At 72.0% G+C, this 88,315-nt stretch carries 68 protein-coding genes, 1 tRNA gene, 1 rRNA gene and 1 pseudogene; 27 read left to right on the forward strand and 44 right to left on the reverse strand.

Translation table 11 applies throughout. The annotated features are described in order from the left end of the window. Nucleotides 1-166 precede the first annotated feature (166 nt). The 5 genes from ACWGIF_RS14810 to ACWGIF_RS14830 form a co-directional block, all read right to left on the reverse strand. The gene (locus ACWGIF_RS14810) at nt 167-1,897 is read right to left on the reverse strand and encodes a DUF4153 domain-containing protein (RefSeq protein WP_453496380.1); all 1,731 of its coding nucleotides are present in this window, start codon (nt 1,895-1,897) and stop codon (nt 167-169) included. Between the two features lie 527 nt (nt 1,898-2,424). Then, the gene (locus ACWGIF_RS14815; RefSeq protein WP_453496383.1) at nt 2,425-3,342 is read right to left on the reverse strand and encodes an ADP-ribosylglycohydrolase family protein; all 918 of its coding nucleotides are present in this window, start codon (nt 3,340-3,342) and stop codon (nt 2,425-2,427) included. Between the two features lie 11 nt (nt 3,343-3,353). Beyond that, nucleotides 3,354-4,013, reverse strand: coding sequence for a histidine phosphatase family protein (locus ACWGIF_RS14820; RefSeq protein WP_453496385.1), 660 nt, complete (start codon nt 4,011-4,013; stop codon nt 3,354-3,356). 72 nt (nt 4,014-4,085) lie between these two features. Then, nucleotides 4,086-4,691, reverse strand: coding sequence for a YdbC family protein (locus ACWGIF_RS14825; RefSeq protein ID WP_030713338.1), 606 nt, complete (start codon nt 4,689-4,691; stop codon nt 4,086-4,088). Nucleotides 4,692-4,723: 32 nt separating this feature from the next. Next, complete coding sequence (locus tag ACWGIF_RS14830) at nt 4,724-5,581, reverse strand: arylamine N-acetyltransferase family protein (protein WP_453496388.1); 858 nt, start codon at nt 5,579-5,581, stop codon at nt 4,724-4,726. Nucleotides 5,582-5,758: 177 nt separating this feature from the next. Here ACWGIF_RS14830 and ACWGIF_RS14835 point away from each other — a divergent pair, with 177 nt between their 5' ends. Beyond that, nucleotides 5,759-6,718, forward strand: a complete 960-nt coding sequence (locus ACWGIF_RS14835) for a DUF1152 domain-containing protein (RefSeq protein ID WP_453496391.1) — start codon at nt 5,759-5,761, stop codon at nt 6,716-6,718. A gap of 135 nt (nt 6,719-6,853) precedes the next feature. Here the strand turns inward: ACWGIF_RS14835 and ACWGIF_RS14840 are convergent, their stop codons facing one another. Both ACWGIF_RS14840 and nrdR read right to left on the reverse strand, forming a co-directional pair. After that, complete coding sequence (locus ACWGIF_RS14840; RefSeq protein WP_453496394.1) at nt 6,854-9,754, reverse strand: vitamin B12-dependent ribonucleotide reductase; 2,901 nt, start codon at nt 9,752-9,754, stop codon at nt 6,854-6,856. A 142-nt stretch (nt 9,755-9,896) separates the two neighbouring features. After that, nucleotides 9,897-10,409 carry a transcriptional regulator NrdR gene (gene nrdR / locus ACWGIF_RS14845; RefSeq protein WP_453496397.1) on the reverse strand — a complete coding sequence of 171 codons (513 nt, stop codon included), beginning with the start codon at nt 10,407-10,409 and terminating at the stop codon, nt 9,897-9,899. Nucleotides 10,410-10,876: 467 nt separating this feature from the next. On the opposite strand from nrdR, the gene lexA reads away from it, so the two are divergent. Beyond that, nucleotides 10,877-11,671: a transcriptional repressor LexA gene (gene lexA, locus ACWGIF_RS14850; RefSeq protein WP_030713361.1), complete on the forward strand. Its 795-nt coding sequence runs from the start codon at nt 10,877-10,879 to the stop codon at nt 11,669-11,671. Nucleotides 11,672-11,837: 166 nt separating this feature from the next. On the opposite strand, the gene ACWGIF_RS14855 is transcribed toward lexA, so the two are convergent. The 5 genes from ACWGIF_RS14855 to ACWGIF_RS14875 all read right to left on the reverse strand — a co-directional run bounded on the left by ACWGIF_RS14855 (nt 11,838) and on the right by ACWGIF_RS14875 (nt 20,843). Further along, a complete protein-coding gene (locus tag ACWGIF_RS14855; protein WP_453496400.1) occupies nt 11,838-13,808 on the reverse strand; it encodes an ATP-dependent DNA helicase in 1,971 nt (656 codons plus the stop codon). A gap of 52 nt (nt 13,809-13,860) precedes the next feature. Beyond that, the gene (locus tag ACWGIF_RS14860) at nt 13,861-15,798 is read right to left on the reverse strand and encodes an IucA/IucC family protein (RefSeq protein ID WP_453496403.1); all 1,938 of its coding nucleotides are present in this window, start codon (nt 15,796-15,798) and stop codon (nt 13,861-13,863) included. Between the two features lie 99 nt (nt 15,799-15,897). After that, nucleotides 15,898-16,605, reverse strand: a complete 708-nt coding sequence (locus tag ACWGIF_RS14865; protein WP_453496406.1) for a GNAT family N-acetyltransferase — start codon at nt 16,603-16,605, stop codon at nt 15,898-15,900. Nucleotides 16,606-16,637: 32 nt separating this feature from the next. Continuing rightward, a complete protein-coding gene (locus tag ACWGIF_RS14870) occupies nt 16,638-18,380 on the reverse strand; it encodes an IucA/IucC family protein (RefSeq protein ID WP_453496409.1) in 1,743 nt (580 codons plus the stop codon). Between the two features lie 981 nt (nt 18,381-19,361). Next, the gene (locus tag ACWGIF_RS14875; RefSeq protein ID WP_453496412.1) at nt 19,362-20,843 is read right to left on the reverse strand and encodes a diaminobutyrate--2-oxoglutarate transaminase family protein; all 1,482 of its coding nucleotides are present in this window, start codon (nt 20,841-20,843) and stop codon (nt 19,362-19,364) included. A gap of 189 nt (nt 20,844-21,032) precedes the next feature. Between ACWGIF_RS14875 and ACWGIF_RS14880 the strand changes: the two genes are divergently transcribed. Next, a complete protein-coding gene (locus tag ACWGIF_RS14880; protein ID WP_453496415.1) occupies nt 21,033-22,202 on the forward strand; it encodes a trypsin-like serine peptidase in 1,170 nt (389 codons plus the stop codon). Nucleotides 22,203-22,324: 122 nt separating this feature from the next. Here ACWGIF_RS14880 and hflX read toward each other — a convergent pair whose 3' ends face one another. From hflX to miaA, 6 genes are all read right to left on the reverse strand, one after another. Next, nucleotides 22,325-23,830 (reverse strand): GTPase HflX, encoded by a 1,506-nt coding sequence (gene hflX, locus ACWGIF_RS14885; RefSeq protein ID WP_453496417.1) that lies wholly within the window; start codon nt 23,828-23,830, stop codon nt 22,325-22,327. Nucleotides 23,831-23,958: 128 nt separating this feature from the next. Continuing rightward, entirely contained in the window at nt 23,959-25,467 is a 1,509-nt protein-coding gene (locus tag ACWGIF_RS14890) for a M1 family metallopeptidase (protein ID WP_453496421.1), read from the reverse strand. A 256-nt stretch (nt 25,468-25,723) separates the two neighbouring features. Continuing rightward, nucleotides 25,724-27,805: a RelA/SpoT family protein gene (locus ACWGIF_RS14895; protein ID WP_453496424.1), complete on the reverse strand. Its 2,082-nt coding sequence runs from the start codon at nt 27,803-27,805 to the stop codon at nt 25,724-25,726. Between the two features lie 140 nt (nt 27,806-27,945). Further along, nucleotides 27,946-28,821, reverse strand: a complete 876-nt coding sequence (gene dapF / locus ACWGIF_RS14900; protein WP_453496427.1) for a diaminopimelate epimerase — start codon at nt 28,819-28,821, stop codon at nt 27,946-27,948. 68 nt (nt 28,822-28,889) lie between these two features. Then, nucleotides 28,890-29,402, reverse strand: a complete 513-nt coding sequence (locus tag ACWGIF_RS14905) for a hypothetical protein (RefSeq protein WP_453496550.1) — start codon at nt 29,400-29,402, stop codon at nt 28,890-28,892. Nucleotides 29,403-29,534: 132 nt separating this feature from the next. After that, on the reverse strand, nt 29,535-30,473 hold the full coding sequence (miaA, locus tag ACWGIF_RS14910; protein WP_453496429.1) for a tRNA (adenosine(37)-N6)-dimethylallyltransferase MiaA: 939 nt from the start codon (nt 30,471-30,473) through the stop codon (nt 29,535-29,537). Between the two features lie 176 nt (nt 30,474-30,649). On the opposite strand from miaA, the gene ACWGIF_RS14915 reads away from it, so the two are divergent. Further along, nucleotides 30,650-30,865: a gliding motility protein gene (locus ACWGIF_RS14915; RefSeq protein WP_453496432.1), complete on the forward strand. Its 216-nt coding sequence runs from the start codon at nt 30,650-30,652 to the stop codon at nt 30,863-30,865. Between the two features lie 23 nt (nt 30,866-30,888). After that, a complete protein-coding gene (locus ACWGIF_RS14920) occupies nt 30,889-31,134 on the forward strand; it encodes an antitoxin (RefSeq protein WP_453496435.1) in 246 nt (81 codons plus the stop codon). Nucleotides 31,135-31,368: 234 nt separating this feature from the next. On the opposite strand, the gene ACWGIF_RS14925 is transcribed toward ACWGIF_RS14920, so the two are convergent. The 3 genes from ACWGIF_RS14925 to ACWGIF_RS14935 all read right to left on the reverse strand — a co-directional run bounded on the left by ACWGIF_RS14925 (nt 31,369) and on the right by ACWGIF_RS14935 (nt 34,513). Continuing rightward, nucleotides 31,369-32,076 carry a hypothetical protein gene (locus ACWGIF_RS14925; protein WP_453496438.1) on the reverse strand — a complete coding sequence of 236 codons (708 nt, stop codon included), beginning with the start codon at nt 32,074-32,076 and terminating at the stop codon, nt 31,369-31,371. 242 nt (nt 32,077-32,318) lie between these two features. Further along, the gene (gene miaB, locus ACWGIF_RS14930) at nt 32,319-33,839 is read right to left on the reverse strand and encodes a tRNA (N6-isopentenyl adenosine(37)-C2)-methylthiotransferase MiaB (protein ID WP_453496441.1); all 1,521 of its coding nucleotides are present in this window, start codon (nt 33,837-33,839) and stop codon (nt 32,319-32,321) included. After that, on the reverse strand, nt 33,836-34,513 hold the full coding sequence (locus ACWGIF_RS14935) for a maleylpyruvate isomerase family mycothiol-dependent enzyme (protein ID WP_453496444.1): 678 nt from the start codon (nt 34,511-34,513) through the stop codon (nt 33,836-33,838). The genes miaB and ACWGIF_RS14935 overlap by 4 nt, the downstream gene beginning before the upstream one ends. Nucleotides 34,514-34,584: 71 nt before the next feature. Here ACWGIF_RS14935 and ACWGIF_RS14940 point away from each other — a divergent pair. From ACWGIF_RS14940 to ACWGIF_RS14950, 3 genes and pseudogenes are all read left to right on the forward strand, one after another. Next, nucleotides 34,585-34,710: pseudogene (locus ACWGIF_RS14940) on the forward strand (LysR family transcriptional regulator); the annotation flags it as partial. A gap of 319 nt (nt 34,711-35,029) precedes the next feature. Then, the gene (locus tag ACWGIF_RS14945; RefSeq protein ID WP_453496553.1) at nt 35,030-35,515 is read left to right on the forward strand and encodes a LysR family transcriptional regulator substrate-binding protein; all 486 of its coding nucleotides are present in this window, start codon (nt 35,030-35,032) and stop codon (nt 35,513-35,515) included. A gap of 32 nt (nt 35,516-35,547) precedes the next feature. Beyond that, nucleotides 35,548-36,543, forward strand: coding sequence for a TAXI family TRAP transporter solute-binding subunit (locus ACWGIF_RS14950; protein ID WP_453496556.1), 996 nt, complete (start codon nt 35,548-35,550; stop codon nt 36,541-36,543). 3 nt (nt 36,544-36,546) lie between these two features. Here ACWGIF_RS14950 and ACWGIF_RS14955 read toward each other — a convergent pair whose 3' ends face one another. Then, a complete protein-coding gene (locus ACWGIF_RS14955) occupies nt 36,547-37,566 on the reverse strand; it encodes an ROK family protein (protein WP_453496447.1) in 1,020 nt (339 codons plus the stop codon). Between the two features lie 20 nt (nt 37,567-37,586). After that, the gene (locus ACWGIF_RS14960) at nt 37,587-38,696 is read right to left on the reverse strand and encodes a LacI family DNA-binding transcriptional regulator (RefSeq protein WP_453496450.1); all 1,110 of its coding nucleotides are present in this window, start codon (nt 38,694-38,696) and stop codon (nt 37,587-37,589) included. A 581-nt stretch (nt 38,697-39,277) separates the two neighbouring features. On the opposite strand from ACWGIF_RS14960, the gene ACWGIF_RS14965 reads away from it, so the two are divergent. Continuing rightward, nucleotides 39,278-40,576 carry a glycoside hydrolase 5 family protein gene (locus ACWGIF_RS14965; RefSeq protein WP_453496452.1) on the forward strand — a complete coding sequence of 433 codons (1,299 nt, stop codon included), beginning with the start codon at nt 39,278-39,280 and terminating at the stop codon, nt 40,574-40,576. Between the two features lie 115 nt (nt 40,577-40,691). Beyond that, nucleotides 40,692-42,863 (forward strand): endo-beta-N-acetylglucosaminidase, encoded by a 2,172-nt coding sequence (locus tag ACWGIF_RS14970; protein WP_453496455.1) that lies wholly within the window; start codon nt 40,692-40,694, stop codon nt 42,861-42,863. A gap of 33 nt (nt 42,864-42,896) precedes the next feature. Here ACWGIF_RS14970 and ACWGIF_RS14975 read toward each other — a convergent pair whose 3' ends face one another. Both ACWGIF_RS14975 and ACWGIF_RS14980 read right to left on the reverse strand, forming a co-directional pair. Beyond that, nucleotides 42,897-44,309: an ATP-binding protein gene (locus ACWGIF_RS14975; protein WP_453496458.1), complete on the reverse strand. Its 1,413-nt coding sequence runs from the start codon at nt 44,307-44,309 to the stop codon at nt 42,897-42,899. Between the two features lie 12 nt (nt 44,310-44,321). Beyond that, nucleotides 44,322-45,038, reverse strand: a complete 717-nt coding sequence (locus ACWGIF_RS14980; protein WP_453496461.1) for a response regulator transcription factor — start codon at nt 45,036-45,038, stop codon at nt 44,322-44,324. 321 nt (nt 45,039-45,359) lie between these two features. On the opposite strand from ACWGIF_RS14980, the gene ACWGIF_RS14985 reads away from it, so the two are divergent. From ACWGIF_RS14985 to ACWGIF_RS15020, 8 genes are all read left to right on the forward strand, one after another. Next, nucleotides 45,360-46,145: an amino acid ABC transporter ATP-binding protein gene (locus ACWGIF_RS14985; RefSeq protein WP_453496464.1), complete on the forward strand. Its 786-nt coding sequence runs from the start codon at nt 45,360-45,362 to the stop codon at nt 46,143-46,145. A gap of 118 nt (nt 46,146-46,263) precedes the next feature. Next, nucleotides 46,264-47,112 (forward strand): glutamate ABC transporter substrate-binding protein, encoded by an 849-nt coding sequence (locus tag ACWGIF_RS14990; protein ID WP_453496467.1) that lies wholly within the window; start codon nt 46,264-46,266, stop codon nt 47,110-47,112. 83 nt (nt 47,113-47,195) lie between these two features. Continuing rightward, nucleotides 47,196-47,870 carry an amino acid ABC transporter permease gene (locus ACWGIF_RS14995; RefSeq protein WP_453496470.1) on the forward strand — a complete coding sequence of 225 codons (675 nt, stop codon included), beginning with the start codon at nt 47,196-47,198 and terminating at the stop codon, nt 47,868-47,870. After that, nucleotides 47,867-48,763, forward strand: a complete 897-nt coding sequence (locus tag ACWGIF_RS15000) for an amino acid ABC transporter permease (RefSeq protein WP_453496473.1) — start codon at nt 47,867-47,869, stop codon at nt 48,761-48,763. The genes ACWGIF_RS14995 and ACWGIF_RS15000 overlap by 4 nt, the downstream gene beginning before the upstream one ends. A gap of 389 nt (nt 48,764-49,152) precedes the next feature. Continuing rightward, the gene (locus ACWGIF_RS15005) at nt 49,153-50,775 is read left to right on the forward strand and encodes an FAD-dependent monooxygenase (protein WP_453496476.1); all 1,623 of its coding nucleotides are present in this window, start codon (nt 49,153-49,155) and stop codon (nt 50,773-50,775) included. Beyond that, nucleotides 50,772-50,858, forward strand: coding sequence for a putative leader peptide (locus tag ACWGIF_RS15010; RefSeq protein WP_311318651.1), 87 nt, complete (start codon nt 50,772-50,774; stop codon nt 50,856-50,858). Before ACWGIF_RS15005 ends, ACWGIF_RS15010 begins: the two co-directional genes overlap by 4 nt. 74 nt (nt 50,859-50,932) lie before the next feature. Continuing rightward, nucleotides 50,933-51,493, forward strand: coding sequence for a cysteine dioxygenase (locus tag ACWGIF_RS15015; RefSeq protein WP_453496479.1), 561 nt, complete (start codon nt 50,933-50,935; stop codon nt 51,491-51,493). Beyond that, entirely contained in the window at nt 51,490-51,879 is a 390-nt protein-coding gene (locus ACWGIF_RS15020; protein ID WP_453496482.1) for a rhodanese-like domain-containing protein, read from the forward strand. Before ACWGIF_RS15015 ends, ACWGIF_RS15020 begins: the two co-directional genes overlap by 4 nt. A gap of 268 nt (nt 51,880-52,147) precedes the next feature. Here the strand turns inward: ACWGIF_RS15020 and recX are convergent, their stop codons facing one another. The 3 genes from recX to ACWGIF_RS15035 form a co-directional block, all read right to left on the reverse strand. Then, nucleotides 52,148-52,702 (reverse strand): recombination regulator RecX, encoded by a 555-nt coding sequence (gene recX, locus ACWGIF_RS15025; RefSeq protein WP_453496485.1) that lies wholly within the window; start codon nt 52,700-52,702, stop codon nt 52,148-52,150. 3 nt (nt 52,703-52,705) lie between these two features. Then, on the reverse strand, nt 52,706-53,812 hold the full coding sequence (gene recA / locus ACWGIF_RS15030; RefSeq protein ID WP_453496488.1) for a recombinase RecA: 1,107 nt from the start codon (nt 53,810-53,812) through the stop codon (nt 52,706-52,708). 323 nt (nt 53,813-54,135) lie between these two features. Beyond that, the gene (locus ACWGIF_RS15035) at nt 54,136-55,515 is read right to left on the reverse strand and encodes a pyridoxal phosphate-dependent decarboxylase family protein (protein WP_453496491.1); all 1,380 of its coding nucleotides are present in this window, start codon (nt 55,513-55,515) and stop codon (nt 54,136-54,138) included. A gap of 266 nt (nt 55,516-55,781) precedes the next feature. Here ACWGIF_RS15035 and ACWGIF_RS15040 point away from each other — a divergent pair, with 266 nt between their 5' ends. Continuing rightward, complete coding sequence (locus ACWGIF_RS15040) at nt 55,782-56,825, forward strand: S66 family peptidase (RefSeq protein ID WP_453496494.1); 1,044 nt, start codon at nt 55,782-55,784, stop codon at nt 56,823-56,825. 98 nt (nt 56,826-56,923) lie between these two features. Here ACWGIF_RS15040 and ACWGIF_RS15045 read toward each other — a convergent pair whose 3' ends face one another. Further along, nucleotides 56,924-57,607 carry a methyltransferase domain-containing protein gene (locus ACWGIF_RS15045; protein ID WP_453496497.1) on the reverse strand — a complete coding sequence of 228 codons (684 nt, stop codon included), beginning with the start codon at nt 57,605-57,607 and terminating at the stop codon, nt 56,924-56,926. 74 nt (nt 57,608-57,681) lie between these two features. Here ACWGIF_RS15045 and ACWGIF_RS15050 point away from each other — a divergent pair, with 74 nt between their 5' ends. Beyond that, a complete protein-coding gene (locus tag ACWGIF_RS15050) occupies nt 57,682-58,437 on the forward strand; it encodes a Clp protease N-terminal domain-containing protein (protein WP_453496500.1) in 756 nt (251 codons plus the stop codon). On the opposite strand, the gene ACWGIF_RS15055 is transcribed toward ACWGIF_RS15050, so the two are convergent. Both ACWGIF_RS15055 and ACWGIF_RS15060 read right to left on the reverse strand, forming a co-directional pair. Further along, complete coding sequence (locus ACWGIF_RS15055) at nt 58,391-59,479, reverse strand: AI-2E family transporter (RefSeq protein ID WP_453496559.1); 1,089 nt, start codon at nt 59,477-59,479, stop codon at nt 58,391-58,393. The two genes, ACWGIF_RS15050 and ACWGIF_RS15055, sit on opposite strands and share 47 nt — an antisense overlap. Before the next feature lie 344 nt (nt 59,480-59,823). After that, a complete protein-coding gene (locus ACWGIF_RS15060) occupies nt 59,824-60,018 on the reverse strand; it encodes a DUF3046 domain-containing protein (protein ID WP_053682254.1) in 195 nt (64 codons plus the stop codon). A gap of 81 nt (nt 60,019-60,099) precedes the next feature. Between ACWGIF_RS15060 and ACWGIF_RS15065 the strand changes: the two genes are divergently transcribed. After that, nucleotides 60,100-61,080, forward strand: coding sequence for a hypothetical protein (locus ACWGIF_RS15065; RefSeq protein ID WP_453496503.1), 981 nt, complete (start codon nt 60,100-60,102; stop codon nt 61,078-61,080). Here ACWGIF_RS15065 and ACWGIF_RS15070 read toward each other — a convergent pair. From ACWGIF_RS15070 to ACWGIF_RS15080, 3 genes are all read right to left on the reverse strand, one after another. Further along, nucleotides 61,049-61,357 carry an AzlD domain-containing protein gene (locus tag ACWGIF_RS15070; protein ID WP_453496506.1) on the reverse strand — a complete coding sequence of 103 codons (309 nt, stop codon included), beginning with the start codon at nt 61,355-61,357 and terminating at the stop codon, nt 61,049-61,051. The two genes, ACWGIF_RS15065 and ACWGIF_RS15070, sit on opposite strands and share 32 nt — an antisense overlap. Next, nucleotides 61,354-62,061: an AzlC family ABC transporter permease gene (locus ACWGIF_RS15075; RefSeq protein WP_453496509.1), complete on the reverse strand. Its 708-nt coding sequence runs from the start codon at nt 62,059-62,061 to the stop codon at nt 61,354-61,356. The genes ACWGIF_RS15070 and ACWGIF_RS15075 overlap by 4 nt, the downstream gene beginning before the upstream one ends. 212 nt (nt 62,062-62,273) lie before the next feature. Then, the gene (locus ACWGIF_RS15080; protein WP_453496512.1) at nt 62,274-63,107 is read right to left on the reverse strand and encodes an AraC family transcriptional regulator; all 834 of its coding nucleotides are present in this window, start codon (nt 63,105-63,107) and stop codon (nt 62,274-62,276) included. An 80-nt stretch (nt 63,108-63,187) separates the two neighbouring features. Here ACWGIF_RS15080 and ACWGIF_RS15085 point away from each other — a divergent pair, with 80 nt between their 5' ends. The 4 genes from ACWGIF_RS15085 to ACWGIF_RS15100 all read left to right on the forward strand — a co-directional run bounded on the left by ACWGIF_RS15085 (nt 63,188) and on the right by ACWGIF_RS15100 (nt 70,479). Then, nucleotides 63,188-67,777, forward strand: coding sequence for an ATP-dependent helicase (locus ACWGIF_RS15085; protein ID WP_453496515.1), 4,590 nt, complete (start codon nt 63,188-63,190; stop codon nt 67,775-67,777). Between the two features lie 155 nt (nt 67,778-67,932). After that, on the forward strand, nt 67,933-68,628 hold the full coding sequence (locus ACWGIF_RS15090; protein ID WP_453496518.1) for a hypothetical protein: 696 nt from the start codon (nt 67,933-67,935) through the stop codon (nt 68,626-68,628). Between the two features lie 219 nt (nt 68,629-68,847). Further along, complete coding sequence (locus ACWGIF_RS15095) at nt 68,848-69,642, forward strand: Fpg/Nei family DNA glycosylase (protein WP_453496521.1); 795 nt, start codon at nt 68,848-68,850, stop codon at nt 69,640-69,642. Between the two features lie 66 nt (nt 69,643-69,708). Then, a complete protein-coding gene (locus ACWGIF_RS15100; RefSeq protein WP_453496524.1) occupies nt 69,709-70,479 on the forward strand; it encodes an SDR family NAD(P)-dependent oxidoreductase in 771 nt (256 codons plus the stop codon). 458 nt (nt 70,480-70,937) lie between these two features. On the opposite strand, the gene ACWGIF_RS15105 is transcribed toward ACWGIF_RS15100, so the two are convergent. The 8 genes from ACWGIF_RS15105 to ACWGIF_RS15140 form a co-directional block, all read right to left on the reverse strand. Further along, entirely contained in the window at nt 70,938-71,318 is a 381-nt protein-coding gene (locus ACWGIF_RS15105; protein ID WP_030389368.1) for a helix-turn-helix domain-containing protein, read from the reverse strand. A 109-nt stretch (nt 71,319-71,427) separates the two neighbouring features. Beyond that, nucleotides 71,428-71,937 (reverse strand): CinA family protein, encoded by a 510-nt coding sequence (locus ACWGIF_RS15110; RefSeq protein WP_453496562.1) that lies wholly within the window; start codon nt 71,935-71,937, stop codon nt 71,428-71,430. Between the two features lie 53 nt (nt 71,938-71,990). Further along, nucleotides 71,991-72,647 (reverse strand): CDP-diacylglycerol--glycerol-3-phosphate 3-phosphatidyltransferase, encoded by a 657-nt coding sequence (gene pgsA, locus ACWGIF_RS15115; protein ID WP_453496527.1) that lies wholly within the window; start codon nt 72,645-72,647, stop codon nt 71,991-71,993. Further along, complete coding sequence (gene rimO, locus ACWGIF_RS15120; RefSeq protein ID WP_453496530.1) at nt 72,644-74,134, reverse strand: 30S ribosomal protein S12 methylthiotransferase RimO; 1,491 nt, start codon at nt 74,132-74,134, stop codon at nt 72,644-72,646. Before rimO ends, pgsA begins: the two co-directional genes overlap by 4 nt. Nucleotides 74,135-74,261: 127 nt before the next feature. Further along, the gene (locus ACWGIF_RS15125) at nt 74,262-75,155 is read right to left on the reverse strand and encodes a RodZ domain-containing protein (RefSeq protein ID WP_453496533.1); all 894 of its coding nucleotides are present in this window, start codon (nt 75,153-75,155) and stop codon (nt 74,262-74,264) included. A 220-nt stretch (nt 75,156-75,375) separates the two neighbouring features. Then, nucleotides 75,376-78,150, reverse strand: coding sequence for a DNA translocase FtsK (locus ACWGIF_RS15130; protein WP_453496535.1), 2,775 nt, complete (start codon nt 78,148-78,150; stop codon nt 75,376-75,378). 115 nt (nt 78,151-78,265) lie between these two features. Beyond that, nucleotides 78,266-78,949, reverse strand: coding sequence for a response regulator (locus ACWGIF_RS15135; RefSeq protein ID WP_453496538.1), 684 nt, complete (start codon nt 78,947-78,949; stop codon nt 78,266-78,268). Nucleotides 78,950-79,222: 273 nt separating this feature from the next. Further along, the gene (locus ACWGIF_RS15140) at nt 79,223-84,745 is read right to left on the reverse strand and encodes a HAMP domain-containing protein (protein WP_453496541.1); all 5,523 of its coding nucleotides are present in this window, start codon (nt 84,743-84,745) and stop codon (nt 79,223-79,225) included. A gap of 168 nt (nt 84,746-84,913) precedes the next feature. On the opposite strand from ACWGIF_RS15140, the gene ACWGIF_RS15145 reads away from it, so the two are divergent. Together ACWGIF_RS15145 and ACWGIF_RS15150 are read left to right on the forward strand one after the other, a co-directional pair. Beyond that, the gene (locus ACWGIF_RS15145; RefSeq protein ID WP_453496544.1) at nt 84,914-87,499 is read left to right on the forward strand and encodes a SpoIIE family protein phosphatase; all 2,586 of its coding nucleotides are present in this window, start codon (nt 84,914-84,916) and stop codon (nt 87,497-87,499) included. 41 nt (nt 87,500-87,540) lie between these two features. Then, nucleotides 87,541-88,053: a DinB family protein gene (locus tag ACWGIF_RS15150; RefSeq protein WP_453496547.1), complete on the forward strand. Its 513-nt coding sequence runs from the start codon at nt 87,541-87,543 to the stop codon at nt 88,051-88,053. Between the two features lie 88 nt (nt 88,054-88,141). Here the strand turns inward: ACWGIF_RS15150 and ACWGIF_RS15155 are convergent. Further along, nucleotides 88,142-88,217 (reverse strand) — tRNA-Thr (locus ACWGIF_RS15155). Nucleotides 88,218-88,222: 5 nt separating this feature from the next. Next, nucleotides 88,223-88,315, reverse strand: a 5S ribosomal RNA gene (gene rrf / locus ACWGIF_RS15160); the annotation flags it as partial.

Consider the following 88,315-nt stretch of genomic DNA (forward strand, 5'->3'; position numbering starts at 1 on the left):
AAGTGTTCACGGCCACCCATGCCAAGGTGCTGGAGCTGGTCCGGGACGGGGTCGCGGAAGGGCTGCGGATCGACCACGTGGACGGCCTGGCGGACCCGGAGGAGTCCCCGGACCCGGGCCTTCGTACGCGCTCCGGGTCCGCTTCCGGTACGCGGTGCGACGGCTCCTAGTGCTCGGTGCGGGTGGAGAAGGTGCCCAGGCGCGAGCAGGTTTCGTATGAGGCGGTCACCGGGCGCTCGCGGAGGATCTGCCGGGCCCGGTACTCGCCCAGGCTCATCGCGTACCAAGGGACGTCTCCGTCCCTGGACATCTCGTCGTTGATCCCGCGCAGGGCGCAGGACCGCTGGGGCTCCGGCAGCCGGTCCAGGGCGGGTACGGCGTCCGCCGAAAGGGACTGGAAGTAGGCCAGGTCGATCTTCGCGTCCGCCTCGAAACGGGTCACGTTCCGCTCGGCGACCATCCCGTCCGGGGACAGGAGGCCGAAGGCGAGGACGACGGCCGCCGAGCTGCCCGCGACGGCGCGTGGCAGCCAGCGCGCACCGAACACCCCGGCGGCCATGATCAGTACGATGACGAGCCCGAGCCACAGCTCCATCGCGGCCACGGAAACGCGCAGTCGGGTCAGACCGTACGCGTCCACGTAAAGGTCCATCCTGCGCAGCGCGGAGGCGACGACGATCAGCGTCAGCGCGCACAGCACCCCGAGGATGATGCGGACGAACCGCCGGTCGCCCGCACCGTCGCGGGGGGCCCAGCGCAGGGCGAGCGCGATCACGGCGAGGGTGAGCAGGGTGGCCCAGAGGAGCTGCCAGAAGCCCTGACGGGCGTACTCGGCGTAGGTCTGGCCGGTGCTCTGCAGGACCTTGTCGTAGCCGCCGAAGAGGACGGCCAGCTGGACGGCGTTGAATCCCGCGAAGAGCAGGTTGAGCACGACGAGCGGAAGGGCCCACTCGACCCGGGAGCGCGGCTTGCCCGGGGCCACCTTGATCCGGTCCCAGCGCAGCGGAGCCGCGGCGGTGCGGGCTGCTGCGAGCGCGAGGACCGCGCCGAGCAGGAAGAGCAGGAACCGGATGGGCCCGTCCCCGATGGAGACGTCGGGCATCAGGCCGCCGAGGAGATCGGCGAAGGCGGCGTCGGCGGAGGCGAACAGTGCACCGAAGAGCGCCAGCAGGGCCACGGCCACGGCGGTCGCCTTGGCCACCGGAAGCCAGCGGTCCTTGCTGACCCCGCCGCGCGAGCGAAGGCCCGTCCAGGCCCAGCCGACCCCGGACACCGCGGCGTCGAAGAAGCCGAGCGGGCTGAGCAGGATGCCGGGCCAGGTGCGGCTGCCGTGCAGGGCCAGCGCGCCCAGCAGGACGGCGGAGAGGATCGCCAGCGTGGACGGCCACGCGGAGTCCCGCAGGGCCGGGACGATGAGGAGGGCGAGGCAGCCGATCACCCAGACCACGGTCCAGGGGCGGGCCGTACGACGGGCCGTGCGGGCGGCGACGTACGCGGCGACGACGGCGGGCACCACCGCCACCAGCAGGCCGGGACCCATGCCGTCGCCGAGGAGCAGCGCGGAGGCGAGGCCCGCGACGACGGCGGCGACGAGGGTCGCGGTCCGGACGGGCGCGGCCTCGGCGGGGCGCACCAGTGCGGGCCACGCGGGCGACGCGGAGGAGTTCGCGCGGGCGGCCGCCCATGCGGCGTGCTGTTGTTGCTGTTGTTGCTGCCGCTGGTGCTGGTGGGCCTGCCAGGCGGCGGCGTCGGCGGGTGCCCCGGTGGGCGGGCCCGCCGCGCCGGCGGCGCCTCCCCCGACCGGGGTCGGAGGCGCGGGCGAAACCCCGGCCGTGGCATCGGCGTTGGCCGCGGCCTTGGGCTGGGCTTCGTCCGCCCCGCCGGTGTTGTCTGACATCGGTTTTCCCTCCCCTGCAGGCCGCCCCGGTGTTCCGGTAGGGCGGCGAGCAACAGAGTAGGCCGGTGAGGGGCAGTTTTGAACAGGCTCAAAAGCTGCCTGTGGCAGGACCGTGACAATCGGAGCGCGTGATTTCCACCCGGTGCCGGGTGCGGCTGACACCGCGGAGGCCGCCCCGACTTACACGGCTATCCGGCATTGCCGGCTTCTCGGACCGCTCCGGCGACAAGCCGCCATGGGGCCATCGGGCGCACGGAAGCGTTCATCCGGTGTGTGATGTGCGGTGGCGCGAGCCGGGGTCCGACCCACAGCACGTCGGATCGCCCGGAACTGCCTGGAATCGGAGGACCACGTCACGGGCGATCCGTCCGTACCGCGGCCCGCGGTCCCCGCCGCACGGTCACCCCGCACGCGGTCAATAGGACCCGTCTTGTCGCTCAAGTCGTCATCCGCTCGGGTCCGGCTTGCCCGGCGTGGCACCTCGTCGCGTCGTCGAAACGCGCGCGTGCGCCCGGCAAGACGGGCCCTTAGCCCGCCGCCGTCTCCGGCAGCCAGGCCGGCAGGGCCTCGGTGCGCGCCAGCCAGGCAGCCGGCAGTACCGCGTCGCCGCGCGCCCCCAGCACCCCGCCGACGATCGCGCAGGTCGTGTCGACGTCCCCGCCCACCTGCGCGGTGGTCCAGAACGCCCGCTCGTAGTCGTCCAGCGCCCGCGCCGCCGACCAGAGGGCGAACGGCACGGTGTCATGGGCGCTCGTACGCCGCCCGCAGCCCAGCACCGCCGCGACCGTGGTCGCGTCCCCGTAGTCCAGCATGTCCCGCGCCCGCCGCAGTCCGGCACCCACCGCACTGCGCGGCACCAGCGCGATCACCCCGTCCAGCAGGTCGGAGGCCTTGGGCGGGGCTTCCGAACCGGCGGCCAGCGCGGCCGCAGCGGCGACGGCCATGGCCCCGCACACGGCCTCACGGTGCTGATGGGTGGTGTAGGCGGAGATCTCCGCCTGGTGCGTGGCCTGCTCGGGGTCGTCGGCGTACCAGGCGCCCAGCGGCGCGATGCGCATCGCGGCGCCGTTGCCCCACGAACCCTGCCCGTTGAACAGTTCGGCGGCCAGCGTGCGCCAGTCCTGCCCCTCCCGCACCAGGCGCAGCATCCGGTTCACCGCGGGTCCGTAGCCCCGGTCGAAGTCGTGGTGGTGGGCGAAGGAACGCGCGAGCGCGTCCTGGTCGATCCGTCCGTGCTCGGCCAGCACGGCCACCACCGAGCAGGCCATCTCGGTGTCGTCGGTCCACTGCCACGTCTCGACGCCGGTGGGCAGTTCGCGCCGCTTGAGCAGCGGGTAGTTCACGGGGACGAAGTACTGGGAGCCCAGGGCGTCACCCAGCGCCAGCCCGCGGAGGCTGGCCATGGCGCGTGCGTAGCGCCGTTCGGGAGTGGAATGAGGGGTCATCGCGGGTCACTCTAGCCGTCCAGGTCATAAGGCTCGGGTGTGGTCCACCGCTCAAACGGGCGGTCCATCCGGTACCGGCCGTCCGGCCCCAGCATGAGCACCCGGAATTCGCCGTTGCCGGGATTGGACAGGGCCTCGAATTCGGCCACCGACCAGTGGAACCAGCGCATGCAGAACAGCCGCATCGTCAGCCCGTGCGTCACCAGCAGCACGTTCTCGGGATGGTCCGGGGCCTCGAAGCTGCGGTAGAGGCTCTCCAGGAAGGACCCGACCCTGTCGTACACGTCGGCCCCCGACTCGCCCTGCGCGAACCGGTAGAAGAAGTGCCCGTACGCGTCCCGGTACGCCTTCTGCAGACGTACGTCGTCCCTGTCCTGCCAGTTCCCCCAGTCCTGCTCGCGCAGCCTGGGCTCCTCGCGCATGCGCACCCGCGTCGGGTCCAGCCGCAACTCCCGGAAGGTCTGCAGGGTGCGGCGGTACGGGGAGACGTACGCGCTGATGGTCTCGTCGCCGAAGAGCTCGCGCAGCCGTACGCCGGCAGCCGCCGCCTGTTCGCGGCCCTTGCGGGTCAGCCGCAGGGCGTGGTCGGGCTCCCGCTCGTACACCGTGTCGTCGGCGTTTCCCTCCGATTCCCCGTGTCGGACAAGGACGATGCGCCGTGGTCGAACCATTCCCCGACCCTATTCGGCCACCGGCAGGCCGGCCGACCGGGCACGCCGGTCGGCCTGGCGGTCGTCGTACGGTCATACCGTCCAGGAAGGTTCGAGGTCGACGACGTCACCCGTGAGGGCCTCGACATCGGCCTGGATCTGGGCGCGCAGCGAGAGCCGCTCGACTCGCTCCTGCCGGTACTTGCCGTGCTCTGCGGCTGCGTGCCACATCGACAGCACCAGAAACTCACGGCCCGGAGCCTCCCCGAAGAGGCCGCGGATCATCCCCGGCGAGCCCGCCATGGCCGGATTCCACACCTTCTCCTGCATGAGGGCGAAGTGGTCGACCCGGCCCTCCCGGACCCGGGTGTGCGCGACCCGCACCACGTCGGCATCGGTGAAGCGCGGCTCGAAGCCGGTTTTCACGTCGAAGCGGTGGTCGAAGAGGGTGACCCGCAGGTCCGTGTAGGTGCCGTTCTGGGAGGCGGCCAGCCGGTCGTGCGAGCGGGCCATGAAGGAGTCGTAGAAGGACCGGCTCTCCCAGAACGCGAAGACATGCGCCACCCCCTGCCGGCCCCGGCTCCAGCCGCCGCCCTGTCCCCGGAATCCCGGCTCTCCCGGCAGCCCCGCCCATTTTCGCTGCCCGCGCTCGAACCCGCGTCGGTCCGTCACCGTGCAGCGAATCCACTTGACCAGCACTGCGCCATCGTACGGGCCCGTCGCGGCCCGGGTCAGTCCCCGGAGCGGTGGATCCGCACCAGTTCCGCCGCATCCCGCTCGGGCAGCCGAAGCCCGAACTCCCGGTCGAGCACGGCGAGCAGCTCGTCCGGTCCGACGGCCCGCCGCTCGGCCCGCCCGTCCGGATGCAGCAGCGTGAGTTCCCGCCCGACGAGCGCGCGGCGGACCCCGTCGCCGGGGAGGTGGACGACGAGCCGCCCGATGAAGGAGGACCCAGGGTGGGTGGAGCTGTAGTGGTTGAGCAGGACGTAGTCGACGGGGTGGTAGAGCTGCGGGGAGAAGGCGTACAGGTCCCGCCAGACGCCCCCGCGCAGCAGGCACAGCACGAGGATGCCGTTCTCCTCCTCGCGGACGCGGTACGTCCACCGTCCCTGCTCCACCTCGGCACCCAGGCGCCCCAGCGGAACCGGTTCGCGAGGTCCCTGGTAGCCGAACCCGGCGTCGCACAGCCATGGTTCGCCCTCGACCGTGACGACGAGGACGGCGTGTGTCACGGCCGGCAGGGAACCCCCACGGGTGCGGTTGCGGGCGCCGCGCCCGGAGACATCGAAGCCGATCCGCTCCAGGGCAGCGGCCAGCAGCGAGTTCTGCTCGTAGCAGTAGCCGCCTCGACGGCCGTGCACGAGCTTGTCCTCGATCGACTTGACGTCCAGCGCGACGGGGCGGCCGAGCAGGACGTCCAGGCTCTCGAAGGTGATGGCGGCCGTGTGGGCCCGGTGCACTGCGTACAACGTGCGGAGGTCCGGCCGGAGTTCCCCGGCTGCCCCCGATCCTCCCGGCCGGCCGATCCGTGCCAGATATGCGTCAAGGTCCAGCTCGTCACCGCTCCACATGGCTCCCCATCTCCCCATTTCTCCCCATCCCCCCGTTTTCCGCGTCCCCCGCGTCCCCCGCGTCCCCCAAGCCGTCCGCGCCGTCCGCCCCGTCCGCGCCGTCCGCGTCGCCCTCGCCCATTCCGCGCCGACCGCCACTGCACGGCCGTGAAATCCCGGGGCGCAGGCCTGTCCGCGCCCCGCACAATGATCGCCATGACGGCCTTGCACACCAACCCGCTCTTCGCCCGCCTCGCCGACGCCGAACGCATCCTGGTCGCAGGCGCAGGCGGCGGATTCGACATCTACGCCGGTCTCCCCGTCGCCCTCCCCCTTCTGCACCAGGGCAAGGAGGTCCACCTGGCGAACCTCTCCTTCAGCTCACTCGCCGGGCTGCCCGTCGAGGAGTGGGCGGCCCCCGACCTCGCTGCCGTCACCCCGCGCACCGCACCCCACCAGGCGTATTTCCCCGAGCGGACACTGGCCCGGTGGTTGGAGGCACACGGCTACCCGGCCACCGTGTACGCCTTCCCCCAGGTCGGCGTGCAGCCGCTGCGCGCCGCCTACCGCGAGCTGGTCGACCTCCACCGCATCGATGCGATCGTCCTGGTCGACGGCGGCACGGACATCCTGATGCGCGGCGACGAAGCAGGCCTCGGCACCCCCGAGGAGGATCTGGCCAGCGTCGCGGCGCTGGCCGCCCTGGACGACGTACCGCAACGCCTCGTCGTATCGGTCGGCTTCGGCGTGGACGCCTACCACGGGGTCAGTCACGGCCTGGTGCTGGAGAACATCGCGGCGCTGGAGCGCGAGGGCGCGTACCTCGGCGCGTTCTCCATACCGCGCTCCACGCGCGAGGGCGCGCTCTTCCTGGACGCGGTGGCCCATGCCCAGGAGCAGACCCCGGACCGCCCCAGCATCGTGAACGGGTCGATCGCCGCGGCCGTACGCGGTTCCTTCGGCGACGTCCAGTTCACCACCCGCACCCAGGGCAGCGAGCTCTTCGTGAACCCGCTGATGTCGCTGTGCTTCGTCTTCGACCTGCCGGGCCTCGCCGCGCGCTGCCTCTACCTGGACCGCATCGAGGACACCCACCTGATGCGCCAAGTCCATTCCCGGATCGCGGAGTTCCGCGACGAGGTGATCACCCGGCCGCCCCTCCGCATCCCTCACTGACAACCGGCCGTGGCCCTACGCGGTCACACACGACGAAGGGGACCGGCCTTCGGCCGGTCCCCTTCGTGAGAGCTGCTGGTCAGCTAACTGTGCGGGCTACGTCGGATGTCGTGTCCAACGCCGTTCCGCCCGGTTTCAGCTGCAGCCGCTGGTGGAGCCGCAGCCCTCGCAGATGTAGCAGGAGCCGGCGCGCTGCATCTTCGTGCCGCAGGAGAAGCAGAGCGGGGCGTCGGCGGAGACGCCGAGCTGCATCTCCACCAGTTCGGCGCTGCTGTGCGCCGTCTTCGGGGCCGGGACCGACACCGGGACCGGGGCCGCCGCGACCGGCTTCGGGGCCGAGGGCACCGCGGCGAGGGGGGCCGACTGCGCCAGCGACTCGGTGTCCAGCTCCTCCTCGGCGGGCTCGTAGGAGCCGGTCTCCAGGTGGCGCTGGCGCTCCTCGGCGGTGTGGATGCCGAGGGCCGAGCGGGTCTCGAAGGGCAGGAAGTCCAGCGCCAGGCGGCGGAAGATGTAGTCGACGATCGACTGCGCCATCCGCACGTCCGGGTCGTCCGTCATGCCGGCCGGCTCGAAGCGCATGTTCGTGAACTTCGAGACGTAGGTCTCCAGCGGCACCCCGTACTGGAGGCCGACCGAGACGGCGATCGAGAAGGCGTCCATCATGCCCGCGAGGGTCGAACCCTGCTTGGACATCTTCAGGAAGACCTCGCCCAGACCGTCGTCCGGGTAGGAGTTCGCGGTCATGTAGCCCTCGGCGCCACCGACCGTGAAGGAGGTGGTGATGCCCGGACGGCCCTTGGGGAGGCGCTTGCGGACGGGCCGGTACTCGATGACCTTCTCCACGGCGGCGCGGATGGTCTCCTCCGTCTTGGCGGTGACCTCCTTCTTCTCCTCTTCCTTCTTCTTGGCGGAGAGGGGCTGGCCGACCTTGCAGTTGTCGCGGTAGATCGCGAGCGCCTTGACGCCCAGCTTCCACGCCTCGAAGTAGATCTCCTCGATCTCTTCGACGGTCGCCGACTCCGGCATGTTGACCGTCTTGGAGATCGCGCCGGAGATCCAGGGCTGGATGGCGGCCATCATGCGGACGTGACCCATCGCGGAGATGGAACGCTCGCCCATGGCGCAGTCGAAGACCGAGTAGTGCTCGGTCTTCAGACCCGGGGCGTCGACGACCACGCCGTGCTCGGCGATGTGGGCGACGATGGCCTCGATCTGCTCTTCCTGGTACCCCATGCGGCGCAGGGCCTGCGGGACGGTGCCGTTGACGATCTGCATCGAGCCGCCGCCGACGAGCTTCTTGAACTTGACCAGGGCCAGGTCCGGCTCGACACCGGTGGTGTCGCAGGACATCGCCAGACCGATGGTGCCCGTCGGCGCGAGGACGGAGGCCTGGGAGTTGCGGAAGCCGTTCTTCTCGCCGAGGCGCAGGACGTCCTGCCAGGCCTCGGTGGCCGCGGCCCAGATCGTGTTGTCCAGGTCCTCGGTGCGCGGCGCGACGGCGTTGGCGTCGGCGTGCTGCTTCATGACGCGCTTGTGGGCGTCGGCGTTTCGGGCGTAGCCGTCGTACGGACCGACGATGGCGGCCAGCTCGGCGGAGCGCTTGTACGCCGTACCGGTCATCAGCGAGGTGATCGACGCGGCGAGGGTGCGGCCGCCGTCCGAGTCGTACGCGTGGCCGGTGGCCATGAGCAGGGCGCCGAGGTTGGCGTAGCCGATGCCCAGCTGGCGGAAGGCGCGGGTGTTCTCGCCGATCTTCTGCGTCGGGAAGTCCGCGAAGCAGATGGAGATGTCCATCGCGGTGATGACCAGCTCGACGACCTTGGCGAAGCGCTCGGCGTCGAAGGACTGGTTGCCCTTGCCGTCGTCGTTGAGGAACTTCATCAGGTTGAGCGAGGCGAGGTTGCAGGACGTGTTGTCCAGGTGCATGTACTCGCTGCACGGGTTGGACGCGGTGATGCGGCCGGACTCGGGGCAGGTGTGCCAGTTGTTGATGACACCGTCGTACTGGATGCCCGGGTCGGCACAGGCCCACGCGGCCTCGGCGAGCTTGCGGAAGAGCGCCTTGGCGTCGACCTCCTCGATGACCTCACCGGTCATGCGGGCACGCAGGCCGAACTTGGTGCCGTTCTCGACGGCCGTCATGAACTCGTCGTTCACGCGGACGGAGTTGTTGGCGTTCTGGTACTGGACGGACGTGATGTCGTCGCCGCCCAGGTCCATGTCGAAGCCCGCGTCGCGCAGGGCGCGGATCTTCTCCTCCTCCTTCACCTTGGTCTCGATGAAGGCCTCGACGTCCGGGTGGTCCACGTCCAGGACGACCATCTTGGCCGCGCGGCGGGTGGCGCCGCCCGACTTGATCGTTCCGGCGGACGCGTCGGCGCCGCGCATGAAGGAGACCGGGCCGGAGGCGTTGCCGCCGGAGGAGAGGAGCTCCTTGGAGGAGCGGATACGGGAGAGGTTCAGGCCGGCGCCGGAGCCGCCCTTGAAGATCATGCCCTCTTCCTTGTACCAGTCGAGGATCGACTCCATGGAGTCGTCGACGGCCAGGATGAAGCAGGCGGAGACCTGCTGCGGCTGGGGCGTGCCGACGTTGAACCACACCGGCGAGTTGAAGCTGAAGATCTGGTGCAGGAGGGCGTACGTCAGCTCGTGCTCGAAGATCTCCGCGTCGGCGGGCGAGGAGAAGTAGTCGAAGTCCTCGCCGGCCTTCGTGTACGTCTTCACGATGCGGTCGATCAGCTGCTTGAGACCGGTCTCGCGCTGCGGGGTTCCGACCGCGCCACGGAAGTACTTGCTGGTGACGATGTTGACCGCGTTCACCGACCAGAAGTCGGGGAACTCGACACCACGCTGCTCGAAGTTGACCGAGCCGTCGCGCCAGTTGGTCATGACGACGTCACGACGCTCCCAGCTCACCTCGTCGTAGGGGTGCACGCCGGGGGTGGTGTGGATGCGCTCGATACGCAGGCCGCCCTTGGCAGCCTTGGTCCCCTTGGCGCGGGAACCACGTGCCGAGCTGCTCGCCGTCTCTGTCATGCCAGGCCTCCCATATGCGGGCAAAAACGCCCTAAAGTGCCAGCGTTATTCCGCGGCACGGTGCTGTGTCTTGTATCTACGTCTCTTCGCCTGGCAGACCGGCCGGCCACGGTGCGTGAGCACCAGGGCACGGGTCGTCCGGTCAGTCGGCGGCGGAGGCGGGCACGGGGACCGGAGCGGTCCCACGGGGCTCGCACTCTTCAGGGTGAGGTCGCGACACGCGGAGTTCCGCGATGGCGGCCTCGAAGTCTTCAAGTGTGTCGAACGCCTTGTAAACGGACGCGAACCGCAGGTACGCGACCAGGTCCAGTTCCTGCAGGGGGCCGAGTATGGCCAGACCCACGTCGTGGGTGGTCAGCTCGGCACTGCCGGTGGCGCGCACCGCCTCCTCGACCCGCTGGCCGAGCTTGGCGAGGGCGTCCTCGGTGACCGGCCGTCCCTGGCATGCCTTGCGCACGCCGGAGATGACCTTGGTACGGCTGAAGGGTTCGGTCACCCCGCTGCGCTTGATCACCATCAGCGAGGCCGTCTCCACCGTCGTGAAGCGACGGGAGCAGTCGGGGCACTGACGGCGCCGACGGATCGACGTGCCGTCGTCCGTGGTGCGGCTGTCGACGACGCGGCTGTCGGGGTGCCTGCAGAAGGGGCAGTGCATGGTTCCCTCACCCTCCCTCGTGGCACGACTGAATCACCCCACAGAACCCCTGAACGACGGAGGCGGGCTCTGCCGGGGGCTCGTGGAGCAGCCACCAGCATATGCGATCCCAGGACCCTCAACAGACCCAGGGACCACTACTTGTGGGCGGCAGCGCACATCCAACCACTAGATCTTGGGTCGTGGGGGATTTACGCGGCTCTGCGTGTCGCAGCGTCCGATACCCGGATACGGGGCCTCTCGATGCCACACTGGGCACGGCCCGGAGGTGGCGAACCGAGCGGGAAGGGTACCGTAAGCAGCGGATGCCGAGCCGAACCCGCGTTCGGCGAACCGATCGTCCATACACCCCTTGAAATGGTCACGCGAGACGATCTGCGATTTTTCACTCGAACGTGTGTTTGGCGCAACCTTTCGAAAGCTACTACCGTTGTCCAGCTAGGGAGAACATTTCGAGAGGGGCCGACGTGACCACCACCGCAGACAGTGCCGCCATCACTGCCCAGAACCGCTCCCAGAGCCGACTCGAGCCGGTGCATGCCATGAACGACGCAAACCTGAACCCGGATGCGGAGCCCGTAGTACGCCCCGCACGCTCGCTGCCAGGTCGACCTCCAGGCATCCGCGCCGACAGCTCCGGGCTCACAGACCGGCAGCGGAGGGTCATCGAGGTCATTCGCGACTCCGTGCAGCGGCGGGGCTACCCGCCGTCGATGCGGGAGATCGGTCAGGCGGTCGGCCTGTCCAGCACGTCGTCGGTCGCCCACCAGCTGATGGCCCTGGAGCGGAAGGGCTTCCTGCGCCGCGACCCCCACCGCCCCCGGGCCTATGAGGTGCGCGGCTCCGACCAGCCCAGCTCGCAGCCCACGGACACCACCGGCAAGCCCGCCGCCTCCTACGTTCCCCTGGTCGGCCGGATCGCGGCCGGCGGTCCGATCCTCGCCGAGGAGTCGGTCGAGGACGTGTTCCCGCTCCCCCGCCAGCTCGTCGGCGATGGTGAGCTCTTCGTCCTCAAGGTCGTCGGCGACTCGATGATCGAGGCCGCCATCTGCGACGGCGACTGGGTCACGGTCCGTCGCCAGCCGGTCGCGGAGAACGGCGACATCGTCGCCGCGATGCTGGACGGCGAGGCCACCGTCAAGCGCTTCAAGCGCGAGGACGGCCACGTCTGGCTTCTCCCGCACAACGCCGCCTACCAGCCGATTCCCGGCGACGAGGCGACCATCCTCGGCAAGGTCGTCGCGGTACTGCGTCGGGTCTGACCCCGCCGCCTCCATCCAGCCCCCGGGACCCACTGCGCCGGTCCCGGGGGTTGTTTGCGCCCCGGGACCATTCGACCGGGCGCCGCCCGACCGCACCGTTCGACCCCGCACGCATCCGATTCCGCGGGATCGGACTACCGGCGGCCGACCGGAAGCGGCAGTCCCACTACTTGCCGTCGGCCCTGGCCGTCGCATCGATCGCCGCCAGGGAGCGGCGGACCTGGTTACGGTCCGTGGTGTACCAGAAGTCCGGCAGCGTGGCCCGCAGGAAGGTCCCGTACCGGGCCGTGGCCAGCCGGGGGTCCAGAACCGCGACGACGCCCCGGTCGCCCGTGGCCCGTACGAGGCGACCCGCCCCCTGGGCCATCAGCAGGGCGGCGTGCGTAGCCGCGACGGCCATGAAGCCGTTGCCGCCGTGCTCCTCCACCGACTTCTGGCGGGCGCTCATCAGCGGATCGTCGGGGCGGGGGAAGGGGATGCGGTCCATGACCACGAGCTGGCAGCTTGGACCGGGCACGTCCACGCCCTGCCAGAGCGACAGCGTCCCGAACAGGCAGGTCTTCGGGTCGGCGGCGAACGCCTTGATCAGCTCGCCGAGCGTCTCCTCGCCCTGGAGAAGGATCGGGTTGTCGAGCCGGGTGCGCAGTTCCTCGGCGGCCGCCTTGGCACCGCGCATGGAGGAGAAGAGGCCGAGCGTGCGGCCGCCGGCCGCCTCGATCAGCTCGGCGAGCTCGTCCATCATGTCGCCGCGCGTCCCCTCGCGGCCCGGCGTGGCCAGGTGTTTGGCGACGTAGAGGATGCCCTGCTTCGGATAGTCGAAGGGCGAGCCGACGTCCAGGCCGCTCCAGACGGGTACGTCGTCTCCCTCGACCCCCTCGGGCGACAGGCCCAGGGAGGCCGCGACCCCGTTGAAGTCGCCGCCCAGCTTGAGGGTGGCCGAGGTCAGGACCACGGAGCGGTCCTCGAACAGCTTCTCGCGCAGCAGGCCGGACACCGAGAGGGGGGCGACCCGGAGGGTGGCTCCGAAGCGGTCGTGACGCTCGTACCAGACGACGTCGTACTCGGAGCCGTTGGTGATCCGCTCCGCCACCCCGTGGATGCTTTCCACCGCGGCCAGGGCCTGCTTGCGCACGGCGTCCTCGTCGTGGACGGACTTGTCACGGGTCGCGCCGAGGGCAGAGATGACGTTGCGGGCGGCGTCGCGCAGCGACATCAGCGCGTAGCCGAGGTCTTCGGGGAGCACCTCCAGACGGCCCGGGAGCGCCAGCTCCATGACCCGCTCGAAGGACTCGGAGGCGGTTTGGAGGGAGTCGGCGGTCTTCTCGTCGACCAGCTTGGCCGCCCGCTTCACGGCCCGGTTGACCTGCCCGGGCGTGAGCTCGCCGGTGGCCACGCCGGTGACCCGGGAGACCAGCTCGTGGGCCTCGTCCACGATCAGCACCTCGTGCTGGGGCAGCACCGGGGCGCCCTCGATGGCGTCGATGGCGAGGAGCGCGTGGTTGGTGACGACCACGTCCGCGAGCTTGGCCCGCTCGCGGGCGGCCTCCGCGAAGCACTCGGCTCCGTACGCGCACTTCGTCGCGCCGAGGCACTCGCGGGACGAGACCGAGATCTGCGACCAGGCCTTGTCCGAGACGCCCGGCGTCAGGTCGTCGCGGTCGCCGGTCTCCGTCTCGTCGGCCCAGTCCCGCAGGCGCAGCAGGTCCTTGCCGAGCTTGCTGGTGGGCGTGGCCGCTTCGAACTGGTCGAAGAGGCCCTCCTCCTCGTCCTGCGGGGCGCCCTCGTGCAGGCGGTGCAGGCACAGATAGTTGGACCGGCCCTTGAGCATGGCGAACTGCGGGCGGCGGCGCAGCTGCGGATGCAGTGCCTCGACCGTCCGGGGCAGGTCACGCTCGACGAGCTGCCGCTGAAGGGCCAGGGTCGCGGTGGCCACCACCACGCGCTCGCCGTGGGCGAGGGCCGGCACCAGGTAGCCGAGGGACTTGCCGGTGCCGGTACCGGCCTGGATGAGCCGGTGGGAGTTGTCGTCGATCGCTTCGGCGACGGCTTCGGCCATGGCCACCTGGCCGGGGCGCTCCGTGCCGCCGACGGCGGAGACGGCGGCGTGCAGCAGGTCGGGGAGGGAGGGCTTCGTCATAGCACTGCCAACCCTACGGGGCCCCACTGACAGTGAGAGCACCGACGAGGGCTCATGGTCGGTACAAGGGGTTGGGTACGGTGCCGTGCTGCACGGCGTGGGGGCGGTCGGGGCGGTCTCGGTAGCCGTCCTCGTAGAGACGGTTCCGGTTCAGGCAGAGCCGTCCGATGCGTTCGCCGAGCAGGTCGAAGAGCTCGTAGCGGTCCTTGAGCTCCGGGAAGCGGGCCTGGTGGCGCAGGATCTCCGCCCGCACGAGGGACCAGAACTCGCTCTCCGGGACGCCGAGGCGGTCGTCGCACAGGGCCGAGAGGTAGCGGAAGACGCCGACGAACAGTCCGGAGTGGATGAACTGGGGCAGGAAGTCGGCGGGCTCGGTGAGGAGGACCGCGCGGACTTCGTCGGGCAGCGACTCCAGCTCGGGCAGGGGTTCGTCGCTGATGTTGACGTCGTCCACGAAGTCCTTGACCGCCAGCCGGACCGGGACGTCGTGCTCGTCGAAGATCACGATGGCGTTCTCGCCGTGCGGGGAGAAAACCGTGCCGTAGCGGTAGAGGAAGTGGAGCAGCGGGGGCAGGAGGGCGGCGAAGAGCCGCTGCAGCCAGACGGAGGGGGTCAGCCCGGACCGGGCGACGAGCTCGGCGGTGAAGGACCGGCCGCGCGGGTCGGTGTGCAGGAGGGAGGCGAGCGTACGGGCTCGCTCGCCGGGTGCGAGGAGGCCGTCGAGGGGCTCGCGCCAGATCGCACCGAGGAGCTCCTTGTACTGGTACGGGACCTCGGGGAGCTCGTCGTAGACGGGGTGGCGGACGGTGACGGAGGCGACCTCACCGAGCAGGACGACCCGGCACTCGTCGCGGAGGAAGGCGTCGCCGTCGCGGAGGGAGTGGATCCAGGCGGTGACGGCGGGTGCGGCGAGGGCGAGGTCGGAAGGCAGGCCGCGCCAGACCATGGTGTTGAAGACGGACAGCGGGAGCTTGACGCTGTGCCGGTCGGGGCGGCTGAGGTTGAGGAAGGTGCGGATCGACTGCTGGGGGAGGCGCACGTCGGGGTCGGCGGCGAGTGGTACCAGGGCTCCGGCGGCGAGCGCGGGGGCGAACAGGGGCAGGACGACCTCGTCCCATTGCCACGGGTGGACCGGGAAATAGAGGTAGCGGAGCGGGTCGAGGCCACGGTCGCGCAGGGTCTGGTCGAAGGCGGCGCGGGTGACGGGGTCGAGCTCTGCGGAGTAGAGGCGGGCGGGGTCCTCCAGTCCGGCGGTCCCGCGGTAGGCGGCGATCGAAGTGTGGGCGGCGAGCCAGGGCAGCCGCTGGCGGGTGCGGGCCTCGGGGGCCCAGGCGGCGGTGTCGGAAGCGGAGAGTCCGATGCGGCCCTTGTTGAGGACGAGCCAGGGGTGTCCGGTCTGGTGGCCTTCGAGGGCGGCGTAGTCGAGGTCCGCAAGGACGTCGGCGGTGAGCGCCGTGTGGTCGATCCGGGCGTCCGCGGCGAGGGTGGCGCTGAGCTCGCGGACGAGGTGGCCGAGGGTGGGGCCGTCCAGGTCTAGGAGGGTGCGGGCGCGGATCAGGAAGGCGTACGGGTCCCCGAAGGCGGTCGGGGTCGCGGGGGCGGCGGCGTACGCCGAGGCGGCGGGGTTCCCGTAAGCGGTCGGCGAGGTCGAGGGGGCGGTCGGCGAGGTCGGGAAGGACGGCTGCGGAGGTGGGGTCAGGGTGAGGGTGTCCGGGGTGACGTGCCAGCTGCCGTACGAACGACGGCGGGCCCGGAAGCCGAGGATGCTGCCGTCGTCGAGGGTCAGGGTCCAGGCGTCGCCGGCGGTGGCCGGGGCGGGAACGGGAGTGATGACCTCCTCGTAGGCGAACTCGGCGAGCATCTTGGCGAGCAGTCGGCGCGCGGCGAAGTCCCAGGTCTCCTGTGTGAGTTCGGCCGGGATGCAGGGGTGCTGGAGGGACGGCGGCACGGCGGGTTCCACCGAGTCGGGGGCTGGGGGGAAGTTCGGCACGGGACTCCTCGAAGATCGGGAACTTCGCTGCGTGACGCAGCGTTTTCGAAGGGAGAGGTGCGAAGCGGCGACGACAGTCGGGGGACTGCGGGGCGGCACTCAGAGGAGATTGCGCAGCGCCCGCTCCCGGATCATCAGGGCGGCACGCTTCTCGGGAAGGTCGATTTCCGCGTAGCAGCGGAAACCAGAGCTCAGGAAGGCTGATACGGAGGGGGTGTTGCGGATGTCCGGTTCCGCGATGACGCGTGTGCAGCGGGGGCGGTTGCCGAGGACCAGGTCGGCGACGGCGCGCAGCAGGTTCGTTCCCAGACCGCGGCCGCGGTTCGTGCCGTCTCCGATGAGCAGGTGGATACCTGTGTCGTGGGGGCGCGCCGGGTAGTGCCGGGCCAGCGGGTCGAGGTCGGCCCGGTAGATCTCCCAGTAGCTCATCGGTGTGCCGTCGAGGAAGCCGAGGCAGGGGATGCTGCGGCCGTCGCCGTCGAGCTGGAACCGCAGGTGGGCTGCGGTGACCGTGGCGGGGCCGGCGAGTTCCCAGTAGGCGGCCACCTCGGGATCGTTCATCCAGCCCGTGAGGAGCTCAAGGTCCCGGCCCGTCCGTACGGGTTCGAGGTGGAAGGCTCCGACGGGTGTGGTGACGCTGCCCCAGGTGGCCGGGGAATCGAGCAGGTCGGCTTCCGCGAGCAGCGGCAACAAGTCTGCCTTGAGTCGCGGTTCGACGGTGGACTGCATCACGTCGATGGCGTCGGCGGCGTCGAAGGCGGCGGCAGCCGAGCCGGCGAGTGCGGCGTGGGTGTCGGTGGAGCGCATCGGGGGCTCTTCTCCGCGTCGGCGCCGACGCGTCAATCGTGAAGGGGGTTGGTGATGGTGACGTAGACGGACTGGGTGTCGACGGGGCCGACCAGCTCGTCGAGGCCGCCCAAGCGGGTGAGGAGGTTCGCCTTGCACCGCAGGGTGGGCGAGTCGAGCAGCCGGGTGGGGAGCGGGCCGAGGTCCGCGGCCTTGGCGAGGAACCGGCGGAAGGCGGCGAGGAGGATGCGTTCGTCGGCGAGCCGTTGGGACCCGAAGGCGCCGATGAGGCCGAGCACGTTGTTGATGCCGAGGTAGTAGGTGAAGCGTTCGTCGGTGACGGCGTCGGAGACGAAGGTGTCGCTGACGCTGCCGATGCCGGGGAGCCGGTGCTCCAGTTCCGTGCGACGGGATTCGCGGAAGTAGTAGCCCTGGTTGTCGCGGTAGCGGCCGCCGATCGGCCAGCCGGCCGGGTCGAGGAGGACCAGGGTGTTCTGCTGGTGCGCTTCGAGGGCGATACCGGCGAGCGCGTCGAAGGCGAGGACCGGCAGGACCACGTGGTCGAGGTAGCGCAGGAACCACTCGGCGGCGACGGCGGACGTGGAGTGTCCGGTGGCGGCGGCGAGGCCGGAGACGAGCTCGGCGAGGCGGGAGCTCATGGTGGTCCGGCCGGGCCATGGGCGGGGAGCGGTGAGTGCGGCGATGCAGACGGCGTCGTCGCCCGATCGGAAGGGGTTGTGGCGCAGCAGGGCGTCGAGTCCGGGGACGGGGGTGCCGTCCAGACCGTTCACTGCGACCCAGGCGGGGTCGCGGACGATGTCGAAACAGGGGTGGGTCGCCTGCCACTGCTCGGCGAGGCCGGTGCGGAGCAACCGGTGCACCTCGACGCCCCGGTGGAGTTCCTTGCGGAGGTTCTCACGGCGGGAGTTGGTGATGCGCAGGCCCAGGGAGAGCTTGAGCATCGCGGGGGCGCCCGGTCGGTGGACGGTGCGAACGGAGGAGGTGGGGTACCAGGGCTCGCCGTACGGGCCCAGGTCGTGCAGGAGACCCGCGTCGCGGAGGGCGGTGACGGCGGGGCGCTGGAGCAGGTCACGGGCCTGCCAGGGGTGCAGGGGAAGGGGGGTGGCTCCGTCGGGCAGCGCGAGCCCGGGGGTGAGCCGGCCGAGGAGCCGTGGGGCGGAGACGGGGCGGCCGCGCTCGGTCCAGGCCGACTCGGAGGCGAGAACGGAGGGTTCGACCGCAAACCAGTGCAGGGGGAAGGAGCCGTGCAGTTCGGGTGAGTACTGGCGGGCCTCGGCCTCGGAGAGTCCTTCGCGGCTCTTGGGGTCGGGTTGGAGGGGGTGACCCAGAAGGAGCGACTGTTCGGAGGTGAGGAAGCGGTCTCCGCCGATGGGCACCGGGGCGGCGGGGCGTTCTCGCCGGTCGGCGATGAACTCGGTGGTACGGCGGACTGAGTCGGCGACCCGGCCGACGAGGTCGGCGCTGCCACGGCCACTGCTCGTGCCCTCGCGGGCGATGAGCGCGGCGAGGGTGACGGCGTCGAGGGAGGGCGCGGCGGCCGGTGCGCCCTCCAGCCGGGCCGGGCCGAAGCGGTGCCAGCCCGTGGGGGACCAGTGGCGGACGGCGACGGACAGGGCGGTGCCCGATGCGGGGAGGGGGATGCGAAGCGGGGTTCCTGCGGGGCCGTCGGGGCGGCCGAGTCCGGATTCGCGGACCCAGCACCGGAGCAGGTTCTCCACCGCTGCGGCCTCGGCGGCGACGGCCGCGTCGGGGTGGTCGAGGGGGTCGGGCAGCATGGATGGTCCCTGCCAGGCGGGTCCCGCCCACCCGGATCGGAATCGGGGTGTGCCGTCCTTCTGCCGCGGGACGGTGGCCGTCGCCCCGGTGCCGGCCGCGGACGGCTGCTGGGGCGGGGTGCCTGATGGCCCGGGGGGCAGGTGTTCCGCCGTGGCCCCGCCGCCGTGGGTCGGCGTACCGAAGCGGGGCCCGGCGGCCGGGTCGGTGCTGGTGCCGTGCGGTCCGGCCAGGCCGGCCGCAGGCCCGGGACCCGGCCGGTGTTCCGCGCCGCGCGGAGTGCGGGGCGAAGTGCGGGGCGGAGATGCCGGTGCGTCTTCGGCTGGAGTGGGAGGTGGCGTGGCGGAGCCCAGGGTCTTGCCCGCGGAGGGCGCCTGGGGCACCGGGAAAGCAGAAGAGGGTACGGGCGACGCCGTATGGGTGGGGGGTTCGGGGGGTGCCGAGGGTGCCGGCGTTGCGAGGGAAACCGTAGGTGCGAGAGGTGCAGGAGGTGTGGGCGGTTCGAGAACCGCCGAGGGTGCCGGCGCTGCGAGGGAAACCGTAGGTGCAGGAGGTGGGGAGGGTGACGGGGGTGTGTGGGGAGCCGAAGGCAGAGGGTTGGGCCTGGCGGGGTCGGCGGACGCCGGTGGCGTCGGGCATGGTTGTCGGGTCTCGGCGGACACGGCCGACGGTCTCGCGGCGGGGCCGGGGGCCTCCGTTTCGGGCGCGTCGTGCCGGGAGGCCGGTGACAGCCCTGGCGCTGGGCTCGGCTGCGTCGGGGCGGGAGCGTCGGCGGAGTTCCGTACAGGGGTCGCGGGTGCGGCGGTGCCCGACGGTGGTACGGGCTGCCCGGCGGCCGGGTCGGAGAGCAGCTGCGGGTGGGGCGGTACCTGCGCTGCGGCGGGCCGCTCGGGGGCCGGCGCCGACGACGGCTGGTGCGCGTGGGTCGGGGTGGTGGGGGTGGCCTGGTGCGGGTCTGGCATCGCGGGTCCTCGGGGTGCGGGTCAGTGGGTCCGGCGGGCGGCAGCCGGGATGGCGTCGGCCAGGCGGTCCAGGACCGCCGCGGCCTGCTCGTCGGTCAGGGTCAGCGGGGGGAGCAGGCGGACGACGGCGCAGTGGCGGCCGCCGAGTTCGACGATCAGGCCGCGGTCCAGGCACTCCTGGCGGACGGCTGCGGCGAGGGCAGGTGCTGCGGCCCCGGTGGCGGGGTCGACGAGTTCGACGCCGATCATCAGGCCCCGGCCCCGGACGTCCCCGATACAGGGATGCCCGGCGGCCAGGCCGCGCAGGGCCGTCAGCATCCGCTCGCCCAGGACCCCGGCGCGTTCGGCGAGCCGGTTCTCGCGTACGAAGGCGAGCGTGGCGGTGCCGGCGGCCATGGCGAGCTGGTTGCCGCGGAAGGTTCCGGCATGTGCCCCGGGGGTCCAGACGTCCAGGCCGGCCCGGTACACGATCACCGCGAGCGGCAGGCTGCCGCCGATCGCCTTCGAGAGGACCATCACGTCGGGCACCACCCCGGCGTGGTCGACACCCCAGAAGGCGCCGGTCCGGCCGACGCCCGTCTGCACCTCGTCGGCGATCAGAGGAATCCCCCTCGCCTCGGTGATCTCGCGCATGCGGCGCAGCCAGGCGTCCGGGGAGGGGTTGACGCCGCCCTCGCCCTGCACCGGCTCGACGATCATCCCGGCGGGGGAGGGCACCCCGCCCTTGGGGTCGTCCAGCAGGTTCTCCGTCCAGCGCGCGGCGAGTTCGGCGCCCTCGGCGCCGCCGACGCCGAACGGGCAGCGGAAGTCCTGCGGGTACGGGAGCCGGGTCACCCGTACCTCGGGGGCGCCGCCCGAGGCGTTCAAGGCCCCGGCGGTCATCCCGTGGTAGGCCCCGGTGAAGGCGAGCATTCCGGGGCGGCCGGTCGCGGTGCGGACCAGTTTGAGCGCGGCCTCCACGGCGTCCGTACCGGCCGGCCCGCAGAACTGGATGCGCGCGTCGGCGGCCAGTTCCGGCGGCAGGTTGGCGAACAGCTCGGTGGTGAAGGCGTCCTTGACCGGGGTCGCCAGGTCCAGCACGTGCAGCGGCGCCCCCGAGTCGAGGACGCCCCGGATGGCTTCGAGCACCACGGGGTGGTTGTGGCCGAGGGCGAGGGTGCCGGCGCCCGAGAGGCAGTCGAGGTACCGCCGCCCGTCGGCGCCCTCGATGGTCAGCCCGCGGGCGCGCACCGGGACGATGGGAAGGGAGCGCGCGTACGTCCGGGCGGCGGACTCCCGTTGCGTCTGCCGGCGCAGGATGCCGTCGGGTGCGGAGAGGCCTGCGTCTCCGCCGGGGCCGCCGGTTCCCAGGGGGCCGCCGGGGACTGGGACTGGTACCCGGCTCCCCCATGTCGGCACTTGAGGCGGGGTCTGTGTCGTGGCCGCCGCCGCGGCCGGCTCGGTCAAAGCCACGAGTGTCGGTCCTCCCGCACTGACTGCTTCTCCGGATTGCGCCTCGAACATGAACGCTGCGCCCCCATCCCCCGTACGTACCAACGACGGTGACGGCGACGGATCACGGGTGGGGTCAAGATCCTTGCCCCGCAAGGGTCGAGCGGCAGGAACCACCGCCCCGGGCTGTGTCGTCCTCGGCGGCAGCGGCATAGTGGGGGACTGCACTCCACGCCTCGAACCACCAGGGGGACGAACGACATGCGACCGAACCGACCGGTCACCGCGATCCTGTGCGCGGCCACGCTCGCGCTGTCCGCGGCTGCCTGCGGCCCCGGCGACGAGGAGGCCGGCGGCGACGCCAAGCCGACCGTGGCTGCGAGCCTCCCGGCCCCGGACGGGATCAAGATCCCGGACCAGCTCAAGGAAAAGCTCAAGGAACGCGGCATAGACCTGGAGAAGTGGAAGGGGGGTGAGTGGAAGAACTGGAAGCAGGAGGACTGGCTCCGCGAGGCGGGCGACTACATCAACCCGATCATCGAGGGCCTGTGGGACCCGGACCGCATGCGTGACGCCGAGCAGCCGCAGCGCCCGGCCGTCGACCCGGACGCGGGCAAGGACCAGGGCGTCACCGACCCGATCCCGGCCCCGGTGACGGCCAAGCAGGCCGGCCCGCCCTACCACCAGAGCGTTCCGGAGTCCGGCAAGGTCTTCTTCGACGGGCCCGAGGGCTCGATGGTCTGCTCCGCGACCGTGGTCAAGGATCCCGCCCACCCCGGCAAGTCCAACATGGTCTGGACGGCGGGCCACTGCGTGCACGCGGGCAAGTCCGGCGGCTGGTACCGCAACATCGCCTTCGTCCCGTCCTACAACAACGCGGGCAAGCCGTCGGCGCAGCTCAAGGGCGCGCCCCGCGAGCAGGTGGCCCCGTACGGCGTCTGGTGGAGCGACTGGGCGCAGACCTCGGACCAGTGGATCGCGACCGGCGGGCCGACCGGCGGCGCCGGTGCCCCGTACGACTTCGCGGTGCTGCACGTGACGCCTGAGAAGGGCAGCGGCAAGTCGCTGGAGGAGACGGTCGGTTCGGCGCTCCCCGTGGACTTCGCCGCGCCCGCCGTGCCGAAGGTCGCGAGCATCACGGCGACGGGCTACCCGGCCGCGGCTCCGTTCGACGGCCAGAAGGCCTTCCAGTGCACGGACAAGCCGGGCCGGCTGACCCTGAGGGCGAACGAGCCGGTGATGTACCGCATCGGCTGCACCATGACCGGCGGTTCCTCCGGTGGCGGCTGGGTCGCGGCGGGCGCCGACGGCAAGCGGGCGCTGGTGTCGAACACCTCGATCGGCCCGGCCAAGGCGGGCTGGCTGGCCGGACCCCGGCTGGGTCCGGAGGCGAAGGGCGTCTTCGACGCCGTCAGCGGCAAGTTCAAGTAGCACCGGAGCCCGGAGCACCGCAACACCCAAGCACCGCAGCACCGCAGCAAGACCGAACGGCTGAGGCCCCCCTGCACCGCAGGGGGGCCTCAGCCGTCGAGCGATCAAGCCGTGAGGCCTGCTTACCGCTTCGCGAGCGCGTACGGCGCCAGGTCAGCCGCCAGTTCCTGGTGGACCCGGGCCTTGAGCAGGGTGCCGTCCGGGGTGTGCTCCTCGGAGATCACCTCGCCCTCGGCATGCGCCTTGGCGACCAGCGAGCCGCGCGTGTACGGCACCATGGCCTCCACCTCGACCTCGGGCCGCGGCAGCTCGGAGTCGATGAGCGCGAGCAGCTCTTCGATGCCCATGCCGGTCCGCGCCGAGACGGCGATGGAGTGGCGCTCGATCCGCAGCAGCCGCTGCAGTACGAGCGGATCCGCTGCGTCCGCCTTGTTGATCACGACGATCTCGGGCACGTTCACCGCGCCGACCTCGCGGATCACCTCGCGCACCGCCGCCAGCTGCTCCTCCGGCGCCGGGTGCGAGCCGTCCACGATGTGCAGGATGAGGTCGGAGTCGCCGACCTCCTCCATCGTGGAGCGGAACGCCTCGACGAGGTGGTGGGGCAGATGCCGGACGAAGCCGACCGTGTCGGCCAGGGTGTAGACCCGGCCGCTCGGCGTCTCTGCCCGGCGCACGGTCGGGTCGAGGGTGGCGAACAGTGCGTTCTCCACCAGGACGCCCGCGCCCGTGAGGCGGTTGAGCAGCGAGGACTTGCCTGCGTTGGTGTAGCCGGCGATGGCGACCGAGGGCACCTTGTTGCGGCGGCGTTCCTGCCGCTTGATGTCGCGGCCGGTCTTCATCTCCGCGATCTCCCGGCGCATCTTCGCCATCTTCTCGCGGATCCGTCGCCGGTCGGTCTCGATCTTGGTCTCACCGGGGCCACGGGTGGCCATGCCGCCACCGCCGCCGCCACCCATCTGCCGGGACAGCGAGGCGCCCCAGCCGCGCAGTCGCGGCAGCATGTACTGCATCTGCGCGAGGGCGACCTGCGCCTTGCCCTCTCGGGACTTGGCGTGCTGGGCGAAGATGTCGAGGATGAGGGCGGTCCGGTCGACCACCTTCACCTTGACGACGTCTTCGAGGGCGATGAGCTGGCCGGGGCTGAGCTCGCCGTCACAGACGACGGTGTCGGCGCCGCTCTCCATGACGATGTCCCGCAGCTCGCGGGCCTTGCCCGAACCGATGAAGGTGGCCGGGTCCGGCTTGTCGCGGCGCTGGATCACGCCGTCGAGTACGAGGGCTCCCGCCGTCTCGGCGAGGGCGGCGAGCTCCGCCAGGGAGTTCTCCGCGTCGGTCACCGTGCCGGAGGTCCAGACACCGACGAGCACGACGCGCTCCAGGCGCAGCTGCCGGTACTCGACCTCGGTGACGTCTTCGAGCTCGGTGGAGAGGCCGGCCACGCGGCGCAGGGCCGCGCGCTCCGAGCGTTCGAACTGCTCGCCGTCCCGGTCTCCGTCGATCTCGTGGCTCCAGGCGACGTCCTCTTCCATCAGGGCATCGGCCCGAAGGCTCTCGGTGAAGCTCTGCGGGTCACGCACGTCCTGTGCGTCCCGCGCGTCCTGGGAAGGGGAAGAAGAGGAGGTCATTGGATCCTTACGTCGATTCGAATAGCGCTGTCACGCTGACTGTCATGTCCAACGTGTCACACCGTCCGGGGATTCCCCGAACGGCCCCGTCGATGGTGACATGCCCGTTCCTCGCGGGTCACACGCTTTTATCGGCCGGAGGCGGCCCCGGCCGACCCGGCTCCGCCCGCTGCGGTCTTGCCCGACGCGGCCTTGCCCGACGCGGCGGGGGCGCTCCACTCCGGGTGCCCGGGCATCGCCGGGGTCGTCTTCCCGTACAGCCACGGCTGCAGGAAGGCCCCGAGGTCCCGGCCCGCCTCCTGCGAGGCCAGGCGTACGAAGTCCTCCGTGCCCGCGACCCCGTCCCGGTACTCGGAGACCCAGCGCCGCTCGACCCGGTCGAAGGCCTCGAAGCCGATCTCCTGGCGCAGCGCGTAGAGGATCAGCGCGGCGCCGTCGTAGACCACCGGCCGGAACAGCCCGATCTTCTCGCCGGGCGCCGGCGCCTTGGGGGCGGCCGGGGGGCCGCCCGCCGCCCGCCACTGGTCGGAGCGCTGGTACGCCTCGCGCATGCGCCGCTCCAGGGAGTACTTGCCGAGGCCGTCCGCGTACAGGGCCTCGTACCAGGTGGCGTGTCCTTCGTTGAGCCACAGGTCGGACCAGGTCCGCGGGGAGACGCTGTCGCCGAACCACTGGTGGGCCAGCTCGTGCACCATCACGGACTCGACGTACCACTCGGGGTAGCCCTCGCCCGCGAAGAGGCTGTTCTCGAAGAGCGAGAGGGTCTGCGTCTCCAGCTCGAAGCCGGTGGTGGCGCGCGCGATCAGCACGCCGTAGTTCTCGAAGGGGTAGGGGCCGACCCGCTCCTCCATCCACTCGACGTGGCCCGCGGTCTTCTTCAGCCATGGCTCCAGCCGCTGCCTGTCCTCGGCGGGCACCACGTCGCGCAGCGGCAGCCCGTGCGGTCCGGTGCGGTGCACGACGGCGGAGCGGCCCACCGAGACCTGGGCCAGCTCGGTGGCCATCGGGTGCCGGGTCCGGTACGTCCAGGTGCTGGAGGGGCCGATGCGCAGGGCGGGGGCCACCGACTCGCCGTTGGCGACCGCCGTGAGCCCGGCCGGGGCGGTGATCCGGAAGGTGAAGTAGGCCTTGTCGGCCGGGTGGTCGTTGCAGGGGAACACGCGGTGGGCGGCGTCCGCCTGGTTGGCCATGGCCAGGCCGTCCTCGGTGGGCACCCAGCCGCCGTCCCCGCGTCCGCGCGGGTCGCTGGTGTGCCGGACCGAGATGTGCAGCGGCACGTTGTCCGCCACCGCGCGTGCGGGAGTCAGTACGAGGTCCTCCCCCACGCTCTCGAACTGCGCCGGCTCCCCGTTGACCTCGACGGACGCCACCTTCCCGTGGGTGAAGTCCAGGTTGATCCGCTCCAGGGGCTCCAGGGCACGGGCCTCGATGACGGTCACCGCGTCGAGCGGGCTGAGGTTGTCCTTGTACGTGAAGGACAGGTCGTACGAGAGCACGTCGTACCCCGGGTTCCCGAGCTCCGGGAAGAGCCGGTCGCCGATGCCCAGAGGCGTCGGCGGGGGCAGGACGGCGGCGACGAGGGTGAGGGAGGCCGCGGCGAGCAGGGCGGCGCGCAGGCGGGGGGAGGAGAGCTGCATCCACCACCGCTTACCAGCGGCCGCGGCACGGCTGCGAACGGCGCGCGACGAGGCCACCCGAACGGGGCCTTCCGAGGCCGCCCGGTGACACGCGGGGGGCCGAGGGGCCGTGAGACATCCGCCGAGGAGGCCCGGGGGGGAAGAGGCCCGAGAGGAGGGCCCGGGGAGGGTTCGAGGAGCGCGCGCTGAAGCGCGCTGAAGCCCGATGGAGGGCGATGGAGGCCGATGGAGGCCCCGACAAAAAGATCTCCGAGCGCTACGCCCGGCGGACGTCGTACACGCCCGGCACGTCCCGCATCGCCCGCATCAGGGCGGGCAGTCCGGCCGCGTCGGGCAGTTGCAGGGTGTAGGTGTGCCGGACCCGCTGCTCGACCGGGGGCTCCACGGTCGCGGAGACCACCTCGACCCCCTCCCGGGCGATGGCCTCGGTCAGGTCGGCCAGCAGGTGCGGGCGGCCGAACGATTCAGCGAGCAGGGTGACCCGGCAGTCCGCCGTGGCCCGCCAGTGCACGGCGACGGAGGTGCGGCCCACGGCCCGCATCTGGGCCACCGCCGCGCAGTGGATGCGGTGCACGGTGACGGCTCCGCCGCGGACCAGGAAGCCGGCGACGGCGTCCGGCGGTACGGGGGTGCAGCAACCGGCCAGCCGTACGGTGGCGTCCGGCAGCTCGGCGACCGCGTTGCCGCCGCCTCCCCGGGCGCCGATCACGGACAGCGGCGCCCGCGCGGCCGAGGTGGGGGCCATGGCCCGGTCGGGATGGGCCTCGATCCAGCTGCTGATGGCGATCCGTGCGGCGGGGGTCTTCGCGTGGTCCAGCCATTCGGCGGCGGGCCCCGAGGAGGTGTCCTGCGCGAGCAGCAGCTGCACCGTGTCCCCGTCGGACAGGGGGGAGGACAGCGAGGTGAGGCGCCCGTTGACACGGGCGCCGATACAGCCATGGGCCGCCTCGCCGTGCTGCGCGTAGGCGGCGTCGATACAGCTCGCCCCGGCCGGCAGGCCGAGCGTGCCCCCGTCCGCCCGGAACACGGTGATCTCCCGGTCCTGGGCGAGCTCGGCGCGGAGCACGCTCCAGAAGGTGTCGGGGTCGGGCGCGGACTGCTGCCAGTCGAGCAGCCTGGACAGCCAGCCGGGCCGCGTGGGGTCCACCCGCTCCTCGTCCGGGTCGGCGGCGGCGTCCGGCGTCGCGGTGGCGTACGGATTGCCGAGCGCCACCACGCCGGCCTCCGCGACGCGGTGCATCTGCCGGGTGCGCACGATGACCTCGGCCACGTAGCCCTCGGGTGTGGCGACGGCGGTGTGCAGCGACTGGTAGAGGTTGAACTTCGGCGTGGCGATGAAGTCCTTGAACTCCGAGATGACGGGGGTGAAGCAGGTGTGCAGCTCCCCCAGGACCCCGTAGCAGTCGGCGTTCTCGCCGACGAGGACGAGGATGCGGCCGAAGTCGGAGCCGCGCAGTTCGCCGCGCGTCCTGGCGATCCGGTGCACGGAGACGAAGTGCCGCGGCCGTACCTGTACCTCGGCGGTGATGCCGGCGTCGCGCAGCACGGTCCGCACGGCGTCGGCGATGGCGGGCAGCGGGTCGCTCTCCCCCGCGTGGGCGGCGATGAGCGCGCGGGTGCTCTCGTACTCCTCGGGGTGCAGGATGGCGAAGACGAGGTCTTCCAGCTCGGTCTTGAGGGCCTGGACGCCGAGCCGTTCGGCCAGCGGGATGAGCACGTCGCGGGTGACCTTGGCGATGCGGGCCTGTTTCTCGGGGCGCATCACGCCCAGGGTGCGCATGTTGTGCAGTCGGTCGGCGAGTTTGATGGACATGACGCGGACGTCGTTGCCGGTGGCGACGAGCATCTTGCGGAAGGTCTCGGGCTCGGCGGCGGCGCCGTAGTCGATCTTCTCCACCTTGGTGACGCCGTCGACGATGAAGCAGACCTCGTCGCCGAACTCCGCCCTGACCTGATCGAGGGTCACATCGGTGTCCTCCACGGTGTCGTGGAGCAGGGAGGCCGTCAAGGTGGTGGTTTCGGCGCCGAGTTCGGCGAGGATCAAGGTGACGGCGAGCGGATGTGTGATGTACGGCTCACCGCTTTTTCGCATCTGACCGCGGTGCGAGGTCTCCGCGAGGAGATAAGCCCGGCGCAGAACGGACAGATCGGCGTCCGGATGGTGGGCGCGATGCGCCTCGGCGACGTGGCCGATCGCGTCCGGAAGCCGGTCTCGGGATGTGGGCCCGAGCAGAGCCGCGCGCCCGAGCCGGCGCAGATCGAGCCTGGTCCGACCGCGTCTGCGGAGCTCAGGGCGCGCTTCGGGGTGTGCTTCGGGGTTCGTGGCCTCTGCACTCATGGGCACCTCCGGCGGCTTCGACCGGCGGTGGTGGGCATGGGGTGAGCCCTCAGGGCCGGTGCCTGATGTTACCGACCCCACCACGTGGCGCAGTCCACCTCTCGCTCAGCGTGAAACGGATCACCCATTAGAGGGAAGCTTCAGCCGAAAGCCGTTTCGGTGAGCCAGGCCTCGTCGAACTCGCCCGCGGCCACGATCACGGCGGGTCCCGTCATGTCGATCTGCCCGTCGGGGTGCTCGGTGATGACGAGGGTTCCGCCCGGGAGGTCGACGGTGTACGAGACCGGCTCGCCGGAGGCGGCCGGGTCCGCGCCGTCGCGGCGGATGGCGGCCACGGCGACGGCGCAGGCGCCGGTGCCGCAGGAGCGGGTCTCGCCGGAGCCGCGTTCGTGGACACGCATGGCGACGTGCCGGGGGCCGCGGTCGACGACGAACTCGACGTTGACACCCGTCGGGTAGGCCGACGCCGGGCTGAAGGGCGGGGCGGCGTAGAGGTTCCCGGCGTGGTCGAGGCTTTCAACGAAGGCCACGGCGTGCGGGTTCCCCATGTTCACGTTGCGCGCGGGCCAGCTCCGCGAGCCGACGCTGACCGTGACCTCGCCCTCCGGGAACTCGGCGCGGCCCATGGAGACGGTGACGTCGCCCGTCTTGTCGAGGTGCACGCGCTTGACGCCGCCGCGGGTGGCGACCGCGAGGTCCCCGGACTCGACGTGTCCCGCGTACTGGAGGTAGCGGGCGAAGACGCGCACGCCGTTGCCGCACATCTCGGCGATGCTTCCGTCGCTGTTGCGGTAGTCCATGAACCACTCCGCCTCGTCGGCCAGGTGCGCCGCCTCGGGGTGCGCGGCGGACCGGACGACGTGCAGGACGCCGTCCGCGCCGATCCCGGCCCGCCGGTCGCACAGCTTCGCGACGGCGGATGCGGGCAGCTCGACGGCGTTGTCCGGGTCCGGGACGATCACGAAGTCGTTCTCGGTGCCGTGGCCCTTGAGGAAGGAGAGGGTGGTCTGCGTCACCCGCTCATGGTACCGAGCCCCTGCTCAGAGGCGCTGAGCGGTCCAGTGGGCGGAGTCGGCCCGTGCGATCAGCGGAGCCGGGCCACCCGGTAGACGGCGAGACCTACGACGACCAGTGCGACCACGGCGTACAGCGCGGCCATGCGCCAGTCGGGGCGGCGGCCGCTTCCGCGGGCCGGGAGCCCGGGCCACGCGTAGCCGACCCGGTGGGCGGCCATCATCCCCCAGCCTGCGGCGCAGCAGCTGATGAGGAAGCCGAGCATGGCGACCACGGCACCGCCGTCGCCGAACTCGAAGGCGAGCGGGAAGGCGAACATCAGCGAACCGGTGGCGGCGAGCATCACGATCGGGGCGATCTGCCACAGGCGCAGGCGGCGCTGCGGACGCAGTTCGACCTCGAACTCGGGGCCGGCGGCTGCCTCCGCCTCGGCGGAGTCCGGGGCGTCCGGACCGTCGGGGCTCAGGCGCGCCGGGTCGGCGGGCAGCCCGAGGCCCGTGGTCCCGTCCGTTCCGCCGAGAAGCGTCGGGTCCGCTTCCCGCCGGGTGTCGTCCCGCTCGGTGTCGCGAGGGCCGGCCTCCATCGCCACGCGCCCTCCCCACTCGGACTCAGTACGCCGCCATGCATCGCAGGTGATCGCACCCGCTGAAGTTTGATGATGGCACGCCCTCGGCCCCGCTACGGGCGCCCGGGGCGTCCCGATGCCATCACGTGATCAGGCTGTAACCGCTCGTTCGACCAACGACTGCGCGAGCCCGGGGAGTTCCCCCCGGTCGGCGGCGGCCCCGCTGAGCCAGTGGACGCGCGGGTCGCGGCGGAACCAGGAGTCCTGGCGGCGGGCGAACCGCTTGGTCGCACGGACGGTCTCCGCCCGGGCCTCGTCCTCGGTGCACTCCCCGGCGAGGGCGGCCAGCACCTGCTGGTAGCCGAGCGCCCTGGAGGCGGTGATTCCGTCGCGCAGCCCGCGGGCCTCCAGCGCGCGCACTTCGTCCACCAGCCCGGCCTCCCACATCCGGTCCACCCGCAGCGCGATCCGCTCGTCGAGCTCCGGCCGGGCGACGTCGACACCGATCTGCACGGTGTCGTAGACGGACTCGTGGCCGGGCAGGTTGGCGGTGAAGGGGCGGCCGGTGATCTCGATGACTTCCAGCGCCCGGACGATGCGGCGGCCGTTGCTGGGCAGGATGGCCCGGGCGGCGGCCGGGTCGGCGGCGGCGAGCCGGGCGTGCAGGGCGCCGGAGCCGCGCAGCGTGAGCTCCTCCTCGAGCCGGGCGCGCACCTCGGGATCGGTGCCGGGGAACTCCATGACGTCCAGGGCGCCGCGGACGTACAGGCCGGAGCCGCCGACGAGGACGGGCGTACGGCCCTCGGCGAGCAGCTTGTCGATCTCCAGGCGCGCCAGCCGCTGATACTCGGCGACGTTGGCGGTGTCGGTGACGTCCCAGATGTCGAGGAGGTGGTGCGGGACACCTCCGCGTTCCTCGGTCGTCAGCTTGGCGGTGCCGATGTCCATCCCCCGGTACAGCTGCATGGAGTCGGCGTTGACGACTTCGCCGTCGAAACGGCGGGCCAGGGCGACGCCCAGGTCGGACTTTCCTGCCGCGGTGGGACCGACGACGGCGATGACCCGCGGTGCGGGGGGTGCTTTCCTCACCGCCACAGTCTCGCAAACCCCACGGCATGTACCCGATCGAGTTACGTGACGGGGCGGTGGTGGGGTCGTTGCCCTGGCGAGGTTCCGGCCCGGCATGCGCCCTGCGTACGCCCGGCGGAGGCCGGTCCGGCCACGGCGGAACTTCACTCACACGAGTAACGTTAATGGGAGTGGACATGGGCGTTTTTGATCGGTTTTTTCGTCGTAAGGACGAGGTCGCGGCCGAGGAGGTCGCGGCAGAGGCCCTGACGGCGGAGCCCGGTGGAGCCGAGGAGGCCGAGGCCGAGCCGGTGGTTGCGGAGGCCCCGGCGGCGGAAGCCGTGGAGATTCCGAAGCAACAGTCGGCCGAGGTGGCCGCGGACACCGAGGCCGGCGAGGGCGCCCGCACGTAGCGACGCCCAACGGAAGGTGACCCATGGGCCTGCTGGACAATCTCAAGGCCAAGCTCGCTCCGGCGAAGGAGAAGGTCGGCGACCTCGCCCTGAAGAACGAGGGCAGGATCAACCAGGGTCTGGACAAGATGGCCAAGGCCGTGGACTCCAAGACCAAGGGCAAGTACAGCGGCCACATCTCGAGCGGTACGGGCAAGGCGAAGGACGCCCTGGGGAAGATCGCGCACAAGGACGCCCCCGGCGGCCCGACGCCGCCGGCCGCCTCCTGACGCGGTCCAGGAAAGGGGCGCGGGACCAGCGAATGCCGGTCCCGCGCCCCTTCGCCGTTTTCAAGGGGCTCGCACCCCGGCGGCCGGACGCCCCCGCGAGGACGGGCCGGGCGGCCGGTCCGGGCCGGGCGTCCGTCGGTCGGTCGGATGGGCGGTCCGTCGGTCGGTCGGTCCGTCGGTCGGTCGGGCGGTCGGGCGGTCGGTCGGGCGGTCGGGCGGTCGGGCGGTCGGCGCCTACGACCAGGCCGCGACGAAGTACCCCACCCCGTACGGGGCGTCCTCGTACAGCAGGCGCCCCTGGAGGTCCGCGCCCTCCGCGGCGCCGGCCAGCACCTGCCAGGGGGCCCGGCCGGCGACCTGCAGTTCGGCCGCGAGTGCGGCGTCGAGCGCGGTGAGCGCCTCCACGTCGGCGTCGCCCAGCGCGCGTGCGGCCGCCGCGTCGAAGGCGGCGGCGCGCGTGTCGAGGTAGCCGGGCGCCTTGAGGGTCCGTCGCGCGCTGCCGTCACCCATCACGAGCAACGCGACCCGGGCGGAACGCGCGCCGAGCTCCCGGCCGGTGTCCAGGCAGCGGGCGGTGTCCGTCGGCTCGCCGACCCCGAGCCCCTCGACCGGGGATGCGCCCCAGCGCGCGTGCCCGAGCAGCCAGGCGCCCACGGCGAGCGAGGGGGGCAGCAGGCGCGGTCCGTCCTCGCCCTCCCCGAGTCGTACGTCGGCATCGACGCCGAATCCGCGGAAACTGCCGCGGGCGCCCTGGGGGTAGGGACCGCGGTGGTCCTGGTCGGCGACCCCGACGACGACCAGCAGGTCGGGCCGGGACGCGGCGAGCACCGCAAGCGCGTCGGAGCAGGCGGTGCGGGCGTCGCCGAGTTCGGCGGCGGCCCCCGCGGCGACCTCCGGCACGAGCAGCGGCGGGGCGGGACAGACGGCAGCGGCTACGAGCATGATCCGCAGCCTAGCCGTCGCCGGACGAGGCGTAGGGTGGCGGGCCATTCCGGCCGGAGCCCGCGGAAGCCGAGGGCCCGGCGCCCGCTTCGTCTGCGGCGCGGCGTCGCAAGCGGCCAGGCCGCGCCGGGCTTCCCAGGCTCCGTCCCGGACCCTCGCACCTCAACCGCCGACGACGCCGGCTTCGGCTCCGCTGGCGGCCCGGCCCCGCATCCGCGGAGCCGGATGCCGGCGGGCCGGAATCAGCCCTGCGGCGCGGCGCAGCCTGCGGTGGTGACCGGCAGGGGTGCCGGGACGCCCAGCGTCGGGATGCCGAGCAGCACGCCGGACGGCTTGGCGGGGGCGGCGTTGCGCTTCTCCCAGGCGTCGCCGGCGCGCGTGCGGCGCACGGTCGGCGTCGGGCCCTCGGCCAGCAGGTGGTGCGGGGCCGCGTAGGTGATGTCCACCGTGACCACGTCGCCCGGGCGGACCTCCGCCTCCGGCTTGGTGAAGTGAACCAGGCGGTTGTCGGGGGCGCGGCCCGACAGGCGGTGCGTGGCGCCGTCCTTGCGGCCCTCGCCCTCCGCGACCATGACCTCCAGAGTGCGGCCGACCTGCTTCTTGTTCTCCTCCCAGGAGATCTCCTCCTGAAGGGCGACCAGGCGCATGTAGCGGTCCTGCACGACCTCCTTGGGGATCTGACCGTCCATGTCGGCGGCGGGGGTGCCGGGCCGCTTGGAGTACTGGAAGGTGAAGGCGTTCGCGAAGCGGGCCTCGCGCACGGTGTGCATCGTCTGCTGGAAGTCCTCCTCCGTCTCACCGGGGAAGCCCACGATGATGTCGGTGGAGATCGCGGCGTGCGGGATCGCGGCGCGGACCTTCCCGATGATGCCGAGGAAGCGCTCCTGCCGGTACGAGCGGCGCATCGCCTTGAGGATCGGGTCCGAGCCGGACTGCAGCGGCATGTGCAGCTGCGGCATCACGTTCGGGGTCTCGGCCATCGCCGCGATCACGTCGTCCGTGAAGTCGCGCGGGTGCGGGGACGTGAAGCGGACCCGCTCCAGGCCCTCGATCCGGCCGCACGCGCGCAGCAGCTTGCTGAAGGCCTCGCGGTCGCCCAGGTCGGAGCCGTACGCGTTCACGTTCTGGCCGAGCAGGGTGATCTCCGAGACGCCCTCCGCGACGAGGGCCTCCACCTCGGCGAGGATGTCGCCGGGGCGGCGGTCCTCCTCCTTGCCGCGCAGCGCCGGGACGATGCAGAAGGTGCAGGTGTTGTTGCAGCCGACGGAGATCGAGACCCAGGCGGCGTAGGCGGACTCGCGGCGGGTCGGGAGCGTAGAGGGGAAGGCCTCCAGCGACTCGGCGATCTCGACCTGCGCCTCCTCCTGGATGCGGGCGCGCTCCAGCAGCACGGGGAGCTTGCCGATGTTGTGCGTACCGAAGACGACGTCGACCCAGGGGGCCCGCTTGACGATCGTGTCGCGGTCCTTCTGCGCGAGGCAGCCGCCGACGGCGATCTGCATGCCGGGGCGCTTCGTCTTCATCGGGGCGAGCCGGCCGAGGTTGCCGTACAGCTTGTTGTCGGCGTTCTCGCGGACCGCGCAGGTGTTGAAGACCACGACGTCGGCGTCGCCGTCGGCGCCCTCGGGCGCCCGGACGTAGCCGGCGTCCTCCAGCAGACCGGAGAGCCGCTCCGAGTCGTGCACGTTCATCTGGCACCCGTAGGTGCGCACCTCGTAGCTTCGCTTCACGTCCACTGCCTGGCTCCGGTCGCTGCTGGTCATGCCACAAGGGTAGGCGGTACCCGGAAGCCCTCCGGTCCCCCGTGCAGCCGGCCTGCGGGGAGGCGGCGGCCGAAGAGGACGAGCAGCAGGTCCTGGGCTTTCCCGTGGACCGGAGTTCCGTCGCCGTGGGACCAGTCGAGGTCGTCGGCGCGCAGCTGGACACCGGTCAGGTCCACGCCGAAGAAGCGCAGGTTACTGGGGCGGACGGCGTCGAGGAGGAGCCGCAGCCGGTCCTCGGGGACCTGGCGCGGGTGGCCGAGGGCGGTGGTGATGTCGAGGCCGTGGACCACGTCGTGGGCCAGTGCCCCGGTGGGCCCGGCGGCCGAGGGCTTCCAGGGGTGGCCGTCGTTCTCGCGGAGCAGCTCGGCGAGCTCGCGCGTGCCGAAGGCGGCGGCGTCGCGGCGGGCGGTGCGGTCGGTCATCCGGTGCAGGTTCCCTCGGGCCCGCAGCAGCTCGGCGGCGAAGCCCGGGAGGGAGGTCCGGAAGCCGAGCGACATGTGGGCGGCGACCTCGCGGACGCGCCAGCCGGCGCAGAGGGACGGGGCGTCCCACTGGGCCGGGGTGAGGGCGTCGAGTACGTCGGCCAGCTCGCGGCGTTCGGCGGCGACGGCCGCGGCGATCGTACGGCGGGGCGTCGGGGGTCGGGGTCGGGATTCGGGCGCGGTAGGACTCATGGATTCAGGGTCGGCTCCCGCGCACGCATAAGTCCAAGAGCGAGTGCTTCTGCGATCTAGAAGCCGTGGTTATGGAACTGGCTCAGCTGCGTTACTTCGTGGCGGTGGTCGAGGAGGGCAGCTTCACCCGTGCCGGAGCGCGGCTGCACGTGTCCCAGCCCGGCGTGAGCGCTCAGATCAGGCAGCTGGAGCGGGAGCTGGGGCAGCGGCTGCTCGACCGGTCCGGGCGGCGGGTCACGCCGACCGAGACGGGCGAGGCGGTCCTCTCGTACGCGCGGGCCGCGCTGGCGGCGGTCGAGGGGATACGGCGGACGGCCGAGGAGTTCTCCGGGCTGCTGCGCGGGCGGGTGACCCTCGGTCTCATCCCGGGCGCGGCCGCGGCGGTGAGGGACGGGTTCGACGTGGTGGAGGCGCTGGGAAGCTTCCACGACGAGCACCCCCGGGTGGAGATCGCGCTGTCCGAGGACACCTCGGAGCGGATGCTGGCCGCCCTGCTGCGGGGAGCTGGACCTGGCGGTGGTCGGCCTCGGCGGGGAGCCTCCGCCGGGGATCTCCTGCCAGGTGGTGATCGACGATCCCCTGGTGGCCGCGGTCCGGGCGGACGACCCCCTCGTGGCGCAGTCCGCGGGCGGCGGGATCCCGCTGGCGGCGCTGCGCGAACGGGCGCTGATCAGCCTGCCGCGCGGCACCGGACTGCGCGGGGTGCTGGAGCGGGCGTGCGCGGAGGCGGGCTTCGCCCCGCGGGTGGAGTTCGAGGCGGCGGCCCCCGCGGTACTGGTACGCCTGGCCGCGCGGGGGCTGGGGGTGGCGGTGGTGCCGTCGGGGGCCGAGTCCGGAGCGGACGGGCGGGACGGCGGCGGAGTGCGCGCGCTGCGGATCACCGAGCCGGCGCTGAACGGGCGGGTGGCGCTGGCCTGGCGCACGGCCGGGCCGGCCGGGCCCGCCGCCCGCAGGCTGCTGGGACGGCTGCGCGCCCAGGCTCCCGGCCGGCCCGCACCGTGACAGGACGGCGGGCGGGTGGCAGGATCGCGGCCATGCCTCTCGTACCGCCCCGGATCAGCAGGCGCCACGCCCTGCGGGTCCTGGTGGCCGTACTCGCCGTGCTCGGCGTCCTGACCTGGTGGCTGAACCCCTTCGGGAAGCCGGAGCCGCGGGGCGATCTGACCTTCAGCACCGGCGCGCGGACCGGGGTCTACCACCGCTACGGGCAGCTGCTGGAGCAGGCGCTCGGGCAGAGCATGCCCGGGGTGAAGGTACGGCTGGAGCCCAGCGAGGGATCGCTGGAGAACCTGAAGCGGGTGGCCTCCGGCGAAGCCGACTTCACCGTGGCGACGGCGGACGCGGTGGCCAAGTACCAGCTCGACGGCAAGCCTCGCGCGGACCAGCTGCGCGGGGTCGCACGGCTCTACGACGACTATGTGCAGCTGGTGGTGCCGGCCGGGTCCCCCGTGCAGTCGGCTCGTGACCTGCGGGGCAAGCGGGTCGCGATCGGCCAGCCGGGATCCGGTGTGCGGCTCATAGCGGAGCGGCTGCTCATGGCGGCCGGGCTGGACCCCGTGCTGGACGTCACCCCGGTGTCCATCGGCATCGACACCATGCCGGCCGAACTGGAGGCGGGCCGGATCGACGCCTTCTTCTGGTCCGGCGGGCTGCCGACGAACGCGGTGCGCGAGCTGTCGGAGCGGTTCGAGATCCGGCTCGTGCAGCTCGGCGACCTGGTGGAGCCGCTGCAGGGGAGCGGGAGCCCGGCGCGCTTCTACCGGACGGCGGTGATGCCGCAGGACGCGTACACGCGGGCGCGCAACACCAGCGCCGTGGCCACCTTGGCCGTGCCGAACCTGCTGGTGACCCGGGCGGACGTGGACCCCGAACTCACGGAACAGCTGACGCGAACGGTGATCCTCAGCCGCGACCGCGTCGGGCGCGCCGTGCACGCGGCGCAACTGGTGGACCTGCGGACGGCGATCTACACCGCTCCTCTGGGCCTGCACGAGGGAGCGGGCCGGTACTACCGGTCGGTCAAGCCCTGACGTTCACGAGGAGGACGAGGGCGACGGCAGCAGCATCGTCGCCGCGGCGGCCGCGCCGATCAGGCCCGCGTGGGTGCCCAGGGTCGCCGGAACCACCTGGAGCTCCTTGACGAAGGAGAGCGTGGCGTAGGCCGCGAGGTGGGTGCGGATCGGGGTGAAGAGGGTGTCGCCGGCGGCGGCTACCCCGCCGCCGATGACGGCGATGTCCGTTTCGACGAGGGTCGCGGTGGCCGCGATGGCGGCGGCCAGCGCACGGCCGGCCCGGTCGAAGGCGGCCAGGGCGATCGGGTCTCCCGCGGCCGCGGCTGCGGCCACGCCCGCCGCGGTGGCGTCACGCGAGCCGCCCGGGCGGTCCGCCGGACTCCAGCCATGGGCCAGGGCCCAGCGGGCGATCGCCGTGCCGGAGGCGATCGACTCGACGCACCCGCGGCCGCCGCAGGCGCAGGGTTCGCCGTCGAAGGCCACGCTGATGTGACCGACGTGGCCCGCGTTGCCGGTGGGGCCGGGGTGGAGCTGGTTGTTGAGGATCAGGCCGCCGCCGACTCCCGTGGAGACCACCATGCACAGCGCGTTCGCGTGGCCGCGGGCCGCGCCCAGCCAGTGCTCGGCGGCGGTCATCGCCACGCCGTCACCGGCCAGTACGGTCGGCAGGTCGGCCCCGCGCGCCGCGAGCTCCGCCGCGATCCGGTCCTGGACCGGGAACTCCCGCCACGCCCCGATGTTGACCGGGCTGACCGTGCCCCGTGAGGCGTCCACCGGACCGGCGCTGCCGATCCCGCAGCGGACCGCCGAGGCCCACAGCGAGGACTCCGACAACTCGGCGACGACCTCGGCCACCGCCGCCATGACACCGTCCGCGTCCGCCCCCCGCGGGGTGGCGCGGCGGGTCGTGCCCGTCATCGTGCCGTCGGGGTGCACCAGCGCACCGGCGATCTTCGTACCGCCGATGTCGATCGCCACCGTCAGGCCTGCGGCCGCGGCGGAGGCCCGCGGTGCGGGGAACGGGGCGGTGGGAGTGATCACGGTGCGGCTCCAGGAAGGGTTCAGGATTCAGTATGCGCCGGGGGCGGCGCCGTGCTCTCGCGAGGCTCCAGTCGCGGCTGCTCGCTTATCCGGATCCCGGGCGGGCTGCCCGCGAGGATGGCGAGGAGTTCCTCGGCGGCGAGCCGGCCGAAGCCGGCGGTGTCGCGCACGAGGGCGGTGAGCCGGGGGTGGGTGACCCGGCAGAGCGCAGAGTCGTCCCAGGCCACGATCGACAGCCGGCCCGGCACGGGGATGCCGAGCTCGGCGGCGACCGCCCTCCCGGCGACGGCCATCACGTCGTTGTCGTAGACGAGCGCGGTCGGCGGCCGCGGCTCGGCGAGGACCCGGCGGGTGGCGGCCGCGCCCTCGGCGTCGGAGTAGTCGGTGACCACCGAGCGCACGTGGTCCGGGCCGAGCCCGCGCCGCGCCGCCTGGGTCCGCAGGGACTCCATCCGGCGGACCGTGTGGGCGAGGCCGGGGAGCCCGGCGATGTGGACGATCCGGCGGTGGCCCAGCCCGTGGAGGTGGTCCAGGACCTGGGCCATGGCCCCGGCGTCGTCGGCCCGGACCGAGGAGACGGACGAGGGCGGGGAGGCCGGGGAACCCGCCGGGAGCGGGGAGGCCGGGAAGCCCGCCGGGAGCGGGGAGGGGCCGGCGGGCGGCGCGCCCTCGCCGATGGTGACCGCGGGCAGGGCCAGCTCCTCGAGGAGCGCCGGACGCGGGTCCCGCGTGCGCGGGTCGACGACCAGCACGCCGTCGACCCTGCGTTCGGCCCACCATCGGCGGTAGACCGCGCATTCGGCGTCGATGTCCTCGACGACTTGGAACAGCAGCGCGGTCCGGGCGGCGGAGAGGGCCTCCTGGATGCCGGAGACGAGCTGAAGGAAGAAGGACTCGACGCCGAGCGTGTGCGCGGGACGGGCGAGGACCAGCCCGACGGCTCCGGAGCGCTCACCGGACAGGGCGCGCGCGGCGCTGTTGGGCTGCCAGCCCAGTTCCTCGGCGACGCGGCGGATCCGGGCCCGGGTGTCCTGCGAGACGCCCGGCCGGTCGTTGAGCGCGAAGGACACGGCGCTCTCCGACACCCCGGCCTGCCGGGCGATGTCCTTGATCGTGGGTCTGCGGGCCATGGCCGGCCTCATTCATCCTTCGAGTGCGGTCGTGCGTGTCGACATAGGGAGGGCAAGGCCGGACCGTACGCGATCCTGCCCCGGCAGACCGCCTTGACGGCCATTCAGTACTCCCAAGGAGGGGTGCGGGGGCAAGTAAGGCGGGGGCGGTCAACTCCCGGGTGCCCTACGAGGAGAGGCATGGGCCGGCTCGTCGGTGCACCGCGCACGCCGGTGCTGCCGATCCGGAACCGGACGAGGCCCCGCCTGCCCGGCGCGAGGGTCACCGGCGGCCCGGAGGCACCTCTTCGTGGTCCTCGTGGTCCTCGTGGTCCGGCCGCACGAGGCACGGGTGCGGGCCCTTGAACAGGTCCGGAGTGGTGACCGCCCTGCTCGACATACCTCGGTCCATTTCCACGTACTTCCCCGCAGCCGACTGAAACTAAAGCGCATTAGTTTTATCAGGTTCCGCTGAGCAGAGCCCTTGTGTCAACTGGCCTGAAGCGCATAAGTAGGCTACCCCAAGGCCCTGTTGACTTTCCTCACCCCCGCGGGCAGGTTGTGCGCATCCGGTGAATTCCTCCAGGACTCCAGGACACCCCGTGCACGATCACGCACTCCGCTTCGGCGCCAACTACACGCCGTCCTGCGGCTGGTTCCACCACTGGCTGGACTTCGACCTCGACGAGGTCAGGGCCGACCTGGACTCGATCGCCGCGCTCGGGCTGGACCACGTCCGCGTCTTCCCGCTCTGGCCGGTCTTCCAGCCGAACCGGACGCTGATCCGGCCGCGCGCCGTCGAACAGCTCGTCGCGCTCGCCGACGCGGCCGCCGAGCGCGGGCTCGACGTCAACGTGGACGGGTTGCAGGGGCACTTGTCGAGCTTCGACTTTCTGCCCGCCTGGACCGGGACCTGGCACCGGCGCAACATCTTCACCGACCCGGACGTGGTTGCGGGCCAGGAGGAGTACCTGCGCACGCTGGCCGCGGCCCTCGCCGACCGGCCGAACTTCCTGGGCATGACCGTGGGCAACGAGATCAACCAGTTCTCCGGCGCCCCGCACCCGGACCCCGACCGGATCACCCCGGCCCAGGCCACCCGCTGGCTGGAGCGGATGCTCGCCGCCTGCGAGAAGGGCGCGCCCGGGCGCTTGCACCTGCACGCCGAGTACGACGCCGCCTGGTACCAGGACGGACACCCCTTCACCCCCGCCCAGGCGGCCCGGCTGGGCGGGGTCACCGCCGTGCACTCCTGGGTGTTCAACGGCACCGCGCAGCGCCACGGCGTGAGCGGGACGGCGACCGAGCACCATGCCGCGTACCTGATCGAGCTCTCCAAGGCCTGGGCCGCCGACCCGCACCGCCCGGTATGGCTCCAGGAGGTCGGCGCCCCGGCGCCGCTGATCGGGCCGGAGCACGCGGCGCGGTTCACCGAGGCCACCGTCGCGGGCGCGCTGGACTGCCCGGACCTGTGGGGCGTGACCTGGTGGTGCTCGCACGACGTGTCCCGGGACCTCGCTGACTTCCCGGAGCTGGAGTACGGCCTCGGCCTGCTCACCAACGACCGCCGGACCAAGCCGGCCGGCGCCGCCATGGCCCGGATCGCGGAGGAGTGGCGGGGCCGCGCGCACCGGCCTGCCCCGCGCTCCACCGCGCTGGCGGTGGACGTCGGCGGCACGCCGGAGGCGCCGGGCCGATCCGTGTGCGCCCCGGGTGGCGCGTTCTTCGAAGCCTGGGCCGCGCTGACGGCCCAGGGGGTGCGGCCCGCGGTGGTCCTGGCGGAGCACGCCGAGGACCCGGCCCATCTGTCGGCGCGCGGCATCACGGCGGTGCTGCGCGTGCAGGACGTCACCCGACCAAGTGGGAGCCGACCTCGCGGGACCCGCCCGAGAGGGACCTGACCGAGTGTCACCCGCCCCCGTCTGACCTGACCGAGTGTGACCTGACCGAGTGGGACCCGCCCCCGTCTGACCTGACCGAGTGTGACCTGACCGAGCCCTCGTGAGGAGCCCCCGCATGTCCGAGACCGACGACGGCGTCGATCCTCGTACGCCGCCCGCCCCGGTACGGCCGACCCGGCGCGCGGTGCTGGCCGCCGGGTCCGGGGCCGCCGCGCTGATGGGCACGCCCGGCCTGTCCCCGTACGCCGCCGCCGCGGCGCCCGCCCGCGCCGCCGTGACCGCCGCACCCACCCCGCCGGCCCCGGCCGACCTGGCCCCGTACGCCTCCTACTGGTTCCCGGACTCCCTCCCGGCGGGTACCCCCGGCCCCGGGATCGTGTGGCGTTCGCTCAGACGATGGACCCCGGAGAGCGACCCCGATCTGGCCCACAACACCGCGACCGTGCCCCTGGCGCAGCGGTTCACCCCGGTCCCGCCGAACCGGCACGCCCGCGCCGGCCAGGCCCGGATCGCCTCCCTCGTCTCCTTCGGGCCCACCGCCGGGAATCCGTCGCAGGGCTCCCCCACGGCCGACTCCTACGCGCTCACCCACTGGGCGTACATCGACGAGCTGGTCTTCTGGGGCGGCTCCGCCTGCGAGGGGATCGTGCTCGCCCCGAACGCGCCCGTGGTGGACGCCGCCCACCGCAACGGGGTCAGGGTGCTGGGCAACGTGTTCCTGCCGCCCGTCCCCTACGGCGGCGACCTCCGATGGACGCGCGACCTGGTGCAACGGGACTCCCTCGGCCGCTTCCCGATCGCGGAGCAGCTCGTCCGGGTGGCACGGACGTACGGCTTCGACGGCTGGTTCGTGAACGCCGAGACGGACGGCGGGGACAGCGCGCTGGCCACCCGGATGCGGGAGTTCCTGTGCGCCCTGCGGGCGGCGGGCGAACCGCACGGCCTGCGCATCACCTGGTACGACGCCATGAACACCACCGGCCGTGTGGGCTGGCAGGGCGCCCTCAACCCGCTCAACCAGGAGTTCTTCGAGGACCGGGCCGGGAAGGTCGCCGACACCGTGTTCGTGGACTTCCGCTGGACTCCGCAGACCCTGGCCGCCTCGGGCGCGCTCGCCGACCGGCTGGGCCGCTCCCGGTACGAGCTGTGGGCGGCCGTGGACACGGAGTCCCACGGCTGGGACTCGGCGGTCGACTGGGACGCGATCGTTCCGCGCGACCGCGACCGCGACCACGTCGTCGGCTACGGCTTCTACCGGCCCGAGTGGACCCGCAACCACCTCACCGACCGCTCGCCCGGCGCCTTTCACCGCGCCGACGACCGTTTCTGGACCGGCGAGTCCCTGGATCCCGCCCGTCCCGGGCCCGAGTCCGGCTGGCGAGCCCCCGCCACGGCCGTCGCCGACCGGTCCACCGTCACCGCGCTCCCCTTCGCCTGCTCCTTCAACACCGGGCACGGGCTGCGCTGGTACGACGGCGGCAGGCCCGTCTCCGACGCGCCCTGGAACCACCTCGGGCTCCAGGACCGGCTCCCGGGCCGCCGCTGGGCCGTGGACACCTCCGGGGAACGCCCCACCGTCACCCTGGACTTCGCCGACGCCTGGCGCGGCGGCTCCAGCCTGCTCGTCTCGGGCGCCCTGACCGCTCCCGCGACGATCGGCCTGCACTCCACGCGACTGCCGCTGACCCGCGGGACCGTCCTGGAGCTGGTGCACGCCGCCGCGTCGGGGCCGGTCGCGGTGGAGATCGGCGTGGCCACCCGCGAGCCCGCCTCCCCCGGCGAGCCGGTCCCGTACACGTGGCTCCCGGCCGGGACCCGGGACACCGGGCCGGGCCGGCACGCCGGGCACTGGCACACCACTCGGGCCGCACTCGGGCACCTGGCGGGCAGGACCGCGTACGCCCTGGCCGTACGGATCACCGCGCCCGGAACCGAGCCGGTGCAGTGGCGGCTCGGGGCCCTGTCGATGCGCGACGAACCCCGCACCCGGCGCCCGGCCCCGCCCACCGCCCTGTGCGTGGACGCCGCGGCCCGGCAGGACGACAGGGCGTGGCTGCGCGTGTCCTGGCGCCGGCCGGCCGGCCGGGGCGGGCACGTCCGCCACCACGAGGTGTCGCGGGTCCTCCCCGACGGCACGCGCCGCTTCCTGGGCGGCACCTGCGGCACGGCCCTCTACCTTCCGGACGTCCCCCGGGCGGGCAGTGAGCGGGCGGCCGTCCTCGAGGTCCGGGCCGTCGACGAGCTGTACGCGGTCTCGGCCCCGGCCCGCACCACCCTCGCCTGGTAGCAGCCCGGGGGCGGAGCTCAGGCGCTCAGGTGCTCAGGCGCCGTGGGGGTCGGTGCGCGGAACGGCCACCGTCACCCGCAGCCCGTGCGGCGGGTTCGTCTCGTACGAGAGGGACCCGCCGCCCGCGGCGAGCAGGGCGCGGGAGATCGACAGGCCCAGGCCGGAGCCTTTGACGTTCTGGTGGCGGCCGCTGCGCCAGAAGCGGTCGCCGACGCGGAGCAGCTCGTCCTCGGTGAGGCCGGGGCCGCGGTCGGCGACGATCACGCGGACGGAGCGCCCCTCGGCGGCGACCGACACCTCGACCTCCTCACCCTCGGGGGTGAACTTGAGGGCGTTGTCGATGACGGCGTCGAGCGCGCTGGACAGGGCGATGGGGTCGGCCCAGCCGGTGAGGGCGGTCCGGCCGGTCTCGGTGAGCCGTACGCCCTTCTCTTCGGCGTACGGGCGCCAGGCGGCGACCCGCTCCGCCGCCAGCGCCCCGATGTCGGTGAGGGTGATCTCGGCGGAGGCGTGCTCGGCCAGCGCCAGGTCCAGCAGGTCATCGAGAACCTGGGTCAGGCGCTTGCCCTCGGTGCGCACGGAGGCGATCTCCTCGTTGCCCTCGGGCAGTTCGAGGGCGAGCAGCTCGATCCGCAGGAGCAGCGCCGCGAGCGGGTTGCGCAGCTGGTGCGAGGCGTCGGCGACGAACGCCCGCTGCTGCTCCAGTACCTCTTCGACGTTGTCGGCCATCTCGTTGAACGAGCGGGCCAGGCGTTGGAGTTCCGGCGGCCCCCCTGCGGTCGCGACGCGCGAGTTCATCCGTCCGGTGGCAATGCCGTGGGCGGCCGTGTCCAGGGTCTGCACGGGCTTGAGTACCCAGCTGGTGAGCCTGAGGGCGGCGCCGAAGGCGACCAGCATGGCGGCGGCCAGCCCGCCCGCGATGAGCAGCCATCCCTCCAGGATCCGGCCGCGCATGAGGTCGGTCGGTGAGTCGGTGGCCACGACCGCGACCACGTCGCCGTCGAGGACGACCGGGGAGATCACGAGAAGTCTGCCGTCGGTCTGCCAGGGCCACACCTGGGGCGGGTCGTGGCTGCGCCGACCGGCCAGCGCCTCCCGGAAGGCCCGTCGGCCGTCCCCGGATTTCGGGAGCTGCCACCCGCTCGGGGACCGGGCCAAGTCGTTGTCGTCTCGGAAGAAGACACCGGCGCGGATGCCGTACAGCCCCTGGTAGCGGGCGAGTTCCTGCTGGAGGGTGTCCAGGCGCTCGTCGACGCCGGTGGATCCGGAGCCCTGGGCGTCGATGACGAGCTGGGCGAGGGCCGCGAAGCGCGCGCTGTCGTCGATGCGGTCGACCACCACCCGCTGCTGCTGTCCGGCGGCCAGGCTCGCCGCGAGCGGGAAGCCGAGTGCGAGCAGCGTGCCCGCCATCAGGATGACGAGCAGCGGGAGCAATCGGGCGCGCACGGCAGAGGACCCCTAGGGGGCGGCCGGGGTGACGAGCCGGTAGCCCACCCCTCGGACGGTCTCGATGAGGGCGGGCATGCGCAACTTGGAGCGCAGCGAGGCGACGTGGACCTCCAGCGTGCGCCCGGTCCCCTCCCAGCTGGTGCGCCACACCTCGCTGATGATCTGCTCGCGGCGGAAGACGACGCCGGGCCGCTGCGCGAGCAGGGCCAGCAGGTCGAACTCCTTGCGGGTGAGCGGTACGTCGGTGCCGTCCACGCTGACCCGGCGGTTGGGCAGCTCGATGCTGACGGGGCCGAGGCGGACCGTGGCGGGCGTACCGGTCCCGGTGGCGGCGGCCTCTTCGGAGGCGCCGGTGCGCCGGGCGACGGCGTGGATGCGGGCGAGGAGTTCGCCGGTGTCGTACGGCTTGGTGACGTAGTCGTCGGCGCCCATGTTCAGGCCGTGGATGCGGGAGCGCACGTCGGCCCGCGCGGTCACCATGATGACGGGCGTGGCGGTGCGCTTGCGGATCTTGCCGCACACCTCGTAGCCGTCCTGGTCGGGCAGGCCGAGGTCGAGCAGGATCACCCCGTAGGGAGTGGCTCCGGACGGGGCGCCGGCGGGCAGCAGTGCCTGCAGGGCCTCTTCGCCGCTGCGGGCGTGGGTGACCTGGAAGCCGTGCCGGGCGAGGATCGCGGACAGGGCGGCGGCGACGTGATCGTCGTCCTCGACGAGCAGCAGCCTCATGTCGTCCCCCTCTCCTCTTCTCGCTTCTCGTTTCCCGCCTTTTGGCGCCGCCCCGCTCCCGGGCGTCCCCGGGCACGTCGGCACACTCGGGGCCACCATGCATCCACGCCGATGAAGAGTCCCACGTCAAGGGGGTCAGGCTCCGGCGCGCCTTCCGTTATGCACCCGGTACGCGTACATAGTCGACCACGCCGAGCCCGCGCACGGAGCGTATCCGGGAGAAGCCGGATCGTTATGCTCAATTCTCCCTCAGATGTGATGACGATGTGCGCGTCACGTCACTACTGTCCTCCCAACCGAGGAGGACGGAGCAAGAAGCCGATGAGCGGAGTATCAGTGACCAAGGACGTGCAGGACGCGGCGGGTGCCGCGGACGACCTGGTCGTACTGAGCAACGTCAACAAGCACTTCGGCGCGCTGCACGTGCTTCAGGACATCGATCTGAGCATTGCCCGCGGTGAGGTAGTCGTCGTGATCGGTCCCTCGGGATCGGGTAAGTCCACGCTGTGCCGGACGATCAACCGTCTGGAGACCATCGACTCGGGCACCATCACGCTCGACGGCAAGGAACTGCCCTCGGAGGGCAGGGAGCTGGCCCGGCTGCGTGCCGACGTCGGCATGGTCTTCCAGTCGTTCAACCTGTTCGCGCACAAGACGGTGCTGCAGAACGTCATGCTGGGCCAGCTCAAGGTCCGCAAGACCGACCAGGCCGCGGCCCACGAGAAGGCGGTGGCCCTGCTGGACCGGGTGGGCGTCGGCTCGCAGGCCGACAAGTACCCGGCGCAGCTCTCCGGCGGCCAGCAGCAGCGCGTGGCGATCGCCCGGGCGCTGGCCATGGAGCCGAAGGTCATGCTGTTCGACGAGCCGACCTCGGCTCTCGACCCGGAGATGATCAACGAGGTGCTGGAGGTCATGCAGCAGCTCGCCCGCGAGGGGATGACCATGCTGGTCGTCACGCACGAGATGGGCTTCGCCCGCTCGGCGGCCAACCGGGTCGTCTTCATGGCCGACGGAAAGATCGTCGAAGAAGCCACCCCCGAGCAGTTCTTCAGCAACCCGCGCAGTGACCGTGCCAAGGACTTCCTGTCGAAGATCCTGCACCACTGAGGGTCTCGTCTGGTAGTCATCCGTATGCGGATCACTGCCGGAACGGTTCCTGTCGGCCGTGCGTACGCCGTAAGCGTCGCTCGTCGTTCAACAACGTCTCATCCGAGGGAAGTTCACCATGAAGATCTCCAAGGCCGCTGCGGCCGCGGCCGTCGCCGTAGCCCTTGCCCTGACCGCGACCGCCTGCGGCGGCAGCACCGACAAGGCCGGTGACACCGGTGCGACCGGTGGCTCGAAGGACAAGATCGTCGTCGGCATCAAGTACGACCAGCCCGGTCTCGGCCTGAAGACCCCGGACGGCAAGTACACGGGCTTCGACGTCGACGTCGCGACCTACGTGGCCAAGGAGCTCGGCTACCAGCCCGACCAGATCGAGTTCAAGCAGGCCGTCAGCGCCGAGCGCGAGAACCTGATCGCCAACGGCGACGTGAAGTTCATCGTCGCGACGTACTCGATCAACGACAAGCGCAAGGAGAAGGTCGACTTCGCCGGCCCGTACTTCCTCGCGCACCAGGACCTGCTGGTCCGCGCCGACGACACGAGCATCACCAAGGTCGAGGACCTGAACAAGAAGAAGCTCTGCTCGGTCACCGGCTCCACCTCGGCGCAGAACATCAAGAAGACCCTGGCCCCCGAGGCCGACCTGCAGGAGTACCCGGGCTACTCCGACTGCCTCACCGGCCTGGAGAACAAGGCCGTGGACGCGCTGACCACGGACAACTCGATCCTGGCCGGCTACGCCGCGCAGGAGAAGAACAAGGGCAAGTTCAAGCTCGTCGGCCTGAGCATGAGCAACGAGAACTACGGCATCGGTCTGAAGAAGGGCGACAAGGAGCTCCAGACCAAGATCAACGCCGCGCTCAAGAAGATGGTCGAGGACGGCAGCTGGCAGAAGGCCGTGGACAAGAACCTCGGCCCGGCCAACTACAAGAACGAGCCTGCCCCGCAGATCACCGAAGGCAGCTGATTCATCGGTGAGGAGCGTCGCCACCCGCCTGCCGCGGGCGGCGGCGCACCTCACCGGCCATCCTGGGGAGAGCGCAGGGCATCGTGTTCGATTTTCTTGATTCCGGGCAGTACGACGTGCTCGGAGCCTTCTGGGTGACGGTTCAGCTCACCCTCTATTCGGCGGTCGGATCCTTGATCTGGGGCACCGTCCTGGCCGGGATGCGGGTCAGTCCGGTCCCGCTGCTGCGGGGCTTCGGCACCGCATACGTGCACGTGGTGCGCAACACGCCGCTGACCGTGCTGATCCTCGGCTGCTCGCTGGGGCTGTACCAGACCCTCGGCATCAACCTGGGCGGCGACGCGTCCAAGGAGATCGGCTTCCGGCTCGCGGTCCTCGGACTGATCGCCTACACCGGCACCTTCGTCTGCGAGGCCCTGCGCTCCGGCATCAACACGGTGCCCGTCGGCCAGGCCGAGGCGGCCCGCGCACTGGGGCTGAGCTTCTTCCAGGTACTTCGCCTGATCGTGCTCCCCCAGGCCTTCCGGGCGGTCGTCGCACCGCTCACCAACGTGCTGATCGCCCTTACCAAGAACACCACGGTGGCGGCAACCATCGGCGTGGCCGAAGCGGCCCTGCTGATGAAGGAAATGATCGAGAACGAGGCGGACGCGCTCTTCGCCGTCTTCGGGGTCTTCGCCCTCGGCTTCGTCCTGCTGACCCTGCCCACCGGTCTGCTGCTGGGCTGGGTTTCCAAGCGAGTGGCGGTGAAGCGATGACCTCCGTGCTGTACGACGCCCCGGGCCCCAAGGCCAAGGCGCGCAACTGGATCTACAGCGGGATCTTCGTCGTGCTGTTCGGGCTCGTCCTGTGGTGGGTGCTGTCCCTCATGGGCGAGAAGAACCAGCTCGAAGCCGACAAGTGGACACCCTTCGTCACCGACAGCCAGGTCTGGACCACCTTCCTGATCCCCGGCCTGATGGAGACCCTCAAGGCCGGCGCGCTCGCCATGGTGATCGCCCTCCCGCTGGGCGCGCTGCTGGGCATCGGCCGACTGTCGGACCACGCGTGGGTGCGGGGGCCGGTCGCCGCGTGGGTCGAGTTCTTCCGTGCCATCCCGGTACTGATGCTGATGCTGTTCGGCAACGCGCTGATGGCGCCGCGTTTCTTGGACGTTCCCTCCGACACCCGGCCCTTCTGGGCCGTGGTCACGGGCCTGGTCCTCTACAACTCGGCTGTCATCGGCGAGATCGTCCGGGCGGGCGTACTCTCCCTGCCCAGGGGCCAGACCGACGCGGCCAAGGCGATCGGCATGCGCAAGGGCCAGACCATGGTCCACGTGCTGATCCCGCAGGCCGTCACCGCGATGCTGCCGGCCCTGGTGAGCCAGCTCGTGGTGATCCTCAAGGACACCGCCCTCGGCGGCGCCCTGCTCGGCCTCGCCGAGCTGATGTCGTCCTACCGCCAGATCTCGGCCAACTACAGCAACACCATCGCCACCCTGTTCGTGATCGCGCTGATCTACATCGTGGTGAACTTCGCCCTGACCACCCTGGCCTCCTGGCTGGAGAAGCGGCTGCGGCAGTCGAAGAAGGGCACCGGCGCGGTCGTCGCCGGTGACGTGGCCGAGGTCGACGCGGGCGGCGCCGCCGGCGTGGGCGAGGCTCCCTGATTCGAGAACAGGTTCTGACACCTGGTCAGTACATTGGTGTGACACATGTGGTGCGGCGGGACTCATCCGTCGCACCACACGTCGTTGTACCGGGCAGCATCGCTGATGCAGTGAGGGTGGCTTCGGTTTGTCGGACGCAAGGAACTCGTGCTGCAGCAGAGCAGCGGCGTCTGCGGTCCGGCTGACACCGCGCTGACGACGACGAGAACGACGACGCAGGCCATCCGAGCCGTTCCGCCCCTGAGTGGTGCCGGTCGCGTCGGAGGCAACGCCCTCTTCCGGACTCGTGATTTCTGTTGCCCCCTTGCGGACCTGCGTCACTTGACGCAGGCACCTCCAATGGGTTGCATACGTTCTGTGATCACATACCGGACATCGGGAGCCGCGCCATGGACCCGGTGATCGTCGTCGGCGCGGGGCCCGTCGGGCTGTCCCTGTCCCTCGCCCTGGCCGGCCAGGGCGTGCCCTCCATCCTGCTCGACGAAGGGCCCGGCAAGGAGGAGCCCCGACCTGCCCGTACGGTCGTCCTGCACTCCGACACGGCGGCCATGGCACACCGGCTGGGCTGCACGACGCTGCGCGACGAGGGGGCGTACTTCGCCGCCTGGCGCACCATGCGGCGCCGGCAGCCCGCCCAGCGGATCACCTTCGAGGACCACCCGGCCCCGCTGCACCTGCCGCAGCACGCGCTGACGCGCGGACTGCGCGACGCCGCCGCGGCCCACCCGCTGGTCCAGCTGGTCACCGAGAGCCGACTGGACTCCCTGGAGCAGGACGCCCACGGAGTCACAGCACACACCCGGGGTACCGAGACCACGTGGTGGCGCGGAAGTTACCTCGTCGGCTGCGACGGCGCCCGCTCCACCGTGCGCAAGCTGCTCGGCATCCGCTTCCCGGGCCGCACGGCCGTGGAACGGCACGCCGTCGCCGCGCTGCGCACCGAGCTTCCGTGGCCCGGCGAAGCCCTTCTGCACCGCAGCCCGCCGCAGGAGGTCACCTCCCGGCCGCTGCCCGACGGAGTGTGGCGGCTGGACTGGCTGCTTCCGGCCCGCGGGGAACTGGTCACTCCCGACACGCTGGTGACCCTGATCCGGGACACCCTGGCCGTGTGGTGCGGCGGTACGACTCCCCCGTACGACCTCATCGACACCGGGGTCCACACCCTGCACCACCGCCTCGCGCGGCGCTGGCGCGACGGCCGCGCCTTCCTCGTCGGCGACGCCGCGCACCTGCTGGGCGCGCTCGGCACCCAGGGGGTCGAGGAGGGGCTCCGGGACGCCGAGAACCTGGCGTGGAAGCTTTCTCTGGCCTGGCACCACGGAGCCTCCGAGGCCCTGCTCGACAGCTACGAGGGCGAACGGCGCACCGCCGTCGCCTCGCGGCTGCGCGCGGCCGACCAGGCGATGCCGACGCTGCGGGCCGGGGGCGGTCTGCGCACCTACCTCCCCGGAGCCTCGCGTTCCGCCGAATCCCTCCTGACCGACGGCCACCTGGGGCGGGGGCCGCTGGGCGCGGAGCCCACGTACGCCCCGCCGGTCGCCGTGCGCGAGGTGCCGACGGCCACGGAACCGGGCGGTCCTGTGGCGAACGTCCCGGTGACCGCGCCCGACGGATCGACCGTGCCGCTGCGCGACCTGCTGGGGCAGGGCCGGCTTCTGGTGGTGCTGGTGGCTCCGGGCACCGGGGTCTGGGACCGGCGGCACTGGCTCGGCGCCGGTCTGATGCCCCGCCTGGCAGCGGCGGTGAGCGCTCTGCCGGTCCGGACGGATCTGCTGGTCGCGGACAGCTATCCGGGAGCCCCGGCACACACCGTGCTGCTGGTACGGCCGGACGGGCATCTGGCGGCGACCTTCGCGGGGGTGCGCCCGGCGGAGCTGTACGAGGCGGCGGACGCGGTCCGGGCCGGTGCACCCGCATCCCGCGTGGCGCCGCCCGCGAAGACGACGAAGACGGCACCGATCGTGGTGATCGATTGGCCGTCTCCGGGCCTGCGTGGTTCACTCGCGGAATGACCGGCAACGACGTACGCCTGTGGCGGAGGGTCCATATGGACCTGCTCCGCTACGCGGGCTGCGTATGTCGCCCTTCCTGCTGATTCGCCCTCCCTCCGCGCGCCCCGTGCCGTCCTCCGGCCTGCGCGCACTCCGCGAACCCAGGAACGGTCCCTTCATGTCTGCACCTGCATCTGCACCCGCATCCGCACCGGCGTACGTCTCCGAGCCCGTGCGGGCGGCCGCGGGCCCGGCGGCCGCCGAGCTCCTCGACTTCGCGCTCCGCACAGCGGCCGATCCCGGGATCGTGGCCTCACTGCCGCTCGATCCCGAAGGCCGCACCTGGGTCCGGCTGGAGGGTCCGGGCGGCAGCGAGGCGTGGCTGATCGGCTGGCCGCCGGGCACCGGCACCGGCTGGCACGACCACGCCGCATCACGGGGTGCGTTCGCCACCGCCCGCGGCCGGCTCACCGAACACTCACTGGACGTACGCCTGCCCTCGGAGGGCTGGAAGTCGCTGGAGCTGGCCCCCGGCGTCGACCGCAGCCGCACGCTGGACGCGGGCGCCGGGCGGGCCTTCGGAAAGCACCACGTGCACGAGGTCCTCAACGCGTCCCCGACCGAACACGCGATCTCGGTGCACGCGTACTACCCGCCGCTCCCCCTGATCCGCCGCTACAGCCGCAGCGGCCCGGTGCTCCATCTCGAACACGTCGAGCGTCCGGCGGACTGGCAGTGAGCGCCGCCGTGGGCATCGACGAGCTGCTGGAGCGGGTCCGCGCCGGCTACACGCGCGTTGACGCGCCGGAGGCGTATGCCGCTTCGCGCGCCGGCGCCCTCCTGGTGGACATCCGCTACCAGGCCCTGCGCGAGCGGGACGGCGTGATCCCGGGCGCGCTGGTGATCGAGCGCAACGAACTGGAGTGGCGCCTGGACCCCCGGGGCAGTCACCGCGCCCCCGAGGCGACGGGCCACGACCTTCAGGTGGTGGTGATCTGCAACGAGGGCTACGCCTCCAGCCTCGCCGCGGCCTCACTCCACGCCCTGGGTCTCCACCGCGCGACCGACCTGACCGGCGGCTTCCAGTCCTGGAAGGCAGCAGGCCTCCCGGTCGCAGCAGCCTGACGCCCCCGTCCCCGCTTGGGTCCCGCTGTGTGGAGCTGTCCCCTACCCGCCCTTCAACCGTGCCCCGGGCTCCGCCCGGACCCGGTCCTCAAACGCCGGACAGGCTGCAGGTGTCCGGCCCCAGGCGCGCGCCACCTGACGGAGCGTGCTCCGGCGTCCGCACCAGGGAGCCTGCCCCTACCCCGGTGTCACCGCGGCCCCGGCGGGGAGCCGGGAGTCGGCCGTTATGGGACCCGGCCGGGACGGACCCGGCCGGTCACTCCCCCGGTTACCCGAGGCCGTCGGCGTCCTCGCCCTCAGCCTCCAGGGCGCGGCGAACGACCCGCAGGGCCATGCCCTCCGGGTATCCCTTGCGGGCGAGCATCCCGGCGAGGCGCCGGATCCGCTTGTCCCGCTCCAGGCCACGGGTGGAGCGGAGCTTGCGCTCCACGAGCTCCCGGGCCGTCTGCTCCTCCTGGTCGGAGTCCAGCAGCTCCAGGGCTTCCTCTACGAGGGTGGCGTGCACGCCCTTGGTCCGCAGTTCCTGGGCGAGCGCCCGACGGGCCAGGCCCCGGCCGCGGTGCCGGGACTCGACCCATGCTCCGGCGAAGGCGGCGTCGTCGATCAGGCCGACCTCCTCGTACCGGGAGAGGACCTGCTGCGACACCTCCTCCGGGATGCCCCGCTTGTGCAGGGCGTCCGCGAGCTGGCGCCGCGTGCGCGGGCTCCCGGTGAGCAGGCGCAGACAGATCGCCCGCGCCTGCTCCTCGGGGCTCTGGGGCGGCAGTTCCTGGCGGCCTTCACGGCCACCGCGGTTCTCGCCGCCCCCTTCCTGCTCCCGCACGGGTCAGCTCTTGGCCACGGCGGCCTTGGCCGTCGTCTTGGTCTTCGTCGCCGGGGCGGGCACGGCTGCGGCGTCGGCCGTGTCGGCAGCGGCCTCGGAGGCGGCGGCGTCCTTGCGAACCCCCACGCCCAGCTTCTCCTTGATCTTCCGCTCGATCTCGTTGGCGAGATCCGGGTTGTCCTTCAGGAAGTTGCGGGCGTTCTCCTTGCCCTGGCCGAGCTGGTCGCCCTCGTACGTGTACCAGGCGCCGGCCTTGCGCACGAAGCCGTGCTCCACGCCCATGTCGATCAGGCCGCCCTCACGGCTGATGCCCTGGCCGTAGAGGATGTCGAATTCGGCCTGCTTGAACGGGGGCGCGACCTTGTTCTTGACGACCTTGACGCGGGTGCGGTTACCGACCGCGTCCGTGCCGTCCTTGAGGGTCTCGATACGGCGGATGTCGAGGCGCACGGATGCGTAGAACTTCAGCGCGCGGCCACCGGTCGTGGTCTCCGGCGAGCCGAACATCACACCGATCTTCTCGCGGAGCTGGTTGATGAAGATCGCGGTGGTCTTGGACTGGTTGAGCGCACCGGTGATCTTCCGGAGTGCCTGGCTCATCAGGCGGGCCTGGAGACCCACGTGCGAGTCGCCCATCTCACCCTCGATCTCCGCGCGCGGCACCAGGGCGGCCACGGAGTCGATGACGATCAGATCGAGGGCACCGGAGCGGACGAGCATGTCCACGATCTCCAGCGCCTGCTCACCGGTGTCCGGCTGCGACAGGATGAGGTTGTCGGTGTCGACGCCGAGGGCCTTCGCGTACTCGGGGTCGAGCGCGTGCTCGGCGTCCACGAAGGCGACGGTGCCGCCGGCCTTCTGGGCGTTGGCCACAGCGTGCAGGGTCAGGGTCGTCTTACCGGAGGACTCCGGTCCGTACACCTCGATCACACGGCCGCGGGGCAGCCCGCCGACGCCGAGGGCGATGTCCAGCGCGGTCGACCCGGTAGGGATGACCTCGATGGGGTCGTTCGGCTTGTCGCCGAGGCGCATGACCGCACCCTTGCCGAATTGCCGTTCAATCTGTGCGAGAGCGGCGTCGAGAGCCTTCTCGCGGTCGGTGCCTGCCATGGGTTCCACCCGGTTTGCTTGAGTCGATCGCTTCACGCCATTGACGCTAATGCCTGCCACTGACAATGCGCCTCCACGACCGTTTCGGCTGTGGATAACTCATCAGAATGGATGTTCGATTTCCCTGTCAAGCGCGCCACGCCCGCCCCGGCCGCAGGCCGACGCAGAGCCTGGCCGCACGGCGACGCAGAGCCTGGCCACAGGCCGACCCAGAGCCCGCACGGCGGGTCGGCGCCGGCTGCGGGCTCGGCGGGGGCCCGAGGCCGCCGGCGCCAGGCCCGGCAGGGGCTCCTGGCGCTGGGGGTGCCACGGGGCCGGGTGCTCTACCACCCGGAGGCCGCACGCCGGATCGCGTCGAGCGCGCGGGTCACGTCCTCGTCTGTCGTCGACCAGTTGCTCACCGAGATGCGCATGACGCGCCGGCCGTGCCAGGTGGAGCCGCTGATCCAGGTCGTGCCGTCGTCGAGCAGCCGGGCGAGTACCCGTTCCGTGCGCGCGTCGGTGCCGAACTCGGCGCAGACCTGGGTGAACACCACGTCGTTGAGCACGCTCGCGCCGTCGATCCCCTCGATGCCGGCGGCGAACGCGCCGGCATGCCGGCACAGCCGGTCGACGAGGTCGGCCACACCCGACCGGCCGAGGGATCTGAGGGCGGCCCACACCGTGAAGGCCCTGCCGCGGCGGGAGAGTTCGGGGACCTTGTCGATGGGGTCGCCCGCTTCGTCCTGGATGAGGTAGTCGCCGCGCAGCCCCATCGCCGCCCGGAGCGCGGAGGGGTCGCGCACGAGGGCGAGCCCACAGTCGTAGGGAACGTTCAGGGTCTTGTGGGCGTCCGTCGCCCAGGAGTCGGCGTCGGCGCAGCCCTCGGTCAGGTGCGCGTGGGCCGGGGAGGCGGCCGCCCACAGCCCGAAGGCTCCGTCGACGTGCAACCATGCATCCGCCGCGCGGGCGGCGCGAATCGTCTCCGCGAAGGGGTCGAAGGCACCGGAATGGATGTCTCCGGCCTGGAGGACCACGATCGTGGGGTTCTGACTCCGGCTCCGGCCGTCCGCTTCCAGGGCGTGCCGCAGGGCCTCGGGGGCGATGCGCCCTTGATCGTCCGCCTCCACCAGTTCGGGTCTGCCGAGTCCGAGGTAGCGCAGCGCCAAGTCGACGGCCATGTGACGGTCCTCGCCGGCAAGGACCCGTACGGCCGGCCCCCCGGTGAGTCCGTCGCGGGCGACGTTCCAGCCGGCGCGCCGCAGCACCGCGTCGCGCCCGGCGGCGAGGCAGGTGAAGTTGGCCATCGTGGCCCCCGTGGTGAAGCCGACGGCGCTGTCACCCGGCAGGCCGAGCAGATCCAGCAGCCACGCGCCGGCGATCTCCTCCGCCGCCGTGTACGCGGGCGAGACCGCGCGCATCACGCAGTTCTGGTCCCAGGCACTCACCAGCCAGTCCGCGGCGAGCGCGGCCGGTTCGGTGCCCCCGACCACGAATCCGTAGAAGCGGCCGCTGGGAAAGGCGGTGAGTCCCGGCTCGCAGGCCGTGGCCAGCAGGTCGACGACGTCGGCGGGCGCGCTGGGACCGCCGGGCAGTTCGACGCCGAGCGCGCGCACGGTCTCGTCGACCGAAGCGCGGGCGGGAACCCGGCGGTCGGGCAGGCTCGCCAGCCAGCGGACTGCATGGCCGTACGCCTGCCGGAGCGCCGCCTCGCGCGCGTCCATACCTCGGACTATGGGACGGCCTCCACCGCCGCGCAAGCCACGGGGCCCGCGGTCACTCCGCGTCGACTGCCGAGCCCGGTGCGTCAGGCACGACCCACGGGACGGACGGACGGGCGGACAGGCGGACGGGCGCGCGGGCGGACGGGCGCGCGGGCGGACAGGCGCGCGGTGTAGGGGCGCCGCGGCGGCGACGCGGCTCCGGCGGCCCTGACTGCCCGCGCCGCCGTTCTCCGCAGGTGCCCGCTCCCCGCTTCTATGATCATCGGATGTCGGATCCTTCCTACCCCGCCAAGCCCCGGCCCGGAGACCAGGTCGCGGTGCTGTCCCCCTCGTCCGGGCTGCCCGGCCTCTTTCCTCTGCCGTACGAGCTGGGGCTGCGCAGGCTCCGGGACGACTTCGGGCTGAAGCCGGTGGAGTATCCGACCACCCGCACGATGGGTGCGACGCCCCAGGAGCGGGCCGCGGACATCCACGCCGCCTTCGCGGACCCCGCCGTCAAGGCGGTGATCGCCAGCATCGGCGGCGACGACCAGATCACCGTCCTGCCCCACCTCGACCGCGATCTCCTGCGCGCCCACCCCAAGCCGTTCTTCGGCTACAGCGACAACACCAACCTCCTGATGTTCCTGCGGAACCTGGGCATCGTCGGCTACCACGGCGGCTCGGTGATGGTCGAGCTCGGCCGGCCCGGCGCCATGCACCCGTCGACCGCCGACTCCCTCCGGGCGGCGCTGTTCACCTCGGGCGCGTACGAGCTCACGCAGTCGAGCGCCTACGGGGACGTCAACCGTCCCTGGGAGGACCCGCACACCTTCGATGCCGAACCGGAGATGGAACCCTCCGACGGCTGGTCCTGGCACAACGGCGACCGGGTGGTCGAGGGAATCGGCTGGGGCGGGAACCTGGAGGTCGTCTCCTGGCTGCTGATGGCCGACCGTGCGGTGCTGCCGGCCGAGGCCTACGCCGGAAACGTGCTCTTCCTGGAGACCTCGGAGGAGATGCCGCGCGCCGAGGAGGTCTACCGGATCCTTCGGCATATGGGCGAGCGGGGGCTGCTGCGCCAGTTCCCCGCGCTGCTGATGGGCAGGGCGAAGAGCTGGTCGTTCGAGAACCGGTGGGGCGCCGAGGAGAAGGCGCGGTTCCGCCGCGATCAGCGGGAGGCCGTCCTGCGCGCGCTGGGCCGGTACGCGCCCGACACCCTGGTGGTGTTCGACGTCGACCTCGGGCACACCGACCCGCAGGTCGTGATCCCCGTCGGAGGGCGCATCCGGGTCGACGGGCCGGCCCGCCGGATCATCGTCACGTACTGAGCCCGCGGCTCGGGCGGAGGCGCGTCTGGGGACGCGGGAGCCGCGGGATCGGGCGCCTGCTCACCTCGTCGCCCCGGGACGCGTGCTCTCCCCGGCCGTCACAGCGAGATCGCGGTCCCGAGGGAGTCGGCGCACATGATCTTCGGCCCGCCCTCCTCGTAGAAGACGTCGAGCTCGGTGATCGTCAACCCCGCGGCCCTCAGCAGGTCGACGGGCGACCGGGTGAGGTGACACCCGCCGAACAGCCGTTTCTGCAGTGGCTCGAGCCGTCGCTGCCACCGACGGACACCCCAGTCCCCTTCCGGGGCGAGTCCGTGGTCGAGGAAGTGCAGGGTCCCGCCCGACTTGAGGACGCGCCGCAGCTCGCGCAGGGCCGCACCGGCGTCCGGGATGGTGCACAGGGTCCAGGTGGACAGGGCGGAGTCGAACGAGTCGTCCTCGAAGGGCAGCGACTGGCCGTCCAGGCCGGCCCGCCGCACCGGCACGCGCGAGGCGCGGACCCGTCCGGCGGCCAGCCTCCACGCGACGTCGGAGGGCTCGACCGCGGCCACACCGGTGACTCCCGGCGGATAGAAGGGGATGTTGTGTCCCGTCCCGAATCCGATCTCGACGACCTCGCCGGTCAGCCCCTCGCAGACCCGGCGTCGCAGCGGCCGGGCCGTCTTGGCGGCGCAGACGACGTTGATGATCCGTGGAAGTGCCTGGTCGGCGTAGAAACCCATGACGGCCTCCGCGTCTCCCCGTCTGCCCCACTTCTCCTGCCCTTCCGCCCAGCATGCCACCGCCGGCCTCCTTCCACCCCGCGAGTGACAACCCAGGGTTGACACCCCGGGACTGTCAACCTACGGTTGCATCCATGACGAACCCTTCGGTGGAACCCGTTCGCATGACCAATCCGGTACGCCTCGACGACCTCATCGAGGCCATCAAGAAGGTCCACACCGACACCCTGGAGCAGCTCAGCGGCGCCGTCGTCGCCGCCGAGGCCCTGGGCGACGTGGCCGATCACCTCATCGGCCACTTCGTCGACCAGGCCCGCCGCTCCGGCGCCTCCTGGACCGACATCGGCCGCAGCATGGGCGTCACCCGCCAGGCGGCCCAGAAGCGCTTCGTGCCCAAGGCCGACAAGGAGGGCGACCCCGCCCTCGACCCCGCCCAGGGCTTCGGCCGGTTCACTCCCCGCGCCCGCAACGTCGTCGTGGCCTCGCAGAACGAGGCCCGCGCCGCCGGCAACACCGAGATCCGCACAGCGCACCTGGTCCTCGGCCTGCTCACCGAGCCCGAGGGCCTCGCGGCGCTCGCCCTGACCGCCCAGGGGGTCGCGGCCGACGCCGTACGCGCCGCGGCGACCGACGCCCTGCCCCCGGCAGCGGCGGACATCCCCGACCTCATCCCCTTCGACACGTCCGCGAAGAAGGTCCTGGAGCTCACCTTCCGCGAAGCCCTGCGCCTCGGCCACGGCTACGTGGGCACGGAGCACATCCTCCTCGCGCTCCTGGAGCAGGAGCACGGCGAGGGCCTGCTGACCGGCCTCGGTGTGGACAAGTCCGCCGTCGAGGCCACCGTCACCGAAGCCTTGGCAGCCGTACTCGGCGCCGATGGCGGGAAGTAGAGGCGTCCGCGTCACGCGTCAGCTCGTACCTCTTCACGTACGCACCGAGGAAGGCCTGCAGCGTGGCGATGGCCGGGATCGCGATGAGCGCCCCGACCGCGCCCAGCAGGGCGGTGCCCGCCACCACCGATCCGAAGGCCACCGCCGGATGGATGTCCACGGTCTTCGAGGTCACCTTCGGCTGGAGAACGTAGTTCTCGAACTGCTGGTAGACCACCACGAATCCGAGGACGTACAGCGCGTACCACGGGTCGACGGTAAAGGCGATCAGGATCGGCAGCGCGCCCGCGAGATACGTGCCGATGGTGGGGATGAACTGCGAGACCAGCCCCACCCACACCGCGAGCGCGGGCGCGTACGGCACCCCGAGGGCCGCCAGCAGGACGTAGTGCGCGATGCCGGAGATCAGCGCCATCAGCCCGCGTGAGTAGAGGTAGCCGCCCGTCTTGGTGACGGCGATCTCCCAGGCGCGCAGCACCTCCGCCTGCTTCGCGGGCGGCAGTACGGAGCACAGCGCGCGCCGCAGCCGCGGCCCGTCGGCGGCGAAGTAGAAGGAGAACAGGCCGATCGTCAGCAGCTTGAAGAGTCCGCCGAGCACGGTCGCGGACACGTCGAGCACGCCGGTCGCACTGTTCTGTACGTACTTGCGCAGCCAGTCGGAGCGCAGCAGGCTGTCCTGGATCTCCAGCCGGGACAGCTCGGTGTGGAAAGTGGTGTTGATCGAGTTGATCACCGAGTCGAGGTAGCGCGGGAACCCCTCCACCATCTCGACGATCTGCCCGGCGAGCATCGAGCCGAGCAGGATGAGGAACCCGGCCGCCGCGACGAGCACCGCGAGGAAGACCAGGAAGGTGGCGAGCCCGCGGCGCATGCCGCGGGCCGCCATCCTGGCCACCGCCGGCTCGATCGCGAGCGCCAGGAAGAACGCGATCAGGATGTTGACGAGCAGCCCGATCAGCTGGTGGAAGGCCCAGCTGCCGAGCTGGAAGCAGGCGATCAGGGCCAGTACGAGGATCACGGCGCGCGGCAGCCAGCGCGGCATCCGCGCCTCTTCGCCTGCGCCGGCCCCGAGGGGCGGCTCCGGCGGCATCGCACCGGGGGCGTCGGCACGCGGCGGCGTCGCACCGCAGGTGTCCGCACCGGGAGGCGTCGTACCGGGGGTGTCCGCACCCGGCGCCGTCGCACCGGGGGTGTCCGCACCCGGCGCCGTCGCGTCCCGGGCGTCGGCACGCTGCGCCGGCACGCCATGGGCGTCCGCATCCGGCGGCGTCGCACCCGGGGCGTCTGCGCGCTGATCGGTCGTCTCTTCGCTGGCTGCCACGCAGCCAAGTCTGTCCCACCGGCGGCCCGAAGCGCGAAGCGGTCTCCCGGTATGCCGGCGCAGCGTCAGCGCAGCGAGGCCGGCACGTCCATCGCCGCACACACCGCACGCCACACGTCCTTGGCCTCCCAGCCCGCGTCCAGCGCCTGGTGGACGGTCCGTCCGCCCAGCTCCGTCATGACGTGGTCCCGCGCGAAGGAGTCGGCGTAGCCCGCGCCGAAGTGCTCGGCCATCCGCTCCCAGAAAATCGTCAACCGCATGCCCCCAGTATCCCGCCCCGGGAGAGTGCACCGGCCGTATTCGCCCCTCCTCGCCGAACCACCGCGTCCTAGGTTTCACGCATGCCCGGAGACGAAGCTTCCCCGCAGACCCCGCTGACCCCGCTGACCCGCGCCGAGCAGTTCATCTGGCTCACGGCCCGCGTGCTGGAGCAGCGGCGGTTCGCGTTCCACTTCCTCGGCGGGGACGCCGACGCCGTGGACACCGCCCTCGGTTCGTACCTCAACGGTGACGGCGGCTACGGTCACGCGCTCGATCCGGATCTGCGCGGCCCGCTCAGCCAGCCCCTGCACACCGCGCACGCGCTGCGCGTGCTCGACGGTCTGGGCCGCTGCGCCGGGCAGCGCATCGAGCGGCTGTGCCGCCACCTGACCGGGGTCTCCGCCCCGGACGGCGCGCTTCCGGTGGTCTTCCCGCCCCCGCACGACCACCCCTCGGCCCCGTACCCCTCGGCCCCCTACCACCCGTGGCGGGACGACCCGCCGGGCGAGCTGCTGACCACGGGCCCGGTCGTCGGCGTGCTGCACCGCAACCGGGTCTGGCACGCCTGGCTCTTCCGCGCCACGGACTTCTGCTGGGAGCGGGTCGAGAGCCTGCGCCACTCGCATCCGTACGAGGTCCAGAGCGCGGTGGCCTTCCTCGACGGCGCCCCCGACCGGGCGCGCGCGGCGGCGGCCGCGGACCGGCTCGGACGGCTGGCGCGCGAGCAGCGGCTGGTGGTGCTCGACCCGGTGCGGCGGGCGGAGTACCCGGAGGCTCCCGGCTACGCACCGGGCGAGCGGCTCTACCCGCACGACTTCGCGCGGCGGCCGGAGTCGCTGGCCCGCACCTGGTTCACCGACGCGGAGATCCGCCGCTCGCTGGACTTCCTGGCCTCCGAACAGCAGCCGGACGGCGGCTGGCCGGTGCGCCGGCGTGCCTGGGCGCCGGGGAGCGCGCTGGAACGGCGGCCGATCGCCACCCTGGAGGCCCTGCTGACCCTGCGGGCCTACGGACGCCTGCAGGCCGCGGTCAGCCGCCCATCGCCCGTACCCCCGCGGTGACGACGACGGCGGCGGCGACCACGACCAGGAACGGCGCCCGCAGCAGCAGCGCCAGCCCGGCGGCCGCGAGCCCGGCGGCGCGGGCGTCGACCACGAGGGCGGACCCGGTGCTGAAGGTCTGCTGGGCGGTGAGCGCGGCGAGCAGCGCGACCGGCAGCAGCGCGGCCAGCCGGCGCACCAGGGGCCGCTCCAGTGCCCCGGCGGGGACGAGCAGCCCGGCGAGCTTGACGGCGTAGCAGCCGGCGACGGTGAGTGCGATGGCGATCCAGACGTTCACGAGCGGCGTCCCTTCATCCACAGCACTACGGGGGCGGCCAGGGCGGCGATCAGCACGGGCACCCCGGCGGGCAGTACGGGCAGGAAGGCGAGCCCGAGGACGAGCGCGAGGGCGGCGACGGCCCGCTCGGTGGCGGTCTTCAGCATCGGCGCGAGCAGGGCCAGGAACACGGCGGGCCCGGCGGCGTCCAGCCCCCACGCCCTGGTGTCCCCGATGGCCTCGGCGCCGAGCGCGCCGAGCAGGGTGGTGAGGTTCCACAGCGCGTAGAGGCTGAGCCCGGTGACGGTGAAGCCGAGCCGGGCCGACTTCCGGTCGGGCTGGGCCAGCGCCACGGCGGTGGTCTCGTCGATCACCCAGTGCGCGGCGAGGGGCCGTACGGCGCGCGGCAGCGCGAGGAGCTGCGACAGGCGCAGCCCGTAGAAGGCGTTGCGGGTCCCGAGGAAGAAGGCGCCGGCGGCCGCGGTGAACGGGTTCCCGCCCGCCGCGAGCGCCCCGACCAGCGCGAACTGCGAGGCGCCCGTGAAGACGAGCAGGCTCAGCACACAGGCCTGCAGGGTGCTGATACCGGCCCCGGCGGCGGTCACGCCGAAGGCGAACCCGGACAGCCCGACGGCCACCCCGACCCCGAGCGCGTCCCGTACGACGGCGGCGCGCGGCCGCTCGTCGGGCCGTGGTGTCTCTCGTACCTCTGGCTCTGTGACCATCCGCTGTTCTCCCACGCCCCGAAGCTATGCGGGGCCCGGCCGAGCCGTCTTGTACGTTCTTGCGCGCGCCCGGTTCCGACCCCTCCGCCGCGGCGGCCCGGCGGGCAGTCCGGTCAGCTCCGTTGCGCGGCGCCGTCCGTCCTCCGTGGCCTGGGGGCCTGGGGAGTGTCGTCAGAGCAGCGCCGGCCGGACGGGACTTCGACACACACGACCTAAAGGGCCCGCTCCCTCCGGTACGCGCCCGGCGGGACCCCCACGATCCGGGTGAAGTGCCGGTTCAAATGGGGCTGGTCGGTGAAGCCGACGGTGACCGCCGCCTCCGCCGGCGGGGCGCCGGCGTCGAGCAGCCGGCGTGCCTGTCGGACCCGGGCGTCGGTCAGCCAGGTGTGCGGCGGCATGCCGTACCGCTCCCGGAAGGCCCGCAGCAGGGCGAAGGGGCTCGTGCCCAGCTCCGCCGCGAGCTGCTCCAGCGACGGCGGGTCGGCCATGCGCTCCTGCAGTACGGCCCGGGCCGCCGCAGCGTCCGCGCCGCCCGCGCCCTGCACCGTACGGGAGGGCATCGGGCCGGCGTGCCGGGTCAGCATCCGCGCCACCAGGCCCCGCAGCAGCGTGTCGGCGGCCAGCGCGTTCTCCGCCTCGGCGGCCCGGTGGATCTCGGTGATCGCCCGGGCGCCCTGCGGGTCGGCGACCATCTCGGTGGTGAAGGCGGGGGTGCCGCGCAGGGTACCGATCTCGTCGGCTACCTCGACGATCAGATCGCGCGAGGGGTAGAGGGTGGCGTAGGCCCAGCCTTCGGGCACCCCGGCGCGCGCGGTGTGCGGCACCTCGGGGTTGATCAGGACCACACTGCCCGGCCCGGCGCGCACGACATGGCCGGGCAGCCCTATCTCCTCGACGCCGCCGGTGACCGCCGCGATGACGTACCCGTCGTGCGCGTGGCGCGGAAAGGTGTGGCGTACGTAGTGGGCGCGCAGCAGATCCAGCCCGGGCAGTTCGGGGTACTGCCAGTGCCTGGCCCACTCCCGGCGCCCCTCGTCCGTCCCCATCCCCCCATTCTGCGCCCCTGGGCCGACGCACGTTTCCCCAGGTCCGGGCCGTTGTCAGTGGCCGGGTGCACGATGGGGGCATGGCAGGCGCTGCGCTCGACTCGTTCTCCCCCGCGACCCGCTCGTGGTTCACGGGGGCCTTTCTCACGCCCACCACCGCTCAGGAGGGTGCCTGGCGGGCGATCGGGGAGGGGTCTGACGTGCTGGTGGTGGCCCCCACCGGCTCCGGCAAGACTTTGGCCGCGTTCCTCGCCGCCCTCGACCGGCTCGCCTCGACGCCGCCGCCCGCGGAGCAGAGGAAGCGCTGCCGCGTCCTGTACGTGTCGCCGCTGAAGGCCCTGGCGGTCGACGTGGAGCGCAATCTCCGCAGCCCGCTGACCGGGATCCGGCAGGAGTCCGTCCGCCTCGGCCTGCCCGAGCCGGACATCCGGGTCGGGATCCGCTCCGGTGACACCCCGCCCGCCGAGCGGCGGGCGCTGGCCACCCGCCCGCCGGACATCCTCATCACCACGCCAGAGTCGCTGTTCCTGATGCTGACCTCCGCCGCCCGGGACGCCCTCGCGGGGATCGAGACGGTGATCCTGGACGAGGTGCACGCGGTCGCCGGGACCAAGCGCGGCGCCCACCTCGCCCTCTCCCTGGAACGGCTGGACGAGCTGCTGCCGCGCCCCGCGCGCCGGATCGGGCTGTCGGCGACGGTCCGGCCCGTGGACGAGGTGGCCCGGTACCTCGCGCCGCGCGGCAAGGTGGAGATCGTGCAGCCGCCGTCGGACAAGGAGTTCGACCTGTCGGTGGTCGTCCCGGTGCAGGACATGGGCGAGTTGGGCGGCTCCCCCGCGACCGAGGGCAGGGAGGGCGGTGACAAGCCCTCGATCTGGCCGCACGTGGAGGAGCGGATCGCGGACCTGGTGCAGGCGCACCGCTCGACGATCGTGTTCGCCAACTCCCGCCGCCTCGCCGAGCGTCTGTGCAACCGGCTCAACGAGATCGCGTACGAGCGCGCCATGGGCGAGAAACTGCCGGAGGGTCCGCCCCCGGCCGAGATCATGGCCCAGTCGGGAGCCGCCCACGGCGCCCCGCCCCTGCTGGCCCGCGCGCACCACGGCTCGGTGTCCAAGGAGCAGCGGGCACTGGTGGAGGAGGACCTGAAGGCGGGCCGGCTGCCCGCCGTGGTCGCCACCTCCAGCCTGGAGCTGGGCATCGACATGGGCGCCGTGGACCTGGTGGTGCAGGTGGAGTCCCCGCCCTCGGTGGCCTCCGGGCTCCAGCGGGTGGGCCGGGCCGGACACCAGGTGGGTGCCGTCTCCACCGGGGTGGTCTTCCCCAAGTACCGCGGCGACCTGGTGCAGGCGGCCGTGGTCACCGAGCGGATGCGCACGGGTGCGATCGAGTCCCTGCGCGTCCCCGCCAATCCCCTGGACGTACTGGCGCAACAGCTGGTCGCGATGGTCGCGATGGACACCTGGCAGCTGGACGACCTCCTCGCCCTGGTCCGGCGGGCGGCGCCCTTCGCCGCGCTGCCCGAGTCGGCGTTCACGGCGGTGCTCGACATGCTGGCCGGCCGCTATCCGTCGGACGCGTTCGCCGAGCTCAGGCCGCGCGTGGTCTGGGACCGGGTGGCGGGGACGATCACCGGCCGGCCGGGGGCCCAGCGCCTCGCGGTCACCTCGGGCGGCACCATCCCGGACCGCGGGCTCTTCGGAGTGTTCCTCGCGGGATCGGACCCGAAGAAGGGCGGCGGCCGCGTCGGCGAGCTCGACGAGGAGATGGTCTACGAATCCCGCGTCGGGGACGTCTTCACGCTGGGCACCACCTCGTGGCGGATCGAGGACATCACCCGCGACCGGGTCCTGGTCACCCCCGCGCCCGGGGTGCCTGGCCGGCTGCCGTTCTGGAAGGGCGACCAGCTCGGCCGCCCGCTCGAACTGGGCCGCGCGGTCGGCGCGTTCCTGCGCGAGCTCGGCGGCCTCTCCGACGAGGACGCGCGTCTGCGGCTGCTGGCGGCCGGCCTGGACGCCTGGGCCACGGAGAACGTGCTGGCGTACCTCTCCGAGCAGCGAGAGGCCTGCGGTCACGTCCCGGACGACCGGACCATCGTGGTGGAGCGCTTCCGCGACGAGCTCGGCGACTGGCGGGTCGTGGTCCACTCCCCGTTCGGCGCGCAGGTGCACGCCCCGTGGGCGCTGGCGCTCGGTGCCCGCCTCGCCGAGAAGTACGGCATGGACGCGCAGGTGATGCACGCCGACGACGGCATCGTGCTCCGCCTCCCGGACGCAGACCTGCTGTCCATGGACCTCCTGGACCACGATCCCGCCCACACGGCCACCTTCGAGTTCGACGACGAACAGGCCCCGCTGGGCGCGGCCGACGTCGCCTTCGACCACGGTGACATCAACCAGATCGTCACCGACCAGGTCGGCGGCTCCGCGCTCTTCGCCTCCCGCTTCCGCGAGTGCGCGGCCCGCGCCCTGCTGCTGCCGCGGCGCCAACCGGGCAAGCGCACCCCGCTGTGGCAGCAGCGCCAGCGCGCCTCCCAACTGCTTCAGGTGGCGTCGGAGTTCGGGTCCTTCCCGATCGTGCTGGAAGCCGTCCGCGAATGCCTGCAGGACGTCTTCGACGTGCCGGGCCTGACCGAGCTGATGGGCGACATCGAGGCGCGCCGGGTCCGGCTGGTCGAGGTCACCACCCCGGAGCCCTCCCCCTTCGCCCGTTCCCTCCTCTTCGGGTACGTCGCCCAGTTCCTCTACGAGGGCGACTCCCCCCTGGCCGAGCGCAGGGCGGCCGCGCTGTCCCTGGACTCCCGGCTGCTGGCCGAGCTGCTCGGCCAGGCGGAGCTGCGCGAACTCCTCGACGCGGAGGTCCTGGAGGAGCTGGAGCGGGAGCTCCAGTGGCTGACCGAGGACCGCCGGGCCAAGGATCCCGAGTCCGTGGCCGACCTGCTGCGCCTGCTGGGCCCGCTGACGCAGAACCAGCTGACCGAGCGCGGGGCGGATCCCGATTGGGCGGACGAGCTCGCCGCGGCCCGACGTGCCATCCGGGTGCGGATCGGCGGCGTGGACCACTGGGCGGCGATCGAGGACGCGGGCCGGCTGCGGGACGCGCTGGGCACGGCGCTTCCCGTCGGCGTCCCGGAGGCGTTCACCGAGCCGGTCAAGGACCCGCTGGGAGACCTGCTCGCCCGGTACGCCCGCACCCACGGGCCGTTCACCACGACCGCCGTCGCCACCCGCTTCGGGCTGGGCCCGGCGGTGACGGAGGGCGCCCTGCACCGGCTCGCCGCGGCCGGCCGGGTGGTCCAGGGCGAGTTCCACCCGGCGGGCATCGGCCAGGAATGGTGCGACGCGACGGTGCTGCGCCGGCTCCGCCGCCGCTCGCTGGCCGCACTCCGCCAGGAGCTGGAACCGGTACCGCCGACCTCCCTGGCCACCTTCCTGCCCCAGTGGCAGCACCTGGGCGGAGCCCTGCGCGGCCTCGACGGCCTGGCCCGGGCGGTGGAGCAGCTTCAGGGCGCCCCGGTCCCGGCCTCGGCGCTGGAACGTCTGATCCTCCCGTCGCGGGTCAGCGGCTACTCCCCCGGCCTGCTGGACGAACTGACCACCGCGGGAGAGGTGGTGTGGGCGGGCGCGGGAGCCCTCCCCGGCAAGGACGGCTGGGTCTCGCTCTACCTGGCGGACGCGGCCCCGCTGCTCCTGCCCCCGCCGCACCCCCTGGAGCAGAGCCCGCTCCACCAGGCGGTCCTGGCGTCCCTCGCGGGCGGGTACGGCCTGTTCTTCCGGCAGATCTCGGAGTCGATCCGCGCGGAGTTCCCCGAGGTGTCCGACCTGGCACTCTCCGAGGCCGTGTGGGACCTGGCCTGGTCGGGCCGGCTCACCAACGACACCCTGGCGCCGCTGCGCTCCCTGCTGGGCTCGGGCCGCACGGCGGGCTCCACGGCCCACCGTGCCCGGCGCACCGTCCCCCGCGGCCGATACGGCACGCTCAGCGCGACCGTGTCCCGTACGGGGCCGCCCACGGTCTCCGGGCGCTGGTCCCTCCTGCCGTCCGCGGCCCCCGACCCGACCCACCGGGCCCACGCCCTGGCCCGCACCCTGCTCGACCGGCACGGCGTGGTGACCCGCGGCGCGGTCGCCGCGGAGGGGGTGGAGGGCGGCTTCAGCGCGGTCTACCGCGTCCTGTCGGCCTTCGAGGACAGCGGCCAGGCCCGCCGGGGTTACGTGGTCGAGGGACTGGGCGCGGCCCAGTTCGCGATGGACGGCGCGGTGGACCGGCTGCGGGCCGCGGAGCGGACCCCGCCCCCGCTGGCGGCGGTGGTCCTGGCGGCCGCCGACCCGGCGAACGCGTACGGAGCGGCCCTGCCCTGGCCGGAGCCCCCGGCGGGGGCCACCCACAAGCCGGGCCGCAAGGCGGGCTCGCTGGTGGTCCTGGTGGACGGGGAGCTCACGCTGTACCTGGAGCGCGGCGGCAAGACCCTGCTGGCCTGGCCCGCGCCGGAGGACCCCCGGCTCGCGGCCGCCACGGCCGCGCTGGCGGCGTCCTCTCGCGCGGGCACGCTCCCGGCCCTGACGGTGGAGCGGATCAACGCCGCCGCAGCCCTCACCTCCCCCTTGGGCCGGACCCTGGAGGCGGCCGGTTTCCATGCCACTCCGAGAGGATTGCGCTTGCGTTCCTGACGACCGCAAACGGTCTCGACTGTTCCGCTCACGTCCTGGACATGTCACAGAACCGTCGCCGACCGCCCCTGAGCTGGCACAGCCGCTTATTCATCCTTTATCAAGATGATCACAGGCATTGCACGGGCGATGCACAGTCATGGGGGAGTAGAAGAGTGAGCACCATCAGCATGCGTACGACCACCCTCGGCGCGGTCGGCCTGGCGGTCGCCGGAACCCTGGCCCTGACGGGCTGCAAGAACGGCAACGAGGAGCTGGCCCCCGCGCAGCCGAGCGAGGCCACCTCGGCCGGCGCCCCGTCCCCCTCGGCCACTGCCCCGTCCGACTGGGGCAGCCCCAGCGCCACAAGCCCCACCACCGGCGGCAGCGAGGCCCCCGCCGGGGCGAACGGCACGGCGAAGTCCGGTCAGACCTTCAAGATCGGCGAGGCTGCGGAGATCCCGTTCAGCTACGGAAACAACAAGGGCGGCCAGATCGCCCTCACGGTCACCGCGATCGAGCAGGGCAACCCCGCCGACCTGGACGCCCTCAAGCTCGGCGACAAGGTGAAGGGGATGATCCCGTACTACATCCGCTACTCGGTCAAGAACACCGGCACCACGGACCTGTCGTACTCATCCGTCACCCAGATCAAGGGTCTGCTCGGGGACGGCACCGAGGCGCAGCGCGTCTCGATCATCGGCAAGTTCGAGAAGTGCCCGAACGAGTCGCTGCCGAAGGGCTTCACCAACGGCCGGACGCAGACCAGCTGCGCGGTGGCCCTCGCCCCGTCGGCCCAGACGAAGGTCGCCGCGGCCGAGTACTGGGGCAACCCCTACAGCTACCCGAACAAGGGCCTCGTCTGGAAGTGATGAGCGGCCCGTCCGGCCCCTCGGCCCCTTCCTGATCCACAGAGCCCCTGCGGCTGCACCCCGCCGCAGGGGCTCGCGCCCTTCGCCCCGACGCCTTTCCACCGGACTGCCCGGACTGCCCGGCCCCCCGGACCCGCGGCCCGCGGCGGGCAGCGGGCCGCGGGCAGCGGGCAGCGGGCAGCGGGCAGCGGGCAGCGGGCAGCGGGCGACAATGGCCACATGCCCGAAGGTGACAGCATCCGGCGCGTGGCGACCCGTCTCCACGCCGTTCTGGCAGGCCGCGAACTCACCCGCAGCGACCTGCGCGTCCCCCGGTTCGCCACGGCCGACCTCACCGGCCGCGTCACCCTCGACGTCACCCCCCGCGGCAAACACATCCTCGCCCGCCTGGAGGGCGGCCTCACCCTGCACAGCCATCTCCGCATGGACGGCGCCTGGCGCGTCTTCGCCGTCGGCGAGAAGTGGCACGGCGGCCCCGCCTACGAGATCCGCGCCATCCTCGGCACAGCCGACCACATCGTCGTCGGCTACCGCCTCCCCGTCCTGGAACTGATCCGCACCGCCGAGGAGGACCGGGCCGTCGGCCACCTCGGCCCCGACCTCCTCGGCCCGGACTGGGATCCCGCCCTCGCCGCCGCCAACCTCCTCACCGCCCCCGAGCGGCCTCTCGGCGAGGCCCTGCTCGACCAGCGCAACCTCGCCGGGATCGGCAACATCTACAAGGCCGAGCTCTGCTTCCTCGCCGGGGTCACCCCCTGGACGCCGGTCGGGGCCCTTCCCGAGGCGACCCTCCCCCGGCTGGCCGCCGCCGCCCACCGCCTCCTGTCGGCGAACACCGGCGAGCGGCCCGGTCCCCGTAACACCACCGGCAGCCGCCTCCCCGGCCAGGAGCTCTTCGTCTACGGCCGGGCCAAGCGCCCCTGCCTGCGCTGCGGCACGCCCGTCCGCAAGGCCGACCAAGACGGCCGCCCCACCTACTGGTGCCCCCGCTGCCAGCCGGGCCCGACGCGGTAGTACCCCAACTGGGAGGACCGCCCGAACTTATTGACGCTCCGTCAGATCGGGCCGTACGGTCCCCGCATGCCCACACCCACAGTCTCCTACGACCTCACCGGCCGCACAGCCCTGGTCACCGGCGCCGCCAGCGGCATCGGCCGCGCCACCGCCGTCCTCCTCGCCGAGGCGGGCGCGCACGTGCACTGCGCGGACCGCGACGGGCAAGGGCTCGCCGAGACGGCCGCCCTCGTCACCAAGGCCGGCGGCGCCGCCACCGTCCATCCCCTCGACGTCACCGACCGGGCCGCGCTCCGGGAGGCCGTCACCGCGGCGGGCCCGCTCGACATCGCCGCCGCCATCGCCGGAATCATGCACACCAGCAGCGTCCTGGAGACGTCGGACGAGGACCTCGACCGGGTCCTGGACGTCAATTTCAAGGGGGTCCTGCGCACCTGCCAGGAGGCCGCTCGTTCCATGATCGCGGCAGGCCGCCCCGGCTCCCTCGTCACGATGGCCTCGGGGGCCGTGGACGCGGCCCGGCCCGGCCTGCTCTGCTACAGCGCGGCCAAGGCGGCCGTCGTCCAGCTGACCCGGACCCTCGCAGGCGAGGTCGGCCCGCACGGGATACGCGTCAACGCCGTCGCCCCGGGCTGGATCCGCACGCCGATGACCGGCCGCCACAGCCCCGAGGCCCAGGAGCAGACCGAGGCGGCGATGGTCCGCATGTCACCGCTGCGCCGGGTCGGCGAGCCCGAGGACATCGCCCAGGCGGTGCTCTACCTGGCCTCGGACGCCTCGTCCTTCATGACCGGCCAGATCCTTCGCCCGAACGGCGGAGTGTCGATGCCCTGGTAACCCCGTCGCCCAGGTCGGCCCGGTCCACTCGGATTGCCCCGTCCGCACCGCCCGCCCCGCCCGCCACGTCCCTGTCCGCCCCGTCCGCCCCGGCTACCCCGTCCGCCATGGCAGCCGGCCTCCGGGCCTTTCGCACCGGGGCCGGAACGCAGTGCACGGGCAGCAGCCCCAGTCCCCAGCCGCCCACCGCCACGGCGCCCTCGACGGCCCCGGACTCCGCAGGCACCAGCACCAGCCGCAGCACGGCCCACCACCACAGCGCCCCCACCGTCAGTGCGAGCGCCGACACCACAGGTATGCGCAGTAACCGCCGCACGGCTACCTCCCAGGGGCCGGGACCCGGACGGCCCCATCCTCCCGCACCCCCCTCGCGCCCGCACCCAGAACGGCCGGGAGCCCCGGCCGGTGCTTCCACACCGACCGGGGCTCCGGCCACGCTCAAACGCGCACGTGCTCGCTCACGCGGCTACGACATTCACCGCTTCCGCAGGCGCCTTGATGGTCACCCGCTCCGGCCCACCCGCGACCGAAGCCATGGAGACCGAATTGAGCATCGGGCGGACCGGCACACTCACCGGTTCGCTTGCCGCGGCCGACTGTGCCAGCTCGGCCAGCGACAGTTCATCGCTGACTTCGCGCATCAGCTCGGACATCCGTACGTCCAACGCGTCGCAGATCGCGGAGAGCAGCTCGGAGGATGCCTCCTTCTGCCCCCGCTCCACCTCGGAGAGATAGCCGAGCGAAACTCGGGCCGACGAGGAGACTTCGCGCAGAGTACGGCCCTGGCGCTGGCGCTGCCGACGCAGCACGTCACCCAGCAGGCGACGGAGCAGAATCATCGGTGGCTCCCTCCTCTGACCGTGTAGCCGCATCCTTCACGCCCCACCGTACCGCCTCGCGCCGCGGCCGTGCGGGGAGCGATGTCGTGTTCACTCAGGGCTGCAAACATCAAATCCCCCCGTTCTGTTCCGTATCCTGCCCCCGCGCATTCTCACGGAGTTGGTCTGAGAGAAGCTCGAGCACTGTCCGTGCACTCTCCCTACGGATTTCCTCCCGGGAGCCGTTCAACCGCAGACGGACCGTTTTCCTGCCCCCCGGGCCGTCCACCGCGATGAAAACCGTTCCCACCGGCTGCCCGTCCTGCGGCTGCGGGCCGGCCACTCCGGTGGTCGCGATCCCCCACGAGGCACCCATCACCCGCCGCACGCCCGCCGCCATCTCCGCCGCGACCTGCGCGTTCACCGCGCCTTCGGCCTCGAGGAGTCCGGCGTCCACTCCCAGGACCCTGTGCTTGATCTCCGTCGCATACGCCGTGACCGAGCCGCGGAAGGACTGGGAGGCGCCGGCCACGGCCGTGATCTCGGCGGCCACCATGCCGCCGGTCAGGGATTCGGCCACGGCGAGGGTCTGGTCACGGTCCGTGAGCAGGCGCAGCGCCTCCGCAGCCACCTCCGTCACTTCGACCTCTCCGGTACCGGTTTCCGCCGCCGGAGAATCCCCCGCCGCGTAGGTCACCTCGCGGCCCGCTCCGCCACAAGACCCTCACGGCGCAGGACTACGGCCTGGCGGATGTAGTCCAGACCGGTGACGACGGTCAGCACGACGGCGAGCGCCATCACCCAGAAGCGCATGGTCGCCAGCGCCCCGGTCAGCGCGAGCACGTACATGCCGACGGCCGTTCCCTGGGCCAGGGTCTTGAGCTTGCCGCCCCGGCTGGCCGGAATCACGCCGTAGCGGATGACCCAGAAGCGCAGGAGCGTGATCCCCAGCTCCCGTCCGAGGATCACCCCGGTCACCCACCAGGGGAGGTCACCGAGCCAGGAAAGACAGATGAGCGCCGACCCCATGATCGCCTTGTCGGCGATGGGGTCGGCGATCTTGCCGAAGTCCGTGACCAGGTTGTACGTCCGGGCCAGGTGCCCGTCGAAGATGTCCGTGATCATGGCGACGGCGAACGCGGCCCAGGCCCAGGCCCGCCAGGCCGGGTCGTAGCCGCCCTCGGCGAGCAGCAGGAAGACGAAGCCCGGCACCAGCACGAGCCGCATCATCGTCAGGATGTTGGCGATGTTCCACAGGCTGGCCTGATTGACCGCCGCGGCCCCCAGCTTCGCGCCGGGTACGGGCCGACGGCCGGTCCCGCCCGCCGCAGATGCCGGGACTCCGGTCATCCGGCCGCCTCCTCAAGATCCGTGCCCAGGGGCTCGGCCACCAGGTCCACACCCAGGGTCCCGACCACCTTCGCCGTGACGATACGCCCCGGGACCAGGCCCGTGCTGTCCGTGAAGACCACCTGGCCGTCGGTCTCGGGTGCCTGGTGCGCGGCGCGTCCGTAGGCGCCCTCACCGTCCTCGTCGACCTCTTCCACGGTCTCGACGAGCACTTCCAGGGTCTCCCCGATCCGCTCCTCCGCGCGCTGCGAGGTGAGCTCCTCGGCGAGCCGCTGCATGTGCGCGAGCCGCTCGGCGATGGTGTCCTCGTCCAGCTTGTGGTCGTAGGTGACGGCCTCGGTGCCGTCCTCGTCGGAGTAGCCGAAGACGCCGATGGCGTCCAGACGCGCGTGGGTGAGGAAACGCTCCAGCTCGGCGAAGTCCGACTCCTTCTCGCCGGGGAAGCCGACGATGAAGTTGGACCGCACGCCAGCCGTCGGGGCCTTGCTGCGGATGGTGTCCAGCAGTTCCAGGAAGCGGTCGGTGTCACCGAAGCGGCGCATGGAGCGCAGCACGTCCGGCGCCGAGTGCTGGAAGGACAGGTCGAAGTACGGCACGACCTTGGGGGTCGAGGTGAGTACGTCGATCAGGCCGGGCCGCATCTCGGCGGGCTGCAGGTAGCTGACGCGGACGCGCTCGATGCCGTCCACCTCGGCCAGCTCCGGCAGCAGGGTCTCCAGCAGCCGGATGTCGCCGAGGTCCTTGCCGTACGAGGTGTTGTTCTCGGAGACCAGCATGATCTCCTTGACGCCCTGCTCGGCGAGCCAGCGGGTCTCGCCCAGCACGTCGCCGGGACGGCGGGAGATGAAGGAGCCGCGGAAGGACGGGATGGCGCAGAAGGAGCAGCGCCGGTCGCAGCCGGAGGCCAGCTTGACCGAGGCGACGGGGCTCTTGTCCAGGCGGCGGCGCAGGGGCGCGCGCGGCCCGGAGGCGGGCGCGAGGCCGTCCGGGAGGTCGGCGGGGGCCTCGGCCACGGGTTCCTGGGCGTGGCCCGGGAGCGCCACCTCGGCGGTCTGGCGCTCCGCCGGGCTGATCGGCAGCAGCTTGCGCCGGTCGCGCGGGGTGTGCGAGGCGTGGATGCCGCCGTTCAGGATGGTCTGGAGGCGGTCGGAGATGTCGGCGTAGTCGTCGAAGCCGAGCACGCCGTCGGCCTCGGGAAGCGCTTCGGCAAGCTCCTTGCCGTAGCGCTCGGCCATGCAGCCGACGGCGACGACGGCCTGGGTCTTGCCGTGATCCTTGAGATCGTTGGCTTCCAGCAGGGCGTCTACGGAGTCCTTCTTGGCGGCTTCGACGAAGCCACAGGTGTTGACGACGGCTACGTCCGCATCGGCGGCGTCCTCGACGAGCTCCCAGCCATCCGCCGCCAAGCGGCCTGCGAGCTCCTCCGAGTCCACCTCGTTACGGGCGCAGCCAAGAGTGACAAGGGCGACGGTACGGCGTTCGGGCATGGACTCAAGACTACTTCGTCCCGGCGCCGGCCCCAGCCGCACGTCCCCGCACGTCAAGATCCCCGGGGTGCGGTGTGGCACCCCGGGGACCCGGATTCACGCGTTCCGCCCTGGGGCGGCTCTCTCGTCAGCCCGCCTGGGGCTGATCCTGCAGAGGGTCTTCCTTGGTGTATGTGAGACGTTCCACCTGACCTGGCTGGAAGTCGTCCTTGATCTCCTTACCGTTCACGAAGAGCTTCACGACCCCGGCGTCGCCGAGCACGAGGTCGACGGACTCCTTGTCCGTGAAGGTCTTGGACTCACCCTGCACGAGGGTGCCGTCGAAGAGCAGCCGACCGGTGGAGTCCTTCGCGGAGATCCAGCTCTCGCCCGTGTCGGCCGTCAGGACGACCGTGACGAGGTCCTTGGGCGCGGCGGCGATGGCGCTGTCCGAGGGCTCCGGCTTGGGTGCCTGAGGGGTCTGGGGCTGGGCGGCCGGCTTGCCGCCGGTCTGGTGGGGTGCGGGCTTCGGGGAGGCGGAACCTTCCGCCACCGGCCGCTTGTCCTTGTCGCCGCCGCCGCTGAAGGCGGTGAAGCCCACGAAGCCGATCACGGCGACGATGGCGGCGACCATGGCCGCGGTCCAGTTGGGCCGCTGCCGCTCGGGGCGGATGCGCTCGGCATCGAACATCGGCGCGGCGGGGGTGGGTGCCGGCCGGCCGCCGTGGGCCGCGTCGTAGCTCTCGACCAGGGGTGCCGGGTCGAGGTGGACGGCGCGGGCGAGCGTACGGATGTGACCGCGGGCGTAGACGTCGCCGCCGCACCGCGTGAAGTCGTCCTCTTCGATCGCGTGCACGATCGGGATGCGCACGCGGGTGGTGGAACTGACCTCGTCGACAGTGAGCCCGGCGGCGATCCGGGCCTTCTTGAGGGCCGTCCCGATGGAAGGCTCTTCGACAGGACGTTCGACGATGCGGTCCTCGGACCGGTCGTCGGTCGAAGGCCGCTCTTCTTCGGGGGAGTTGGAGTTGCCGATGGACACAAGGGCGCCTTTCGAGCGTGTAGCCACCTGCTGGAAGTCCAGTCTAGGGGGGTGACGAAAGGGTGGAGCAACCGGAGGGTGCACTTCCTACGCCATCCGAATGGCGACGGCAGGTCCCGTCCGGTCCGGCGGCCCGACGCCGTACGCGATGTCGTGCGAGGTGCCGCCACCTCCCTTCAACTTGACGCGAGCCCAAGGGAAACGGTTGCCCGCGGTTTCATCACGGATGGGCCTCGCCGCGGATGACGGCCAGTACCCCGTCCAGTTCGTCGGCCTTCAGCAGCACGTCGCGCGCCTTCGAACCCTCGCTCGGACCCACGATGCCCCTCGATTCCATGAGGTCCATGAGCCGCCCGGCCTTCGCGAAACCCACCCGCAGCTTGCGCTGGAGCATGGAGGTGGAACCGAACTGGGTCGAGACCACCAGCTCCGCCGCCTGGCACAGCAGGTCCAGGTCGTCGCCGATGTCCTCGTCGATCTCCTTCTTCTGCTTCTGCCCGACGGTGACGTCGTCCCGGAAGACCGGCGCCATCTGGTCCTTGCAGTGCTGGACGATCCCGGCGATCTCGTCCTCGGTGACGAAGGCGCCCTGGAGGCGGACCGGCTTGTTGGCGCCCATCGGCAGGAACAGCCCATCGCCCTTGCCGATCAGCTTCTCGGCGCCCGGCTGGTCGAGGATGACCCGGCTGTCGGCGAGGGAGGACGTGGCGAAGGCGAGGCGCGAGGGCACGTTGGCCTTGATGAGGCCGGTGACCACGTCCACCGAGGGCCGCTGCGTGGCGAGCACCAGGTGGATGCCGGCCGCGCGGGCCAGCTGGGTGATCCGGACGATCGAGTCCTCGACGTCGCGCGGGGCCACCATCATCAGGTCCGCCAGCTCGTCGACGATCACCAGGAGGTACGGGTACGGGCTGAGCTCGCGCTCGCTGCCCGGCGGCAGTTTGATCTTGCCGTCCCGGATGGCCTGGTTGAAGTCGTCGATGTGCCGGTAGCCGAAGGCGGCCAGGTCGTCGTAGCGCAGGTCCATCTCGCGCACGACCCACTGGAGCGCCTCCGCGGCCCGCTTGGGGTTGGTGATGATCGGAGTGATCAGGTGCGGGATGCCCTCGTACGCCGTCAGCTCGACCCGCTTGGGGTCCACCAGCACCATCCGCACGTCCTCCGGGGTGGCCCGGACCATGACGGAGGTGATCAGGCAGTTGATGCAGGAGGACTTTCCGGAGCCGGTGGCACCGGCGACCAGCACGTGCGGCATCTTGGCGAGGTTGGCCATGACGTAGCCGCCCTCGACGTCCTTGCCCAGCGCGACCAGCATCGGGTGGTCGTCCTCGGCCGCGTCCGCGAGGCGCAGGACGTCGCCCAGGTTGACCATCTCGCGGTCGGTGTTCGGGATCTCGATGCCGACCGCGGACTTGCCCGGGATGGGGCTGATGATCCGGACGTCCGGCGAGGCCACGGCGTAGGCGATGTTCTTCGCCAGCGCCGTGATCCGCTCGACCTTCACCGCGGCGCCGAGGGTCACCTCGTAACGGGTGACCGTCGGGCCCCGAGTGAAGCCGGTGACCTGGGCGTCCACCTTGAACTCCGTGAAGACGTTCGTCAGCGAGGCGACCACCGCGTCGTTGGCGGCGCTGCGGGTCTTGCCCGGCCCGCCGCGCTCCAGCAGGTCGAGCGAGGGCAGCGCGTACGTGATGTCCCCGCGCAGCTGGAGCTGCTCGGCGCGCGGCGGCAGCGCCTGGGTCTGCGGCGGGGCCTTGGTCAGGTCGGGCACCGCCAGCGTCCCGGAGGCCGCGGCGGTGGTGGCGTGCGGCCGCTCGCCGGGGGCCGCGGGGGCGACGGCCGGTACGGGACGCTCCCCGCGGGCGGTCGGCACCGGAGCGGTGGCCTCCGCTCCCTCCCGCTCGACGGTGATCCCCTGCGTGAGGTCGGCGACGAGCGGGGAGGGCGGCATTCCGCCGTAGACCACCCCGTCCAGCGCGGCGGCGGCCGCCGCGGCCACGTCGACGGCGTCCATCTCCCGGTCCGCGGCCGGACGGACGGAGCTTCTGCGCGGCCTGCGCCGCCGGGCGAGCGCCTCCTCCTCGGCGGTGTCCGCCGGGGCGCCGGAGCCCGCGCCGCCGGCCCGGCCACGGGCCCGCCACTGCTCGGGGTCGTGCCGCTCGCCCGGGCCGGCCTCGGGCTCCCCGTACCCCTCGTCGTACTCGTTCGGGGCGATGATCCCCAGCCGGATCCCGAGCCGGCGCAGCCGCTGCGGGATCGCGTTGACCGGGGTCGCGGTGACCACGAGCAGCCCGAAGATCGTCAGCAGCACCAGCAGGGGCACGGCCAGCGGCGCACCCATGGTGAAGATCAGCGGCTTGGAGGCTCCCCAGCCGATGAGCCCGCCCGCGTTCTGCATCGCGGTGGTGCCCTCGTCCCGGCCGGGCGCTCCGCAGGCGATGTGGACCAGGCCCAGGATTCCGATGACGAGGGCGGACAGCCCGACGCCGATGCGGCCGTTGGCGTCGGTCTGTTCGGGATGGCGGATGAAACGAACCGCCATGACACCGAGCAGGATCGGCACGAGCAGGTCCAGTCGTCCGAAGGCACCGGTGACCAGCATGGTGACCAGATCCCCGACGGGTCCGTTCAGATTCGACCAGGTACCGGCGGCGACGATCAGCCCGAGGGCGAGAAGCAACAGCGCCAGGCCGTCCTTGCGGTGGGCGGGGTCGAGGTTCTTGGCCCCGTGGCCGATCCCGCGGAAGACGGCGCCCACGGCGTGGGCGCAGCCCAGCCACACGGCGCGCACCAGCCGGACCACGCCTCCCGTCGGGGACGGCGCGGGCTTGGCCGCGGCCTTCTTGGCCGGCGCCCGCCTGGCAGCCGCGGCCTTCTTCGCCGGAGGCTTGCGTGCGGGAGCCGCCTTCTTCGCCGGCGCCGTCGTACGGCCGGTGCGGCCCTTCGCGGTGCCCGCGGTGCTCGGGGAACCCTTACCGGACGTACGTGAGGCCATGGGGCCGAGGTTACCGGTGCGCACGCCGGTGGACACGCGTGCCCACCCCTTCACCCGTTCGTGTCGTCAGCCCGGTCGTCGCTTTGACGCTCCGCCAGGACAGCCGCACGCTCGGTCAGTTCTGCGCGGGCAGGATCGGAGCCCCTCCGGCCGTCCCGGGCTCCAGCGCGTCGAGCGCCCGCCGCAGTCCGGTGAGTTTGCGTTCCAGATGGGCGGCGGTCGCCACGACGCCCGCATCGGCCGAGTCCTCGCCGAGCTGCTTGGTCAGCGCCTCGGCCTGCTCCTCGACCGCCGCGAGCCGCGCGGAGAGCTCGGCCAGCAGTCCGGCCGTCTCCTTGCCGGCATCCACGCCGTTCGAGCTGCCGCCCTCCAGCTGCAGGCGCAGCAGGGCCGCCTGCTCGCGGAGCTGGCAGTTCTTCGTGTACAGCTCCACGAAGACCGAGACCTTGGCGCGCAACACCCAGGGGTCGAAGGGCTTGGAGATGTAGTCCACCGCACCGGCCGCGTAGCCGCGGAACGTGTGGTGCGGACCGTGGTTGATCGCGGTGAGGAAGATGATCGGGATGTCCCGGGTCCGTTCCCGCCGCTTGATGTGCGCGGCCGTCTCGAACCCGTCCATACCCGGCATCTGGACATCCAGCAGGATGACCGCGAAATCGTCCGTCAGCAGCGCCTTGAGCGCTTCCTCCCCGGACGACGCCCGGACCAGTGTCTGATCGAGCGCGGAGAGGATGGCCTCCAGCGCCAGCAGATTCTCCGGCCGGTCGTCGACCAGGAGGATCTTGGCCTTCTGCACCATGCCCTGTCCTCCTCGCCCCGGCACGGGTCCTCCCCGGCTCCTGGCTCCGGCGTGTGTGCCGGGCCCCGCCCCAGAGGACGCCATCCTTGCGCCGTCCGTCCTTGTGCCGGTCATCGTAGCCCCAGTCCCGAGATCGCCACACCCTGTCACCAAGATGTCACTGTGCACGAAGCAGAAACGTGGTGGGAGAGCAGAAGGTTCCCCGTTTGCCGAGCTCCCACACCGCCCCGGCCACAGTGAGTCGGCATTGGTATCCGTCCGCTCTCCCGGTGATCACTTGCCGCGCATCCACTGTTCCATCACCGACAGCAGGTAGTCGGGGTCGACCGGCTTGGTGACGTAGTCGGAAGCACCGGAGTCGATCGCCTTCTCCCGGTCCCCCTTCATCGCCTTCGCCGTCAGCGCGATGATCGGCAGCCCCGCGAACTGCGGCATCCGCCGGATCGCCGAGGTCGTCGCGTACCCGTCCATCTCGGGCATCATGATGTCCATCAGCACGACCGTCACATCGTCGTGCTGCTCCAGGACTTCGATGCCCTCCCGCCCGTTCTCCGCGTACAGCACGGACAGTCCGTGCTGCTCCAGCACGCTGGTGAGCGCGAAGACGTTGCGTACGTCGTCGTCCACGATGAGCACCTTCTCGCCGTGGAAGTCGTACGTCCGGGGCGCCACCGGAAGTTCCTCCTGCGCGCTGCCCCAACCGTCCTCGGCCCCCATGGCGTTCGGCTGCCCCGGCACCGCCGTGCGCGGCTCCAGATCACTCAACGGCTTGCGACGCCGCCGGAACAACGCGGCCCCGCCGCCCGTCCCCTGCCCGGCCTGCTCCGGGGCCGACAGCGCGGGCCGCCCCTGCTGGGGCTGCGCCGACGGTACGGCCGGGGGCGCCGGCAGCGCGGGCCGCGCCCCGTCGGGGGACCTGCGGTACAGCTCGCCGCGGGCTCCGCCGGGCGTGGGCGGCGCGTACCCCTGCGGAGGCAGCTCGCTCGGGTGCAGCGGCAGGTACAGCGTGAAGGTGGACCCGCGGCCGGGCTCGCTCGCCGCGTGGATCTCCCCGCCCAGCAGCCGGGCGATCTCCCGGCTGATGGACAGACCCAGCCCGGTGCCGCCGTACTTGCGGCTCGTCGTCCCGTCCGCCTGCTTGAACGCCTCGAAGATCACCAGCATCTTGCTCGCCGCGATCCCGATCCCCGTGTCGGTCACCGAGAAGGCGATCAGGTCCGCGTCCGCCTCCCTCAGCGAACCGGCTTCCAGCAGCTGTTCGCGGATCGCCGTCGGCACATCGGCCCCGGCCGGCCGGATCACCAGCTCCACCGCCCCGCTGTCGGTGAACTTCACCGCGTTCGACAGCAGGTTGCGCAGCACCTGGAGCAGCCGCTGCTCGTCGGTGTGCAGGGTGGCCGGCAGCTCCGGGGAGACCCGTACCGAGAAGTCCAGGCCCTTCTCAGCCGTCAGCGGCCGGAAGGTCGCCTCCACGTAGTCCACGAGCTGGACCAGCGCGATCCGGGTCGGCGAGACGTCCATCTTCCCGGCCTCGACCTTCGACAGGTCGAGGATGTCGTTGATCAGCTGCAGCAGGTCCGAACCGGCACCGTGGATGGTCTCGGCGAACTCCACCTGCTTCGGCGAGAGGTTCTCGTCCGCGTTGTCCGCGAGCAGCTTGGCCAGGATCAGCAGCGAGTTGAGCGGCGTCCGCAGCTCGTGCGACATGTTCGCCAGGAACTCGGACTTGTAGCGCATCGAGACCGCGAGCTGCTCGGCGCGCTCCTCCAGGACCTGCCGCGCCTCCTCGATCTCGGTGTTCTTCACCTCGATGTCCCGGTTCTGCTGGGCCAGCAGCTCGGCCTTCTCCTCCAGCTCCGCGTTCGCGGCCTGCAGCGCCTTCTGCCGGTTCTCCAGCTCGTCGGAACGCTCCCGCAGCTGCTCGGTCATCTCCTGCGACTGCTTCAGCAGCATCTCCGTCTTGGAGTTGACGCTGATGGTGTTGACGCTCGTCCCGATCATCTCGGCGATCTGGCTGAGGAAGTCCTTCTGGATCTGTGTGAAGGGCGTGAAGGAGGCCAGCTCGATGACACCGAGCACCTTCCCCTCGAACAGCACCGGCAGCACGATCACGTGCGCCGGCGGCGCCTCACCGAGCCCCGAGGAGATCTTCAGGTAACCCGGCGGGGTGTTCTCGACGAGGATCGTCCGCTTCTCCTCCGCGACGGTCCCGATCAGCCCCTCCCCCGGCCGGAAGGAGATGGGCATCTGACCGCCCGCGTACGCGTAACTCCCGCGCATCCGCAGCTCGTACGAGCCGTCCGCGCCCCCCTCCGTCCCGATCTCGGTGGTACCGCCCGCCGGCAGCGCCAGGAAGAAGGCGCCGTGCTGCGCCGAGACCACCGGCGTCAGCTCGCTCATGATCAGCGAGGCCACGTCGTCCAGCTCCCGCCGCCCCTGCATCAGGGCGGAGATCCGGGCGAGGTTGCCCTTGAGCCAGTCCTGCTCCTTGTTGGCCAGGGTGGTGTCGCGCAGGTTGACGATCATCGTGTTGATGTTGTCCTGGAGGACCTGGATCTCGCCCGCCGCGTCCACGTCGACCTTCAGGCTCAGGTCGCCGCGGGTCACCGCGGTGGCCACGGCCGCGATCGCACGCACCTGGCGGGTGAGGTTCCCGGCCATCTCGTTCACGGACTCGGTCAGGTCCCGCCAGGTGCCGTCGACGTCCCGGACCCGGGCCTGGCCGCCGAGGATGCCCTCGGTGCCCACCTCGCGGGCCACCCGCGTCACCTGGTCGGCGAAGGACGACAGCTGGTCGACCATCGTGTTGATCGTGGTCTTCAGCTCCAGGATCTCGCCCCGGGCATCGATGTCGATCTTCTTGGTCATGTCGCCCTTGGCGATGGCGGTCGTGACCATGGCGATCTGCCGCACCTGTCCGGTGAGGTTGGAGGCCATGAAGTTCACCGAGTCGGTGAGGTCCTTCCACGTCCCCGAGACGCCCGGCACGTGCGCCTGGCCGCCCAGGCGTCCCTCCGTACCCACCTCGCGGGCCACCCGCGTCACCTCGTCGGCGAAGGAGGAAAGGGTCTTCACCATCGTATTGACGGTGTCGGCGAGCTGCGCGACCTCGCCGCGCGCCTCGACCGTGACCTTCTTCGTCAGATCGCCGTTGGCGACCGCCGCCGAGACCTGGGAGATGTTGCGCACCTGGGAGGTCAGGTTGTTGGCCATCAGATTGACGTTGTCGGTCAGGTCCTTCCAGATGCCCGTCACCCCGCGCACCCGGGCCTGACCGCCCAGGATGCCCTCGGAGCCCACCTCACGGGCCACCCGCGTCACCTGCTCCGCGAAGGAGGACAGCTGGTCCACCATCGTGTTCACGGTCGTGACGAGCTCGAGGATCTCGCCCTTCGCATCGACGGTGATCTTCTTGGAGAGGTCGCCCATCGCGACCGCCGTCGTCACCTCGGCGATGTTGCGCACCTGCGAGGTCAGGTTGTTCGCCATGAAGTTGACGGACTGGGTGAGGTCCTTCCAGGTGCCGGAGACACCCTTGACCTCGGCCTGACCGCCGAGGATGCCCTCGGTACCCACCTCCCGGGCCACCCGCGTCACCTGCTCCGCGAAGTTCGAGAGCTGGTCGACCATCGTGTTGAGGGTGTTCTTCAGCTCCAGGATCTCGCCCCGGGCGTCCACGTCGATCTTCTGCGACAGGTCGCCGCGCGCCACCGCCGTCGCGACCTGCGCGATGTTGCGCACCTGCGAGGTCAGGTTCCCGGCCATGCCGTTCACCGAGTCCGTCAGGTCGCGCCATACGCCGGCCACCCCGGGCACCTGCGCCTGACCGCCGAGACGGCCCTCGGTACCCACATCCCGGGCCACCCGGGTCACCTGCTCCGCGAAGGCCGAGAGCTGGTCGACCATCGTGTTGATGGTGTTCTTCAGCTCCAGGATCTCTCCCCGGGCGTCCACGTCGATCTTCTGCGACAGGTCGCCCCGGGCCACCGCCGTCGTCACCTGCGCGATCTGGCGCACCTGCGAGGTCAGGTTCCCGGCCATGAAGTTGACCGAGTCGGTGAGTTCCTTCCAGGTGCCGGACACCCCCTCCACCCGGGCCTGGCCGCCGAGGCGGCCCTCCGTACCCACGTCCCGCGCCATCCGCGTGACCTGGTCGGCGAAGGAGGACAGCTGGTCCACCATCGTGTTCACGGTGTTCTTCAGCTGGAGCATCTCGCCGGAGACGTCCACCGTGACCTTCTGCGACAGATCGCCGTTGGCCACCGCCGTCGTCACCTGCGCGATGTTGCGGACCTGCCCGGTGAGGTTGCGGAAGGCGGTGTTCACCGAGTCGGTGAGGTCCTTCCACGTCCCCGCCGCCCCCGGCACCTGCGCCTGGCCTCCCAGCTCACCCTCGACGCCGACCTCACGGGCCACACGCGTCACTTCCGCACCGAAGGACTGGAGCTGGTCCACCATCGTGTTGACGGTGTTCTTCAACTCCAGCATCTCGCCGGCCACGTCCACCGTGACCTTCTGCGACAGATCGCCGTTGGCCACCGCCGTCGTCACCTGGGCGATGTCCCGCACCTGGGTGGTGAGATTGCGGAAGACCGTGTTCACCGAGTCGGTGAGGTCCTTCCACGTCCCCGCCGCCCCCGGCACCTGCGCCTGGCCGCCCAGCAGACCCTTGGCCCCGACCTCACTGGCCACACGCGTGACCTCGTCCGCGAAGGTCCGCAGCGTCTCGGTCATCTGATTGATCGTTTCGGCCAGCTGCGCCACCTCGCCGCGCGCGCTGACCCGAACCTTCTGCGACAGGTCGCCGTTCGCGACCGCCGTCGTCACCTGCGCAATCCCGCGCACCTGGGCCGTCAGGTTGCCGGCCATGGTGTTGACCGAGTCGGTCAGGTCCTTCCACACGCCCGCGACCCCGGGCACCTTCGCCTGACCGCCCAGCTCGCCCTCCGTCCCCACCTCGCGGGCGACCCGGGTCACCTCGGAGGAGAAGGACGACAGCTGGTCCACCATCGTGTTCACGGTGTTCTTCAGCTGGAGCATCTCACCGGCCACGTGCACCGTGACCTTGCGCGACAGATCGCCCTTGGCGACCGCCGTCGTGACGAGAGCGATATCACGCACCTGAGCGGTGAGCCGGTACGCCATCGTGTTGACGGAGTCGGTCAGGTCCTTCCAAGAACCCGACATTCCGCGTACCTGGGCCTGTCCACCGAGCTTGCCCTCGGTACCCACCTCCAGCGCCACGCGCGTCACCTCGTCGGTGAACGCGGACAGCTGGTCGACCAGGTTGTTGACCGTGCGCCCGACCTTCAGGAACTCCCCGCGCAGCGGATGCCCGACCCCTTCGGCGGCCTGCGTCCGCAAGTCCATCCGCTGGTCCAGATCGCCCTCGGCCACCGCCGACAGTACCCGGCCCACCTCGGACACCGGTCGGGCCAGGTCGTCCACCAACTGGTTCGAGGCATCGATCGCAGCCGCCCAGGAGCCCTCGCAAGCACCTGTTTCAAGCCGTTCGCTCAGCTTGCCCTCGCGGCCCACCGTCCGCCGGACCCGGGACAGCTCCCCGGTCAGGTGGAGGTTACGGTCGGCGACCTCGTTGTAGACGGCGGCGATCTCCGCCATCACGCCCTCGCCGGACACCGTCAGCCGCTTGCGGAAGTTTCCGTCCCGCATCGACACCAGGGCCGTGAGCAGCCGGTTCAGAGCGGCGGTATCGACCTCCGTCGTACCGCTGCGCCGGGCACGACCGCCCTTCGGCCGCGTCCCCGTACGCCGCACCGCTGCGCCAGACTCCACCGTGTCCCTCCCGAAAGGGTCGACCACTGTTCCACCGGACACCTGACTCGTCACAAGCCGGCTCTGCAAGCCTGCCCAGTGTTTCACCCTGGCCGAACCCGGCCATAACACTTCGGCACCATCGCACACCGGCCGTACCCTGCGAGTGGATTCCCCGACGACGGCACCATGCCGACCGCGAAGGTAAGTAACCTGGCACCCGATGTCCAACCGCGTCGAAGGAGACTCGTGATCACGGCACGGGCGGCTGCCAGTTTCGACCCCCTCGGGCGTTCGGTCGCCGCCGCTCGCGCGTTCGTCCGCGACACCCTGCAGGGCTGGGGCTTCGCGGACATCGTCGACGACGCGGTGGTCCTCACCAGCGAGCTCGTCACCAATGCCGTGGTCCACGCCGGAACCCGGGCCGAAGTGCTGTGTCTGCGCTCCACGGGCGGCATCCGCGTCGAGGTCGCCGACCGCTACCCGGAGCGTGAGCTCCCCCTCCAGCCCCCCGGTGACCGCCCGTACGCGGACCCCGACCGCGAGAACGGCCGCGGCCTGATGCTCTGCGCCGCCCTCGCCACCCGCTGGGGCGTCGAGTACACCGCCACGCACAAGCACGTCTGGTTCCGCCTCGACCTCCCGGACCGGCCGGTCGGTACCCGCTCGGCAGGCCCCGTCGTCCCCGACCAGCTGCTCCCCCTCGCCGACAGCCGAGTCCGCGTCGCCGTCGTCCAGATCGACTCGGCCGACACCATCTCCGCCTGGAACGAGGACGCCGAGCACATCTTCGGCTACGCCGCCGAAAAGGTCGTCGGCCGCCCGCTCGCCGAGCTCGCCGCCTGGCCGCAGACCCCCGGCACCGGAACCGGCATCGCCGAGGCCCTGCGCCTGTCCCGCTGGGAGGGCAGCTACGGCGTCCGCGGCTCCGACGGCCGCGTCATCCCCGTCTACGCTTCCCACCTGCGGGTCCGCGATGCCCACGGCGAACCGTCCATCGTCTGCCTCCTCGTCCACGACGACGAGCGCGCCCTGCTCCAGACCCCCGTACGGGTGCCCTCCTCCGACAGCGGCCACTTCACCGACCCACGCCCGGCGGACCCCTTCGAGGTCTTCATCGGCTCCCCCGCCCCCGACGACCTCGACGGCCTCCTCCAGCGCACCGTCGAACGGGCCCGCGACCTCCTCGACGCCGACGCCGCCTTCCTGCTGCTCGCCACGGACGACGAGACCGAGCTGGAGGTCCGCGCCACCACCGGCCTGCCCTCCACGCGCCAGCGCTTCGCCCGCGTCCCCGTCGAGGCCGGCACCAACCGCTACGGCTCCGCCCGCATGCCGGCCGTCCACGACGACCTCACCGCCGTCCCCGGAGCCGTCCCGCTCCTGGAGGCCACCGGCATGCGCTCCGCGGTCACCGTCCCCCTCAAGGTGGAGGGCCGGCTCACCGGCTCCCTGGGCGTCGCCGCCGAGGCCCCCGGCCGCTATTCCAACGAAGAGGCCCTGCACCTCCAGTTCGCCGCCGACCGCATCGCCCTCGCCGTCGAATCCGCCCGCCTCGGCGAACTGGAACGCCTGCGCCGCGGTTCCCTGTCCTTCCTCGTGGAGGCCTCCGACCTCCTGGCCGGCACCCTCGACCGGGACCAGACCCTGGCCCTCATGGCCCAGATGACCGTCCCCACCCTCGCCACCTGGTGCGCCGTCTACACCATCGCCGACCAGACCTCCGACCCGTACCTCTCCTACGTCCTGCACGAGGACGAGGAGCGCATCGACGGCCTCAAGGACCTGCTCTCCCAGGTCAGCCCGCCCGAATCGGTCCGCGAGGCCGGCGCCCGCCCGTGGCCCGAGACGGCCCTCGCGGTCGGCGGCGAGACGGTGGTCCTCCCCCTCCTCGCCCGCAACCGCGTGATCGGCCTGCTCACCCTCGGCAAGCCGCGGGAGGAGCACTTCCGCCAGGAGATCCTCGAACTCGCCGAGGACCTCTCCCGCCGGGCCGCCCTCGCCCTCGACAACGCCCGCCTCTACTCCGAGCGCACCGCGATCAGCCGCTCCCTCCAGCGCAGCCTGCTGCCGCCCGGCTCCCCCGCCATCCCCGGCATGGAGGTCGAGGTCATCTACCGAGCGGCCGGCGAGGGCAACGAGGTCGGCGGCGACTTCTACGACGTCTTCCCGATCCGCGACGGCGTGTACGGCTTCGCCATCGGCGACGTCTGCGGCACCGGCCCCGAGGCGGCCGCCGTCACCGGCCTCGCCCGGCACGCACTGCGTCTGCTGGCCCGCGAGGGCCTCGGCGGCCCGGCCGTCCTCGAACGCCTCAACGCGGCCATCCTCGACGAAGGCGCCCGCAGCCGTTTCCTCACCCTCCTCTACGGCGAGCTCCACCCCCGGCCCGACGGCGGCGCCCTGATGAAGGTCGTCTGCGCGGGCCACCCGCTCCCGCTGCGCCTGCGCCCCGACGGCCGGGTCGACGCGGCCGCCGACCCGCAGCCGCTGCTGGGCGTGATCGAGGACCTGGACCTCTACGAGCAGACCCTCACCCTCGACCCCGGCGACGTCCTGCTCTGCGTCACGGACGGCGTGACGGAGCGCCGCGAGGGTACCCGCATGCTCGGCGACGACGGCCTCGCCGAAGTCCTCACCACCTGCACCGGCCTCACCGCCGGCGCGGTCGCCTCCCGCGTCCTGCGCGCGGTGGAACGCTTCGCGGCCGAACCCGCCTCCGACGACATGGCGATCCTCGCGTTCCGTGTCCCGCACCAGCGCCCGGGCGAATAACCCGATGCGGGCGCCCGGCGCCTGCGCTAGCCTCGGCGCCCATGCCGACCCCCCGGATCCGCCCCGATCACACCGCCGACGAACGCACCCAGCTGCTGGGCTGGCTCGACATGCAGCGTTCGATCATCCATTGGAAGTGCGAGGACCTCTCCGACGAGGACGCCCACCGGCCCGTCCTTCCGTCCTCGCCCCTGATGACGGCGGCGGGACTCGTCTCCCACATGCGCTGGGTCGAGCACTGCTGGTTCGAAGTGATGCTCCTGAACCGGCCGTCCCACACCAACCCCCAGTTCGGGGACGTGGAGGACGCCGATATGAAGGTGGAGGGCATCCCCCTCCGGCAGCTCCTGGACGCATACGACCGCCAGTGCGCGACGTCGAACGAGATCCTCGCGACCCTCGCACTGGACGACACCGGCCTCAACCAGGAGTTCAAGGCCGGCGCCGCCTCCGTACGCTGGGTCATGCTCCACATGATCGAGGAGACGGCCCGTCATGCCGGCCACCTGGACGCGGTGCGCGAGCTGGTGGACGGCCACAAGGGCTACTACTGAGCCCGGTCGAGACCCACGCGGAACCATCGCACCGCGCAAGGTCATAAACGCAAAAAGGCCCCCGCCATGTGGCGGGGGCCTTCTTTGTTGGAGCCCTTTAACGGAATCGAACCGTTGACCTTCTCCTTACCATGGAGACGCTCTACCGACTGAGCTAAAAGGGCGGGTTGTTCGGCGGCGTCCTACTCTCCCACAGGGTCCCCCCTGCAGTACCATCGGCGCTGAAAGGCTTAGCTTCCGGGTTCGGAATGTAACCGGGCGT

Source organism: Streptomyces sp. NPDC054849 (assembly GCF_053610945.1).

Excerpts from the sequence above, each read along its gene's own strand:
- ACWGIF_RS15035 (WP_453496491.1), bottom strand. The coding sequence starts at position 55,515 with ATGGACGCGCGCGAGGCGGCGCTCCGGCAGGCGTACGGCCATGCAGTC.
- recA (WP_453496488.1), bottom strand. The coding sequence starts at position 53,812 with ATGGCAGGCACCGACCGCGAGAAGGCTCTCGACGCCGCTCTCGCACAG.
- ACWGIF_RS14985 (WP_453496464.1), top strand. The coding sequence starts at position 45,360 with ATGAGCGGAGTATCAGTGACCAAGGACGTGCAGGACGCGGCGGGTGCC.
- pgsA (WP_453496527.1), bottom strand. The coding sequence starts at position 72,647 with ATGACCGGAGTCCCGGCATCTGCGGCGGGCGGGACCGGCCGTCGGCCC.
- ACWGIF_RS15145 (WP_453496544.1), top strand. The coding sequence starts at position 84,914 with ATGCCGACCGCGAAGGTAAGTAACCTGGCACCCGATGTCCAACCGCGT.
- ACWGIF_RS14960 (WP_453496450.1), bottom strand. The coding sequence starts at position 38,696 with ATGGCCCGCAGACCCACGATCAAGGACATCGCCCGGCAGGCCGGGGTG.
- ACWGIF_RS14915 (WP_453496432.1), top strand. The coding sequence starts at position 30,650 with ATGGGCGTTTTTGATCGGTTTTTTCGTCGTAAGGACGAGGTCGCGGCC.
- ACWGIF_RS14840 (WP_453496394.1), bottom strand. The coding sequence starts at position 9,754 with ATGACAGAGACGGCGAGCAGCTCGGCACGTGGTTCCCGCGCCAAGGGG.
- ACWGIF_RS14835 (WP_453496391.1), top strand. The coding sequence starts at position 5,759 with ATGACGGCCTTGCACACCAACCCGCTCTTCGCCCGCCTCGCCGACGCC.
- ACWGIF_RS15080 (WP_453496512.1), bottom strand. The coding sequence starts at position 63,107 with ATGGGGACGGACGAGGGGCGCCGGGAGTGGGCCAGGCACTGGCAGTAC.
- ACWGIF_RS15075 (WP_453496509.1), bottom strand. The coding sequence starts at position 62,061 with ATGGTCACAGAGCCAGAGGTACGAGAGACACCACGGCCCGACGAGCGG.
- ACWGIF_RS14875 (WP_453496412.1), bottom strand. The coding sequence starts at position 20,843 with ATGTTCGAGGCGCAATCCGGAGAAGCAGTCAGTGCGGGAGGACCGACA.
- ACWGIF_RS14880 (WP_453496415.1), top strand. The coding sequence starts at position 21,033 with ATGCGACCGAACCGACCGGTCACCGCGATCCTGTGCGCGGCCACGCTC.
- ACWGIF_RS14815 (WP_453496383.1), bottom strand. The coding sequence starts at position 3,342 with ATGACCCCTCATTCCACTCCCGAACGGCGCTACGCACGCGCCATGGCC.
- ACWGIF_RS14890 (WP_453496421.1), bottom strand. The coding sequence starts at position 25,467 with ATGCAGCTCTCCTCCCCCCGCCTGCGCGCCGCCCTGCTCGCCGCGGCC.
- ACWGIF_RS15005 (WP_453496476.1), top strand. The coding sequence starts at position 49,153 with ATGGACCCGGTGATCGTCGTCGGCGCGGGGCCCGTCGGGCTGTCCCTG.
- ACWGIF_RS15040 (WP_453496494.1), top strand. The coding sequence starts at position 55,782 with ATGTCGGATCCTTCCTACCCCGCCAAGCCCCGGCCCGGAGACCAGGTC.
- ACWGIF_RS14810 (WP_453496380.1), bottom strand. The coding sequence starts at position 1,897 with ATGTCAGACAACACCGGCGGGGCGGACGAAGCCCAGCCCAAGGCCGCG.
- ACWGIF_RS14990 (WP_453496467.1), top strand. The coding sequence starts at position 46,264 with ATGAAGATCTCCAAGGCCGCTGCGGCCGCGGCCGTCGCCGTAGCCCTT.
- ACWGIF_RS15105 (WP_030389368.1), bottom strand. The coding sequence starts at position 71,318 with ATGATTCTGCTCCGTCGCCTGCTGGGTGACGTGCTGCGTCGGCAGCGC.
- ACWGIF_RS14820 (WP_453496385.1), bottom strand. The coding sequence starts at position 4,013 with ATGGTTCGACCACGGCGCATCGTCCTTGTCCGACACGGGGAATCGGAG.
- nrdR (WP_453496397.1), bottom strand. The coding sequence starts at position 10,409 with ATGCACTGCCCCTTCTGCAGGCACCCCGACAGCCGCGTCGTCGACAGC.
- ACWGIF_RS14905 (WP_453496550.1), bottom strand. The coding sequence starts at position 29,402 with ATGGAGGCCGGCCCTCGCGACACCGAGCGGGACGACACCCGGCGGGAA.
- ACWGIF_RS15000 (WP_453496473.1), top strand. The coding sequence starts at position 47,867 with ATGACCTCCGTGCTGTACGACGCCCCGGGCCCCAAGGCCAAGGCGCGC.
- ACWGIF_RS14920 (WP_453496435.1), top strand. The coding sequence starts at position 30,889 with ATGGGCCTGCTGGACAATCTCAAGGCCAAGCTCGCTCCGGCGAAGGAG.
- ACWGIF_RS14935 (WP_453496444.1), bottom strand. The coding sequence starts at position 34,513 with ATGAGTCCTACCGCGCCCGAATCCCGACCCCGACCCCCGACGCCCCGC.
- ACWGIF_RS15060 (WP_053682254.1), bottom strand. The coding sequence starts at position 60,018 with ATGCGGTTGACGATTTTCTGGGAGCGGATGGCCGAGCACTTCGGCGCG.
- ACWGIF_RS14970 (WP_453496455.1), top strand. The coding sequence starts at position 40,692 with ATGTCCGAGACCGACGACGGCGTCGATCCTCGTACGCCGCCCGCCCCG.
- ACWGIF_RS14855 (WP_453496400.1), bottom strand. The coding sequence starts at position 13,808 with ATGACGAAGCCCTCCCTCCCCGACCTGCTGCACGCCGCCGTCTCCGCC.
- ACWGIF_RS15095 (WP_453496521.1), top strand. The coding sequence starts at position 68,848 with ATGCCCGAAGGTGACAGCATCCGGCGCGTGGCGACCCGTCTCCACGCC.
- ACWGIF_RS15050 (WP_453496500.1), top strand. The coding sequence starts at position 57,682 with ATGACGAACCCTTCGGTGGAACCCGTTCGCATGACCAATCCGGTACGC.
- ACWGIF_RS14895 (WP_453496424.1), bottom strand. The coding sequence starts at position 27,805 with ATGAGTGCAGAGGCCACGAACCCCGAAGCACACCCCGAAGCGCGCCCT.
- ACWGIF_RS15055 (WP_453496559.1), bottom strand. The coding sequence starts at position 59,479 with ATGCCGCGCTGGCTGCCGCGCGCCGTGATCCTCGTACTGGCCCTGATC.
- ACWGIF_RS14980 (WP_453496461.1), bottom strand. The coding sequence starts at position 45,038 with ATGAGGCTGCTGCTCGTCGAGGACGACGATCACGTCGCCGCCGCCCTG.
- ACWGIF_RS15065 (WP_453496503.1), top strand. The coding sequence starts at position 60,100 with ATGCCCGGAGACGAAGCTTCCCCGCAGACCCCGCTGACCCCGCTGACC.
- ACWGIF_RS15085 (WP_453496515.1), top strand. The coding sequence starts at position 63,188 with ATGGCAGGCGCTGCGCTCGACTCGTTCTCCCCCGCGACCCGCTCGTGG.
- ACWGIF_RS14865 (WP_453496406.1), bottom strand. The coding sequence starts at position 16,605 with ATGCGCTCCACCGACACCCACGCCGCACTCGCCGGCTCGGCTGCCGCC.
- ACWGIF_RS15100 (WP_453496524.1), top strand. The coding sequence starts at position 69,709 with ATGCCCACACCCACAGTCTCCTACGACCTCACCGGCCGCACAGCCCTG.
- ACWGIF_RS15135 (WP_453496538.1), bottom strand. The coding sequence starts at position 78,949 with ATGGTGCAGAAGGCCAAGATCCTCCTGGTCGACGACCGGCCGGAGAAT.
- rimO (WP_453496530.1), bottom strand. The coding sequence starts at position 74,134 with ATGCCCGAACGCCGTACCGTCGCCCTTGTCACTCTTGGCTGCGCCCGT.
- ACWGIF_RS14870 (WP_453496409.1), bottom strand. The coding sequence starts at position 18,380 with ATGCTGCCCGACCCCCTCGACCACCCCGACGCGGCCGTCGCCGCCGAG.
- ACWGIF_RS15015 (WP_453496479.1), top strand. The coding sequence starts at position 50,933 with ATGTCTGCACCTGCATCTGCACCCGCATCCGCACCGGCGTACGTCTCC.
- miaB (WP_453496441.1), bottom strand. The coding sequence starts at position 33,839 with ATGACCAGCAGCGACCGGAGCCAGGCAGTGGACGTGAAGCGAAGCTAC.
- ACWGIF_RS14830 (WP_453496388.1), bottom strand. The coding sequence starts at position 5,581 with ATGGGGAGATGGGGAGCCATGTGGAGCGGTGACGAGCTGGACCTTGAC.
- ACWGIF_RS15150 (WP_453496547.1), top strand. The coding sequence starts at position 87,541 with ATGCCGACCCCCCGGATCCGCCCCGATCACACCGCCGACGAACGCACC.
- ACWGIF_RS15130 (WP_453496535.1), bottom strand. The coding sequence starts at position 78,150 with ATGGCCTCACGTACGTCCGGTAAGGGTTCCCCGAGCACCGCGGGCACC.
- ACWGIF_RS15010 (WP_311318651.1), top strand. The coding sequence starts at position 50,772 with ATGACCGGCAACGACGTACGCCTGTGGCGGAGGGTCCATATGGACCTG.
- ACWGIF_RS14950 (WP_453496556.1), top strand. The coding sequence starts at position 35,548 with ATGCCTCTCGTACCGCCCCGGATCAGCAGGCGCCACGCCCTGCGGGTC.
- hflX (WP_453496417.1), bottom strand. The coding sequence starts at position 23,830 with ATGACCTCCTCTTCTTCCCCTTCCCAGGACGCGCGGGACGCACAGGAC.
- ACWGIF_RS14925 (WP_453496438.1), bottom strand. The coding sequence starts at position 32,076 with ATGCTCGTAGCCGCTGCCGTCTGTCCCGCCCCGCCGCTGCTCGTGCCG.